Source organism: Agromyces sp. CCNWLW203, from assembly GCF_036576125.1.
In the GTDB taxonomy this organism is placed as follows: domain Bacteria; phylum Actinomycetota; class Actinomycetes; order Actinomycetales; family Microbacteriaceae; genus Agromyces.
The window spans coordinates 115,343-229,569 of the sequence record NZ_JAZHYX010000006.1; the positions used below are offsets into that span (position 1 = coordinate 115,343).

Sequence of the window (114,227 nt, forward strand, 5' to 3'; positions counted from 1 at the left end):
GGTCGCGGATGTCGGCGACGACGGGTGCCGCTGCACGCAGTGCCCCGACCCGGCCCTCGACCGTCTCGAGGTCGTAGCGCGACAACGTGTGCTTGATGACGAACTCGAACATGGGCGTGCGCGACTCGATGAGGGTTCGCACGGCGGCGTCGCCGCGGGCCAGACGCAGGTCGCACGGGTCGAGCCCGTCTGGAGCGACGGCGACGAAGGTCTGGGCCGCGAAACGCTGCTCTTCACCGAAGGCGCGGATCGCCGCCTGCTGGCCGGCCGCGTCGCCGTCGAACGTGAAGACGACCTCGCCGACGCCCGATGCATCGCCGAGCACGCGGCGCAGCACCTTGATGTGGTCGACGCCGAACGAGGTGCCGCACGTCGCGATCGCCGTCGTGACCCCCGCGAGGTGGCACGCCATGACGTCGGTGTACCCCTCGACGACGACGACCCGGTGGCTCTTCGAGATGTCGCGCTTGGCGAGGTCGAGCCCGTAGAGCACCTGCGACTTGTGGTAGATCGCGGTCTCGGGGGTGTTCAGGTACTTGGGGCCCTTGTCGTCGTCGAGCAGGCGCCGGGCGCCGAAGCCCACGGTCTGGCCGGTGACGTCGCGGATCGGCCAGACGAGGCGGCCGCGGAAGCGGTCGTAGACGCCTCGGTCACCCTGGGAGACGAGGCCCGACGCCGAGAGCTCTTCGGTCGTGAAGCCGCGGCCCTTGAGGTGGTCGGTCAGGGCGTCCCAGCTCTTGGGCGCGAAGCCCACGCCGAAGCGCCGGGCGGCCTCGGCGTCGAAGCCGCGCTCGCCGAGGAACCGGCGGCCGACCTCGGCGTCAGGGGCGCTGAGCCGTTCGACGAAGAACTCGGCGGCGGCCTGGTTGGCGGCGAGGAGGCGGGCGCGGTTGCCGTGGTCGGAGGCCTGGCCGCCGTCTTCGTAGTGCAGCTCGAAGCCGATGCGACCCGCGAGCCGCTCGACCGCCTCGGTGAACGAGACGTGGTCCATGCGCTGCAGGAAGGAGTAGACGTCGCCCGACTCGCCGCAGCCGAAGCAGTGGTAGTAGCCGAGCCCCGGACGCACGTGGAAGCTCGGGCTGCGCTCGTCGTGGAAGGGGCAGAGGCCCTTCATCGAGCCGACGCCCGCGGACTTCAGGCTGACGTGCTCGCCCACGATGTCGGCGATGTTCGTGCGGGCCTTCACCTCATCGACATCGCTCTGTCGAATTCGGCCCGCCATGGCTCTCATCCTAGTTCGCCGCGGGACGCCGGCGGCCGAGTGAGCGCGTCGTCACCGGTACCCGCGTCGTCACCACTGCCCGCGTCGTCACTGCTGCACGAGGCGCTCGTACCAGGCGAGGGCCGACTGGTCGGTGAGGCTCGCGACCTGGTCGACGACGACGCGCTTGCGAGCGGCGTCGTCATCGGCGGCCCTCCAGTCTTCGGCGAAGCCGGCGTCGAGGTGCTGCTCGCCGCTCTCGTGCAGCACGTCGGCCAGCGAGGTGAGCACCTCGCGCTGCTGGTGGTAGATCGGCTGGCGCGTGTTCCTCGACATGACGTAGGCCGCCACGATGCCCTTCAGCACCGCGATCTCGGCCTGGATCTCGCGGGGCACGATGACGTCGGCATCGAATCTGATGAGGCTCGCGAGCGGGAACGCCGACCGGGTCGCCGAGGTGGCTGCGTGGGCGAACCGACCGATGAGCTGGCTCGTGAGGTTCTTCAGGCGACCCTGGTCGAAGCGGCTGCCGTTCCAGGTGTCGAGCCAGCCGTCGAGCGAGTCGAGGCGGTCGAACGCGGCGATGAGCTCGTCGTGGGTGACCGAACCGCCGACCCACTCGTACATCGACGAGACGAGGCTCTCGTGGTCGACACGGGCGCCGAGTGCGGCGACGTCGATGTAGCCGTTGACGATGGCGTCTTCGAAGTCGTGCACCGAGTAGGCGATGTCGTCGCTGAGGTCCATGACCTGCGCCTCGATGCAGAGGCGGCGCTCGGGGGCGCCGGCGCGGAGCCAGCGGAAGACCTCGGTGTCGCCCTGGTAGAAGCCGAACTTGGCCCGGCCGGATGGGTCGACGACGCTCGTCTCTTCGGGCCACGGGTACTTGCAGCTCGCGTCGAGGCTCGCACGAGTGAGGTTCAGGCCGTAGCTTCGCCCGTCGGGCCCGAAGACCTTGGGCTCGAGCCTCGTGAGCAGGCGCAGCGTCTGTGCGTTGCCCTCGAACCCGCCGATGTCGGCCGCCCAGGTGTTCAGTGCCTTCTCGCCGTTGTGGCCGAAGGGCGGGTGCCCGAGGTCGTGCGCGAGGCACGCGGTGTCGACGACATCGGGGTCGAGGCCGAGGCTCGAGGCGAGCTCGCGGCCGACCTGCGCGACCTCGAGCGAGTGCGTGAGGCGGTTGCGGGCGAAGTCGAGGCCGGCCGTGGGGCTCAGCACCTGGGTCTTCGCCGCGAGGCGGCGGAGCGCGCTCGAATGCAGCAGTCGTGCGCGGTCGCGCGCGAAGTCGCTGCGCCGCGAGGAATGCTCTTCGGGCAGCCAGCGCTCGGTGTCGGTGGCCTCGTAACCGCCGAAGAGTGGTTCGCGCATGCTCAGCCGCCGCTCGTGTCGAGTTCGGCGTCGACGAGCGTCACGCGGTCGTGGCCGACGAGCTCTTGCGAGTCGAGCCACCCCTCGGGCAGCGCCGGCTTCTTCGGCGTGCCGGCGCGGCCGCGCGGCCCCTCGGCCCCCTCGCCCGGGTAGGGCATCGACCAGTCGAGCGTGCCGAGCAGCTCGTCGAGCTGGGCGAGCGACTCGACGGTCGCGAGGCGGGCGCGCAGGTCGCCGCCGACGGGATAGCCCTTGAAGTACCAGGCGACGTGCTTGCGGATGTCACGGCACCCGCGCTCTTCGCTGTCGAAGAACTCGGTGAGGAGCTCGGCGTGGCGACGGAACGTCTGCGCGACCTGCCCGAGCGACGGGTGGAAGCTCTGCGACTCCCCGCGGAACGCCGCGGCGAGGTCGCCGAAGAGCCACGGGCGGCCGAGGCATCCGCGCCCGACGACGACGCCGTCGCAGCCTGTTTCGGCGACCATGCGGAGCGCGTCGTCGGCCGACCAGATGTCGCCGTTGCCGAGCACCGGCACGCTCGTGACCGTTTCTTTGAGCTTCGCGATGGCCGACCAGTCGGCCTCACCGGAGTAGAACTCGGACGCCGTGCGCGCGTGCAGCGCGACCGCCGCGACGCCCGCGCCCTCGGCGATGCGACCGGCCTCGAGGTAGGTGAGGTGATCGGCGTCGATGCCCTTGCGCATCTTGATGGTGAGCGGCGTCTCGCCGGCCGCGCGCACGGCGCCCTCGACGATGTCGCGGAAGAGCCCGCTCTTCCACGGCAGTGCTGCGCCGCCGCCCTTGCGGGTGACCTTCGGCACGGGGCATCCGAAGTTCAGGTCGATGTGATCGGCCCGGTCTTCGGCCACGAGCATGGTGACCGCCTCGGAGACCGTCTTCGGGTCGACGCCGTAGAGCTGGATCGAGCGCGGTGTCTCGGACTCGTGGTGGGTGATGAGGCGCATCGACTCGGGCGTGCGCTCGACGAGGGCGCGTGAGGTGATCATCTCGCTGACGTAGAGGCCGGCGCCGAACTCGCGGCAGAGGCGGCGGAAGGCCGTGTTCGTGATGCCGGCCATGGGGGCGAGCACGACGGGCACATCGAGGGCGAGCCCGCCGATCGTGAGCGGGCCCGCTGGAAGCGTGGTGGTTGATGACATCACGGACGATTCTCCCAGAGATCGGGGCGCACTCGCCCGCTTCGGCCGTACGCGCCTAGGATTCTCGGAGGAACGAGGCTGGGGAGGACGACATGTCGGAGCTCACGGGTGCGGATCGGGTGCGAGCGGATGCCGCGGCGCGCGGCCTCGAGGTCGAGATCATCGAGCGGCCGGCGGCGAACAGCCTCGAGGAGGCGGCCGAGCTCATGGGCATCACGCCCGCCGACATCGTGAAGTCGCTCGTCGTCAAGCGCAGCGACGACACCTATCTCTTCGCGCTCGTTCCCGGCGGCCGCAAGATCAGCTGGTCGAAGCTGCGCGCCCTCGTGGGCGTCAACAAGCTGCAGCTGCCCGATGCGTCGCTCGCGCTCGACGCGACCGGCTACGAACGCGGCACGATCACACCGCTCGGCTCGACGACCGCATGGCCCGTGTTCGTCGACGAGTCGATCGCCGGACGCCGCGTGTCGATGGGTGCCGGCGAGCACGGCCGCAGCCTCTTCGTCGACGCCGACCAGCTCATCGACGCGTTCGGCGCGACCGTGGCCGACATCTCGGATCCCGAGTAGGCGAGGTCTCGATACGGCGCCGGGGCGCCTACTCGACCGGCGAAGCAGAGGGGATGTAGCAGACGTCGCCCTCGCAGACCATGGCCGACGGATCGCCCGTGATCATCGCGAACGGCGCGGGTGCCGCGGCATCCGTCGTCTCGGTGTCGACCTCGCTCACGCGACGGCGCCCTCGCGCTCGCCGGCGATCTGGGTCAGCGCCTGGGCGAAGACCTCGGCGGGCTGTGCCCCCGAGATGCCGTACTTGCCCTCGATGACGAAGAACGGCACGCCGTTGATGCCGTAGGCCTGCGCCTGGGCGATGTCGGCCTGCACGGCGGCCGCGTAGCGGCCCGATTCCAGCGCTTCGCGTGCCGCGTCGGCGTCGAGGCCGATCTCGGCGCCGAGTTCGACGAGCTCGTCGACCCGGCCGACGTGGCGGCCCTCGGTGAAGTAGGCGCGCAGCAGGCGCTCGGTGAGCTCGAGCTGCAGGCCCTGCTCCTTGGCGAAGTGCAGCAGCTCGTGCGCCTTCAGCGTCTTGGTGTGCTGCAGCGCGTCGAAGTCGTAGTCGAGTCCGGCGGTCGCCGCGACGCCCGTGACGTGCTCGAGCATCTGCTGCACGCGTTCGGCGGGCATGCCCTTGTGCTTGGCGAGGAAGTCGATCTCGGATCCCTCGAAGTCGACGGGCGTGTCAGGGGCGAGTTCGAAGGAGTGGTACGTGATGTCGACCTCGGGTGCGTCGGCACCGAGCGAGGCGATGCCGCTCTCGAGGTGGCGCTTGCCGATGTAGCACCACGGGCACGCGATGTCGGACCAGATGTCGATCTTGATGGGTTCACTCACGAAGTATGCGAACGGATGATTCGGTCCTCGTATTCCCGAGTGGATCGCCGCGAACCGCGGGCCGGCCCGGTTTAAGCTGAACGGATGCCCCGCGCCGCCGACTCCCCCAGCGAGCCGCCTCCTCGGCGCATCCTCGTCGCCGGCACGAGCGGTGCGGGAAAGTCGACTTTCGCCCGGCGGATCGCCGCGGCATCCGCTCTGCCGTTCCAGGAGATCGACGCGCTGTTCCACGGCGCCGGCTGGACCCCGCGGCCGAGCTTCGTCGCCGACGTCGACGCGTTCACGGCGCAGCCGGGCTGGGTGACCGAGTGGCAGTACGACACGGTTCGGGAGCTGCTCGCCGACCGGGCCCAGCTGATCGTCTTCCTCGACTACTCGCGGTTCCGCGTGATGCGGCAGGTCGTCACCCGCACGGTGCGCCGCCGCGTGCGACGCGAGGAGCTCTGGAACGGCAACGTCGAGGGGCCGCTCCACACGATCTTCAGCGACCCCGAGCACATCATCCGCTGGGCGTGGACCACGCACGGCACGCGAGGCGAGCTCGTCGCGGACGCCGCCCGGCGGCGCCCGCACCTCGAGGTCGTGCGGCTGCGGCATCCGCGCGAGGCCGACGCCTGGCTGGCCGAGACCTTCCCCTTCCATCGAGACTCGTAGCGATATATCGTTGAGTATCGCTCGAACGAACCCGGGAGGTCATCATGAACGGTCAACGCCCGACAGGCGCATTCGGTGGTGCAGGTTTCAGTGGGGGTGAGCGCGGCTTCGGCGCAGGCAGCCCGGGCGCCGCGATCTGGGAGGCGATGGAGCAACTACGCTCGACGTTCGACCCGCGACCGGGAGCGAAGCGGATGGCGCGCGGCGACGTACGTGCTGCTGTGCTGGCCCTGCTCGCCGAGCAGCCGATGCACGGCTACCAGATCATCCAGGAGATCGAGGAGCGCAGCGGCGGCTCATGGAAGCCGAGCGCCGGCTCGGTCTACCCGACACTGCAGCTGCTCGCCGATGAAGAGCTCATCGTCGCCGAAGAGCTGCGCGGCCGCAAGACCTACTCCCTCACCGATCTCGGCCGGGCCGAGGCTGAGGCCGCCGCCGACCGCGCCGCGCCGTGGGAAGCGTCGTCGTCCAGCGGTGCCGAGCAGCATCGCGCGCTCTCGAAGGCCGGCGTCGAACTGGCCGCCGCCGCCGCCCAGCTCGGCCGCAGCGGAACGCCCGAGCAGGTGAAGCAGGCCGTGACCGTGCTCGACGACGCCCGTCGCGCCCTGTACTCGATCCTCGCGCAGAGCTGACACGTGAGGTCTCTGCGTCCCCTTCGACGGTGCGCCGAACGGATGTCGCGATGAGCGAGCATGCCCGCCGGGCGCGATCGCGCCGCATCCTGACGTTCGCGGCGCGCCGCCTCATCGGGCTCTGGTGGTTCGAGCTCGCGCTGCCGAAGGTGGGCCTCGCCGCCGTCGCCGAACGCACGCGCGAACGACGTGTGCGCCGAATCGCCGAGGACTTCCGCACGCTCGCCGTCGAGCTCGGCGGGCTCATGATCAAGGTCGGACAGTTCCTCTCCTCACGCCTCGATGTGCTGCCGCCCGAGATCACCTCGGAACTCGAGGGCCTGCAGGACGAGGTGCCGCCGGTGCCGTTCCCGGCGATCCGCGAACTCGCCGAGGCCGAGCTCGGTGCGCGCCTCGGGCAGGTCTTCGACCGGTTCGACGAGGTGCCCGTGGCGGCAGCGTCACTCGGGCAGGTGCACCGGGCTCGGCTCTCCGACGGTGATGCCGCCGCGACCGGGCTGCGCGATGTCGTCGTCAAGGTGCAGCGCCCCGGCATCGATGAGATCGTCGCCGTCGACCTCGCCGCGCTCCGCCGCGTCGCCGGTTGGCTTCGGCGGGTGCGGGTCGTCTCCGACCGGGTGGATGCGCCGGCCCTCGTCGAGGAGTTCGCGCAGACGAGCCTCGAGGAGATCGACTACCTGCACGAAGCCGCGAGCGCCGAGCGCTTCGCCGAGTCGTTCGCCGACGACGCCCGCGTGTACGCCCCGGCCGTGGTGTGGGAGCGCACGACCCGCCGCGTGCTCACCCTCGAAGACGTCACGGCGATCAAGATCAACGACACCGTCGCCCTCGTGGCCGCCGGCATCGCGCCTGCCGACGTCGCCCGCGTCTTCGCCGAGATCATGTTCGACCAGGTCTTCACGCATGGCTTCGTGCACGCCGACCCGCACCCCGGCAACATCTTCGTCACGCCGCTGCCCAGTCTGCAGGATCGTGGCGGGCCCGGCGGGCCTGCCGTCGCAGCGTCACCGGCCTGGCGACTCACCTTCGTCGACTTCGGCATGATGGCCGAGGTGCCGTCCGAGCTGCGCGGCGGGCTGCGCGCGCTCGTCATCGCCGTTGCCGCCCGCGACGGTCGGGCGATGATCGAGGCCGCGCGAGAGATCGGGGTGCTCATGCCGTCGGCCGCGACCGGCGAGCTCGAGCGTGCGCTCGCGCAGCTCTTCGAACGGTTCGGCGGCATGGGATTCGCCCAGCTGAAGGACGTCGACCCGAAGGAGTTCCGCGAATTCGGGAACGAGTTCGGCGATGTCATGCGCTCGCTGCCGTTCCAGCTGCCCGAGCGGCTGCTGCTCCTGATCCGGTCGATGGCGCTCACCTCGGGCATGTGCAGCGGACTCGACCCCGAGTTCAACGTGTGGGATGCCGTCGAACCCTACGCCGCGCGGCTCCTCGACGAGGAGCGGGGCGACTTCGCGCGGGATCTCGCTGCCGAGGCGATGACGAGTGCCGGGCTCCTGTGGCGCATGCCGCAGCGCCTCGACGCCCTCATCACGAAGGCCGATCAGGGCCGGCTCTCGTTCGACACCTCGCGTCTCGAGCGGCGACTCGACCGGCTCGAGGGCGTCGCCCGCCGCGTCGTGTCGGCGGTGCTGTTCACCGCGCTGCTGATCGGCGGCGCGGTGCTCGTCGCGCCGAACCCCGTGCTCGGAACGACGCTGATGATCGCCTCGGCCCTGCCGCTGCTGCATGCGCTGTTCGCCGGAGTGGTCGGCCGCCGCGGTCGCCGTTAGCGCCTGGTCGAAAGCCTGCGTCGGTCCCGCATCGACACGTGTGCCGAAGACGGAGCATCTCCTCCGCTAGCCTCATCCGCATGGATGTTCGCGGGTTCACGACGGTGTCTTCGCTGACTCGGGATGGGCTCGTACTCGCGCTCGCCCCCGCGCTCACGCCCGACGGTCCCGTCGCCAGTCCGAGCTTCTTCCACGGCTTCTCGACCGAGCCGCAGGTGCTGGCCCGCGGACTGCTGTCACTCGCCGACATCACCGCAACCCGGTACTTCAAGTACACCCCCACCACCCAGCGCGACCCGGTGCTCACCGCTCACGGCGACCGGCTGCGCGCCGAGGTGTTCTCGGCGTGCAACAGCGTGTACGCGCGCCTCGACCTGCTCGACTCCGGCCTCGACGGCGGCGAGGTGTCGCATGGAACCACCAACGTCGACATCGGCATGTCCACGCGACGGGCACTCGCCTCGATCGGCCGAAACGCGCTGTTCCACCTCGATGTCGGCCGCCATGGTCTGAAGATCGCCACTCCCACTGATGCTGAGACCGAACGACCGGTCGAGATGCCCGATCGCTGGGTCCACGCGCTCGGCAACGTCGCGGAGATGCACCGTCGGCTCGAGCGGGCCTTCACCCTCGACCGGGCGGCCGCACGCGCGTTGCTCACCTCGATCCCCCCGGCGACCGCGGCGGGATCGACCGGATGGCTCACGCGGACCGCGTCAGGGAGCCGCATCGCGCCGCGGCGCACGCCCGGCGCGGTCCACGTGCACGGACTGCATCGCCTGAGCGCGCTGAAACGCCTGCTGCCCCACGTCACCGGACTCACCGTGTACGGCCCCGCCGACGGAGAGCCCGGGGCCGCGGCATTCGAGGTCGACCTCCCGCACTCCCGCCTGTTGCTCGGGATCACGAAGGAGGCATGGCGCGGCTTCTCGGGCGAGGGATCGCTGTTGGGCGCCCTGGCCGGCCCAGGGGCCGCCGAGCACGCAGCACTCGTCTCCGCACTGCTGGCCTTCGAGCCCGTGATCGACGTCGATCGGCTCCGTCTCGCGTCGGGACTGTCGACCGCAGACGTCGAGTCGGGACTCGCCGTGCTCGCTGCTTCCGGACGCGTCGGCTGGGACGTGCACGCGGGCGCCCATTTCCACCGTGAGCTGCCAGACGACCCCGCGCGGGTCGCGCGCGACAATCCGCGCCTCGCAGCCGCGCGACGCCTCGTCGCGCAGCATCTCGTGGAACGAGGCACCGAACTCGGCGAGTGGCTCGTGCGCGCAGGCACCCGAAGCGAGCCTGCCACCTACACCGTGCGCGGCGCCGACGGAGGCTTCCGCTGCAACTGCGCGTGGCAGCTCACCGGCGGCAGCGATCGCGGACCGTGCAAGCACGTGCTCGCCGTGCAGATCCTGATGGAGGAGATCCGATGACCGACGCCCTCACCCGTTCGCTCGAGTTGTTCCGCGACCTCGGCTGGGCCGACGCCCAGCAAGCGGACGCGCTCGAGCTCTCGGTCGGCACCGAGGCGCAACGGCGCGAGGCCCGTCTCGGCCTGCAGCGCGGCGATTGGGATGTGTGGGTCACCGAGGGGAACACCCTCACCCGCGGTTCCGCGGTCGGGACGGTCGACCACGGGATGCTCGCGCTGTTCGCGATCCGGGTGGGTGCAGACGCACGACGTGCAGAAGCGGTGCTCGGCGGGCCGGGTTCCGTGCCGGATCAACTCGCTGCCGAGGTGCTCGCGACGCGCGGCCCCGAGTTCGCGATCGCGTTCACCGCGCGCGCATGCCGTTCCAATCGTCGCCCGTGGGAGCACGCGTCCTCGGTGCACGCCGGTCGTGTGGTGCGCCTGGTGCACCATCACGAACTGCCCGTGCCCGAGAGCACGGAGTACCTGAAAGACTGGGCCGTGTACGCGGCCGTCGCGCTCGGCCTCGAAGCGGAGCTGTATCCGGCCGACCGCGGACCGATCGAGACCGGCCTCATTCGGTCGCGCTTCGCCGACCATCTGCGAACCGGCGTCGCCGTCGGTGCACCGGCGACCGGTCCGTTCGGCGGCGTGGTCGCCACCGGCGTCGAACAGGGCTGGATCGAGCGCGACGAAGCCGTCTCGCTCGTGCTCGATGCCCTCGATGCCGCCCAGCGCCCTGGTGATCGCAAGGTGTGGGCCGGACTCCTCGTCGATTCGCTCGCTCTCACCGACACCGAGATCATCGCGCGCGCGGATGCGCTCGTCGGGGCCATCAGCCACGCCGAAGCCCCGGTGGTGACGGCGCTCGCACCGGCGATCATCGAGCACGGCGACGACCACCAAGCCGCCGACGTGCTCTCGCTCTCGCTCGCCGCGAAGTCGAGGGCCGCCCGAACGGCAGTACTCGACGCCGCCCTGCGCCGCGTGCAGCCGCTCACCGGCGAAGCGGCCGCAACCGCCGTGATCGCCCTGTCGCCGATCGAGTCCGGGCGAGACAGCGCGCTCGCGAAGTCGGCGAGGGCGCTCCGTGAGCGATGGGGCGTCGCCACCGAGCCCCTGCCGGAAGCAGAGACCGTATCGACCGCGTGGCAAGCTGCACCCGAGGTGTGGACGGTACCGCGATTCCAGCCGTCGGTCGTCTCACCTGCCGCGCTCGCCGACGCCTCCGGGATCCTGGCATCTCGCCCGGACAGCGCCGAGGATCTCGAGGTCGACCGCTTCCTGGAGCTCGCGAACGCGGTCGCGCGCGCGGATGCAGACACGGCGCGCGCCGCGCTCCGCGGGCTCAGGCCGAACTGGAGCGCGGGCGTGAGCGCCGCTGCAGACTGGGTCGCCGGTACCCCCATCCGAATGCTCGACCGGCTCGTGCAACCGGGCGACGACGATTGGCGGAGCGATGTGGTCTTCGGTCCGACACCGGCACGCGAGGCCGCGGTCGTCCAACGGCTCGGCCAGGTGCCCGCGCTGCTGTCCGCGCCGTCGTGGGACGACCTTCGGATCGCGCCGGACGACCTTGTCGAGCGTCTGCAGGCATATCGCGATGCAGACGCCACCTCGAGCGAGGCGGATCTGTTCCTCGCGCTGCTTCGCCTCGACCTGACGCTCATGGAGCAACGACATCTCGATGCGTTCGCCGTGCTGGACGTGCCCGTGGTGCTGCAATCGGGAGCCGTCATGCCCATCGCGGCCGGCCCGGCAGCACGGGCATACGCGCTCGATCCATTGCTCGAGCCCGCGCTGGTGCAGGACGAGGACGGCGACTGGCGTCGTGAGTCCACTGCGCTTCCAAGATCGCTCGCCCACTTCCCGCGGCGCATCGATACGACGAGGTACGGCTGGGGCACCCCGGTCGACGTTCCGATGTGGGGCGATGGCGCGTTCCCGGGCGACGGGCTCGAAGCCGGCAGCGGCTCCGAGTGGCGGCAGCTCGCGCGCCGCAGGGAACCGCTCACACCGCGCCTCGCTGCCCGGATGCTCTGGGGACTCGGCTCATCGCACCCGCGTGCGGCCGCCGACATGTTCGAGGGCGTGCTGGAGGCGTGGGACCGAGGACTGCTGCGACCGGGTGTGGCTGATCTCTCACTGCTCGGCCGGAGTGCTCCGGGCGGTGCGCAGCTCGCTCGCGTCGCGCTGGAGCTGAGCGAGGCCGGTCTCGGCTCAGTCGTCTGGCCGCTGCTCGATGATTTCGTGGGCCGGTCGCTCGGAGCCGTTCGGATGACGGCGGGCACCGCGGAGGTCGTCGAGGCGATCGGCGCCCTGCTCACCGCCGCCTCGGATGCCGTCGCGGCGGGGCTCGCCGACCCGTCGACCCTCGATCTCCCGCACACGCGCACCCTCGCCGCCCGCCCCGGCTCCTCGCGCGCCGTCGCCGCCGCCAAAGCGCTCGTCGTCGGGCTCCCCGCACCGAGCGCACCCGCCGACGCCGACGCCGGTGCGCCGGAGCCCGTCGTCGATCTCGATATCGTCTGGCCAGCTGGAGACGGAGAGGGGCCGGCAATCGACGACGGCGTGCACCTCGCCTCCTCATCGCACACCCGCGGCTCGAAGCGGTTCGTGCCGCTCGAGTTCGCGCTGGCCGAGGCACCCGACGTGCACTACCGGGCACTCATGTCCTGGTCCTACGCCCTCGACCGCGAGGGTCAGCTCGATGCCGACACGATCTCGGGTGCCGAACGACGTTGGTTGCGATGGGACGACGCGCTCGGCCGGATCACCCCCTCGGAGTTCCGCGACCGCAGCGCGGGCAAGGACGGACCGATGAGCAGCGGCCCGGTGCCGCCGCTGACCGTGCTCATGGTCGCGGTCGTGCTCGCCTCGCTGTGCTCCGACGTCGAGTCGCGATACAGCGTCGACGCGATGGTCGCCAACCGCCGATTCACCGCGGAGTCGGTGCGCTTGGCCGCCTCACGACTCCTGCCGCTGCCCGACATCTCCCCCGCGCGCATGATGGGGTCGATCGAACGCGAGCTGCGCGCCCTGCCGGTGCTGTGGCCGCTGCTCACCGAATCCGTCCGTTACGCGGCATCCCAGCCGAAGCCGCCGTCGTGGCTCAATCGCGTGCTCGACGTCGGGCTGCTCCGGGCCCCGGTGCTGCGCGCCGCCGCGGCCGCGGGCCGGATTCCGGCCGAGCACGCCGTCTGGCCGGGCCTGGCAGAACTCGCGTCGCGGTCGGGATCGAGTGCCGTGCTCACCAAGGCGCGAAAGCTCGTCATCGAACTCGGCCTCGGTTGACGGCGACGATGGTCGAAGGAGTCGGCTCGGCTCAACTCCCGGCGGTCGGCGCGTCGATCGCGCCGCCGAAGCGGCGATTGCGCCCGGCATACAACTCGATCGCCTGCCAGAGATCGACGCGCGAGAAGTCGGGCCACAGCGTGTCGAGGAATACCATCTCGGCGTACGCCGACTGCCAGAGCATGAAGTTCGAGGTGCGCTGCTCCCCCGAGCTGCGCACGAAGAGGTCGACGTCGGGCAGGTCGGGCACGTAGAGCCGCTTCGCGATGAGCTTCTCGGACACGGCCGAGGGGCGCAGGCGACCGGATGCCACGTCGTCGGCGATCGATCGCACGGCGTCGGCGATCTCGGTTCGGCCGCCGTAGTTCACGCACATCGTGAGGGTGAGGGTGTCGTTGCCCGCCGTCAGCTGCTCGGCCACCTGCAGTTCCTTGATGACCGACGCCCAGAGACGGGGCCGGCGGCCCGCCCAGCGGATGCGCACGCCCCACTCATTGAGCTGGTCGCGCCGGCGGTGCAGCACGTCGCGGTTGTAGCCCATGAGGAAGCGCACCTCTTCGGGCGAGCGCTTCCAGTTCTCGGTCGAGAACGCGTAGACCGAGACGTGCTTGACCCCCGCCTGGATCGCGCCGGCGACGACGTCGAGCAGCGCCGCCTCGCCGGCCTTGTGCCCCTCGATGCGGGTGAGTCCGCGCCGGTTGGCCCATCGTCCGTTGCCGTCCATCACGATCGCGACGTGCGCCGGCACGGCACCCTTCGGCAGCTCGGGCGGGTAGAGGCCTGTCCAGTCGAGCGGCCGGTAGGGCACGGCGTCGCGATGGGTGTAGGGCTTCGGGCTCACTGGGCGGTCGTCTCTCTGGATACGTGCGGCAGCGAGCGGAGGCCCCGCTCGAGGTGCCACTGGGTGTAGGCGGCGATGATGCCACTGGCCTGACCGCGATCACGGTCGCCCGACGCCTTCGCGAAGGTCCAGTCGCCGGCGAGCAGCGCGCCGAGCAGCTCCACCGTGGACCCGGCGATACGGGGCGTGCCGGGCGGGGCGCACTCGTCGCAGACGACGCCGCCGAGCTGCACGACGACCGCCGTGTGCTCGCCGACCCTGCCGCATCGGGCGCAGTCCTGGAAGCTCGGCGCCCACCCGGCGAGGGCGAGGGCGCGCAACAGGTAGGAGTCGAGGGTGAGGCTCGCCCCGTGCTCGTGCCGCGAGAGGGAGCGCAGGGCACCGACGAGCAGCAGGTACTGCTGCAACGACCCCTCGGCCTCGGTCAGCTTGTCGGCGGCCTCGACCATCGCGTTCGCGGCAGTGTAGGCCGAGTAGTCCTGCGTGATGAGCGCGCCGTAGGAGCCGAGCGACTCGGCCTGCGTCACGACGTCGAGGCTCCGGCCCTCGTAGAGCTGCAGGTCGGCGACCATGAACGGCTCGAGCCGCGAGCCGAACTTCGAGCCGGTGCGCCGCACGCCCTTGGCGACGGCGCGCACCTTGCCGTGCTGCCGGGTCAGCAGGGTGACGATGCGGTCGGCCTCGCCCAGCTTGTGGGTGCGGAGCACGACGGCTTCATCTCGATACACGGGCACCCTTCATTCTCCCACCCCGTGGGCGCGAACCGTCCGAAGCGGATGCCGCGGCGCCCCCGATCCGCGACATTCCGCGCCGTCCGCTCCGGCGCAGGCTCGTGCAGCTCGCCGACCCCGGGGGTCACCTTCGAGCGGTTCCGCTCTGCGCGTGATTCACTGGTGCCGTGAGCTCCGCACTCTTCGTCATCCCGCTCTGGCTCGACCTCACCGCAGTGGCGATCGGAGCCATCCAGGGCGCGATGTTTGCGGCCCGTCTCACCGAGCGCCGCATCGACCTGCTCGGCGTCGCGCTCATCGGCGTGCTCGTCGGGCTCGGCGGCGGTCTGCTCCGCGACGTGCTCCTCAACCAGCCGCCCGCGGCCATCTTCGACAACTGGTACCTCCCCGTCGCGACGGCGGCCGCCCTGCTCGGCATGCTGCTGCTCCGCGTGTTCACGAGGCTCAACGGGCTCATCATCGCGCTCGACGCCGTCACGATCGGCCTCTTCGGTGCGATCGGCACGACGAAGGCGCTCGCCTACGGAGCGCCCGTCGTGCCGGCCGTCTTCGTGGGCGTGCTCTCCGCCGTCGGCGGCTCGATCCTCCGCGACGTCGCCCTGAACCTGCCGATCGCGCTCATGCACGTCGGCTCCCTCTACGCGATCGCCGCGACCGTCGGCGCGGCGCTCCTCGTCGTGCTCGTCGCCCTCGGCGTCAACGTCGTCGTCGCGGGCAGCGCCTGCGTGGTCGTGACCACCCTGATCAGGCTGGGTTCGGTGCGCTTCGGCTGGAGCCTGCCCGAGCAACGGGCCCTCGGCTCCTGGAAGGTCTGGCGCCGCGCCTGAGCATGGCGCCCTGAAACGAGCGGATGCCGCGTGCACACCTCGTGCACGCGGCATCCGCTCGTTCGGAATTCAGAGGTCAGACCGCGACGACCTCGCGCTCGGCCCCGACCGGCGCCGCGCTGCGGAGCGCGCGGTTGACGGCTGACACGACCGCCTTCAGCGACGCAGTCGAGATGTCGGCGTCGATGCCGACGCCCCAGAGCACACGGCCCTCGACCTCGAGCTCGACGTAGGCGGCGGCCAGCGAGTTGCCGCTCGCCGCGAGGGTGTGCTCGACGTAGTCGCGCAGTTGCACCTCGACGCCCTCGGCGCCCAGGACGGCGAGGAACGCGGAGATCGGGCCGTTGCCGCTCGCATCCGCCTCGACGCGCTCGTCACCGTCGCGGAGGCCGACTCGGACGTTCACGACGCCGTCGAGCGCGCTTTCGGTGCGGAGCGACAGCAGCTCGAAGCGTCCCCACTTCTCGTCGGGGCGATCCTGCGGCGCGGGCAGGTACTCGTCGTTGAAGACGCGCCAGATCTCGTCGCTCGAGACCTCGCCGCCCTCGGCGTCGGTCTTGGCCTGCACGACGCCCGAGAACTCGATCTGCAGGCGACGCGGCAGGTCGAGCGCGTGGTCGGTCTTCAGCAGGTACGCGACGCCGCCCTTGCCCGACTGGGAGTTGACGCGGATGACGGCTTCGTAGCTGCGGCCGAGGTCGCGCGGGTCGACCGGCAGGTACGGCACAGCCCACTCGAGCTCGCCGAGCGTGACGCCGCGGCGCTCCGCCTCGGCGTCCATGGCCTCGAAGCCCTTCTTGATCGCGTCCTGGTGCGATCCGGAGAACGCCGTGTAGACGAGGTCGCCGGCCCACGGGTGGCGCTCGGGCACCGGCAGCTGGTTGCAGTACTCGACGGTGCGCTTGACCTCGTCGACGTCGGAGAAGTCGATCTGCGGGTCGATGCCCTGCGTGAACAGGTTGATGCCGAGCGCGACGAGATCGACGTTGCCGGTGCGCTCGCCGTTGCCGAAGAGGCATCCCTCGATGCGGTCGGCGCCGGCCAGGTAGCCGAGCTCGGCCGCGGCGACCGCGGTGCCGCGGTCGTTGTGGGGGTGCAGCGAGAGGATCACGTTCTCGCGGTGGGCGAGGTGCCGCGACATCCACTCGATCGAGTCGGCGTAGACGTTGGGCGTGGCCATCTCGACGGTCGCCGGCAGGTTGATGATGACCTTGCGCTCGGGCGTCGGCTCGAAGATCTCGATGACCTGGTTGCAGACGTCGACCGCGAACTCGAGCTCGGTTCCGGTGTAGCTCTCGGGCGAGTACTCGTAGAAGACGGTGGTGCCGGGAATCGACGCCTCCATCTCGCGACAGGTGCGAGCGCCGTGCAGGGCGATGTCGATGATGCCCTGCTGGTCGGTGCGGAAGACGACCTCGCGCTGCAGGATGCTCGTCGAGTTGTAGAGGTGCACGATGGCCTGCTTCGCACCGGCGATCGACTCGTAGGTGCGCTCAATGAGGTGGTCGCGGGCCTGGGTCAGCACCTGGATGGTGACGTCGTCGGGAATCGCGTTGCCCTCGATCAGGCTGCGCACGAAGTCGAAGTCGGTCTGGCTCGCCGAGGGGAACCCGACCTCGATCTCCTTGTATCCCATCTTCACCAGGAGGTCGAACATGATGCGCTTGCGCTCGGGACTCATCGGGTCGATGAGGGCCTGGTTGCCGTCGCGCAGGTCGACCGCGCACCAGCGCGGCGCGACCTCGATGCGCTTCGACGGCCACGTGCGATCGGGCAGATCGACGCGGATCTGCTCGTGGAACGGTCGGTAGCGATGCACGGGCATCGACGACGGCTGCTGGGTGTTCTGCATGGGGTGCTCTTCTCGCTTACGGATGGGTTTCAGCCGACGACGAACTCCGCAGCGAGGGAGGCCTGAGAACTAGGACTCGCTGCGGCAGCTAAGGAGAAGCAGGCCGGGAAGCACACGCCAAGGCTAACACCACCGCTGTTCGGTCGCGCAATGTGACGGAACGAGCGGATGCCTCCCCCGACGCATCCGCTCGTTCCGTGCCCCTCAGCACCCTGCGGTGCTATCCCTAGTCGACCGCGAGGGCGACCACCGGCGAGACGCGCATCGCGCGCCGGGCCGGGGCGATGGAGGCGACGAGCGTGAGCACGCCCGCCGCCACGAGCAGCCCGCCGAACAGCGCCCACGGCAGGCCGGGCAGCACGAACGTCGGCTCCGCCTGGGCACCGCCGAGCAGCGCCTGCGCCCCGGCCCAGCCGTAGCCGAACCCGAGCACGATGCCCGTGAAGGTGGCCGCGAGGGTGAGCGCCGCGCTCTCGACGACGATCATGTGGCGCAGCTGCCGGCGGTCGAAGCCGAGTGCTCGCAGCAGGCCGAGTTCACGGGTGCGCTGCATGACGCTCAGCGAGAGGGTGTTCACCATGCCGATCGCCGCGATGAGTGCGCTGAAGCCGATGAGCACGGTGAAGACCGCCACCGTGACGTTCAGCATCTCGTCGATGCCCGCGTACACCTCGGGGTGCGCCTCCTGCGCGGCGAGCAGCATCGCCCGATACGACTCCATCGTCACCGAGAAGGTCGTCACGAGCGTGACGCCGATCACGAGGCCGATCGTCATGCGGGAGCTGCGCTCGGGGTGGCGCACGGCGTTCTCGGCCGCGAGGCGCGCCGCCGGCGAGCTGCCGAAGAGACGGCCGACGAGGCGCAGCACCGGCGGCATCACGACGTGGGCGCCGAGCACGATGCCCGTGAACGAGACGAGACCGCCGACCATGCCGACGAGCACCCCGTACGGCTCGCTGAGCCCCCAGATGACCCCGGCCACCAAAAGGCCGATGCCGACGATGAAGAGCACGAGGGCCGTGACGTTGCGTCCGCGACGACGACCGAGCTCCTCGCGGTCCTGCTCGTTGGCGTTGCCGATCGCCTGGATCGGGCGCACCCTGAGCACCCGGCGCGACCCGACCCATGATGCGAGCCACGTGGTGATGACGACCGCGACCGCCGGCAGCGCGATCAGCGCGTTCAGATAGTCGTAGTCGGTCGCCGGCATGAGATCGTTCGCGACGGAGAGTTCTTCGAGCCCGAACGCGATCACCGTGCCGGCCACGACTCCGATCGCGGCACCGATGGCGCCGACGAGCAGGCCCTCGCGGGCGATCTGGGCACGCTGCGCACGAGCGCTCGAGCCGATGAGCCGCAGCAGGGCGATGAGCCGCGTGCGACCCGCCACCACGGTCGAGACGGTGTTGGCCGTCACGATCGCGCTCACGTAGACCGCGATCACGATGAAGACGACGGCGACCAGGCCGAGCATGAGCGCGACCGTGCCGCTCTCACCCGTGACGTCGTCGGCCGCGATCGCGGCGGCGAGCAGTCCCGTGATGTGCAGTAGGGCGACCCCGAACGTGCCGGCGAGGGCAGCGACGAGCAGCGTCGGCCACTGGTCCTTCAGCCGCGTGTGCATCAGGCCGCGACCTCCATCGAGAGCATGAACGCCGAGATCTCCTCGGCGCTCGAACGACCCGAGTCGCGCACGATGCGACCGTCGGCGAGGTACAGGATGCGATCGGCGTGGCTCGCGGCGACGGGGTCGTGCGTGACCATCGCAATGGACTGGCCGTAGCGCGCGCTCGCTGCAGCGAGCAGGCCGAGCACCTCCCGCCCCGTTCGCGAGTCGAGGTTGCCGGTCGGCTCGTCGGCGAAGACGAGGTCGGGGCGGGTCGCGAGCGCTCGGGCGATCGCCACGCGCTGCTGCTGGCCGCCCGACAACTCGTGCGGCCGGTGTCCGATGCGTGGCCGGAGGCCCAGCGTGTCGAGGAGCTCGTCGATCCAGGCCTGCTCCTCGCGCGTCGGGCGGCGCCCGTCGAGGTCGAACGGCAGCATCACGTTGCCGCGCACGTCGAGCGTCGGCACGAGGTTGAACGACTGGAAGATGAAGCCGATGCGGCGGCGGCGGAGCACGGTCAGTGCCGAGTCGGAGAGCTCGGTGATGTCGGTGTCGCCGAGCCACACCTGGCCGGCCGTCGGCGAGTCGAGGCCCGCCATGATGTGCATGAGCGTGGACTTGCCCGAGCCGGAGGGGCCCATGATGGCGGTGAACTCGCCGCGGCGGAGCCCGAGCGAGACGTCGTCGAGTGCGGTGACGGCGCTCGCACCGGTTCCGTAGCGCTTGCCGAGTTCGGTCACGCGGGCGATCAGGCCGAGGTCGGAGGGTTGGATCTGCATGTCTTCGACGCTACGGATGGCACGGGTGCCGCGGCATCCGGCGCTTGGATGGTTCGCCGTCATCCTGCAGGATGACCTGCGGCCTGGCCGCCGGCGCGCCTACTCGGTCGGGAGCTCGTGCTCGTAGGCGAAGACGACGAGCTGCACGCGGTCGCGGAGCCCGAGCTTGGCGAGGATGCGGCTCACGTGCGTCTTCACGGTCGCCTCCGACAGGAACTCGGATGCCGCGATCTCGCCGTTGCTGAGGCCCCGCGCGGCCAGGGCGAAGATCTCGCGTTCGCGGGGCGTCAGCTCGGACCAGGCCGCCGGCGCCGGGCGCCTGCCGCTCCCCCGGCCCACGTGCGCGAAGAGCGCGCGCGTCGCCGCAGCCGCGATCACCTGGTTGCCCTGGTGCACGGTGCGGATCGCCGCGAGCAGGAACTCGGGGTCGGCGTCCTTCAGCACGAAGCCGCTCGCGCCGGCGCGAATGGCTCGCGCCGCATTCTCGTCGAGGTCGAAGGTCGTGAGCACGAGGATGCGCGGCGCGGCCACGCCGTCGCGGTCGGCCGCGGCGATGATCTGCTCCGTCGCCGCGATGCCGTCCTGCACGGGCATGCGCACGTCCATGAGCACGACGTCGGGGCGCTCACGACGCGCGAGGTCGACGGCGGCCCCGCCGTCGCTCGCCTCCCCCACGACCTCGAGGTCGGGCTGCGACTCGACGAGCATGCGCACGCCGGCACGGAACAGGGCCTGGTCGTCGACGAGGGCGACGCGGATGCCGCTCATGCGGGCCTTCCCGCCTGCGCCGGGATGCGCGCGGTCACGCGGAACATCGCGTCGGCGCCGGCCTCAACGAGGAGCGTGCCGCCGGCGAGCTGCGCCCGTTCGCGCATGCCCGGGATACCGTGCCGGAATGCGTGCGAATCGGGTGCGGCGGCATCCGCTCGCCTCGCGTTCACGAGCGAGACCGTGACGCCCTCGGCGTCCCAGGCCAGCCCGAGGTGGACGGGTTCGGTGACGTCGCCGTGGCGAAGCGCATTCGTGAGACCCTCCTGTGCGATGCGGTAGACCGCGATCTGGTGACCGGTGCCGAGCGGCAGCCGCTCGCCGGTCTCGGTGAAGCGGAGGTCGAGTCCGGCGGCGCGCACCTGCGCGAGCAGGCCGTCGAGGTCGTCGAGCACGGGCTGCGGTGCCCCTGCCTCGTCGTGCCGCAGTTCGGCGAGGAGCAGGCGTACGTCGCCGAGCGCCCCGCGGGCCACGCCTGCGATCGTGCCGAGCGCGTCGACGGCCGCCTCGGGCCGGGTCGGCGCGGCGAATCGTGCACCGTCGGCCTGCGCGATCACGACCGCGAGCGAGTGCGCCACGACGTCGTGCATGTCGCGCGCGATGCGGTTGCGCTCCTGCTCGACGACGTAGCGGTACTCGACGAGTTCGCGCTCGCGATTCGCGGCCTCCTCACGGCGGCGCACCTCGCGTGTGTCACGAACCGAGCGCACGAGGAGCCCGGCCGTCCACGAGAGCACCAGCAGTGCGATGGAGGCGACGAAGAGCACGAGGGTCAGCACGACCATGCTGACGGTGTCCTGCGGGCCGGCGAATCCGGCGTTGTCGATGAGCGGCTTCACGACCGCGAGGTATCCGGTCGCGATCAGGGCGCCGACGCCGGCCGAGGCGAGGCCCAGCCACTTGACGAGTCGCCCGCCGTGCGCCGCCGTCGAGTACAGCACCCCGATCACGGCGACGTCGTACAACTGCAGGTCACGCAGCCACAACATCTGAACGAGCGCCCCGCCCCAGGCGAGGCCGAGGGACCACCCGGGCGATGCCCGGCGCATCGCGAGCGCCGCGGAGAAGGCGAGGAGGGCGATGATGTCGGCCAACTCGCCGAGCACCGCGAACGGCATGCACACGAACCCGAACACGACGGCGAGCACGATGTCGGTCGTGAGCTTCGCGCGGCTGATGGTCATGGGCACCGATCCACCGTACGCGCTCGGGCGCCGGCGGGGCTCAGCGGAAGCGCGGAATCATCCTCGAGTCGTACGTCTGGGCGCACCGGACCCCGAACGCTCAGAAGCCGAGTCGGCCGAGCTGCTTCGGGTCGCGCTGCCATTCCTTCGCGACCTTCACGTGCAGCGCCAGGTGCACCTTGCGACCGAGCAGTCCCTCGATCTGCGCGCGGGCGGTCGTGCCGACCTCGCGCAGTCGCGAACCGCCCTTGCCGATGATGATCCCCTTCTGGCTGTCGCGCTCGACGTAGAGGTTCGCGTAGATCTCGAGCAGGTCTTTGTCTTCGCGCTCGACCATGTCGTCGACCGTGACCGCGATGGAGTGCGGCAGCTCGTCGGAGACTCCCTCGAGCGCCGCCTCGCGGATGAACTCCGCGATGCGCTCGCTGGTGTCTTCGTCGGTCAGGGTCTCGGCCGGATACAACGGCTGCTCGGACTCGGGCAGGAGGGCCATCAGTTCGTCGACGAGCACGTCGAGCTGCTCGCCCTGCGGCGCACTGACGGGGATGATCGCCGCCCACTCGCGGAGCTCGGAGACCGCCAGCAGGTGCTCGGCGATCTTCGACTTCGACGCGGCATCCGTCTTCGTGACGATTGCGACCTTCTTGGCCCGCGGATACTGCTCGAGCTGCTCGTTGATGTAGCGGTCGCCAGGGCCGATCGGCTCGTTCGCCGGCACGCAGAACGCGATGACGTCGACGTCGCCGAGGGTCGACTGCACGAGCGAGTTCAGGCGCTCGCCGAGGAGCGTGCGCGGACGGTGCAGGCCCGGCGTGTCGACGAGGATGATCTGCCCGTGCTCTCGGTGCACGATGCCCCGGATGGCGCGGCGCGTCGTCTGCGGCTTCGAACTCGTGATCGCGACCTTCTCGCCGACGAGGGCGTTCGTGAGCGTCGACTTGCCGACGTTCGGCCGCCCCACGAACGAGACGAATCCGGCATGATACTCAGCCACGGGAGTTCCTTCCATCGGTGTCGCCCGACTCGAACGCGCTCTGCACGTCGATGAGCGCCTGGTCGCGCTCGACGAGGATCGTCGAGATGCGCTTGCGTCGTCCTTCGGTGCGCTCGGCCTCGAGCACGAGCCCGGAAACGGTGACCCGCTCGCCGGACTGGGCGAGACGCCCGAGCTCCTTCGCGAGCAGCCCGCCCGCCGAGTCGACGTCTTCGTCTTCGATGTCGAGTCCGAAGAGCTCGCCGAGCTCGTCGATCGGCAGGCGCGCGTTCACTCGGAATCGCCCGCCGCCGAGGTCTTCGACCTGCGCCGCCTCACGGTCGTACTCGTCGGAGATGTCACCGACGAGCTCTTCGATCACGTCTTCGAGGGTGACGAGGCCCGCGATGCCGCCGTACTCGTCGACCACCATCGCGAGGTGGTTGGACTCGAGCTGCATCTGCCGCAGGAGCGCGTCTGCCTTCATCGAATCGGGTACGAAGAGCGCGGGGCGTACGAGCTCACCGACAGTGAGCCCTTCGGCGTCGAGCGGGCGCTCGAAGCCGAGGCGTGCAAGGTCGCGGAGGTACAGCACGCCCGTCACGTCGTCGGCGTCGCGCTCGACCACCGGGATGCGCGAATAGCCCTCTTTCAGGAACAGCGCCATCGCCTGCTGCAGGTGGGCGGCCGCCTCGATCGTGACCATGTCGGTGCGCGGCACCATGACCTCGCGCACGACGGTGTCGTTGAACTCGAAGATCGAGTGGATGAGCTCTCGGTCGCCCTCTTCGAGCACCTCGAACTCGGTCGCCTCGTCGACCATGCTGAGCAGCTGCTCTTCGCTCGAGACGCCGGCGAAGCGGATGCGCCCGGGCGTCACGCGGTTGCCGAGCGAGACGAGGGCGCCGGCGAGCGGGCCGAGCAGCACGCGCAGGAAGTGCACGAGCGGCGCGGTGAAACGGAGCACCGCCTCGGCGTTCACCCGGCCGACGCTGCGCGGGCTCGCGCCCACGAGCACGAAGGAGACGGCCGTCATGATGAGCGCCGAGTACAACAGCACGAGCCACACGTTGTCGAGGAATGACGCGAACGCGAGCGTCACGAGCACCGCGGCCGTCGTCTCGGCGATGATGCGCACGAAGTTCACGGCGTTGACGTGGGCGCCGGTGTCATCGGCGATCGCGAGCAGCGAGCGCCGGGCGCGGGATTCGAACGCGAGCTCGGTCACGTCGGCGCGGGAGCTCGAGGCGATCGCCGAGTCGACGGCGGCCATGAGACCGCCGAAGGCGACGAGCACGAAGGCCGCACCGAGGAAGAGCCAGGGCTGCATGGTCAGCGGCGTCGCTCCTGCATGGAGAATCCGACGAGGATGTCGCGCTGCACGCCGAACATCTCCTTCTCTTCGTCGGGCTCGGCGTGGTCGAACCCGAGCAGGTGGAGGATGCCGTGGGTGGTCAGCAGCAGCAGTTCGTCGATGAGCTGATGGCCCGCCGTGCGCGCCTGGGACTCGGCGACCTGCGGGCAGAGCACGATGTCGCCGAGCAGGCCGGCCGGCGTCGGCGCGTCATCGGTGCCGGGGCGCAGCTCGTCCATCGGGAAGCTCAGCACGTCGGTCGGGCCGGGCTCGTCCATCCACTGCACGTGCAGCTGCTCCATGGCGCCCTCGTCGACGAGCACGATGGCGATCTCGGCGTCGGGGTGCACGTGCATCGCGTCGAGCGCGTAGACGGCGAGCCGCTGGATCGCGGCCTCGTCGACCTCGATCGCCGACTCGTTGTTGATCTCGATGCTCATGCCTTGCCCTTCCTCGGCAGGTGGTCGCGGGGGCCGGCGCCGCGCCGTTCTGCGCGATTGGCGAACTCTCGCGCCTGGTCGCGCTCGAATCGTTGCGCCTGCTGGCGCTGGTCGTAGTCGGTGTAGGCGTCGACGATGCGGCCGACGAGAGTGTGCCGCACGACGTCGTCGCTCGTCAGTCGCACGAATTCGATGTCGTCGACGTGGTCGAGGATGCGCGTCACGAGCCGCAGGCCGCTGGCGCCTGTCGGCAGGTCGACCTGGGTGATGTCGCCCGTGACGACCATGCGCGAGCCGAAGCCCAGGCGCGTGAGGAACATCTTCATCTGCTCGGGCGTCGTGTTCTGCGCCTCGTCGAGCACGACGAAGGAGTCGTTGAGCGTGCGGCCGCGCATGTACGCGAGCGGTGCGACCTCGACGGTGCCCGAGGCGAGCAGCTTCGGCACGAGTTCGGGGTCCATCATCTCGTTGAGCGCGTCGTAGAGCGGCCGCAGGTACGGGTCGATCTTGTCGGTGAGCGTGCCGGGCAGGAAGCCCAGCCGCTCGCCCGCCTCGACCGCGGGGCGAGTCAGGATGATGCGGCTGACCTCTTTGCGCTGCAGCGCCTGCACGGCCTTCGCCATCGCGAGATAGGTCTTGCCGGTACCCGCGGGCCCGATGCCGAACACGATGGTGTGCTCGTCGATCGCGTCGACGTAGCGGCGCTGACCCTCGGTCTTCGGCCGGATCGTCTTGCCCCGGCTCGAGACGATGACCTGCCCGAGCAGTTCGGACGGCTTGGAATTGGAATCGGCATCGAGCATTCGGGCCGAGCTCCTCACTTCGGTGGGTGTCGGATCCTGCCCGGCGCGTACGAGCTCGAGCAGTTCTTCGATGAGTCGGCGCACGTGCATGCGCCCGTCGGCGTCACCGCGGATCGCGATCTCGTTGCCGCGCACGTGCACCTCGACACCGGGGTACTCGCGCTGCACCTGCGCGAGCAGGCGATCCTGCGGGCCGAGGAGTCGCACCATGGCGATGCCGTCGATGGTGAGCCGCTCCTCGTCGGCCGTGACGGCCTCCGCGGCTGGGCGGTCGGCCGCGGCGCGGTCGTCGATCGGATCAGTCTCCGGCAAGCGTGGCCTCCTCGAGACCGCCGGCCAAGACGTGCGCGTGCACGTGGAAGATCGTCTGGCCCGCGGCGGCTCCGGTGTTGAAGACGAGGCGGAACTGGCCGTCGGCGAGATCGTTGGCCACGCCCTGCGCGACCTCGACGAGTTCGGCGAGCAGACCGGGGTCGCCGGCGGCGAGCTCGACGACGTCGCGGTAGTCACCCGACTTCGGCGTCACGACGACGTGCACCGGCGCCTTCGGCGCGATGTCGTGGAACGCGATGACCCGTTCGGTCTCGGCGACGAGGCGCGCGGGGATCTCACGGGCGGCGATGCGCTCGAAGAGGGTCGGTTCTGCGCGGGACTCGGTCATGACTCCATCGTAGCGACGGATGCCTCACCACCGCCCGAGCGCGGCGTTCAGCACGGCGATCGCGGCGGGCCCCGCCGTCGACGTGCGCAGCACCGATGCCCCGAGCCGCACGGGTTCGGCGCCGGATGCCGTGAGCCGCTCGATCTCGGCCGGCGAGATGCCGCCTTCGGGGCCGACGACGAGTGCGAGATCACGGCCATCCGGTCGGATGTCGGTGAGCAGCGCCGTGGCGGTCGGCTCGAGCAGCAGCATCCGCTGGCCTTCGAGGCGCTCGGTGAGCTGCGCCGTCGTCGTGACGGGCGCGACCACCGGCAGCCAGGCGCGGATCGACTGCTTGACCGCCTCACGCACGATGGTCGCCCAGCGCTGGCGGCCCTTCTCGGCCTTCGGCCCCTCCCAGCGGGAGACCGAGCGGCTCGCCGCCCACGGCACGATCGCGTCGACGCCGAGCTCGGTCGCGGCCTGCACGGCGAGCTCGTCGCGGTCGCCCTTCGCGAGCGCCTGCACGAGGGTGATGCGCGGGGTCGCCGCCTCTTCGACGAGCACCTCGTCGACGGTCAGTTCGAGCTCCCGGGCGCCCGTCGAGGCGACGACGCCGTGCACGAGCGTGCCGCGTCCGTCGCCGATCGCGATGCGCTCACCCGCCCGCACGCGCGAGACGGTGACCGCGTGGCGCGCCTCGTCGCCCGAGAGCGCCACGGTCGCGCCGGGGGCGACGGCTGCGAGATCGAGCGTCTCGTCGAGGTAGAGGTGGCTCACCGCGGCATCCGCCTAGCCGAGGAACCGGTCGCGCAGGCGGGCGAAGATGCCCTGCTGGAAGTGGCTGAGCTCGGGCGCGGGCGCCTTCTTCGAGGCGGCGAACTGCTGCATGAGATCGCGTTCCTTCGACGAGAGCTTCGTCGGCGTGACCACCTGGATGCCGACCTTGAGGTCGCCGCGGCCCGAGCCACGCAGGCGCGAGACGCCTCGGTCTTTCACCGTGAGGATCTCGCCGCTCTGGAGGCCGGCCTTGAGCTCGACCTCGACGTCGCCGTCGAGTGCGGCGACCGTCGCGTGCGTGCCGAGGATCGCATCGGTCATCGAGACCTCGAGCGTGCACAGCAGGTCGTCGCCGTTGCGGCTGAAGACGTCGTGGTTCTTGACCTTGATCTCGAGGTAGAGATCGCCGTTGGGGCCGCCGGCGGGGCCGGCCTCGCCCGAGCCCGGCATCTGCAGGCGCACGCCGGTGTCCACGCCCGCGGGGATGTCTACCGGAACAGTGCGACGCGCGCGCACGCGGCCCTGCCCCTGGCACGTCACGCACGGCGTCGCGATGACGGTGCCGTAGCCCCGGCAGGTGCCGCAGGGACTTGAGGTCATGACGTTGCCGAGGAGCGAGCGCACCGAGCGCTGAATCGAGCCGGTGCCGTGGCAGATGTCGCACGTGACGGGTGAGGTGCCCGGCTGGCAGCACGAGCCGTGGCACGTCTCGCACGTCACCGCGGTGTCGACCTCGATGTCGCGGTGCGTGCCGAAGATGACCTCGTCGAGGCCGACCTCGACGCGCAGCAGCGCATCCTGGCCGCGCTCACGGCGCGAACGCGGCCCGCGGGTCTGCTGTCCCGCCCCGAAGAAGGTCTCGAAGATGTCGCCGAAGCCGCCGAAGTTCTGGCCACCGCCGAAGCCGCCCTGGTCGCCGAGGTCGTACTGCTGACGCTGCTTCGGGTCGGAGAGCACGTCGTAGGCGTGCGTGACCGACTTGAAGCGCTCGGATGCCTCGGCCCCCGGGTTCACGTCGGGGTGGAGTTCACGGGCGAGACGGCGGTACGCCTTCTTGATCTCGTCGGGGGTTGCGTCGTGGGAGACGCCGAGGACCTCGTAGTGGTCGGCCACGGAGGGCTTGTCCTTTCGATTGCCGGATGCCGGTCGCGAGCGACGGACGGCGGGTTCAGTTCTCGCCGAGCGTTCGGGAGAGGTAACGGGCGACGGCGCGAACGGCCGCCATGCTGTGGGAGTAGTCCATGCGGGTGGGTCCGACGATGCCGAGGCGCGAGATGTCGCGGCCCGGGATCGCGAAGGCGCTCGAGACGACCGAGGTCTCACCGAGGCCGAACGAGGCGTTCTCGCGACCGATGCGCACCGTGACGGCGTGCTCGTCGGTCGCCATCTCGCCGAAGAGCTTCAGCAGCACCACTTGCTCTTCGATGGCCTCGATCACGCCGAGGATCGACCCGGCGAAGTCCTGCTCGGTGCGCACGAGGTTCGCCGCGCCGGCGACCACGAGGCGATCCTGCCGCTGGGCTCGCGCCTGCTCGGCGAGGGTGACGGCGAGCGTGTGCAGCACCGCGGCGTGGCGCGGGTCGACGTTGTCGAGCTCGCCCGACAGCGCGTCCGCGGCATCCGCCATCGCTCGGCCGCCCGCGATCTCGTTCAACCGCACACGCAGATCGCCGAGCGTCTGCTCGTCGACCGGCTCCTCGAGCTCGGCGAGGCGCTGCTCGACCTGGCCGGAGTCGGTGATCAGGATGCAGAGCACGCGCTCGGGAGCGAGCGCGATGAGTTCGACATGGCGCACACGCGCACTGCCGAAGCTCGGGTACTGCACGACCGCGAGCTGATTGGTGAGCTGTGCGATGAGTCGAACCGTGCGCGCGAGCAGCTCGTCGAGGTCGCTCGATTCGCCGAGGAAGGTCTCGATCGCCTGCCGCTGGGCCCCGCTCAGCGGGCGCACGTCGGTGAGCTGGTCGACGAAGACGCGGTAACCCTTGTCGGTGGGGATGCGGCCCGACGACGTGTGGGGAGCTGCGATCAGCTCCTCCTCTTCGAGCAGCGCCATGTCGTTGCGGATCGTCGCCGCGGAGACGCCGAAGGCGTGCCGCTCGACGATCGACTTGGAGCCGACGGGTTCACGGGACGCGACGTAGTCCTGCACGATCGCGCGCAGGACGGCGAGGCTGCGTTCGGAGACCATGGCCCTCGCTTCCCTCCATCGCTTAGCACTCGTTCTGAGTGAGTGCTAATCATATCGCGCCATACCGTGACACCGCCGTTGCCAGCCGTGTGGCGCGGCGCTAGCTTATGGGTATCCCCCGCGAGTCACCCCCTTTGCAGCGACCCCCGTCGCGCGAGATGCGGTTCATCTGAGAGCCCCCTGAAAGGCACGCCCCATGACCGATCCCAACGCTTCCAGCCCCGACGCCGACGGCCGCCCGACGCCGCCCGCTCCGCCGCAGGGCGCCCCCGCCGGTGCACCGCAGCCGGTCGCCGCCGAACCCCTCTCGCAGGAGCAGGACGTGCAGTGGGCCTCCTTCGCCCACCTCGGCGGCATCGTCGGATTCCTTCCGTCGCTCATCATCTGGCTCGTCTTCAAAGACCGCGGCTCGTTCACCAACGCCGAGGCGAAGGAAGCACTGAACTTCCAGATCACGATCGTCTTCGCCTACATCATGGGCTCGATCCTCACCGTGATCCTGATCGGCGCCTTCATCGTCTGGGCAGCTTGGATCGTGAGCGTCGTCTTCTCGATCATCGCCTTCCTGAAGGCGAAGGACGGCCAGCACTACCGCTACCCGTTCGCCATCCGCCTCATCAAGTAACCGGCCGCCAGCGAGCGCGCCGGGCGAATTCTTCACCCGGCGCGCCCTGCTGTGCCAGCATGAGAGAGCCTCGACCTTCGCCCATCGGGCGACGAGACCGAAATCTCGCCTCCGCGCGAGCCGACCAAGGAGACATCATGTCCGACGCCACCCCGCCTCCCCCGCCGCCGTCGAACCCCTACCAGCAGGGCGGCTCGCAGCTGAACCCCTCCGACGAGAAGCTCTGGGCGACGCTGATCCACATCGGCGGCATCTTCTTCAGCTTCGTGCCCGCGCTCGTCGGCTACCTGATCCTGAAGGACAAGGGCCCGTTCGTGCGTGCGCACACCGCGACCGCGCTGAACTTCCAGATCACGATGGCGATCGCCTACGTGGTCGGCATCATCACCACGTTCATCGTGATCGGCATCTTCATCCTGATCGCAGTCGCGGTCGTCACGATCGTCTTCAGCATCATCGCCGCGGTGAAGGCCAACCAGGGCCAGCCCTACACCTACCCGCTCTCGATCAAGTTCGTGAGCTGAGCTCCGACGCATCGTCGAGCAGACGCCGCACCACGGCGTCCGCGAGCAGCCGCCCTCTCCTGGTGAGTGTCACCACTCCCGAGAGGGCGGCTTTCGCGTCCACCAGGCCGTCAGCCATGAGTCCTGCGACCGCGTGGCGGCCGGCGGCGTGCAGGCTCGCGATCTCGATGCCCTCGCGAATGCGCGTGAGGAGCAGCACGCGCTCGACCTCACGAGTCGGGCCGTCGAGCGTCTCGCGACCGACCGCGGGCGAGACGCCCGCGGTCACCCGATCGGCGTACGCCGAGGGGTGCTTCGCGTTCCACCAGCGCACGCCGCCGACATGGCTGTGCGCACCGGGGCCCACGCCCCACCAGTCGTCCCCGCGCCAGTAGCCGAGGTTGTGCCGTGACCGGTGCGAGGCATCCGTCGCCCAGTTGCTGACCTCGTACCATTCGTAGCCGGCCGAGGCGAGCAGGTCGTCGGCCAGCTCGTACATGTCGGCCTCGAGGTCGTCGTCGGGCTGCGCGAGCTCGCCGCGGCGGATCTGCCTCGCGAGCTTGGTGCCGTCCTCCACGATGAGCGCGTAGGCGCTCACGTGGTCGGGTCGCTCGGCGACGACGGCCTCGACGCTGCGGCGCCAGTCGTCGATCGACTCCCCCGGCGTGCCGTAGATCAGGTCGAGGCTCACATCGAGGCCGGCGTCGCGCGCCCAGCGTACGACGAGCGGCACCCGCGCCGGGTCGTGCGTGCGATCGAGCGCCGCGAGCACGTGCGGCACGGCGGACTGCATGCCGAACGACACGCGAGTGAAGCCGCCCTCGGCCAGGCGCACGAGATCGTCGGGCCCGACCGAGTCGGGGTTCGCCTCGGTCGTCACCTCGGCGCCAGGTACGAACCCGAACTCGTCACGGATGGCGCCGAGCATGCGCACGAGGTCGTCGGCCGGCAGCAGTGTCGGCGTGCCGCCGCCGAAGAAGACGGTCGACGCCGGGCGAGCAGGCAGAGCGGATGCCTCGAGCATCTGCCGCGACATCCGGACCTCTGCGATCGCGTGGTCGGCGTAGTCGACCTGGCGCGCACCTCGCAGCTCGTCGGACGTGTAGGTGTTGAAGTCGCAGTACCCGCAGCGCACTCGGCAGAACGGCACGTGCAGGTAGACGCCGAACGCGCGGTCGTCTGCGCCGACGGCGGCGGAGGCCGGCAGGAGCCCGTCGGCCGGCGCGGGGTCGCCGAGGGGCAGGGCGGATCCCACGACTAGACGCCGCCGGCGGGGTGCAGCGCCCGCAGTTCGAGGCGGGTGAGCTCACGGCGACGCTTGCGCTGCATCGGCGCGGTGACGCCCGTCGTCGCGAAGATCGAACGGATCGTGAGCCACACGGTGTCGTCGTCGCGGTGCTCGACGATGAAGGACTCCTCGCCGCTCTCGGGGCCGTCGCCGGTCGTGCCGTAGGCGAAGCCGAGGCGCTGCGGCTCGTCGATGACGTAGACGATGAGCACGGGGGTCTTCTCGGTGCCGAACCGCTTCTTGCGCTCGAGCGTCGCGGTCATCCCGGGGGCGATATACGGCGTGCCGTCGGCGCCGAACCGCTCCTCGATGCGCGGTGCCGGCTGGTCGGCGAGGGGCGCGCCCTCGGCGTCGTAGACGATGCCCGGGTACTGGGCACCCGTGCCGGTGGAGATGTCGGCGACCTCGAAGCCCGAGCCGCGCTGGATGCCCCACGTCATGAGCGCCTCCGCGGCGCGCTCGAAGCGTTCGAGGCCCGAGCCGAGGCGCACCGCGTCTTCCGACGGGCGGTAGCCGGCCGGCGGGTAACGGAGGAGGTCGGGCGCGAGGGTCGCCCCGATCGCGCCGTACGTGACCGACTGGTCGGTGAAGGTGCTTCGGCGGGTCATCCGTGGGCCTTTCGTGTGGTGCGGCGCCTGTCGGGCGGGCGCGTCTGGTGCGATCGAGGCTCGACAGGCGAACTCGATTCTACGGAGGTCGCCTGTGTCCGCTCTGGTGATGGCGACTCATCGCCATGGGCTCAGCGTTCGACGACGGCCGATTCGAGCAGCGAGAGGGTCGCGGCATCCGCATCGAGCTGGGCGCGCACGCCGAGCGGCAACAGCAGGTTCGGCGGGTTGTGGCCGATCTCGAGATTCGCGAGCACCGGTACATCGCGGTCGCCGAGCACGTCGAGCACGATCTCTCGAAGGCCGGGTCCGCCCTCGGTGACCTCGATGTCGGCGACCGGGCCGACCACCATGCCCGCGATGCGATCGAGAATGCCCGCGTGGCGGAGCAGGTGCAGGTCGTTCCAGATCATCGAGGTCGAGGTGTTGACCTCCTCCCAGAACAGGATGGCGCCGTCGAAGCGTTCGGGCGAGAGCGCGAACGGCGTCGCCTGCAGGCGCACGAGCCGGTTCAGGAGGCCGCCGATCAGCGGACCGACGACATGGCCACCGCGCCAGGAATCCCAATCATGACCGGACGGCAGCAGGCCGACCGGTGACGTGCTCGTCAGCAGGCGGCTCGAGACGTCGGCGAGCTCCTGCCGCCGTTCCGCACCGGCCTCCTGCCACTCGCCGTACCCGTAGGTCACGAGATCGCCGTGCACACCGACGAGGCCGGTTCGCGAGTGCAGTGCGAGCAGCACGGCGTCGATGTCGCTGAAGCCGACGACGGGTTTCGGGTCGGCCTCGACGGCCGCATAGTCGATCAGGTCGAGGTAGCTCAGGGTCATGCGACCGCCGGTCAGGGCGAAAATCGCCCGTGTCTCGGGATCTCGGAGCAGCCGATTGAACTCGTTTGCGAGCTCTGTCGGCGTCGCGGCACCCCACCACCAGTGGCGCCCGATCTCGACGAGCGGCGAGATCTTCACGTCGAAGCCGAGGCCCCCGAGCTCGGCGACTCCGCGCCTGAAGAGCGGCTCCTCGTCGGCGTCGAGACCACCCGACAGCGCTGCCACGGCGACCGTGTCACCGGGCCGCAGCGCGCCTGGACGCAGCATCCCGACCATGCTCTGCCCCTCTCGGAGTTCGTGCGACCGATCGATGCGGTGCGCCTCGTCACTTGCGGCGACCACGCTAGCGCGACCCGGCGTCGGCGTCGAGAACCCGGGTAGAGGCCGCCGAGAATGGAGGCATGGCAGACACCACCCTTCGAATCGGCAGCTCCGGACTCAGCCACGTGACCTTCATCGTCACCGACCTCGACCGCATGGAGACGATCCTCACGCGCGTGCTCGGGGCGGTGCGCGTGTACGACAGCGGAGCCGAGATGTTCTCGATTTCGGAGGAGCGCTTCTTCCTCGTCGGCGACGAACCGGCGGCGACGTGGGTCGCGATCATGCAGGGCGACGGAGGGCTGCCGCGCTCGTACAACCACGTCGCGTTCCAGGTCGATGCGAGTTCGCTCGACGAGCTGCACCAGGTCATCGATGAACTCGGCCTCGAGCAGCGACCGCCCCGCTCACGAGTGGAGGGTGAGGGAGAGTCGATCTACTTCTACGACGACGACGCACATCTCTTCGAGCTGCACACGGGTTCGCTCCGCGAACGTCTCAGCGCGTACGCGCCGGGGGCGTCCCGGAGGTAGAAACAGCCGAAGGCTACTTCTTGTCCTTCTTCTCGACGTCGCCCGAGAGCGCGGCGATGAACGCCTCTTGGGGGACCTCGACGCGGCCGACCATCTTCATGCGCTTCTTGCCCTCCTTCTGCTTCTCGAGGAGCTTGCGCTTGCGGCTGATGTCGCCGCCGTAGCACTTGGCCAGCACGTCTTTTCGCATTGCACGGATCGACTCGCGCGCGATGATGCGGGCGCCGATCGCGGCCTGGATGGGCACCTCGAACTGTTGGCGAGGGATGAGTTCGCGGAGGCGCCCGGTCATGAGCACGCCGTAGGCGTAGGCCTTGTCGCGGTGCACGATCGCGCTGAACGCGTCGACCTGCTCGCCCTGCAGCAGGATGTCGACCTTCACGAGGTCGGCGGCCTGGTCACCAGTGGGCTCGTAGTCGAGCGAGGCGTAGCCGGCGGTCTTCGATTTCAGCTGGTCGAAGAAGTCGAAGACGATCTCGCCGAGCGGCATGTTGTAGCGGATCTCGACGCGGTCTTCGCCGAGGTACTCCATGCCGATGAGCGAGCCGCGACGCGACTGGCAGAGCTCCATGATCGTGCCGACGTAGTCTTTCGGCGCGAGGATCGCGGCGCGCACCATGGGCTCGCGCACCTCGACGATCTTCGCCCCGGTCGGGAACTCGCTCGGGTTCGTGACGGTGACGGTCTTCTTGTCTTCGGTCGTGACCTCGTAGATCACCGAAGGGGCCGTCGCGATGAGGTCGAGCCCGAACTCACGCTCGAGGCGCTCGGTCACGATCTCGAGGTGCAGGAGGCCGAGGAATCCGCAGCGGAACCCGAAGCCGAGGGCGACGGAAGTCTCGGGCTCGTAGACGAGCGCGGCGTCCGACAGCTTCAGCTTATCGAGCGCCTCGCGGAGCTCGGGGTAGTCGCTGCCGTCGATCGGGTAGAGACCCGAGAAGACCATGGGCAGCGGCTCGGTGTAGCCGGGCAGCGCCTCGGTCGCCGGCTTCGCGGCCGTCGTGACCGTGTCGCCGACCTTCGACTGGCGCACGTCTTTCACACCGGTGATGAGATAGCCGACCTCGCCGATGCCGAGACCCTTCGACGGGGTCGGCTCGGGGGCGCTCACGCCGATCTCGAGGATCTCGTGCGTGGCCCTCGTCGACATCATCTGGATGCGCTCGCGCGGCTTCAGGTGTCCGTCGATCATGCGCACGTAGGTCACGACGCCGCGGTAGCTGTCGTAGACGGAGTCGAAGATCATCGCGCGCGCCGGAGCATCCGCGTTGCCGACCGGCGCCGGAATGCGCTCGACGACGCGGTCGAGCAGCGCCTCGACGCCGACTCCGGTCTTGCCGGAGACCTTCAGCACGTCGTCGGGCGAACCGCCGATGAGGTCGGCGAGCTCCTTCGCGTACTTCTCGGGCTCGGCGGCCGGCAGGTCGATCTTGTTCAGCACCGGGATGATCTCGAGGTCGTTCTCAAGCGCCAGGTAGAGGTTCGCGAGCGTCTGGGCCTCGATGCCCTGCGCCGCGTCGACGAGGAGGATCGCACCTTCGCACGCAGCGAGCGAACGCGAGACCTCGTAGCTGAAGTCGACGTGACCCGGCGTGTCGATCATGTTGAGCGCGTACGAGGCGCCCTCGACCTGCCACGGCATGCGCACGGCCTGGCTCTTGATCGTGATGCCGCGCTCACGCTCGATGTCCATGCGGTCGAGGTACTGCGCGCGCATGTCCCGATCGCTCACCACACCCGTGATACCGAGCATGCGGTCGGCGAGCGTCGACTTGCCGTGGTCGATGTGCGCGATGATGCAGAAGTTGCGGATCAGCGCGGGGTCGGTGGCAGCGGGCACCGGCGGGTTCATGGCTTTCGGGGACATCCTGACGATTCTCCCATGACTTCGCTTCAGACTTTCGACGGATGCCCCGTGGCGCGCCTGCGGGCTACGCTCGGAGCAAATGGCGGTCATCGAGATTCCGAGCGAACGCGTCGCTCCGTCGGCCCTGCGGCCGGTCTTCACAGCGCTCCGACTCGGACTGCACGTGCTCGTCGTCGGCCTCACGCTCTTCGTGGTGGTGCGCGCGCTGCTCGAAGACGCGCCCGATGAGATCCTGGTGACGGTACTCGCCGTCGCGTTCCTCGCCTGCTACGGCGCGGGCATCGCCGCCGCGCACCGGCACCTGCCCACCTGGGCGCGGGCACTCTGGCTCGTGAGCCTGCTCGTGCTGTGGGTCGCGATGTCGGCACTGACACCGGATGCCGCGTTCCTCGCGTTCCCCCTCTTCTTCCTCGAGCTGCACGTGCTCGCCGCACCGATCGCGGTGCCGCTCGTCGTCGTGACCTTCGGCCTCTCGGTCTGGGGCACCGCGACGCACCTCGGGTTCGAGGTCGGCTCGATCCTCGGCCCGCTCATCAGCGCGGGCGTCGCGATCGTCATCGGCCTCGGCTACCGCGCCATGGCGCAGGAGACGCAGGAACGTCAGGCGCTGATCCTCGATCTCATGGCGACGCGCGAAGAGCTCGCGGCCGCGAGCCGGGAGGCCGGCACCCTCGCCGAGCGGGAGCGGCTCGCGAAGGAGATCCACGACACCGTGGCGCAGGGCCTCTCGAGCATCCAGATGCTGCTGCACGCCGCCGAGCGCGACGTCGCCGACGAGTCGACGCAGCAGAAGCTGCAGCTCGCCCGCGAGACGGCGGCGCAGAACCTCGGCGAGACGCGCCGATTCATCCGCGAACTCGCACCGCCGTCGCTCGACGCGCAGACCCTGCCGTCGGCGCTCCGCCGCCTCACCGAGTCGACCACCGAGCAGTCGCTGCAGTCGGGAACTCCCCTCCGCGTCGAGTTCTCCACGAGCGGCGAGCCCGTGATGCTGTCGATGGCGGCCGACGCGGCGCTCCTGCGCATCGCGCAGGGGTCGCTCGCGAACGTGTTGCAGCATGCGTCGGCCACGCGCGCCTCGGTGACGCTCAGCTACCTCGGCGACGAGATCGCGCTCGACGTGGTCGACGACGGGGTCGGATTCCGCCTCCCCGCGACGGGTGGAGCAGGAGCAGGAGCAGGTGCCGAACAGTCGAGCCCGGCCGGCGTTGGCGGCTTCGGCCTCCGGGCCATCCGCCAGCGTGCCGCTGCGCTCGGCGGCACGGTCGACATCGAATCGGCGCCGGGCGAGGGCACTGCGATCTCCGTGCGGATCCCGGCGGTGGCGCCGTGATCCGGATCCTGCTGAGCGACGACCACCCCGTCGTGCGTGCCGGCATCCGCGCGATGCTCGAGAGCGAACCCGACCTCGAGGTCGTCGGCGAGGCGACGACGGCCGAAGACGCGGTACAGCTGGCCGCGGCATCCGATGTCGACCTCGTGCTCATGGACCTGCAGTACCCGGGCGCGATGCAGGGCGCAGAGGCGACCCGTCGCATCCGCTCGCAGGCGGGCTCGCCGCGCGTGCTCGTGCTGACGAACTACGACACCGACGCCGACATCCTCGGGGCGATCGAGGCCGGCGCGAGCGGCTACCTGCTGAAGGATGCCCCGCCCGCCGAGCTCATCGCCGCCGTGCACGCCGCGGCGATCGGCGACGCCGCGCTCGCACCGGGCGTCTCGTCGCGGCTCGACGCCTCGCGCGCAAGCGGCGAGCGACTGACCGTTCGCGAGTCCGAGGTGCTCTCGCTCGTCGCCGAAGGCCGCACGAATCGCGAGATCGGCCGCGTGCTCTTCCTCAGCGAGGCGACCGTCAAGTCGCATCTCGTGCACATCTTCACGAAGCTCGGCGTCGGCTCGCGCACCGCCGCCGTCGCCAGGGCACGCGAACTGGGTGCGATCAGGGCGGGCTGACGGATGCCTCGCGCCCGCGTCGTGCTCGTGCACGGACTCCGCACCTCGTCGTCGATGTGGCGCAGGCAACTCGAACTCCTCGGTGCGCACGACCTCGAGGTCGTCGCGATCGACCTGCCCGGCCACGGCAGGCGCATCGGGGAGCCGTTCTCGATCGACGCGGCGCTGCAGGAGATCGACGCGGCGCTGAACCCTCCGCCCGCTGCGCCCGATGCGCCCGGCGTGCGCGGTGCTCATCATTCGACCCCGCGGCTGCTCGTCGGGCTCAGTCTCGGCGGTTATCTCTCGATCGAGTTCGCCGCGCGCAAGCCAGACCGCCTCGACGGGCTCGTGGCGGCGTCGTGCAGCACTCGGCCACGCGGCGCCCCGCTCGGCGGCTACCGGCGGCTCGCGGCCCTCATCGGGCGGATGCCCGACCGCGGGCGATTCCTCAACGACGCCATGGCCCGGCTCTTCCTCTCACCCGAGGCAGCGATCGACGTGCTCGCCGGCGGGGTGGCCCTCGACGTCATGGCGCCCGTGCTCGGCGCCGTCGGCGATCTCGACCCCGTTCGGTCGCTTGCAGCGGTCGACGTGCCCGTCTGGCTCGTGAACGGCCGGTTCGACCACTTCCGGTTCGAAGAACGACGGATGCTGCGCGCCACCCGCGACGGGCACCTCGTCATCGTGCCCCGCGCGACGCACCTCGTGAGCCTCATCCGCCCCGACGACTTCGCCGCGATCGTGCTCGGTGCCGTCGCCGAGCTCGATCGGCGAGCCGCGGCCTCGGCCGCCGCCGCGCGACGCCGTCGCGACAGGCCCACCGGAGCGTCCGACACCTCGCCGGGTTTCCCCGGGCAACTCGCAGGCGCGAACGTTGGTGAGCCGCCTTCATAGCTGGTATCGTTGCCTGTTGGCTTGCGTGTGGGTCCCACCCCGCACGATTCGCCGGTGAGGCCCCTCTACCTTTCCCGGCACATCCGGTACCCGCACAAGAACGAAAGACGAACTCCACGTGGCAAACATCAAGTCGCAGATCAAGCGCAACCGCACGAACCTCAAGGCGCAGGAGCGCAACAAGGCCGTCAAGAGCGAGCTGAAGACCGTCATCCGCATTGCGAAGGACGCGATCTCCACGGGCGACAAGGACAAGGCGACGACCGCCCTCCGTGCCGCGACGCGCAAGCTCGACAAGGCTTCGAGCAAGGGTGTCATCCACAAGAACCAGGCCGCGAACCGCAAGTCGGCTCTCGCGAAGCAGGTTGCCGCGCTCTGACGCGAACACGCACTCGACGGAGGCCCCGGCGCGAAAGCGCCGGGGCCTCCGTCATGCCAGGACGGATGACTCGATGCCGCGCCCGAGCAACGCTGCACTCGCTCCTGACGGGACGTGTGCTGCGCGGCTACGCGCGGCCGCGGGAGGCGATGACGCCGACGAGGCGTTCGAGCGCGAACACGGGGTCGCGTTCGGCACCCTTGACCGCGGCGTCGGTCGCTGCGAGCGCCTCGATCGCCCGGCCGAGCCCCTCGTCGGTCCAGCCTGCGAGATCACGCCGAGCACGGTCGACCTGCCACGGCGCGAGGCCGAGCGTGCCGGCGAGCTGTGCGCCCCCGCCACGGGTACCCGACACCTTGGCCATCGTGCGCACCTTCATGGCGAAGGCCGCGACCATCGGCACTGGATCGGCGCCGCTGTCGAGCGCGTGCCGGAGCGCGATGAGCGCCTCGCCGTGCCGACCGGCGATCGCGGCGTCGGCGACGGCGAACGCGTTGGTCTCGACCCGGCCGCCGTAGTAGCGGGCGACGACGGCCTCGGTGATGTCGGACGGTGCGTCGGCCAGGAGCTGTCGGCACGCCGCGGAGAGTTCTCGAAGGTCGTCGCTGAACGCGCCGACGAGGGCGCGCAGCGCGCCGGGGCTGATCTTGCGCCCCGCGGCACGGAACTCGGCCGCCGCGAAGTCCTGCTTCTCGGCGTCTTTCTTGAGCTCGGCGCAGACGATCTCGATGCCGCCGCCACCGCCGGCGCGGATCGTGTCGAGCAGCTTCTTGCCGCGCACGCCGTTGCGGTGACGCAGCACGAGGGTCGTGGACTCGGCTGTCTGCCCGAGGTAGTCGAGCGCGTCGAGCAGGAAATCGTCGCTCGCGCGCTCGACGCCGCTGACCCGGATGAGGCGCGGCTCGCCGAACAGCGACGGGCTCGCGAGCGTCATGAGCTCGCCGCGCCGATAGCCGTCGGCTTCGAGGTCGCTCACCTCGAGGGCGGGGTCTTCGGAGCGGAGGAAGTCGCGGAGCATCGTGATCGATCGCTCGGCGAGCACGTCTTCAGCACCCGTCACGAGTACCACGGGTGCGGGCCGGATCGCGTGCCACGCGAGCTGCGGGATCGCCGCCTTCGTCTTGGGCGATGCCCCTGAGCGCGATGCGCCTGTGCGCGATGCCACCGCACCTCCCGTTCGTCGGCTTCGAGTCTACGGGCCGCCGACGACACCGACCGAGTCGCGCTCGCTCCACAGGCTGAAGCTGCCGTCGTCGGCGCTCAGGAGCGCGGTGCCCGACCGGTCGGTGCGCACGACCGCCGTGCCGTTGGCTCGCAGCAGATCGAGCAGCCGGTCGGTCGGGTGGCCGTAGCCGTTGTCGGCGCCGACCCCGATCACCCCCACCGTCGCGCGGAGTTCGTCGTAGAGTCGCTCGCTCTGGTCGGCCGAGCCGTGATGGGCGACCTTCACGAGATCGACGCGCCCGATCGAGGCCGACCGCAACATGCGCGCCTGCGCCTCTTCGCCGAGGTCGCCGAGGAAGACACCTCGGTACTCCGGAGTCGACACGTCGAGCACGACGCTCGCATCGTTGCCCGGCTGCGCGTCGCGTTTCGGCCATAACACGCGCCAACGAGCCTCGCCCAGCGTGCCGCCGAAACCGGCGACGACCTCGACCGGTTCAGCACCCGCCGCAACGAGGGGATCGAGCGCACGCGTCGAGCGCTCGCCGTCGAGCGGGCCGTGCACCACGGTGTCGACGAGGCCGACGGTGGCCGGCACTCCCCCGGCATGATCGGCGTCCCAGTGCGTCAGCACGAGCAGGTCGATGTGCGAGACCCCGAGCAGCGCCAGACACCGCGAGAGCGCTGCGGCGTCGGGCCCGGTGTCGATCAGCGCCGTCGCGTCGCCCGAGCGGAGGAGCACCGCGTCACCCTGCCCGATGTCGCAGGCCGCGACATCCCAGTCGCTCGGTCGCGTCGCCGCACCGATGAGCGGCCTGCCTGCGAAGAGCCCGACGGGCACGGCGATCGCGATGATCAGCGCTGCCAACGCGAGGCCGCGGAGTCGCCGCCTGCGCCGGGATCCGAGCAGCAGCCACAGCCCGATGGCGGTGCACGCCGCGAGCAGCAGCGCGCCCGGGGCATCCGGCAGCCATTCGAGACGTGCCGCCGGCATCGCCGACGCCGCCCGGGCGAGCAGTGCGATCCATGACGCCGGGAGCCACGCGAGCTGGAGGCACGCGAACCCCACCGACGGCAGCACCGGCAGGAGCAGGCAGCCGATGAGCCCGACGACCGTGCCGAGCGGCGCCGCCGGTGCTGCGAGCAGGTTCGCCGGCACGCCGTAGAGCGCGAGCGCAGGGTCCAGGAGCACCAGCACGGGCTGGCACGCGAGCTGGGCGGCGAGCGGCACGCCGATGACCACGGCGACGGGCAGCGGCATCCATCGCGCGAGCGCCTCGGTGAGTGGTCGGGCCAGCAGCAGCAGGCCGGCCGTCGCGAACACCGACAGCGCGAACCCGTAGTCGCGGGCGTACCAGGGATCGATCGCGAGCAGCACGATCACGGCGAGTGAGAGCGCCGCGACGCCGCCGCCGGCACGACCGACGGCGACCGCCACGAGCACCACGATCGCCATCGTCGCCGCACGGACGACGCTCGCCTCAGGCGTGACGAGCACCACGAATCCCGCCAAGGCGACGAGCGCGACGATGACCCGAACCAGTCGCGGCAGGCGGAGCAGTGCGGCGAGAGCGAACGCGGCTGCAGTGACGATCGCGCAGTTCGCGCCGGAGACGGCCGTCAAGTGGCTGAGCGAGGACGCCTTCATCGCCGCATCGAGCGACTCGTCGACCGCGCTCGTGTCGCCGATCGCGAGGCCGGGCACGAGCGCGCCGCCGTCGCCCCCGAGCGCACCGGCGGCGTCGGCGAAGCCGGTGCGAAGGCCGACGGTCCAGGCCAGCCACGGCGGGGGCGATTCAATCGAGCGGATGTCGCCGACCGCCGCCAGACGGAACGCCGATCCCTCCTCGGCCGGCAAGGCCGTCACCCGAGCCGAGAACTCGACCCGAGCCCCGAGCTGCAACTGCGCGGCCGGGAGCGACAGGGCCGTCGTCACCGGCACGCCATGGCTCGAGGCGCCGTCGACCGAAACGACTCTCCCCTCGATGCTGAGCGACGGCGCCTCACCCTCGGCGAACCAGTTCGAGCGCATCGCCCGCGGCGCACCGGTGAGCTCGATCGTGACCACGGCGGTTCGATGCTCACGCGCTGCGTCGGCGAGCGGTGACGCCTCGCGCGCGCCGAGTCCGAGTGCCGCGGCACTCACGACGACTGCGCCCGCCGACAGCGCGACGAGTACCGTGGCCGCGGCCGGACGGAGGAATCGCGCGCGGGCGCTCACGCGATCGATCGGCAGCGCCCCGCGGCGTTGCTGCACGGCTCCGGTGACGACGAGGCCGGCGGTGATGCACGCTGCGACCCAGAGCCCCAGCGCTTCGAACACCGCGATGGCGGCGGCGCCGGGAATGCCGATGACGCACCATGCCGCCGCCCAGGCGACCATCGCGGGCAGCAACAGACGGAGGTCTCGCACTCAGAGCGCCACGAGGGACTCGAGGCCGGCGAACACGGTGTCGCCGATGCCGGCCACGTCGAGCAGTTGGTCGACCGAGGTGAACGGCCCGTTGGCCTCACGCCAGTCGAGGATTCGCTGCGCGAGTGCCGGACCGATTCGAGGGAGGGTGTCGAGTTCGGCGACACCCGCACTGTTCAGGTGCACGAGCCCGTCTGCAGGAACGGCACCGGGTGCCGTCGCACCACCTCCGGCAGCAGGCGGTGGCGCTTGCCCGATCACAGGGACCGCGAGCTGTTCGCCGTCGACGAGGAGCCGCGCGAGGTTCACCCCCGCGGGATCCGCGTCGGGCGCGAGCCCACCCGCCGCCGCGATGGCGTCGACGACCCGTGCTCCCGCGTCGAGTTCGACGAGGCCCGGCCGCACGACGGCGCCGAGCACGTGCACGAGCACCGTCGGCGCCGCCACCGTCGATGACGGGTCTGCCGAGGCATCCGCTCGGTCATCGGATGCCTCGATGCGAGACTGATCGCCGCCACCACCCGCGCCGAACGACATGAGCGCGGCCACGGCGACGGCGAGCACGAACAGCACCACGGCGGCACCGACTCCCACGCGCACTCGCGGGCCGGCTCGCCGCGCGGACGGGTCGAGCACCGCCAGCGGGTCGACGGCATCGCGAGCAGGCATAACGGCACGCTAGGTCGAGTGTCGCCGGTCTCACCGAAAACGGGCACGGTTCAGTGCACACTTGCGACATCCTCGCCCTGTCGAGGAAGAGTCGGCCGTGGATTCAACCCGTCCTCGCGGACTCCGCTCGCCTCAACTCCCCGGCCGTCGTCGACGTGCGCGCGCACCGAACGCATCCAGCGCTTCGAGCACCTCGGTCGCCTGCCAATGCCGATTGCGTCGTCCAGCGCTCGACTGGGAGAGTATCCCTGCCTCGACGAGCTTCTTCACCGAGGCATCCGCGGCGGGCTCGCTGACACCGAGTTCTCCGGCCGCTATGCCGATCGTGATGACCGGCTGCCGAAGCAGCAACTGCTTCAAGCTATGCACCGAGGAATGCCGGCGCGCGTGAACCGCGAGATCCCATCGTGCTGCGATCGCGGTGATGTCGTGCTCCAAGGCGCGGCCATTCGCGACGGCCGCGAACGCTGCATCCGACATCGACTCGATGATCGGACGCACGTCGCCGGCCCGATACGCGGTCAGTGCGCGGAAGTAGCCCTCGATGTCACCGAGGAGTCCGGCGGACACCGGCACCGTGACGTGCTCCGTGACTCCTGAGGCACGGAGCATCCCCTGCACGAGGGCACGGCCGGTGCGGCCGTTGCCGTCGGGGAACGGGTGGATGGTCTCGAACTGGGCGTGGGCGATCGCAACATGCACGAGCACCGGCAGGTCGGTTCGACGCGCGAACACCATCACGTCCTCCATCAATTCGGGCACGCGATCCTGATGAGGGGGCACGAACGAGGCGTTGTGAGGGGAGACGTGCCCTCCCCCGATCCACACCTGCTGGTCGCGCCAGTGTCCGACCATCTCAGGTCGGGACTTTTCCAGCAATGCGCGATGCATGGTGAGTATCGCGCCGGTGTCGAGATCGTCTGCAATTGCGATGGCTGCTTTCATCGCTGCGACATTGCCGACGACGAGCTTCGCATTTGCAGAGACGGTGCTGCTCGAACTGGCCCTCGACCCAGTACCGGCGCTGATTTCCGCGAGCGCCACTTGCTTCGCGCTCGACGTGAGATTCTCGACCTCGGAGCTCGAGGCGCTCTCGGTGCGCAGCAGGATGGACGAGAACGGCGCGGTCAGCGGACCGACCTCGGCATCGAAGCGCGTGAGCTCTCGGCCTGCGTCCTCTGCCACGGCGAGTAGATCGGCCGGCAGGCTCACGTCCAGTTCGGCGATGAACGGCGGCACAGCAGCCCCATACAACCCACCAGCGGCTCGGATGCGTCGGCGCGACCCGATCTCGTCGCCCGAGCGCATCCACGGTCGAGGCTCGAAGGAAGTAGCCGGCCAGTTGATGCCCGACCGAGCGGTCGTGTGCTCCTCGATGTCTCCGGTGTCCGTTGGCATAGTTCAATATACCCAAGGTTTTGCGAAAAAGCTTTGGCACGAAGCACGATGATCAACCTTACGCAATCAGCAAACCCGCATCGGGCCTCGGCTGCGCTACACCGCCTGTGCGATGAGCAGCGCACCGAGCGCAACGACGGTGCCGTTGCCGACGACCGCGGTCCACCGCCTGAACGCGGCGCCGGTCCGGTGTCGCAGCCCGGCTCCGAGCGTGACGAGGAGCGTTTGCCACGCGAACGAAGCCAGTGCAACGCCCACGACGAAACCTACCTGAGCAGCGCTCGACGATGCAGTCTCCTTCAAGCCTGGGAGGATCGCGGCGAAGTAGAGCAGCGTCGCCGGGTTGACGGCCGTCAGCGCGAGGAAGAGCAGGTAGCGACTGCGGCCTGTGCCCGACGGCACGAGGGCCGTTGCTTCCGCGCCGGTAGCCTCCTGAGCAGTGCGCCGGGCCTTCGACAACCCGTGCACGCCGAGCGCGACGAGCGCCACGCCGCCCACGATCTGCGGCCACGGCACCCACGAGGCGATCACGGGGGCCATGAGTGCACCGGCCGCCACAGCTGCGGCGCAGTAGAGCGTGTCCACGGTCGCAACGGCGGCTGCAGCGGGCAGCCCGCCTCGGAGGCCCCGCAGGATCCCCTCCTGGACGAGGAGGACGCCGATCGCGCCGAGCGGCGCTGCCAGGGCCAAGCCCGCGATCACCCCGGCGAGAACGGCGAGGGTGATGTCGGTGCTCATGCGACGATCATCCGCTCACCAGCACTGGCCGACTGCGCAAACAGCCCGCACTCTGAGAGAATTCACTGCATGGACGACACCGACGACAAGATTCTCGACGTTCTGCGCACCGATGGGCGCGCTTCGTTCAGTGCGATCGGCCGGCAGGTCGGGCTCAGCACCAACGCGACTGCGGCCCGAGTGCGGCGCCTCGAGAAGGCCGGCGTGATCATCGGCTATCGCGTCGTCCTCGCCGCGGACGTGCCTGAGAACACGTCAGGCCTCGAAGCGTTCATCGATGTCCGCCTCGATCCGGCAGAGGACTCCGAGGCGTTCCTCGCGTGGACCCGGCACGTGCCGGAGATCCGTGACGCGGCCCATGTCACCGGCGCCTACGACTACCTCTTGCACATCACGGTGCCCGACACGGCCGCACTCGACCGACTCCTGCGGAGCCTCAAGAAGAACGGCGGTGCCGCGCACACGCAGACGCGACTCGCGCTCCGCTGACCCTCTGCGAGGTCTCTCGCGTGTTGCGTTCCTTCCCGAGGAGGTCAGCCCTTCGTCGCGATGTTCACGAGACGCGGAGCACGCACGATCACGTTGACGATCTCGCGCTCGCCGATGGAACGGGCCACCGCCGCAGAAGCGCGCGCCAGCGCCTCGAGCTCGTCGCTCGAGATCTTCGGCGACACCTCGAGCCGGTCGCGCACCTTGCCGTCGACCTGCACGATGGCCGTCACCGACTCCTCCACGAGGAGCGCCGGGTCGGCCTTGCGCCACGGCACGAGGGCGACCGTCGGCTCGTAGCCGAGACGCTGCCACATGTCCTCCGCGGTGTACGGCGCGAACAGGTCGAGGATCATCGCGGTGACCTCTGCCGCCTCACGCACGGCCGCGTCGCCGGCACCGGCACCGGAGTCGATCGCCTTCCGCGTGGAGTTCACGAGCTCCATGAGACGGGCCACGACGACGTTGAACTTGAAGGCCTCGACGAGGCCCGGTGCGTCGGCGAGCAGGCGGTGCGTCGCGCGACGGAGCGACGCGTCGCCCGTCTTCCAGTCGACATCCGGGGCCGAGGTGACCTCACCCGAGATGCGCCAGGCGCGGGCGAGGAACTTCGAGGCGCCGACCGGCGAGACATCCGCCCAGTCGATGTCGTCTTCGGGCGGGCCCGCGAAGGCGAGCGTGACGCGCAGCGCATCGGCACCGTGCGCCTGCAGCTCGCTCGCGAACTCGACCAGGTTGCCCTTGGACTTCGACATCTTGGTGCCGTCCATGATGACCATGCCCTGGTTCAGCAGCGATGTGAACGGCTCGGTGAAGCTCAGGTAGCCGAGGTCGAAGAGCACCTTCGTGATGAAGCGCGAGTAGAGCAGGTGCAGGATCGCGTGCTCGACACCGCCGACGTACTGGTCGACCGGCGCCCACTTCTCGGCCTCCGCAGGGTCGAACGCGCGCTCGTCGCTCGTCGGGTTGAGATAGCGCAAGTAGTACCACGACGAGTCGACGAAGGTGTCCATCGTGTCGGAGTCGCGACGCGCGGCTCCCCCGCACTTCGGGCACGCGACGCTGACCCAGTCTTCGGCGGCGCCGAGCGGGCTCGCGCCCTTCGGCTTCAGGTCGAGGCCAGCGGCATCCGGCAGTCGCACCGGCAGCTCGGCCTCGGGAACCGGCACCTCGCCGCAATCGGGGCAGTGGATGATCGGGATGGGCGTGCCCCAGTAGCGCTGGCGCGAGATGAGCCAGTCGCGCAGGCGATAGTTCTTCGACGAGCGGCCGAGGCCGCGCTCGGCGAGGAGCTCGATCACCCGGCGGATCGCGTTGGACTTCGAGAGCCCGTCGAGCGGGCCCGAGTTGATGAGCCGGCCCTCGCCCGCGAGAGCGACACCGGTCGACGCCGGGTCCTCGAGCGGGAGGTCGTCGGGCAGGTACGGGTCGCCGTTCTCGTCGAGCGGGATGACGGGGATCACGCCCGTCACGGGTGCGTTCGTGTCGACGACGACGCGCACCGGCAGGCCGAAGGCACGCGCGAAATCGAGGTCGCGCTGGTCGTGCGCCGGCACAGCCATGATCGCGCCGTGACCGTAGTCGGCGAGCACGTAGTCGGCGGCCCAGATCGGCAGGCGCTCGCCGTTGACCGGGTTGATCGCGTAGCGCTCGAGGAAGACGCCCGTCTTCGGCCGGTCGGTCGCGAGCCGGTCGATGTCGCTCTCGGCGCGCACCGAGTCGACGTAGTCCTGGAAGCGCATGCGCACCTCGGCCGAGGCGCCGCTCGCGAGCTCGGCCGCGAGATCGGAGTCGGGTGCGACGACCATGAACGTGGCACCGAAGAGCGTGTCGGGGCGCGTCGTGAAGACGGGGATGCGCTCATCGCGCCCCTCGATCTCGAACTCGACGTCGGCGCCCGAGGAGCGCCCGATCCAGTTGCGCTGCATCGACAGCACCTTCGACGGCCAGGCGCCTTCGAGCTGGTTCAGGTCGTCGAGCAGGCGGTCGGCGTAGTCGGTGACCCGGAAGTACCACTGCGTGAGGGCCTTCTTGGTGACGACGGCGCCGCATCGCTCGCAGTGGCCGTCGATGACCTGTTCGTTCGCGAGCACCGTCTGGTCGTTCGGGCACCAGTTGACCTGGCCGGCCTTGCGGTAGGCGATGCCCTGCTCGTAGAGCTTCAGGAACAGCCACTGGTTCCACTTGTAGTACTCGGGGTCGCTCGTGTGGAGCTCGCGCGACCAGTCGAACGACGGCGCGTACTGGCGGAACGACTTCTTCTGCTGCTCGATGTTCGCGTAGGTCCAACCGCGCGGGTCGATGCCGCGCTTGATGGCGGCGTTCTCGGCGGGCAGGCCGAAGGAGTCCCAGCCGACGGGGTGCAGCACGTCGAAGCCCTGGTGGCGCCAGTAGCGGGCCACGGTGTCGCCGTAGCCGAACGCCTCGGCGTGACCCATGTGCAGGTCGCCCGACGGGTAGGGGAACATGTCGAGGATGTACTTGCGCGGCCGCGTGTCACCGGGGAGCCCGGCACGGAACGGTTCGGACTCATCCCAGACGGGAAGCCACTTCGCCTGGATGGCGGCGAAGTCGTACGCGCCGGCGTCGGCGTGCGCTGGGTCCTGGTCGTGTGCCACGTGACTCTCAATCGTGTGTCGCTCGGGGAGGGCTTCCGGGCGCGCCGGATCACGGCGCACTCGGGTATCCAGCCTACTCACTCCGGGGCAGGGCCTCGGCGCCGAGCACCGCGAGCAGCGCGCGCGCCTTGATGCGGGTCTCCTCGACCTCCTCGGCGGCGACCGAGAGCGCGGTGATGCCTCCCCCGGTGCCGATCGACGCGCCGGCCGGGGTGAGCACGATCGAGCGGATCACCATCGCGAGGTCGGCGCCGCCGTCGATGCCGAGGTAGCCGAACGCACCCGAGTAGACGCCTCTCGGCCCCTGCTCGAGTTCGTGCAGGATCGTCATGGCGCTGTGCTTCGGCGCCCCCGTCATCGAGCCTGCGGGGAACGCCGACTGCACGGCGTCGAGCGCGGTGAGCGGATGCCGCAGCCGCGCGATCACCGTCGAGACCAACTGGTGCACGTGGCGGTACTCCTCGACCTCGAGGAGCGCCGGCACCTCGACGGTGCCGAGCTCGGCGATGCGGCCGAGGTCGTTGCGCATGAGGTCGACGATCATGAGGTTCTCGGCGCGCTCCTTCTCGCTCTCGAGGAGCTCGCGGCGGAGGGCCGCGTCGGTCTCGGGGTCGTCGCTTCGCGGCCGGGTGCCCTTCATGGGCTTCGTCGAGACGAGCCCGTCGGCGTCGACGAGCAGGAACTGCTCGGGTGAGGCGCTGAGGAGCGCCGTGTCGCCGAAGCGCAGGTAGCCGCCGTGGTGGCTCGGGCTCGACGTCCGCAGCGCGAGATAGGTCGTTGCCGGGTCGGGACGCACGTCGACGTCGACCCGGTTCGTGAGGCAGAGCTGATAGGCGTCGCCCCGCACGATCGCGGCCTGGCACTCGGCGATGAGCTCGGCGTATCGCGCCGCGTCGTGCCGCCATTTGGTCGGAACTGCGCCGGGAGGGGCACCGTTCGACGGCGACACCGTCGAGATCAGGGGCACGGATGCCGCGTCGAGCCGCCCGATCTCGGCCGCGAGTCCGGTCGCCCATGAGGGGTGTGCCCCCTGCGAGGCGGCCTCGACCTCGTCGCCGATCCAGATGATTCGCACGGTTCGTTCGCCGTGATCGAAGACGATCGCGCGGTCGACGAAGACGAAGGCGGCGTCAGGCGTCTCGGCCGGTGCGATCTGCACCCCCTGCGCGTGGGCGCCGAGCTCGTAGCCGAACCAGCCGAACCAGCCGAGCGGCGCGCCGGATGCAGCGGCAACGTCGGGCCCCTCGACCGAGCGGTGCTCGGCCAGCATCTCGCCGAGCACGTCGAAGACCGAGGCCGAGGAGGTGACCGGGCTCTCGCCCGGCCCGGCCGCCAGCGGCCGAGCACGAGCGACCGTGCCGGCGCCGACGTCTGCCGTCACGAACTCGGAGCCGTCGTGGAGGACGGCGAGCACACTCGATCCCGAGGCTGCGTCCGCTCCCCCGTCGAGCCAGACGGCGAACTCCGATGCGGCGAAGAAAGCGCGGAAGACCGCCTCGGGGTCGCGCCATACCGGCAGGGCGAGCTGGCGGATGCGGCGCGGCATCCTCTCAGCCTAGATCGCTGGGAGGAGACCGTCTTCGATCGTCACGACGCGGTCGACGAGCGCGGGGTCGACCGGTGCGTGCGAGATGAGCACCACGCTGCGCCCGGAACGACTCGCGGCATCGGTCAGGTCGCGCAGCAGCGCATCGGCCCGTGCAGGATCGACGCTCGCCGTCGGCTCGTCGAGCACGAGCACCGGGAAGCGCGCGAGCATCGCCCTCGCGAGGGCGAGACGTTGCGCCTGCCCGCCCGAGACGAGCGCGCCGCGCTCGCCGACCTTGGCGCCCAGCCCGCCGCGCTCCTCGACCCATTCGCGGAGGCCCACTCGCTCGAGCACCTCGAGCAGCTCGTCGTCGCTCGCGGTGTCGCGGGCGAAGATCAGGTTCTGCCGCACATCTTCGTCGAAGAGCCACGGTCGCTGTTCCACGAGCCCGACGATGCCCCTCACATCGGCCGGGTCGAGCGTCGAGGCCTCGATGCCGCCGAGACGATACGAGCCCTCGTAGTCGAGGAAGCGCACGAGCACGTGCGCGAGGGTGGTCTTGCCCGCCCCCGAGCCGCCGCGCACGAGAAGCCGTTCGCCGGGCGCGATCTCGAGGTCGACCCCGATCAGGGCGGCGCCCCGATCGGCGTCGTCGCCCTCGCCGTCGGCGCTCACGAGCACCGGCCAGCTCGCCCGCACACCGCGCAGCTCGATCCTCGGTGGTGCGTCGCCCGAGGGCGGTGCTTTCGGCGCGCTCGGCGCGACGGGGATGCCGGCCGGAACGGCGTCGGGCACGGCGCCCGCGACCCGAGCAGCGCTCGCGCGTGCGAGACGGAGCGCCGAGGCGGCGAGGGGCACGGCCGTCGCGACCTCGGCGATCGCGAGCGGCACGAGGCAGAGCACCGCGAAGGTCGGGCCGTCGATGCGGCCGCCGTGCAGCAGCGGCACTGCCGCCCCGAGGCTCGCGGCCACCGCGAACCCGCCGATCGCGCTCATCGCCGCTGCCGCCACGCCGGTCGCCGCGGCACGCGAGCGGGTCGCCCGGGCGTACCTGGCGCCGAGCTCGTCGATCCGGCCGCGTCCGGCGCCCGCGGCGTCGAAGGCGACGAGCACCTCGAGCGCCTGCACGTGCTCGACGATGGCCGCCTGCAGTTCACCGCGGAGCGGTGCCGTCATGTGCTCGGCGCGAACGACCGACCGCTGCTGCACGAGGAGCGCGGCCCCGATGCCCACCACAAGGCATGCCAAGACAGCCACGGCCGACTGGGGCGCGATGAATCCGATGCCGACGACGGCGGCCACGAGCACGATCGCCGCACTCACGAGCGGTTGCACCGCCCGCAGCGGCACGTTCTGCAGCTCGTCGACATCGCTCACGAAGCGATCGAGCAGGTCGCCCCGCCGCGTCGCCGCCATGCCGTCGGGCGCAATCGGGAGCATTCGCTCGAACACCTCCGCCCGAATCGTGGCGAGCTGACGGAACGAGGCGTCATGACCGGTCAACCGCTCGAGGTAGCGGAACACCGAGCGACCGAGGGCGAACGCCCGCACGCCGACGATTGCGACCGAGAGGTAGAGCACCGGGGGCTGCTCGGCTGCACGCGCGATCAGCCACGCCGAGCACGCGAGCAGTACGATGCTCGACCCGGCGGAGCCGATGCCGAACAGCACGGCGGGCAGGAGCCGGCGCGGGCTCGGCACGGCGCGGCGGAGCATGCGGCGGGCGGAATCAGACATGGGCGCGCTCCAGCTCGATGATGCGATCTGCACTGTTCGCGAGTGCGGCGCGGTGGGAGGACACCACGACGATGCGGCCCTCGGCGGCGAGTACGGCGAGGGCGTCGCCGAGTGCCGTCTCGCGGCCCTCGTCTTGCGCCGAGGTCGGTTCGTCGAGGAGCAGCAGCGGGGCGTCCCGCGCGAGCAGGCGGTGGATCGCCCGCGCGGTCGCGACGCGCTGCGCCTGACCGCCCGAGAGGCCGGAGCCGCGGGGCCCCAGCCGCAGCTCGGGGTCGAGTTCCACGCCGGCGAGGTGGCACGCGCGGTCGCAGAGCACAGGGTCGGCGTCCTCGTCGCCGAGTCGAACGTTCGAGGCGATCGTTCCGGCGAGAAGCGCCGGGGTCTGCCCCGCCCAGGCGATCCTCGACCGTGCGGACTCGGCGCCGTCGACTCCAGCGCCGCCGAACACCGTCCCGTCCAGCCGCGCGACCCCCTCGAACCCCACGAAGCCGAGCAGCGCCGCGAACAGGCTCGACTTGCCCGAGCCGCTCTCGCCGGTCACCGCGACGACCTCGCCGCGAGCCGCGTCGAGGTCGAGACCGTCGAGCACGACGCGGTCTCCACGCATGACCCGGATGCCGCGCAACTGCAGCCCGTCCGCGGCATCCGCCCTCTCGTTCACCTGACCGGCATGCACCGCCGCCGCGCCCGCCGGAGCCCGCACCCCCCGCTCGGCCGCATCGAGCAGGTCGAACGCGTCGACCGACGCGGCGACGCCCTCGGTCGACGCGTGGAAGGCGGCACCGACGTTTCGCAGCGGCAGGAAGACCTCGGGCGCGAGCACGAGCACGAAGAGTCCGGCGATCAACAGCATGTCGCCGGCGACGAGCCGCAGCCCGATCGAGACCGCGACGAGCGCCACCGAGAGGCTCGCCGCGAACTCGAGGGTGAACCCGGAGAGGAAGGTGATGCGCAGCACCTTCATGGTGTGCGAGCGGTAGTCGTCGGTGACGGCCCTGATGCGAGCCGTCTGACGCTCGGCCCGGCGGAAGAGCAGCAGCGTCGACAGTCCGCCGACGACCTCGAGGAATCCTCGCGAGAGCGACGCGAGACTCTCCCACTGGCGCCGCTGCACGGCCTCGGTGGCCATTCCGATGAGCGCCATGAAGACGGGGATGAGCGGCAGCACGATCACGAGCACGAGCCCGGAGAGGGGGTCTGCGATCCACGCCATCGCGATGAGGATCGGCGTCACGACGATCGTCGACACGAGCTGCGGCAGGTACTGCCCGAAGTAGGCGTCGAGGGCGTCGAGACCTGGCCCGAGCAGCGTGGCGATTCGCGCTGTCGGGAATCCGGGAAGTCCCGCGGGCTCGGCCTCGAGGGCCGTCAGCAGCTCCTTCCGCAGCTCGGCCTTGACCCTGGTCGCGCCGGCCGAGCCGACCACGTCCCAGATCCACGCGGCGACGGCGCGAAGGGATGCCGCGGCGACGAGCAGCACGAGGAGCGGCACGCCATCGGCCATCGGCATGCCGTCGATGAAGCTCGTAACGAGGGACGCGAGCGCCCACGCGAACGCGACGATCGCGGCGCTCTGGACGAGGGCCAGGGCACCGCCCGCGGCGAGGAAGCCGCGGGCGGCACGGGAGCGGCGGAGGAGCCGCGGATCGAGTGGTCTCACCTAGTGCGCTGCCGCCTCGATCGACGCGCGAGAGACGCGCTTGCGGAACACCCAGTACGTCCACCCCTGGTAGAGCAGCACGAGCGGGAGGCAGAACAACGCCACCCAGCTCATGACCGTCAGCGTGTAGGTCGTGCTCGAGGCGTTCGCGATCGTGAGGCTGTTCGCCGGGTCGTTCGAGGCCGGCATCACGTCGGGGAAGAGAGCCGCGAAGAGGGCCAGTACCGCCGCCGCGACCGTGATGGCGAGCAGGGTGAAGGCGATGCCCTCGACCCCGCGCCGGTTCGCGATCCACCCGCCGATGAGGGCGAGTGCTGCGACGGCCGCGAGGATCCAGAACCAGAACGTGCCGAACGCGAGGCCGGTCCAGAGGAGGAACAGGGCGGCGACCACGATCGTGATGAGGCCCGATCGCGACGCGAGTCGCCGCGCCCGCTCGCGCAGCTCGCCCTCGGTCTTCAGCGAGGCGAACACGACGCCGTGGGTGAAGAACAGCAGCAGCGTCGTGAGCCCGCCGAGCAGCGCATACGGGTTCAGCAGGTCGAACAGCGTGCCCGTGTAGTTGTGGCCGGCGTCGAGCGGCACGCCCTGCACGATGTTCGCGAACGCGACGCCCCAGAGCAGCGCCGGCACCGCCGAACCGACGATGATCATGCCGTCGAACCACTTCTTCCATCGCGATTCGGGCCGCTGATGGCGGTACTCGAACGAGACGCCGCGAGCGATGAGGGCAAGCAGGATGAGGAGCAGCGCGAGGTAGAAGCCGGAGAAGAGCGTGGCGTACCACTCGGGGAACGCCGCGAAGAGCGAGGCGCCCGCGACGATCACCCACGTCTCGTTGAGGTCCCAGACCGGGCCGATCGTGTTGATGAGCACCCGGCGGTCGGTCTCGTCCTTCCCGAGGAACGGGAGGGACATGCCGATGCCAAAGTCGAAGCCGTCGAGCACGAAGTAGCCGACGAACATGAAGGCGACGATCCAGAACCAGAGCACGGTGAGATCCATGGGGAGTCCTCCTAGTAGACCGTCGAGGCGGGTTCGACGCGGCCGGTTTCGGGATCCGGTTCGCCGAGTTCGGGCGGGCCCGACTTGATGGCCCGGATGATGAGACGCACCTCGACGACGGCGAGAGCGCCGTAGACGAGCGTGAACGCCACGAGCGAGATGAGCACGTCGAGCCCGGTCACGTTCGGCGAGACCGCCGATTCGGTGGGCAGCAGGCTGAACACGATCCAGGGCTGCCGGCCCATCTCTGTGAAGATCCAGCCGACGATCATGGCGGCGAGGGAGAGCGGGAAGCTCCAGACCGCGACCTTCCAGACCCACGCCTGCTTGGGCATGCGGCCCTTGCGGGTGACCCACAGGCCGACCACGGCGATGAGCACGTGGAGGAGGCCGAGGCCGATCATCCAGCGGAACGCCCAGTAGGTGACCCAGATGATCGGTGCGTAGTCGCCGGGGCCGTAGAGCGCCTGATACTGCGCCTGCAGGTCGTTGATGCCCTCGACGCAGCCATCGAAGGTGTGCGTCGACAGGAAGGAGAGCAGGTACGGCACGCGGATCGAGAAGAGCTCGCTCGAGCCGTCGGGGGTGCCGAGGGTGAACAGTGAGAACGAGGCATCCGCGCCGCAGACGGTGTTGTAGGTCGCCTCGGCCGCGGCCATCTTCATCGGCTGCGTCGCCACCATGGCGAGGCTCAGCTGGTCGCCGAAGAGCGTCGTGAGGATGCCGGAGACGACCATGACCCAGAGGCCGAACTTCAGCGCGGGGCGCATGGTGTCGAGGTGCTGGTTGCGCGCGAGGTGCCAGGCCGCTGCGCTGATGATGAGCCCGGCCGCGACCATGAAGCTCGCCGCGATCGTATGCGGGAAGGCCGCGAGCGCCACCGGGTTCGCGAGCAGTGCGCCGATGTCGACGAGCTCTGCACGACCACGTTCGACGTTCATCTCGTAGCCGACCGGGTTCTGCATGAAGGCGTTCGCCGCGATGATGAAGTACGCCGACACGATCGAGCCGATGGCGGTGCACCAGATGGTCGCGAGGTGGATACGGCGGGGCAGCTTGTCCCAGCCGAAGATCCAGAGGCCGATGAACGTCGCCTCGAAGAAGAAGGCGAGCAGGCCCTCGAGCGCGAGCGGGGCGCCGAACACGTCGCCGACGAACCGCGAGTACTCCGACCAGTTCATGCCGAACTGGAACTCCTGCACGATGCCCGTCACGACGCCCATCGCGAAGTTGATCAGGAAGATCGTGCCGAAGAACTTGGTGATCCTCAGGTACTCGAGCTTGCCGGTGCGGTACCAGGCGGTCTGGAAGACCGCCGTGGACGTCGCGAGGCCGATCGTGATCGGAACGAACAGGAAGTGGTACACGGTGGTGAGCCCGAATTGCCATCGGGCGAGCAGCAGCGGGTCCAGCAGTTCGTTCACGGATGCCCCTTTCACGCGCGATCGCATCGCGGTGTCGCCATTTTCTACGCGTCGTAGAACCTTCTTCTACAGAGCGTAGAACATTCAGCGCTTCGGCGGTAGTCTTGAGGCATGGCGAGTCTCGGCGAACTGGAGCGCTCCGTGATGGAGGTGCTGTGGTCGCGCGACGCCGCGCTCACGGCGAACGAGCTGCGTGACGCCCTCGCCCTGAGCGCAGGCGAGCCCGGCCGGGCCGTCGCGACGACGACCGTGCTGACCGTGCTCTCGCGACTCGAGCGCAAGGGCTTCGTGACGCGTGCGCGAGAGACCCGGCCGCACCGCTACCGCTCGCTCCTGACCCGCGAAGAGCACACGGCCGAGCTCATGCACGAGGTGCTCGACCGCGCCAGCGACCGCGACGCCGCACTCGCCAGGTTCGTCGGCACCGTCAGCGCCGGCGAGGCCGCGACCCTGCGGCGACTGCTCGACGACCTCTCCCGCTCCTGACCATGGTCGCCTCCTGATCATGGTGGCCGTCGCGGTGCTCCTCGGCGGGTTCGCGCTGCTGCTCGCCTGGCCGATCCCCGTCGTGCTGTCCCGAGCGTCTTGGCCGGCGCGCTCCCCCGCGATCGCGCTCGCCCTCTGGCAGGCGATCGCCCTCGGCGGCGGTCTCTCGATGATCGGCTGCCTGCTCGTCTTCGGCGCGTCCCCGGCCGGATCATTGCTCGGCGCCGCCGAGGCGCTGCTCCCCCACCTCTTCTCAGGCCCGATTCCTCGCGAGTTCGGCGTGATCCACCTCGCTGCCCTCACCCTCGCCGCCGGCCTCGCGGTGCATCTCGCACTGAACCTCGCCCTGACCGTGGTGCGAGCCGAGCGCGAACGGCGCCGCCAGCACCAGCTCATCGACCTGCTCAGCGACCCGATGCCCGGCCAGCCGAAGACCCGCGTGCTCGCGCATCCCGTGCCCCTCGCCTACTGCGTGCCGGGCCTCCGCACCGCGACCGTGCTCACCGACGGGCTCATCGACGCCCTCGACGACGCCGAACTGCGGGCCGTGATCGCACACGAACGCGCGCACCTCGACCAACTGCACCACCTCGTGCTCCTCGCCTTCCGGGCCTGGCACAGTGCACTGCCCTGGTTCCCGATCGCCAATCGCGCCGAGCGTTCGGTGGTCGTCCTCACCGAGATGCTCGCCGACGACCGCGCGAGGCGAGAGGCCAGTGACGACGCACTGCGCCGCGCGATGCTGCAGGTCGGCAGCGGCGGCGAACCGGGCGCATATGCCGACTCCGGCGGCGTCGTTCCCGATGTCATGATGCTCGAGGCACGCCTCGATCGGCTGGGTGAACCGCAGCAGCGGCCCAGTCCGCTGACCGGCACCGCGGTCGTGTGGACCGCCGCGGTCATCGTGGCCGTGCCGATCGGCGCATTGCTCGCCACCCTCGGCGTCTTCGGCTGATTCGACCACGGTACGACGGGCCACCCGATCGAATCAGCCCACGGTCTGATGCCGTCGCTCCAGGCCCTCGATACGCTCGAACGATGAACGAGATCCTCGACTGGATCCTCGACACCGTCCAGGCTGTCGATCCGATCGCCCGCACCCTGCTCGCGGGGCTCGGAATGCTGCTCGAGACCTCGGTGCTCATCGGCCTCGTCGTGCCCGGCGACACGATCGTGATCGTCGCCTCGACGGCGGTCGACGGCATCGGGGAGTACTTCGCCCTCGCCATCACGGTCATCATCGGCGCACTCATGGGCGAGAGCATCGGCTTCGCCCTCGGCCGCTGGTTCGGCCCGCACATCCACCGATCATGGCTGGGTCGCAAGATCGGCGATGAGAACTGGGCTCGCGCCGAGCGCTACCTCGACCGACGCGGTGGTCCCGCCGTCTTCATCTCCCGGTTCCTGCCCGTGCTGCACTCGCTCATCCCGCTCACGGTCGGCATGAGCTCGATGCGGTACCGCAAGTTCATGGCGTGGACGATTCCCGCGTGCGTCATCTGGGCGTTCGCCTACGTGACCGTGGGCTGGCTCGCCGCCGGCAGCTACCGCGAGCTGAGCCGCGAGCTGCACTGGGCGGGCTACCTCTTCGTCGGAGTGATCGCCGTCTTCCTCCTCGCCGCCTGGGGCGTGAAGAAACTCCTGATGCGCTCGGAGGCCAAGCACATGACGGTGACGGATGCCTCGGCACCGGTATCGGCCGAAGGGCGCGCCGAGGCGCTCGACGACGGCGAAGGGCCGGATGCCGCGGCACCCGACCCCTCGAACCTCGACGCGAACCGCTAGAAGAGCGACTTCTCGGCGAGCCAGTCCGACGCGATCTGGTCGGCCGACTGCTGCTCGTCGACGCTCAGCGCGTTGAGCGCGACGAGGTCTTCCGCGGTGAGCGCGGCACTCACGGTGTTGATGATGTCGGCGATCTCATCGGTGACCTTCTCGCTCACGACGGGCACGACGTTCGACGCCAGGAAGAGCCCCTCGGGGTCTTCGAGCGTCACGAGGTCGTTCGCCTTGATGTTCGGGTCTGCGCTGTAGATGTTCACGAGCTGCACCTGGTCGTCGACCAGCGCCTTGAGCGTCAGCGGACCGCCGCTGTCTTCGATCGGCGTGAACGCGACATCGACCCCGTAGACCTCCTTCAGGCCGGTCGGGCCATAGGGACGCGTCTCGAGCTCGGAGTTGCCGCCGAGCGTCAGCGGAGTCGTGACCTTCGCGAGATCGGCGAGGCTCGTGACGCCGTTCGCCTCGGAGAACGTCTTCGTGACGTTGTAGGAGTCTTGATCGGTCGCGGGCGACTGGTCGAGCACGCGCAGCCCCTCGGGCAGCGACGTCTCGAGCTCGGCGTAGACGTCGTCGCTCGTCGTCGCCGTCGTGTCGGGCACGTAGTACTGCAGCAGGTTGCCGGTGTACTCGGGGAAGACGTCGATCTCACCCGCCTCGATCTCGGGGATGTAGACCTCGCGCTGCCCGATACGGAACTGCCGGTCGACCGTGAAGCCGTTGTCCTCGAGCGCCTGCGCGTAGATCTCGGCGATGATCTCGTTGGAGTAGTAGTCCTGCGAACCGACGACGATCGTCTCGGACGACGCGTCGCCGGTGTTCGATCCGCTGTCCAGCGGATCGCCCGACGCGCACCCTGCCAGGGCCACTGTCGCCCCGACCGCGACTGCTGCGAGTGCGAGCAGCCGGCCTTTTCCTGCGGTGTTCATTCTCGATTCCCTTCGGTGATGGGTTACCCCACGGCCGCTCGAGACCGGGTCGGCCGCGAGCGGAGTTCTCTGGTTCGGCTCGCCCGCACGCCGGCGGGCACGACGAGGCGCTGCGTGATCGCGAACAGGCCGTCGATGACGAGGGCGAGCAGGATCACGAGGATGGACCCCCCGAGCATCTCGGCGTAGTCGCGAGTCTTCAGCCCCGAGAAGATGAAGCGGCCGAGGCCCTCGTCGGCGATGTAGGCGGCGAGGGTCGCCGTCGCGACGATCTGCAGCGTCGCGGAGCGGATGCCGCCGACGATGATCGGCAAGCCCAACGGCACCTCGACCTTGCCGATGACCTGCCGCTCGCGCATGCCCATCGCACGTGCGGCGTCGATCGTGCGGCGATCGACGGATTCGAGGCCGGCGTAGGCGCCGGCGAGCAGCGGCGGCAGCGCGAGCACCACCAGCGCGATGATCGGTGCCTGCAGGCCGATGCCGAGCGACAGTGCGAGGAGGGTCAGCAGGCCGAGCGTCGGCAGCGCGCGCAGCCCGCCCGACACCGTCACCGCGAGTTCTTTGCCGCGCCCCGTGTGCCCGACGAACAGCCCGATCGGCAACGCGATGACGGCGGCGATCAGGAGCACGGTCGCCGAGATCGCGAGGTGCTGCCCGATGCGCTCGGGGATGCTCCCGACCCCGGTCCAGTTGGCAGGGTCGAGGATCCAGGCGACGGCCTCGAGGAGAAGGTTCACAGGGCATCAGCCGCCTTCACGAGCGTCGTCGACGCCGCCTTGCTCGTGTTCGCGTTCGATCGCGACCACGGCATGAGCAGCCGCCCGATCGCCACGCTCACCCAATCGAGCCCGATCGCCAGCACCATGGTGGCGACGATGCCCGTGATGATCTCGATCTGGATGCCGCGCTGGAGTCCGTCGGTGAAGAGGCTTCCGAGGCTCTGCACCCCGATGACGGCGCCGATCGTCGCGAGGCTCACGGTGCTCACGATCACGACGCGGAGGCCCGACAGGAGTACCGGGCCCGCGAGCGGCAGCTCGACGCCCCAGAACCGCCCGGCGGGCGAGTAGCCGATCGCGGTGGCCGATTGCCGCACGTCGGGTTCGACGGCGTCGAAGGCGTCGGCGGCTGTGCGCACGATCACCGCGATGCCGTAGAGCGTGAGTGCGATCACGAGATTGACCGGGCTCGTGGCGCGCAATCCGGTGACGACCGGCAGTGCGATGAGCAGCGCGAGCGACGGGATCGCGTAGAGCAGTCCGCACAGCGAGAGCAGCACTCCACGCGACCACCGGTAGCGGTGCGCGAGCCACCCGATCGGAACGGAGATCACGAAGCTCAGTATGATCGCGGGCACCGACAATGCCAGGTGGATCAGCATCAGCTCGCCGACCAGGTCGAGGTTCGACCAGAGCCAGTTCACGAGGCGAGCACTCCTGCAGGGCGGCCGTCGGCATCGACGACGAGCCGGCGCCCGCCGACCTCGGTCACGTGCAGCGCCCGCTTGCCGCGGTTGGCACCGACGAAGTCGGCGACGAAGTCGTCGGCGGGATTCGCGAGGATCTCGGCCGGGGACGCGGCCTGGGAGATCTGCCCGCCCTGCTGCATGATCACGACCTGGTCGCCGAGGAGGAAGGCCTCGTCGATGTCATGGGTGACGAAGACCACGGTCTTGCCGAGCTCCCCCTGCAGGCGCAGCAGCTCCTGCTGCAGCTCCGCACGCACGATCGGGTCGACGGCGCCGAACGGCTCGTCCATCAGCAGGATGTTGGGGTCGACGGCGAGACCCCGCGCGACGCCGACGCGCTGCTGCTGGCCGCCCGACAGCTGGCTCGGGTACTTGTCGGCGAGCGAGCGGTCGAGTCCGACCGTGTCGAGCAGTTCGAGCGCCCGTGCGTGCGCCTCGCGCTTCTTCTCGCCGCGGAGCATGGGCACGGTGGCGACGTTGTCGATCACCTTGCGGTGGGGCATGAGCCCCGAGTTCTGCATCACGTAGCCGATGCTTCGGCGGAGCGCCACTGGCTCGAGCGTCGCGACATCCGTGCCGTCGATCAGAACCTGCCCGCCGGTGGGGTCGACCATGCGATTGATCATGCGCAGGAGCGTGGTCTTGCCGGAGCCCGAGGAGCCGACGAACACGGTCGTCTTGCGCGGCGGGATGACGATGTCGACCCCGGCCACGGCCACGGTGCCGTCGGGGAACTGCTTGGTGACGCCACGGAACTCGATCATGCTGCCTCATTCCACGCCCGGCGCTCGCCGGACCGGCTTCCAGCCAAACACCAAACACGTGTCGAGGCAACGAGCGCCACGCGGCGCGTCGGCCGCCGACGACGGATCAGGCCGCGGTGCTCGCGCTGCGCGCCGCGCCGAGGTGCTCGGCGAGGTAGTCGTGCACGAGGCGCTTCGCCTCGGCGAGGTAGCGGTCGTCGCCGGCCTCGTCGCGTTCGAAGGCGCGGCTGATGAGCGCGTCGCCGAGCTCGATCGAGACGCCGAGGCGGAACCGCAGTTCGGCGAGGTCGAGTCCGTCGCCGCCGAACTCCGCCTCGATGAGACGGGCCAGGCGGTGGGCGAGCTCGGGCTCGATGTCGCCCTCGGGAGTTTCACGGCGTGCGGCGTGCACGACGCTGAAGCCGGGCTCATCGCGGTACATCGCGGCGCAGGCGTCGATCGCCACGTCCATGAGGTGCCACCAGTTGGCGAGGTGGATGTCGACGAGGTCGTCGGCGACGCGTTCGCGGAAGCGCCGCACCGAGCGCTCGCGGAGTGCGTAGAGCACGGCGACGCGGTCGGGGAAATAGCGGTAGACCGTGCCGATCGAGGCACCGGCGCGCTCGGCGACCATCTGCGTGGTCAGTCGCTCGAACCCCGACTCGTCGACGATCTCCGCCGCGGCGTCGAGCAGCGCGTCGAGGCGCTGCGTACTGCGTCGCTGGGTCGGCTCGGTGCGGATCGAGCGTCTCCGGCTCGGATCGGCCCCCAGGATCAGGTCGACATTCGGCACGGAACCTCCTCAGTTGCCCGTCCACTCTACCCGGCGCAGCGCGGGTGATCCGACCACCTTCCGCTCGTTTCGCGGCTCGGCGTCGGCGCATGACAGACTGAGTGGATGCCGGCGAGCTCCCCCCTTCCGGCCGGACAACGAGAGCGCCAGGTCCGGCATCGTGCCGCGCGCCTCGAAGACTGGGTCCACGACCTGCGTGAGCGCTGGGCGCGACGACGCGGCCACCGGCCGACGATCGTGCCCTACACCGGCTACGGCTCCACCGAATGGGCGCGAGTGCTCTGCCGCGTACTGCTCGCCAAGCCCGTCGACCCCGATGAGACGTCGAAGCGCCGCCGGCGTCGGGGCGAACAGGGTATCCGCGGATGGCGCAGCTTCACGAGCGTGCCCGTCGGCGGGGTTCCCGTGGTGATCGAGGTCGGCGGCACGCGCATCGAGGTGCTCGCCGATCGCGGCGGCGTCGTCGACACGAAGGTGCCCGTCTTCCTCGAGCCCGGATGGCATCGCGCGACGCTGCACACCGAAGGGTCGGAACCGGTCGAGGCGCCGATCTGGATCGTCGGCCCCGACGTGCGGTTCGGCATCATCTCCGACGTCGACGACACCGTGATGGTCACGGCGCTCCCCCGGCCGCTCGTCGCCTTCTGGAACACCTTCGTGCTCGACGAGCACGCGCGCATCCCGACGCCCGGCATGGCCGTGCTGTTCGAGCGCCTCGTCCGCGCCTACCCCGGCTCCCCGGTCATCTACCTCTCGACCGGGGCTTGGAACGTCGCACCGACGCTCACCAGGTTCCTCTCACGCAACCTCTACCCCGCCGGCCCGCTGCTGCTCACCGACTGGGGGCCGACGCACGATCGCTGGTTCCGCAGCGGCCGCGAGCACAAGCAGGAGAACCTGCGGCGCCTCGCCGAGGAGTTCCCCGACGTGCGCTGGCTCCTCATCGGCGACGACGGCCAGCACGACGAGGAGCACTACGAGCGGTTCGCGCTCGAGCACCCCGACAAGGTCGCCGCCGTCGCGATCCGCCGCCTCTCCAAGGGAGAGGCGGTACTCGCCGGTGGGCGCACCAAGGGCGAGCAGCACGACGCCGGCGTGCCGTGGGTGTCGGCGAACGACGGCTCGACGATCGCCGACCGGCTCGCCGAGCTCGGCGTGCTCTGAGGCTCGAGCGCGGCCTCGTGATTACGCGGCGACGGCCGAGCGACGGCTCCGGGCGAACTTCGCGAGGCCGCGGTTGACCTGCCGGGCCCAGAACGGGCCGCGGTAGATGAACGCCGAGTAGCCCTGCACGAGCGTGGCTCCGGCGTCGAGCCGGTTCTGCACGTCGGCAGCGGTCTCGACGCCGCCGACCGAGACGACGCAGAGCTCTGCCGGCACCTGGGCACGGATGAGTCGCAGCACCTCGAGCGACCGCGCGGCGAGCGTGGCTCCCGAGAGTCCGCCGGCACCGATGGCATCGACGACGGATGCGTCGGCCGCGAGCCCCTCGCGGGAGATCGTGGTGTTCGTGGCGATGATGCCGTCGAGGCCGAGGCGCTCGACGAGCTCGCAGATGCGAACGATCTCAGCATCGTCGAGGTCGGGCGCGATCTTCACGAGGAGCGGGGTGTCGCCGGCGATCGCCCGCACGGACTCGAGCAGGGGCGCGAGCGAGTCGATCTCCTGCAGGCCGCGCAGCCCCGGGGTGTTCGGGGAGCTCACGTTGACCACGAGGTAGTCGGCGAACGGCGCGAGCACGCGGGCGCTCCGCTCGTAGTCGGCCACCGCGTCTTCGACGGCCGTGACCCGGCTCTTGCCGATGTTGACGCCGAGCACCGGGCGGTCGCGGCGACGCGACAGCCGCGAGAGACGGCCGGCCGCGGCATCCGCACCGCCGTTGTTGAAGCCCATGCGGTTCACGAGCGCACGGTCGCCCACGAGGCGGAACAGCCGCGGACGAGGGTTGCCCGGCTGTGCCACCGCCGTGATGGTGCCGACCTCCACATGCCCGAACCCGAGGTTGCCGAGGCCGCGCACCGCGAAGCCGTCTTTGTCGAATCCGGCAGCGACGCCGAACGGCGACGGAAAGCGCAGGCCGAGCGTCTCGACGGCGAGCGAGGGGTCGGGGGCCGTGAATCGCTCCACGAGCTTGCCGACGCCGAGGGTCGGCAGTGCTCGGATGACGCGGAACGCGAGGTGGTGCGCGTCTTCCGGGTCCATGTGGGAGAGGAAGGCCGTGAAGAGAAATCGATACATCGCGCCTCAGGCTACCGGAGTGGGAGCGACCGGGCCGACCTCACTCGACCGGTCGTGCGGGCAGTCGACCGTGCTCCTCGCGGAGCTGGTCGATCGCCGACTCGAAGTCGTCGAGCGAATCGAAGGCCTGGTAGACGCTCGCGAAACGGAGGTACGCGACCTCGTCGAGCTCGCGGAGCGGCGGGAGGATCGCGAGGCCGATGTCGTTCGCCTCGATCTGCGAGGCACCCGTCGAACGGATCGTCTCCTCGACCTTCTGCGCGAGCACCGCGAGATCGGAGTCGGTCACCGGGCGCCCCTGGCAGGCCTTGCGCACACCGAGCACGACCTTTTCACGACTGAACGGCTCGACCACGCCGGAGCGCTTGATGACGACGAGGCTCGCGGTCTCGGTCGTCGAGAATCGGCGCCCGCACTCGGGGCACTGGCGGCGACGCCGGATCGAGAGCCCGTCATCGCTCGTGCGGGAGTCGATGACGCGGGAGTCGGGGTGACGGCAGAAGGGACAGTACATGGTGCTTCCAGCCTAGCGGCGGCGCTCGGCTCGCCCAGCTCGCTCAGCTCGGGAAGCGGGCGGTGACGGCCTCGCCGTGCGCGGGCAGGTCCTCCTCGGTCGAGAGCGCCGCGATCACCGGGGCCACCTCGCGGAGCGCCTGCTCGTCGTAGCGCACGACCTGCTGGGGGCGGAGGAACGTCGCCGCCGAGAGACCCGACGCGTGTCGCGCCTGGCCGCCGGTCGGCAGCACGTGGTTCGATCCGGCCGCGTAGTCGCCGAGGCTCACCGGCGAGAAGGAGCCCACGAAGATCGCACCGGCGTTCTCGATGCGCGCGAGCGTCGCGTCGACGTCGCGCACCTGGATCTCGAGGTGCTCTGGGCCGAAGGCGTTCGCGAAGTCGGCGGCCTGCTCGAGGTCGTCGACGAGCACGAGCGCCGACTGCACGCCGTCGATCGCCTCGCGCACCCGCGCACTGTGCTTCGTGGCCGCGACGCGCGCCTCGAGGCGCTCGGCCACCCGCGCAGCGAGCTCGGGCGAGTCGGTGACGAGCACGGCTGCGGCGAGCTCGTCGTGTTCGGCCTGGCTCACGAGGTCTGCCGCGACGAAGTCGGGGTCGGCGCTGTCATCAGCGATGACGAGGATGTCGGTCGGCCCCGCCTCGGCATCGATGCCCGTGACGGCCTGCACGACCCGCTTGGCCGCGGCGACGAAGACGTTGCCCGGACCCGTGACGCGCTGCACGGGCTCGAGGCCGATGCTCTCGACGCCATAGGCGAACGCGCCGATGGCGCCGGCGCCGCCCATCGCGTAGACCTCGGTGATGCCGAGGAGGGCCGCGACACCCGCGATCGTCGGGTGGATGCGGCCGCCGAACTCCGACTGCGCCGGCGAGGCGAGCGCGATCGAGCGCACTCCCGCGACCTGGGCGGGCACGACGTTCATGATCACGCTCGACGGGTAGACCGCCTTGCCACCCGGCACGTAGAGGCCGACGCGCGAGACGGGCTGCCAGCGCTGCTCGATCACGGCGCCCGCCGCGAGCCGGGTGGTCTGCGGCGCGGGAACCTGCGCCTCACTCGCGGCACGGACCCGCTCGATCGTCTGGAGGGCAGCCGCACGGATCTCGGGGGCGAGGCCGTCGAGCGCGGCCGCGAGCTCGCCCGCCGGCACGCGAACCCCCGCCGGACGCACGCCGTCGAAGCGCTCGGCCTGGTCGAGCAGCGCCGTCTCGCCGTGCTCGCGCACGTCGTCGATGATCGAGCGGGCGGCGTCGAGCGCCGCGGAGACGTCGGTCGCGGCCCGCGGAACGAGGGCGAGGAGCCCTGCGGTCGTCGGGCGGGTTCCACGGAGGTCGATGGTGCGCAGCATGATGGCTCCAGACTACCGAGCCGTCACGGCCGGCGCCCTCGAGTCACCGCGCCGGCGTCACACGAGGCAGTTCGGGCCGAGCAGGCTCTTCAGCTCTCCGTAGAGGTCGGCCGTGACCTTGACCGGGTACTGCCCGACCTCGAAGACGCGGCCGATGCGGCCCTTCGTCAGCGTGATCCTGACCTCGGTGTCCCCGCGGTGACGAACGAGCACGTCTCGGAGCGCCTCGGTCGTCTCCTGCGTCGCCCGCTGGTCGGGCAGCGTGATCCTCACGATGCCCGACTCGTCGTCTTGGCCGATCTCGGGCGTGAACACGCTGTAGGCGTGCAGGTTCATGCCGTCGTCGCGCATGCTCACCCGACCGCGAACGACCACGATCGAGTCGGCCTGCAGGCCTGGCGCGAACTCCTGGTACGCCTTGCCCATGAACATCACCGTGATCTCGCCCGAGAAGTCCTCGACCGTGATCATGCCGTACTGGTTGCCCGACGCCTTCGCGATGCGGTGCTGCACGCTCGTGACGAGACCCGCGACCGTGACGGTGTCGGCGTCCTGCGTCGAGTCCGAGGTGGTGAGGTCGAGGATCGACGTCGACGCGTGCTTCGCGAGCTGCACCTCGAGCCCGTCGAGCGGGTGCTCCGACACGTAGAGGCCCAGCATGTCGCGTTCGAAGGCCAGCTTCTGCTTCTTCGGCCACTCGGGACGCGCGGGCACGAGCGACGGCGCGGCATCCCGCTCGTCGTCGTCGAAGAGGCTGTCGAAGTCGAAGCCGAAGTCGCCGACCTCCTCGGCCCGCTTCTCCTTCACAACCGACTCGACCGCGCCCTCGTGGATCTCGACGAGCGAGCGACGCGTGTGACCGAGCGAGTCGAACGCGCCCGCCTTCACGAGCGACTCGACCGTGCGCTTGTTCGCGACCGGCAGCGGCGACTTCTTCAGGAAGTCGTGGAAGGACTCGAACCGGCCCTTCTGCTCGCGGGCGGTGCGGATCGCGTCGACGACGTTGAAGCCGACGTTCCGCACGGCGCCGAGTCCGAAGCGGATGTCTTCGCCGACGGCGGCGAAGTAGCCGATCGACTCGTTGACGTCGGGCGGCAGCACCTGGATGCCCATGCGCCGGCACTCGTTGAGGTACAGCGCGAGCTTGTCTCGCGCATCGCCGACGCTCGTGAGCAGCGCCGCCATGTACTCGGCCGGGTAGTGCGCCTTCAGGTACGCGGTCCAGTAGCTCAGCACGCCGTAGGCGGCCGAGTGCGCCTTGTTGAACGCGTAGTCGGAGAACGGCAGCAGGATCTCCCAGAGCTTCTGGATCGCGGCATCCGAATAGCCGTTGGCCTTCATGCCCCCTGAGAAGCCCTCGTACTGCTTGTCGAGCTCGGACTTCTTCTTCTTGCCCATCGCGCGGCGCAGGATGTCGGCCTGGCCGAGCGAGAACCCGGCGACCTTCTGCGCGATCGCCATGACCTGCTCCTGATAGATGATCAGGCCGTAGCTCGTGTCGAGAATCTCCCGGAGCGACTCCGCGAACTCGGGGTGGATCGGCGTGATCTCCTGCAGGCCGTTCTTTCGCAGCGCGTAGTTGATGTGCGAGTTCGCACCCATGGGGCCGGGGCGGTAGAGCGCGATGACGGCCGAGATGTCTTCGAAGTTGTCGGGCTTCATCTGGCGCAGCAGCGATCGCATCGGCCCGCCGTCGAGCTGGAAGACGCCGAGCGTGTCGCCTCTCGCGAGCAGGTCGTACGCGCCCTGGTCGTCGAGCGCGAGGTCTTCGAGCACCGGGCGGTGGCCGCGGTTTGCCTCGATGTTGTCGAGGGCGTCGTCGATGATCGTGAGGTTTCGCAGCCCCAGGAAGTCCATCTTGATGAGGCCGAGGGACTCGCACGCCGGGTAGTCGAACTGCGTGACGATCTGTCCGTCTTGCTCGCGCTTCATGATGGGGATGATGTCGACGAGCGGATCGCTCGACATGATCACGCCGGCCGCATGCACGCCCCACTGGCGCTTCAGGTTCTCGAGGCCGAGGGCCGTCTCGAAGACGGTCTTCGCCTCGGGGTCGGTCTCGACGATGGCCCGGATGTCGGAGGCCTCTTTGTATCGCGGATGCTTCGTGTCGAAGATGCCCGTGAGCGGGATGTCTTTTCCCATCACGGCCGGCGGCATGGCCTTCGTGAGCTTCTCGCCCATCGAGAACGGGAAGCCGAGTACGCGGCCCGAGTCCTTGAGGGCCTGCTTCGCCTTGATCGTGCCGTAGGTCACGATCTGCGCGACGCGCTCGTCGCCGTACTTCTCGGTCACGTACCTGATGACCTCGCCGCGACGACGCTCGTCGAAGTCGACGTCGAAGTCGGGCATCGAGACGCGGTCGGGGTTCAGGAACCGCTCGAAGATGAGTCCGTGCTGCAGCGGGTCGAGGTCGGTGATGCGCATGGCGTAGGCAGCCATCGAGCCGGCGCCCGAGCCACGACCGGGGCCGACCCGGATGCCGTTGTTCTTCGACCAGTTGATGAAGTCGGCGACGACGAGGAAGTAGCCCGGGAAGCCCATCTGCAGGATGACGCCGACCTCGTAGTCGGCCTGCTTGCGCACGTCGGCCGGGATGCCGTTCGGGTAGCGCACCTCGAGGCCGCGATCGACCTCCTTCACGAACCAGGTGTCTTCGCTCTCGCCCTCCGGCACCGGGAACCGGGGCATGTAGTTGGCGCTCGTGTTGAACTTCACGTCGGCGCGCTCGGCGATGAGCAGGGTGTTGTCGCAGGCCTCTGGGTAGTCGCGGAACACGTGCCGCATCTCGGCGGCGGTCTTCAGGTAGAACTCATCGGCATCGAACTTGAACCGGTTGGGATCGTCGAGCGTCGAGCCCGACTGCACGCAGAGCAGTGCGGCGTGACTCTTGGCATCGGCGGCGTGCGTGTAGTGCAGATCGTTCGTGGCGACGAGCGGCAGTGCGAGGTCTTTCGCGAGCCGGTGCAGGTCCTCCATGATGCGGCGCTCGATGCCGAGCCCGTGATCCATGATCTCGGCGAAGTAGTTCTCTTTGCCGAAGATGTCGCGGTAGTCGGATGCCGCCTTCACGGCCTCGTCGTACTGGCCGAGCCGCAGGCGCGTCTGCACCTCGCCCGACGGGCAGCCGGTCGTCGCGATGAGCCCCTTCGAGTACATCGACAGCAGCTCGCGGTCCATGCGCGGCTTGAAGTAATAGCCTTCGATCGAAGCACGGCTCGAGAGGCGGAACAGGTTGTGCATGCCCTCGGTCGTCTCCGACAGCAGCGTCATGTGCGTGTAGGCGCCCGAGCCCGAGACGTCGTCGCCGCCGCCGTTGCCCCACCGGATGCGGGTCTTGTCACCGCGAGCCGTGCCGGGCGTGATGTAGGCCTCGGTGCCGATGATCGGCTTGATGCCGGCGTCGGTCGCCTGCTTCCAGAAGTCGTATGCACCGAACACGTTGCCGTGGTCGGTGATCGCGACGGCGGGCATGCCCTCGCCCTTCGCGGCCTGGATGAGCTCCCCCACCCTCGCCGCGCCGTCGAGCATCGAGTACTCGCTGTGCACATGCAGGTGGACGAAGGAATCGGTGGCCACTGGGCTCCTCATCGGGTACGGCGAGTGTGTTTCGGAGGTCTTCGAAAAGTCTACGGCGACCGGGTGACGCCCGGCCCCGGCCACGCGAGCGTTCTGCGTCAGTCGCCGCGGAGCACGTCGAGCGCGTGCGCGAGGTCGGCGGGATACTCCGACACGAACGTCGTCCACCGGCTGTCGGCCGGGTGGGCGAAGGCGAGCTGCTTGGCGTGGAGCCACTGCCGCTCGAGGCCGAGCTTCGCCGACAGGGTCGGGTCGGCTCCGTACATCGAGTCACCGGCGCACGGATGCCGCTGCGCCGCCATGTGTACTCGGATCTGGTGCGTGCGACCGGTCTCGAGATGCACCTCGAGGAGCGAGGCGTAGGGGAACGCCTCGATCGTCTCGTAGTGCGTGACGGCGTGCTTGCCCTCGGCGGTCACCGCGAACTTCCATTCGGAGCGCGGGTGGCGGCCGACCGGGGCGTCGATGGTGCCGGCGAGCGGGTCGGGGTGGCCCTGCACGACCGTGTGGTAGATCTTCTCCACCTCGCGGTCGTGGAACTGGCGCTTGAGCTCGGTGTAGGCGCGTTCCGACTTGGCGACGACCATGAGGCCGCTCGTGCCGGCGTCGAGCCGATGCACGACGCCCTGGCGCTCCGAGGCACCCGACGTCGAGATGCGGAAGCCCGCAGCCGCGAGCGCGCCGACGACGGTCGGCCCGGTCCAACCCACCGACGGGTGTGCGGCGACGCCGGCCGGCTTGTCGACGACCACGAGGTCGTCGTCGTCGTGGATGATGCCGAGGTCGGGCACCGCGATCGGGTCGATCGTGAGGCCGCGCGGTTCCTCCCAGCTCACCTCGAGCCAGGCGCCGGCTCGGAGTCGGTCGGACTTGTCGACGGATGCCCCGTCGAGCGAGACACCGCCCGCCGAGGCGATGTCGGCCGCAAGGGTGCGCGAGAACCCGAGCAGCTTCGCGAGGCCGGCGTCGACGCGCGCGCCCTCGAGACCGTCGGGAACGGGGAACGAACGGTGCTCCATCAGGCGCCGGTCGCGGCTTCGCGGAGCGGAGGAACGTCGCCCTCGACCGCAGCCGCAGGCGTCTCGGACGACGCCGTCTGGGGCTCCGCCGAATCGGCGGCATCGCGCTTCGCCGGCCGCACCTCTCGCGAGCCGTCGAGGCCGATGCCGCGAATCGTGAGGATCATGAAGAGCACCATGCTCGACACGATCGCGATGTCGGCGATGTTGTAGATCGCCGGGATGAGCCACGGTGTCGAGATGAAGTCGACGACGTGGCCGAGTCCGAACGACGGCTCCCGGAAGAGCCGGTCGGTCAGGTTGCCGAGCACCCCGCCGAGCAGGAGCCCGAAGACGACGGCCCAGGCGATCGAGCGGATGCGACGTGCGAACCACACGATGAAGGTGATGACGCCGGCCGCGAGGATCGTGAAGATCCAGGTCATGCCGCTCGCGAGCGAGAATGCCGCACCGGGATTGCGCACGAACTGCCACTGGAGGAGCGTTCCGAGCACCGGCACGATCTCACCCTCGGTGAGGTTCGCGACGACGAGGAACTTGCTCAGCTGGTCGAGGCCGTACGCCGCGATTGCGGCGCCGGCCACGACCAGGAGGGCGGTGGTGGAGCCGACCTTCGCGGCCGGCTCAGCCTCCAAAGCCCTGGAACGTCGGAGCCGGCTGCTCGGCAGGCAGGCCCGATGCGCCCATCGGCGACGAGAAGCCCTGGTTGCCGGTCACCTGCACCGGTGCTGCGGTGTCGAGCTCACGGAGCTGGCCCTCGATGTAGTTCTTCAGCTTCGCGCGGTAGTCGCGCTCGAACACGCGGAGTTCGTCGACGCGCTTCTCGAGCGCGACGCGCTCCTGGTCGAGCACGCCGATCTGTGCACGCTGCTTGGCCTCGGCCTCGGCGACGACGCGCGCCGCAGTGGCGTGGCCCTCGGCGATGAGCGCATCGCGCTTCTCGACGCCCTCGCGGACGTGCTCCTCGTGCAGGCGACGAGCGAGCTGCAGGAGGTTCGTCGTGCTGGTCTGCTCGTCGAAGTCCGCCTGCTGCGACACGGGCTGCTGCTGCATCGGCACCGCGACCGTGGGCGGCGGGGCCGCCGGCTCGGTGTAGACCGCGGCAGCTGCCGGCGCAGCGGCGGCGGGTGCCTTGGCGGCCTCCGACGCGCGGGCCTCGGCCGCGGACAGCCGCTGACGCAGCTCCTCGTTCTCCCCGTTCAGTCGACGAAGCTCCACCACGACCTCGTCGAGGAAGTCGTCGACCTCGTCTTGGTCGTAGCCTTCCCGGAACTTCGTCGCCTGGAAGCGCTTGTTGACCACATCTTCCGGAGTTAGCGCCATGGCTTTCCACCCTCAAATCTGTCGAACTGTTCGATCACGTTCAGCTAACGGTAGCAAAGACATCCTCGGAGTCGTGAGTTCCGATCGTCTCGACCTCATGCCTCGCAGCAGATCATCAGCCGGGCATGGCCGCTGCCTGCTGCAGAAACGACACTACGGTCATCGCCACGATCACGACGAGCATGGCAAGACTCCACCCCAGATCCAGTGCGACCTGGCCGATGCGGATCGGCGGAACGAGCCGCCGGAAGAAACGCACGGGCGGATCCGTGAGGCTGTAGACGGCCTCGACGACGATCAACCAGGCGCCGCGAGGGCGCCACGAACGGTTGAAGGTGCGCACGAGATCCAGTACGAACCGCCCCCACATCACGAAGAAGTAGATGAGCAGCAGCAGGTAGAGGATGTTCCAGACGACGAGGAGCGCGCCCACGACGGGCTACGCGTGCGTGAAGAACGACGCGTCCACGTCGCCTTCACTCTCGCCGGTCTCCCCCGAGACGACCACGTGCGCGGGCGAGAGCAGGAAGACCTTGCTCGTCACTCGCTCGATCTTCCCGTAGAGGCCCTGCGAGAGGCCGCTCGCGAAGTCGATGAGACGACGCGCGTCGGCATCCGACATCTGCGAGAGGTTGATGATCACGGGGACGCCCTCACGGAACGACTCGGCGATCACCTGCGCGTCACGGTACTGACGCGGGTGGACGGTCAGGATCTCGTTCATCTCCGCCTGCGGTGGTGTCGGTTGGACATGGTTCTTGCGCAGCGGCGTGACCGATGCACCAGCCCTCGGTGCGGGCGCCGCGTTCGCGACCGGGGTCACCGGTGCGGGCGCGTGGGCCTGCGTGGTCTCCTCTTCGAGCTCTTCATCGGCGAGTCCGAGATAGACCATCGTCTTCTTGAGCGGGTTCGACATCGCTGCCTCCGTCTGTGTTCCGTCTCTTCGAGGTTAACCGGCGACCGGCCGATTCCCGGTGATTGCCGTTCCGATTCTCAGGTGTGTCGCACCCTCCATGATCGCGTCGCGAAAATCGTGCGACATCCCCATGGACAGATCACGTGCGGTCGGGTCGAGCTTCTGCACCCGCTCGGACATCGCTCGCACTCGTGCGAACGCCGGTCTCGCGGGCTCGCCGAGCGGGGCGACCGCCATGAGGCCGCGCAGGCGCAGCCCCGGCGTCTCGAGCACGCGCTCGACGAGCGCCTCGAGCCGGTCGGGCGCGACGCCGCCGCGACCGGGATCGTCGGTGAGGTTCACCTGCACGAAGCAGTCGACGGATGCCTCGTCGGAACGCAGCGCATCGACGAGCGCCTCACGGTCGACCGAGTGGATCGCCGAGGCGTAGGCGCGCGCCTGCCTCGCCTTCTTGCTCTGCAGCTGGCCGACGAAGTGCCAGCGCAGGTCGAGGCCCGCGAGCTCGGCAGCCTTCGCCTGCGCCTCCTGGTGCCGGTTCTCGCCCACGTCGCGCACCCCGAGCTCGGCCAGCTCAGCCACGAGGGCCGCCGGGTGGAACTTCGTGACGACGATCGTCGTGATCTCGGCAGGGTCGCGACCCGCGTCGCGCGCGGCATCCGACACCCGACCGGTCACCTCGGCGAGGCGCCCGGCCAGCGAGTCGGCGGCCGGCGTCGCGTCGCTCACTTCAGGAAGTCGGGGATGTCGAGGTCGTCGTCGTCGGCGTCGAACGCGGGGTCCGAGACGATCTGGTCGGCCGTCGCCGACTCGACCTCGCCCCAGTTCGCCGTCTCGACGAGCTCGTCGATGTCGATCTCGGCGATGACGTCGGCCGCCTCGCTCGAGATCACGCCGCTGCCGGCGCCGACCGCTGCACCGACGGCGGCGGGCACGAAGTTCGTGCGACGCGCCTCGACGGGCTTCGCGCCCGGCTCGCCGCCGTCGAAGCCGGCGGCGATGACCGTGACGCGCACCTCGTCGCCGAGGGTGTCGTCGATGACGGCGCCGAAGATGATGTTCGCCTCGGGGTGCACGGCCTCCTGCACGAGTCTGGCGGCGTCGTTGATCTCGAAGATGCCGAGGTTCGACCCGCCCTGGATCGAGAGCAGCACGCCGTGGGCGCCGTCGATCGAGGCCTCGAGCAACGGACTCGCGACGGCGAGCTCGGCCGCCTTGATCGCGCGATCGGCCCCCCGCGAGGAGCCGATGCCCATGAGTGCGGAGCCCGCGCCCTGCATGACGGACTTCACGTCGGCGAAGTCAAGGTTGATGAGGCCGGGCGTGGTGATCAGGTCGGTGATGCCCTGCACACCGGCGAGCAGCACCTGATCGGCCGTGGCGAACGCCTCGAGCATCGAGATGCCGCGGTCGCTGATCTCGAGCAGGCGGTCGTTCGGCACCACGATGAGGGTGTCGACCTCTTCCTTCAGGCGGGCGACGCCCTGCTCGGCCTGGGTCTGGCGACGCTTGCCCTCGAAGCCGAACGGCTTCGTGACGACACCGATGGTGAGCGCGCCGATCGACTTCGCGATGCGGGCGACCACGGGAGCACCGCCGGTGCCCGTACCGCCGCCCTCGCCGGCGGTGACGAAGACCATGTCGGCACCCGCGAGCGCCTCCTCGATCTCCTCGGCGTGATCCTCGGCGGCACGGCGGCCGACCTCGGGGTCCGCACCGGCGCCGAGGCCGCGGGTGAGGTCGCGCCCCACGTCGAGCTTCACGTCGGCGTCCGACATGAGCAGCGCCTGCGCATCGGTGTTGATCGCGATGAACTCGACTCCGCGGAGCCCGAGTTCGATCATGCGATTGACGGCGTTGACACCGCCGCCGCCGATCCCGACGACCTTGATGACAGCGAGGTAGTTCTGGTTTGTCGACATGACCGGCCTTCCGTGCGAACTCTGAACCCTGAACCTCTAGTCGAAGGTTAAAGTTTTGCTGAGTATGCAATTCCTGTGATGACGGTAGGCTCCCGGCGGCCTCTGCCGTGAAAGGCGCGCCCGCGTGTCGCGAACCGCCCGGCGGATCGGCGGGGATCCGACCTGATTCGATGCTCGGGCTACCGCGTGACGGCGCTCGCCGGCGACGAGACGTCGTACTCGCCGACCGTGTCTGGCGGCGCAGCGGCCATGAGCCGCGCGAGCACGGCCGCCTTCGCGGCCGACTCCTCGGCACTCCCCCAGACGACGGTCGCCCCGCTCGACAGCTCGAGCCGCACGTCGTCCGCGGTCTCGGCGGATGCCCCGATGAGCTGCCCCCGCACTTCGGCGGGCAGGCTCCGGATCACGGCGGCCGCCGCCCTGAATCCCTCGCCCGCGACGCCGTCGGTGACGATCAGCGGCTGCCCCTCCGGGCGCTCCTCGGGGCGCTCGATCACGACGCCGGCGGCGTCGACGAGCTCGAGTCCCGACCCCGTGTCGACGACGCCGACGGGCACCCGCTCGACGATGCGCACGACGAGCGTGCCCGGCGGGATCGTCTCGGTCGAATAGGTCTCGATGAGCGGGAACGCCGACAGCGCCGCGAGCACGTCGGCGCGCGCAATGAGCGGCAGGGGCGTGCCGAGCGTGTCGTCGAACGCGGCCTGCACCTCTGCGGCCGGGATCCGCGAGGCACCCTCGACCCTGACCTCGCGGAGCGCCATGAGCGGCGAATACGCGCCGACGGCGACCACGACGACGAGCGCGACGATCGAACCCAGCACGACCGACCACACGATCCGCCGTCGCCGCGAGCGCTTCGTGAACCGCCGCACCTCCTGGCGTTCGTACCTGCGGCGCTCCCGGCTCGCCGCGGCGAGTTCGCGTCGGGCAGCTCTCGCGCTCTTCGGAGCGGCCGGGGTCTCCGGGTTCGCCGCCGCGTCGTCGGCCTTCTCCGACGAGATACCCGTGTCGAGCGGGCTCTGCAGCGGCGCGGCGACGATCGCGATCGGCTCCGTGGAGACCTCGTCGGCGACGGCGGCGCGCCGGTCGGGCGGCCGCACGTCGGAACCGGCCGAGCGAGTCGAACGAACCTCGGGCGACCGCGCCTCGTCTGCGGCCGGACGAGGCGCACGTGGCGCGCGCTGCGCCGGTCCGTCGAACCCCTGAGGCCGTTTCACGCGGGCTCCGGCGTCATCCGCGCTCGCGCTCGAGCGAACCGAGCAGCTGGGGCACGATGCGGTAGACGTCGCCGCAGCCGAGCGTGATCACGAAGTCGCCGTCGCGGGCGATGCGGGCCGCGTAGTCGGCGGCCCGCTGCCAGTCGGGCTCGAAGGCGACGTGCGCCGGGTCGGCGAAGCGCTCGCTCACGAGCGCGCCGGTCACCCCTGGCACGGGGTCTTCGCGCGCGCCGTACACGTCGAGCACGACGGTCTCGTCGGCGTACTGCTCGAGCACCTCGGCGAACTCCTTGGCGAAGGTCTGCGTGCGGCTGTACGTGTGCGGCTGGTGCACGGCGATGATGCGGCCCTCGCCGACCACCGTGCGTGCCGCGGCCAGCGCGGCGGCGACCTCGGTGGGGTGGTGCGCGTAGTCGTCGTAGACGCTCACGCCGCCGACCGTGCCGTGCAGTTCGAAGCGGCGGCCGGTGCCCGCGAATCGCGCGATTCCGGCGAGGGATGCCTCGGGGTCGAAGCCGAGGCCGACGAGCACCGCGAAGGCCCCCGCCGCATTGATCGCGTTGTGCAGCCCGGGGATCAGCAGGGTGGCCCGGTAGGTCGCGCCGGCGTAGTCGACGGCGAAGGAGACGGGGCCGTCGGTCTCGACCGAGTGCACGCGCACCGTGGCATCCGCTGCCTGGCCGAAGGTGACGACGCGCTCGTGCGAGAGCCGCTCGGTGACGCGCTTGGCGCCCGCGTCGTCGGACGAGACGACGACGAGCTCGCGTGCACCGTCGCCGAACGAGACGAACGCCTGCTCGAACGCGTCGCGCGAGCCGTAGTGGTCGAGGTGGTCGGGGTCGACGTTCGTGATGAGCGCGACCGAGGTGTCGTAGAGCAGGAAGGAGCCGTCGGACTCGTCGGCCTCGACGACGAACAGTTCGCCGGCGCCCGCGGCCGACGAGACGCCGAGCCCCTCGATGACGCCGCCGTTGACGAAGTTCGGGTCTTCGCCGAGGGCGAGGAGGCCGGTGACGATCATGCCGGTCGACGTGGTCTTGCCGTGGGCGCCGGCGACCGAGACGAGGCGTCGGCCGGCGATGAGCGCAGCGAGGGCGAGCGAGCGGTGCAGCACCGGCAGGCCGCGCTCGAGCGCGAGGCGGTACTCGGGGTTGTCCTCCCAGAGCGCACCGGTCACGACGACCGTGTCGATGTCATCGCCGAGGTTCGCGGCGTCGTGGCCGATCGCGATCTCGGCACCGAGTTCGCGAAGGGCGGCGATGTTGGCGGAGTCGCGGACGTCGGATCCGGTGACGCGGTGGCCGTCGCCGAGCATCAGGCGGGCGATGCCGCTCATGCCGGATCCCCCGATGCCGACGAAGTGCACGGCGCCGAGTTCGGCGGGGATCTGGGCGGAGAGGTCGGGCTTGATCGTCACGGTTGCTGCGATTCTTCCTGGCTGCGGTCGAGTGCGGACTGGTGCGAGGCGCCGAGGCGCCGGTTTCGAGCGAGCGGCTGCCGCGGCATCCGCTCACTCAACGTTACGCGCCTTGCGGGGTGGTGCCGCCTGGCTCGCCGAGCGCCTCGTCGACGAGGGCGACCATGCGGTCGGTGCCGTCGCGGAAGCCGGCTGTCGCGGCGGCCGTCGCCATCGCCCGGAGTCGCTCGGCGTCGGCGAGCATCGGCAGCAGGCTCGCGTCGACCCATTCGGGCACGAAGTCGGCATCGTCGACGAGCACCGCGCCCCCCGCGGCGACCACGCCCGCGGCGTTGAACCGCTGCTCGCCGTTGCCGACCGGGTACGGCACGAAGACGGCGGGGATCCCGAGCGCCGAGAGTTCGCAGACCGTCGCGGCGCCGGCACGGGAGACGGCGGCGTCGGCGAGAGCCAGGGCGAGGTCCATGCGGTCGGCGTACTCGACCATGCGGTAGCCGGCGACGCCCGGGGCGACGACCTCGGACTTCGCACCGGTGACGTGCAGCACCTGCCAGCCGATCGCGGTGATCGCGGCGGCCGAGTCGACCATCGTGCGGTTGATGCGCCGGGCACCGAGTGAACCGCCGGTGGCGAGCAGCACGGGTCGCGATGCGTCGAGGCCGAAGTGGGCCGCGGCCTCGACCCGAAGGGCGGCCGGGTCGAGCGTCTCGATCTCGCGACGGAGCGGCATGCCCACGAGTCGCGCGCCGGGTAGCGGTGTGCCCTCGAACGCGATGCCCACCGTCGCGGCGAAGCGCGCTCCGAGCCGGTTCGCGAGACCGGGGCGGGCGTTCGCCTCGTGGATCGCGACCGGAACGCCGGCGCGTCGCGCGGCGAGGTAGGCCGGTGTCGAGACGTAGCCGCCGAAGCCCACGACGACGTCGACGCTGCGCTCGTCGATGATGCGGCGCACCGCGGCGATCGACTGCCGGAACCGCGCCGGGAACGCCACGGCGGCCCGGTTCGGGCGACGAGGGAACGGCACCTTCGCGATCGTCAGGAGCTCGTAGCCGCGAGCGGGCACGAGCCGCGCCTCGAGGCCCTCGGCAGTGCCGAGCACGAGCACGGTCGCCTCGGGGTCGCGTTCGCGCAGTCGATCGGCGACCGCGAGCAGCGGGTTCACGTGGCCGGCGGTGCCCCCGCCGGCGAGGAGGTACGTCGTCATCGCGCGGTCCGCGAGGTCGAGGGCCGGCCGCTCTTGCGGGCGGCGGCACGGGCTGCTGCGCGCGCCGGCGCCTCGGGGTCGCGTGCGACCGACAGCACGATGCCGATCGCGAAGAGCGTGGTGAGCAGCGCCGTGCCACCCGCGGAGACGAGCGGCAACGGCACGCCGAGAATGGGGAAGACGCCGAGCACGACACCGATATTGACACACGCCTGGCCGATGATCCACACGAGCACCGCAGCGGATGCCGCGCGGCCGAACTGGGTGCGCGCTCCGCGGAGCACCCGCCCCAGCGCGATGGCGAGCATCACGAACATCGCGATGACCACGATCGCGCCGATCAGGCCGAGCTCCTCCCCGATGATCGCGAAGATGAAGTCGTTGTCGGCGGCGGGCAGCCACGACCACTTGGCCGCCGAGTTGCCGAGCCCGACGCCGAACACGCCGCCGTTCGCGAGGGCGAACGAACCGTGCTGGATCTGCCAGCAGCCGCTCATGGCGTCGCCCGTGCCGCCGCTCTCGCAGTTGGCGTCGAGGAACGAGGTGATGCGCTCCATGCGGCTCTCGCTCGAGACCGCGACGAGCACGAAGACGATGATGGCGGCGAAGATCGGCGGCAGGAGGAGCCGCAGCCGCACGCCGATGAGGAACAGCGCGCCGAGCAGCATCGCGCCCATGACCATGACCGTGCCGAGGTCGCCGCCGAGCAGCACGAGGCCGATCGCACCGCCGCCCACGAGCACGATCGGCAGGATGCCGTGCACGAAGTCGCCGAGCAGCGCCTCCTTCTTCGTGACGATGAGCCCGAGCCACATCACGAGCGCCACCTTGATGAGCTCGGACGGCTGGAACTGCAGCGGCCCGAGCTGGATCCAGTTCGTGTTGCCGCCGACCTCGATGCCGAGCGGCGTCGCGACCACGAGCAGCTGCAGTGCGCAGGCGACGATGAGCGTCGGCCAGGCGAGCCGCATCCAGAACTTCTCGGGCATGCGGCTCGCGATGAGCATGATCGGGATGCCGAAGACTGCGAAGAGCCCCTGCCGGAGCGCCTGCGCGAAGAAGCTCTCGTCTTCGAGGTGCGATTGCACGACGGAGGCGGAGAGCACCATCACGAGACCGAAGACGACGAGGAAGAGGGTCGTACCGAGCAGCAGGAAGTAGTCGGCCGACTCGACGCGGAAGACGCGACCGAGGCGGATCCTGGAGGCGGAGACGCCGGTGCGCTCAGGCTCCGGGGAGCGGTTCGCGCGGGGCGGGGTCGCCATCCGCCTCACCTCCCAGCATCGATCCGACTGCGTCGTGGAACCGCCGTCCGCGATCGCCGTAGTCGGCGAACTGGTCCATCGACGCCGCAGCGGGCGCGAGGAGTACGGTGTCGCCCTCTTCAGCGACCGCCGCGGCCAGTGCGACCGCGTCGGGCATCACCGTCTCAGTGTCATCCGTGACCACTTCGAAGAGCGGCAGCTCGGGCGCGTGTCGGCGGAACGCCGCGACGAGCGCGGCCCGATCGACGCCGATCACGATCGCGGCGCGGAGGCGTGCGACGTGCGCGGCGACGAGCGCATCGGCGTCGACGCCCTTCAGGAGCCCGCCCACGATCCAGACGACCGTTCCGAACGCCCGCAGCGACGCCTCGGCCGCGTGCGGATTCGTCGCCTTCGAGTCGTCGACCCAGCGGATGCCGCCGGAGACCGCCACCGTCTCGATGCGGTGCGCGTCGAGACGGAAGGTGCCGAGGGCGTCGTGGATCACGCCGACCGGCACGCCGAACGAGCGCGCGAGGGCGGAGGCCGCGAGGATGTTCGCCACCACGTGGGGGGCGGCGAGACCTCGAGGTTCGAGTTCGTCGAGCGTGATGATCTCGAGTGCGGCGGAGCGCCGGTCGTCGAGGAACGCGCGGTCGCAGAGGATGCCCTCGACCACGCCGAAGTCGCTCGGTCCCGGGACGTCCAGCCCGAAGCCGATGGCGCGGGCACCCTCCTCGACCTCGGCGTCCTCCACCATGCGGCGCGTCGCCTCGTCGGCGCGGTTGAACACGCACGCGACCTTCGTGTTCTCGTAGACGGTCGCCTTCGCGGCGCGGTACGCCTCGAACGAGCCGTGCCAGTCGAGGTGGTCGTCAGCGATGTTCAGCACGGTGCTCGCCCACGGGTGCACGGCGCCCGGACCGGATTTCGGCAGATGGTGCAGCTGGTAGCTCGAGAGCTCCACGACGAGCACGTCGAAGCCGCCCGGGTCGCGCACCGCGTCGAGCACCGGCACCCCGATGTTGCCGCACGGGGCCGCGCGCAGGCCGTTCGCGGCGAGGAACGTCGCCGCCATCTGCACGGTCGTGGTCTTGCCGTTCGTGCCGGTCACGAGGATCCACTCGGCGGTGTTGACCTTGTCGCGCACGCGCCACGCGAGTTCGATGTCGCCCCAGACCGCGATCGACGACTCGGCCGCCCAGGTGAGCACGGGGTGGTCGGGGTGGAACCCGGGCGAGGCCACGATGAGCTCGGGCGCGAAGTCGACGACCTCTGCCGGCACGGCATCGAGCGGATGACGCAGCAGACCGGCCCCGATGACCTCGAGGATGCGCGCCCGGTCGTCGTCGACCTCTGGTGCGACGACGAGCACCGATGCACCGAGTTCCGTCAGGGTGTCGGCGACGGCGAACCCCGTGACGCCGAGACCCATGACGACGACGCGGAGGCCGCGCCAGTCGGCGTTCCAGCTGGTCAGCGCATCGAGGCGATCGGCGAGAGGTGAAGCGGCATCCGTCATCAGCTCTGCAGCCACTCGAAGTAGAACGCCCCGACGCCGGCCGCAACGAGCAGGCCGCCGATGATCCAGAAGCGCACGACGATCGTGACCTCGGCCCAGCCCTTCAGCTCGAAGTGGTGGTGGATCGGACTCATCAGGAAGATGCGCTTGCCGTGCGTGAGCTTGAAGTAGGCGCGCTGCACGATGACCGAACCGGTCTCGATCACGAACAGGCCGCCGATGAGGATCAACAGCAGTTCGGTGCGGCTGACGATCGCGAGGGCTGCGAGAGCTCCGCCGAGGGCGAGCGAGCCGGTGTCGCCCATGTAGATCTTCGCCGGGTTGGTGTTCCACCACAGGAAGCCGATGAGGCCGCCGACGATCGCGGTCGCCACGATCGCGATGTCGAGCGGGTCGCGCACGTCGTAGCAGCGGTACTGGTCGTCGGGGTTCAGGCCGGGAGAGCCGCACGCCTGGTTGAACTGCCAGAAGCCGATGATGACGAACGAGCCGATCGCGAGGATCGAGGCGCCGCCGGCGAGTCCGTCGAGCCCGTCGGTGACGTTGACCGCGTTCGAGGTGCCGACCGCGAGGAGGCAGATCCAGATGACGTAGAGGATCACGCCGACGATCGTGCCGAACACCATGAAGTCGAGCGGCAGATCTCTGATGAACGAGATCTTCGTGTCGGCGGGAGTGACCCCGCGATCGTTCGGCCACTGGATCGCGAGCAGTGCGAACGCGCCGGCGATGATCACCTGCCCGGCGACCTTCGCCCAGCCGCCGAGCCCGAGACTCTGCTTCTTGCGCGTCTTCAGGAAGTCGTCGATGAAGCCGACGACCCCGAGGCCGACCATCATGAACAACACGAGCAGGCCCGACGCCGTCGGCTTCTCGTCGCTCACGAGGAGCGTCGCGACGAAGTACCCGAACAGGGTGCCGAGGATGAAGATGATGCCGCCCATGGTGGGCGTGCCGCGCTTGACGTGGTGGCTCTGCGGCCCGTCGTCGCGGATGAACTGCCCCCAGCCGAGCCGTGTGAACAGCCGGATGAACAGCGGGGTCAGAAACAGCGTGAAGGCGAGCGACAACGCCCCAGCGGTCAGCAGTGCTCTCACGCGAACCATCCTCCGAGTCGGATCATCAATGCTGCCGCGCCGCTCATGCGAACCATTCTCCCAGTCGATCGCCCAACAGGCGCAGACCCGCCGAATTCGACGATTTCACCAATACCGTGTCACCGGGGCGCACCGACGACGTGACGAGGTCGAACGCCTCGTCGGCGGACTCGACGAAGGCGGATTCGCCGTCCCACGAGCCCTCGTTGATCGCCGTGATGTGCAGGCGCCGTGCGCCGGCACCGACGACGACGAGCTGCGAGATGCCGAGGCGCACAGCGAGCAAGCCGATGCGATCGTGCTCCTCGCCCGAGAACTCGCCGAGCTCGCTCATCTCGCCGAGTACCGCGATCGTGCGGGCCTCGGGGTTCCTCACCTGCGCGAGCGTCTTCAGCGCGGCCGACATCGAGTCGGGGCTCGCGTTGTACGCGTCGTTGATGATGGTGACGCCGTCCCGGCCGCCCATGACCTGCATGCGCCAGCGCTCGGCGAGGGTCACCTGCTCGAGGGCGGCGACGATCGAGGCGAGCGGTACGCCGAGTTCGACGGATGCCGCGATGGCCGCGAGTGCGTTCATGACGTGATGCTCCCCCAGCACCGAGAACCGCACGTTCGCGGTCTCGCCCCCGGGGATCGTCACGGTGAAGTCGGTGCCGCGCGCGTGCGCCCTGATGTCGGTGGCGCGCACCTCGGCGGAATCGCCGAAGCCGAACCAGACGACGCGAGCCGCGGTCAGGCCGGCCATGGGTACCACGCGCGGGTCGTCGGCGTTCAGCACCGCGACATCCGTCTCGAGCAGGTCTGTGACCATCTCGGACTTCGCCAGCACCGTCTGCTCGATGCCGCCGAACTCGCCGGCGTGCGCGAGGCCCACCTTCAGCACGATGCCGACGTCGGGCCGAGCCATGCGCACGAGGCGCGCGATCTCGCCGACGCCCGAGGCGCCCATCTCGGCGACGAGGAACTCGGTCTCGTTCGTGAGCTCGAGCATCGTGATCGGCGCGCCGACCTCGTTGTTGAACGAGGCACGGGCGGCGACGGTCGGGCCGACCCGCTCGAGCACGGCGCGGAGGAGGTTCTTCGTGGTCGTCTTGCCGTTGGAGCCCGTGACGCCGACGATGCGGAGCCGGCCGAGGGCGCGCACGCGGCGCACGACCTCCGTCGCGAGGGCGCCGAGGGCGTCGACCGAGTCGGCGACGACGATCTGGGGAACGGGCAGGTCGAGGGCGTGCTCGACGATCAGCAATGCGGCGCCCTGCTCGGCGGCAGTGGGCGCGAAGCGGTGGCCGTCGTCGAACTCGCCGCGCTTGGCGACGAAGACGCCGCCGGCTTCGATCTCACGCGAATCGGTCGTCACGACGCCGTCGACGACGGTGTCGGAGGTCGCCTCGGTGGCGCCCAGCCGGAGCACGCCGTTGACGGCCGAGGCGATCTCGGCCAGCGTCAGGGCGATCATGCGAGCCACCCCGCGTCGCGCAGCGCCTGCCGGGAGTCGTCTCTGGCGGAATACGGGATCTTGACGCCCTTCACCTCGTGGTAGTCCTCGTGACCGGGGCCGGCGTAGAGGATCGCGTCGCCTTCGCCGGCGAGGGCGAGCGCGGCGCGGAAGGCGTCGCGGGGATCGGCGATCTCATGGATCTCGCGGTCGGGCACGGCTGCCCGCGCACCGGCGATCAGCGCGGCGCGGATCGCGGCCGGGTCTTCGAAGCGCGGGTGGAAGTCGGTGACGACGACCACGTCGGCCCCTCGAGCGGCGATCGCGCCCATCTCGGCGCGCTTCGTGGTGTCGCGGTCGCCGTCGGCGCCGAAGACCATGACGACCCGGCCGTCGGTCGCTCGACGAATCGCGCCGAGCGTCTGCAGGAACGCGTCGGGGCTGTGCCCGTAGTCGATGTAGACGACCGGACCGCGGTCGCCCGAGATGCGCTCGGCCCGGCCGGGGATGTAGGCGTCGACGCCGCCGTCGCGCTCGAGCGCCTCGGTGATGCGATCGAGGTCGTAGCCGGCCTCGACGAGCATGACGATCGCGAGTGCGGCGTTCGCGGCCATGTACCACCCGAGGAGCGGCACCTGGGTCTCGAGACGACGGCCGTCGGGGCCGTCGAGCACGAACGAGGTGTGGTCGGCACCCTCGTCGAGAACGGTGATGCGCCAGTCGGCGTCGACACCGCCGACCGAGGTGAGCGTCGTCACCGGGATGCCCGACTCGGCGAGGAGGCGACGGCCCCACTCGGAGTCGACCGTGACGACGCCGCGACGGGCGCGCTCGGGCTGGAACAGGTCGCGCTTGGCCTCGAAGTACTCGTCCATCGAGGCGTAGTCGTCGAGGTGGTCGTGCGTGAGGTTCGTGAACCCGACGACGTCGAAGACGAGGCCGTCGACGCGGTGGCGCGAGAGCGCCTGGGCCGAGACCTCGATGCCGACGGCGCGCACGTCGACCTCGCGCATGCGGGCCAGGAGCGCGTGCAACTCGCTCGCCTCGGGGGTCGTCAGCGAGCTCGTGACGGCTTCGTCGCCGATGCGGCGCTCGGCGGTCGAGGTGAGCCCCGCGACGACGCCGAGCTGGCGGAGGATGCCGTAGAGCAGGTACACGACGCTCGTCTTGCCGTTCGTGCCGGTGACCGCGAACATCGTCGCGGGGTTCTCGGCCGTGCCGTGGATCCAGGCCGCGACGTCGCCGAGCGCGGCGCGCACGTCGTCGGCCACGAGGATCGGCAGGCCGGCATCGGCCGCGCGCTCGGCGCCCGCGGCGTCGGTCAGCAGCGCGACGGCGCCCGCCTCCCGAGCGGCGGCTGCGAAGTCGGCGCCGTGGGCGTTGCGCCCCGGCACTCCGACGTAGAGGTCGCCGGGCGCGACGCTCTTCGAGGAGAGGCCGGCACCGGTCACCTCGAGACCGTCGATCTCGCCGAGCACGGCGAATCCGAACGCTTCGGCGAGGCCGGGAAGCGATCGGGGACTCGGGTGCTTCGGCCGGAGAGCCGTGAGAGGCGATCCGGTCACGAACCCAACTTTCTCACCAGGTTGCTGGCAGCTCGGGCGCCTGGGCGCCGGATGGAACGGTCCGGTACTTCTTCAGCACCTGGCTCATCACCTCTTGGAAGACGGGAGCGGATGCGGCGGACGAATTCATCTTAACGGCATTCATGTAGCTCACCGAAACGACGAACTGGGGGTCATCGGCCGGGGCGAAGCCCGAGACGGAGACGAGATATTCCTTGAGATAGCCGCCGTTGCCGTCGGGCACCTGCGCGGTGCCCGTCTTCGCGGCGACCCGGTAGCCGGGGATGTTCCACTTCTCGGAGAGCCAGGCGTCCTGGTAGACGCGCTCGAGCATCTGGCTGGTCTCGGCCGCAGCTTCCGCCGACACCACCTGCTCGCCCTGAGCCGGTGCGTCGGTCACTGTGCCGTCTTCGCTCACGCAGCTGTCGACGAGCGTGACGGGCATGCGCACGCCGCCGTTCGCGATCGTCTGGTAGACGCTCGCGATCTGCACGGCCGTCGTGGTGAGGCCCTGGCCGAACATCGTGGCGTACTTGGTCTGGTTGTCCCAGTCCTCGTCGGGGTCGCCGTGCAGGTCGCCTGAGGCCTCGGCGGGGAAGCCGACCTCGGTCTCGGTGCCGAGGCCGAACTTCAGCATGTCGTCGTAGCGGGCACGGTCGGTCATGAGCTCGCCGAACTGCGACATCCCGGTGTTCGAGGACTCGATGAGCACGCCGGTGAGCGTGAGCTGCTGGTCGTCATGACGCGAGCTGTCGTTGATGTTCGCGCCGTTCGGGAAGACGATTCGATACGGCGCGACGATCTTGCTGTATGGATCGGCGAGGCCGGCATTGATCACGGACGCCGCGGTGAGGGCTTTGAAGGTCGAACCGGGTTCGAACGGAGCCGTGAATGAGCGCGACCCGCGATCGGCCTTGTCACTGGCTCCGGGGTCGTTCGGGTCGACCGTGGGCACGTCGGCCACAGCGAGCAACCGTCCGGTCTTCGCTTCCATGACGGTGACCATCGCCCACGAGGCTCCGACCGCCTGGCGCTGCGCCTCGGCGATGCGCTGCACCTCCCATTGCAGGTCGGTGTCGATCGTGAGCTTCAGGGTGCCGCCGTCGCGCGCCTGCTTGTGCACGATCTCGGTGCCGGGGATCTTGACCCAGTCCTGCAGGCTGTGCAGGTAGCTGACCTGTCCGTCTTCACTCGCGAGGCACTTGTCCTCACCGAGCTCGAGGCCGGCCCCGGGGTTGCCGTCGGCGTCCATGAATCCGATGAGGTTGCCGGCCACGGCGCCGTTCGGGTAGCGACGGCTCGGGTGCTCGTCGGCGTACACCCACGGAATGCCGAGCGCCTTCACCTGCTCGTAGGTCTCCGTGTCTACCAGCTTCGAGACGTAGGCGTAGTCGGCATCCGGGTCTTCAGCGAGCTCCGACGTGATGATGCCCTGAACCTGATCGCCGGTCAGTCCGACTACCGCCCCGAGCTCCGCCGCGAGCTCGGGCAGCGGCACGACGACGTCTTTCGTCTTTTCGGGGTTCTCGGGATCGGGGACCTCGCGTTCGACGACGGCCTTCGAGGCCTGCTTCGGCGAGAGCACGATGTCGTAGCGCATGACGCTGTCGGCCAGCACCTTGCCGTTCGCGTCCACGATGTCGCCGCGGGCGCCGTAGACAGTGACCGGTTCCGAGCGCGCCTCCTGCGCCTGCTCGTTCAGCTCTGCGGCGCGCACGATCTGGATGTCGATGAGGCGGACGACGAACACGCCGACCAGTGCCACCAGTACGGCGGCGGAGAGCAGGATCCGCCGCATCGGGTGTCGGCTGGTGCGGTTCAAGATTCGGTCCTCGCAAGCGGTCGTGCGGTCAGTGCGTGGCTGGCGTCGGCAGTCCGCCGTCGACGGGTACCGTCGGAGGTCCGCCCGGAGTCTCGGGTGCTGCACCACTCGAGTGCCCGGGAGTGCCCTCGACCGGAGTCTCCCCCGGCTTGTGCTGGGCGCCGGGCGGCACGCCGTCGATCAGTGCATTCGGGACGAGCGGCGCGGATGCCCCTGCGCCGCCCTCGGCCGCCGTCGGCTGGCCGAGCACGGCGCCGTCGGAGAGCCGGAGGTAGACCGGGTCGGAGTTCGGCACCATGCCGAGCCCCTCGGCCTTCGTGGCGAGGAACTGGGGCGATTCGACACGGTCGAGGTCTTCCGAGAGCTTCTGCTCGTCACGGGTGAGCGTCGTCTGCTGCATCTGCAGCGCATCGATCTCGTAGGCGCCCTGAGTGACGGCGATCGAGAGCAGCAGCTGGGCCACGATGATTACCGCGACGCCGCCGAGGGCGATGACCGCGTAGGCGAGCCGCGGCTTCGGCCGAGCGGCTCGTTCGGGCGCCGGCCGGAGACGCCGCTGCGGGCGCTCGGTACCGACGCGCCGGGGTGCCGGGAGCGACTGGGCCTGCACGGCGCTCATGACGGCCTCCGCACTCGTTCGGCGGCACGGAGCCGCACGGGCTTGGCCCGCGGGTTCTCGGCCTGCTCGTCTTCGCTCGCGAGCTCGGCGCCCCGCACGAGGAGCTTGAACTCGGGCCGGTGCTCGGGCAGCTCCATCGGCAGGCCGGCGGGAGCCGACGAACTCGACGCCGCGGCGAGTGAGCGCTTGACGATGCGGTCTTCGAGCGACTGGTAGGCGAGCACGAGGATGCGGCCGCCGACGGCGATCGTGTCGAGCGCGGCGGGCATCGCCCGCTCGAGCACCGACAGCTCCTCGTTGACCTCGATGCGCAGCGCCTGGAACACCCGCTTCGCGGGGTGACCCTGCCGCTGGATGGCGACGGGGGTCGCCGCCTGGATGATCGTGACGAGCTCGGCCGAACGCGTGATCGGGGCATCCGCTCGCGCCCGCACGATGGCCCGTGCGTACCGGGCGGCGAGCTTCTCCTCGCCGTAGTCGAGGAAGATGCGTCGCAGCTCCTCTTCGCTCTCTTCAGCGATCACGTCGGCGGCGGTGCGCCCGCTCGTGAAGTCCATGCGCATGTCGAGCGGCGCATCCTTCGAGTAGGCGAAGCCGCGCTCGGCGCGGTCGAGCTGCAGCGAGGAGACGCCGAGGTCGAAGAGCACGCCCTGCACCTCGCGGAACCCCTCGCCGCGAACCGCGTCGACGATGCCGTCGTAGACCGTGTGCACGAACCGGGCCCGGTCGCCGAACTTCGCGAGACGTTCGCGGGCGATGCCGAGCGCGTCGGTGTCGCGGTCGAGGCCGATGACGGTGAGCTTCGGGAAGCGCTCGAGAAACGCCGCGGAGTGGCCGCCCATGCCGAGGGTCGCGTCGACCATCACGGCGCCGTCGGCCTCGAGGGCGGGGGCCAGGAGCTCGAGCGTGCGCTCGAGCATGACCGGGGTGTGAATGCGTTCGATGTCCATGATTCCGCCTTGCCCTTCGTGGCCTCGGGTTCCGATCCCCATCCGTTCGTCCTGATGCGGGGAAGTGCACCAGGCGCGGCCGGCTGGGAGTCGGAGCCCGAGGACTAGAAGAGTCCGGGGATCACCTCCTCCGCCGTGTCCGCGAAGGCCGCCTCCTGCTCGGCGAGGTAGGTCGCCCAGGCCGTCGCGTCCCAGATCTCCACCCGACTGCCCGTTCCGATGACCGTGAGGTCTCGGTCGAGGCCCGCATAGGCGCGGAGCGTGGCGGGGATGGTGACGCGATGCTGCTTGTCGGGGGTCTCCGCGGAAGCCCCCGAGAGGAAGACGCGCATGTAGTCGCGCGCCTGCTTGCTCGTTACCGGGGCTTGGCGGATCTTGTCGCTCATGTTCTCGAACTCGCGCGCGCTGAACACGTAGATGCAGTGTTCCTGCCCGCGCGTGAGCACAAGACCGGTCGAGAGCTCCTCCCGGAACTTCGCCGGAAGAATGACGCGGCCCTTCTCATCGAGCTTTGGTTCGTAGCTACCGAGGAACACCGCACCACCCCCTTTCCTCCGGCCAGAATCCAGGTAACCCCACTTTACTCCACTCTCATCCACTGATCAACGACATTCGCTCGCTTCAGCGTGTCGAGTACGGAAAGAGGCCTGTGATTACAGGGATTCAGCTGGTGGAGCAGAGTGGAGGGTTTCGGCTCAGAATCCGGTGCCGCCGGGCGCGCGCAGGCGAATCAGGCAGCGGATGTCGCACGCGGCGTGCCGCGCGCACCGCCGAGCGCCACCCGGGCGCACGAAAAACGGGCCGATCCGAAGATCGACCCGTTCAGGTGGTGCGAAGTGGAGGGATCAGCCCTGATCGTCTTGGCGACGGTCCCAGCGCTCGTTCATGCGGTCCATGAAGCTGCCGCCCGAAGTGGCGCGACCTCGGCCGGCGGTCGACGGCTCGGACGGAGCGGCCGTGACAGCACCACGCTTGGACGGAGTGATCGCGACGAGCACTCCCGCGAACATCAGCGCGAAGCCGATGACCCCGATGACGAGGAGCTGCGACGCGACGCCCGCGATGAGCGCGCCGGCACCGGCGACGGCCAGCAGCACACCGAGCACGATGGCCCGGTAGTTCGGTCGACGACCACGAACACCGCCGACTGCTTGCACGAAGTCGGCGTCATTGCGATAGAGGTTCCGCTCCATCTCCTCGAGAAGACGTTGCTCCTGCTCTGAAAGCGGCATCTCATTCCCCTCAGGCTCGGGATCGACGCATCCGAGTCCATTCTAGCCTTGCTCAGCCTCGCTAGGCTAGGCGGGTGGCTCACGGTTCCCGACTGGTCGATATGGTGCACGAACGCATCGAGGGTTTCCTCGCCGAACGCACCTCCATTCTCCGCGAGATCAGCCCCGACCTCGAACCGCTCGACGCGTTCTCAAGGCGATTTCTCAGCGGAGGCAAGCGCTTCCGGGCGCTGTTCTGCTACTGGGGCTGGGAAGCGGTCGGCGCGCGCGGTTTCGACCCCTTCGCTGAAGAGGGCGGTCGCGACCGGTTCCCGGTCGTCTCCGCGGCATCCGCTCTCGAACTCTTCCATGCCGCCGCGCTGCTGCACGACGACATCATCGACAATTCCGACACCCGCAGGGGCGCCCCGTCTGGGCACCGCCTCTTCGAACAGCTGCACGCCGATTCGGGCTGGGCGGGCTCGGCGCCCGAGTTCGGCCGGGCATCGGCGATCCTCCTCGGCGACCTGCTGCTGGGCTGGAGCGACGAGCTGTTCGACGAGGGGCTCGCAGCCCTCCCCGACCTCGATGCCGCTCGCGCGGCCCGCTCTGAGTTCATGCGCATGCGCACCGAGGTGACGGCCGGCCAGTACCTCGACATCCTCGAGGAGCGCGCGTGGCGGAGCCAGGCCGAATCCGAGCAGCGGCTCCGCGCCGAACGCGTCATCGTCTACAAGTCCGCCAAGTACAGCGTCGAGGCCCCGCTCGTCATCGGCGGGGCCATCGCCGGCGCCTCGACGGCTCAGTCCGATTCGCTCCGCGCCTTCGGCCTGCCGCTCGGCATCGCCTACCAGTTGCGCGACGACCTGCTCGGCGTGTTCGGCGACCCCGAGGTCACCGGCAAGCCGAGCGGCGATGACCTGCGCGAGGGCAAGCGCACGATGCTCATCGCGATCGCGAGGGAGCGGCTCGCGCCCGGTCAGCGCCGACTGCTCGACGAACTGCTCGGCGACCCCGAACTCGCTCCCGAGCAGGTCAGGATGCTGCAGCAGACGATCCGCGAATGCGGCGCCGTCGACGAGATCGAGGCGCTCATCACCTCGAACGTCGCCAAGGCCTCTGCGGCGCTCGAGGCGGCACCGATCAGCGGGGACGCACGTGCGGAACTCGGCTCGCTCGCCCGAGCGGTCACCCGCCGCACGAGCTGACGCCGCTCAGCTGCCCAGCTGCAGCGGTTCAGCTGCAAAGCGGTTGAGATGTCAGGCCAGCGCCTGCGCCACGCGACGCACCTCGGCCTTGCGCCCGGCGAGCAGCGCGGCGATCGGCGAAGTGCCGAGGCTGTCCTCCTCGGCGAGCATCCACTCGAGCGCCTCTTCGTCGGTGAAGCCGTTGTCGGCGAGCACGTTCGCCGTTCCGTGCAGTTCGGGCAGCGGAGCGTCGTCGCGCAGGAACACCGAGGGCACCTTGAGCACGCCGTCGACGCGTGCAGCGAGGAGGTAGCGGTCGTCGATGAGTCGACGAATGCGGCTCGGGCTCTGCCCGAGCAGCTCGACGAGGTCGGGAACGGTCAGCCAGTCGGTTTCGGCAGCATCGGTCACGTGTCAAGACTGCCACGAGCCGGGCGTCTTGCGGAACCATCCGATTTCGACACGCTCGCGCACTGCCGCCGATCGCTTCACATGACTCGCGCGGAGGTGTTTGACTCCCCCATTCCGCTATGCGACGGTTGCCGCGGGGGCCGGGAGCACCATGCCGGCGAATGGGGGGCAGCGATTTGCACGACGCCGAGACCGAGACCGAGAAGATCAGCGGGCGGGGCGACCGCCCGCGAAGGCAGGCACGCGAGGAGCACGATCGCCGCCGCGGCATCCGTCGCCTGATCACCGTGCCGCTCGCGGTCGTCTCGACCATCGCCGTCACGCTCGGCATCGCGCAGCCGGCGGAGGCGGCCCAGCAGTCGGTCAAGCGCATGCCCAAGGTGAAGGCCGGCAACGACGGCCCAGCCAGGCACGCGGCATCGACGACCGCTTCGGCCGGATCGGTGCCCGCCGAGGTGACCGTCGGCGACGGCGACACCGTGAGCGGCATCGCCGAGCGCTACGGCGTCGCCACCGCCGACATCCTGGCGCTCAACGGCCTCGGCTGGTCGAGCCTCATCTTCCCGGGGCAGCGGCTGGCGCTGCCCGGAGGCGGCACCGCTGCTGCGCCGACGGCACCGGTGCCCGTCGCCGCCGAACTCCCGCGGCACACGGTCGTCGCCGGCGACACCATGAGCGGCATCGCCGCCGCTCACGGCGTCGCGCTCGATCAGATGCTGAGCGCGAACGGGCTGAGCCGGCAGAGCCTGATCTTCCCGGGGCAGTCGATCGTGCTGCCTCCCGCTGGGGCGGATGCCGCGGCTCCCGCTCCCGCAGCGCCTGCGCCCGTTGCGCCTGCGCCGCCGGCGCCCGGGCCGTCCAGCGGCGAGGAGTACACCGTCGTCGACGGCGACACCCTCTGGGACATCGCCGCACGGCACGGCCTCCCGGTCTCCGAACTCGTCGCGATCAACGGGCTCGACGCATCCGCGGTGATCCGCGCCGGCCAGGCGCTGCGCGTCGCACGGCCGGTCGCCGCCGTCAGCGTGGCCTCGGTGAGCGTCGCGCTCACCGAGGAGATGCGTGGCAACGCGCGCATCATCATCGACGTCGGCCGCGCGCTCGGCGTGCCCGACCAGGGCATCGTGATCGCCCTGGCCGCCGCCGCGCAGGAGTCGGGCCTGAAGAACCCCGAGTACGGCGATCTCGACTCGCTCGGGCTGTTCCAGCAGCGCCCGAGCCAGGGTTGGGGCACGGTCGAGGAGGTGCTCGACCCGGCGCGGTCGGCCACGGCGTTCTACGGCGGAGCCGCGAACCCCAATGCCGGTCGCACCCGCGGTCTGCTCGACATCCCCGGGTGGGAATCGCTCACCGTCACCCAGGCCGCACAGGCCGTGCAGCTGAGCGCGCACCCCGACCACTACGCGAAGTGGGAGACGTCGGCGAGGGCCTGGCTCTCCGAGCTCGGGTGAGCCGCGGCATCCGCTCATCACGATGGGATTGCGATCGGCGCGCCGTCGGCGTTTGAAACGGTTGCGGCATATAGCTCTTCGTAGACTCTCAGGGTGACCACTGCGCCCGTCGACCCCATGATCGGCCGTCTCATCGACGGCCGCTATCAGGTGCGCTCCCGAATCGCCCGGGGCGGCATGGCGACGGTCTACCTCGCGACCGACCTGCGCCTCGAGCGCCGCGTCGCCATCAAGATCATGCACGGCCACCTCGCCGACGACAACACCTTCAAGACCCGGTTCGTGCAGGAGGCCCGCTCGGCGGCCCGCCTCGCGCACCCCAACGTCGTGAACGTCTTCGATCAGGGTCAAGACGCCGACATGGCCTACCTCGTCATGGAGTACCTGCCCGGCATCACGCTGCGCGAGCTGCTGAAGGACTACAAGAAGCTCACGCCCGAGCAGACCGTCGACATCATGGACGCCGTGCTCGCGGGCCTCGCGGCCGCGCACAAGGCCGGCATCGTGCACCGCGACCTGAAGCCCGAGAACGTGCTGCTCGCCGACGACGGTCGCATCAAGCTCGGCGACTTCGGACTCGCCCGCGCCGCGAGCGCCAACACCGCGACCGGTCAGGCGCTGCTCGGCACGATCGCCTACCTCTCCCCCGAGCTCGTCACCCGCGGGGTGGCAGATGCCCGCAGCGACATCTACGCCGTCGGCATCATGATGTACGAGATGCTCACGGGCGAGCAGCCCTACGTCGGCGAGGCGCCGATGGCGATCGCCTACCAGCACGCCAACGACCAGGTGCCGACGCCGAGCTCGAAGAACCCCGCAGTGCCCGTCGAGCTCGACGAGCTCGTGCTGTGGGCGACCAATCGCGACCCCGAGGCGCGGCCGAGCGACGCCCGCGAGATGCTGGAGCGGCTGCGCGAGGTCGAACCCGAGATCCGCTCCTCGCATCGACCGCTGCAGACGCAGGCGACGATGGTGCTGCCCGGCGCGGCGCTCCCGCTCGCCGCGGCGACCGCCGAGACCCGCGTGCTCGGGGCAGGCGGCGCAGCTGCCGCCGGCACGTCGACGCTCGAGGCGTCCGACGGCGACGACACCGAGGCGCTCGCGAAGAGCGCCGAACGACGCAAGCGCCGCGGCTACTGGATCATCGCCCTCGTGCTCCTCCTGACCGGCCTCGCGGCCGGTACCGGCTGGTACTTCGGAGCCGGCCCTGGCGCCCTCACCACGGTGCCCGAGACCACGACGTTCACTCCCGCCGCCGCGACCGCCGTGCTCGAAGAGGCCGGGTTCGCGGTCGAACCCGCTGAACGCAACGACCCCGTCGTGCCGGCCGGCCAGGTGTCGGGCACCGACCCCGAGGGCGGCGAGCAGGCGCAGCGCGGATCGACCGTCACGATGTTCGTCTCACTGGGCCCCAGCATCCTCGACGTGCCCGAGGTCCGCGGGTCCCCGTCCGCCGACGCACGTGCGGCGCTGAAGGACTTCACCGTCATCGAGCCCGACGTGCTGCAGTTCTCCGGCGACGTGCCGGCCGACACCGTGATCGACGTGCTCGACGCCGACGGCAACTCCGTCGGCGCCCAGTACCCCGAGCTGGGCGAACTGACGCTCGTCGTCTCCGCCGGCCCGATCCCCGATGTCGTCGGCTTGTCTGCCGCCGATGCCGAGGCCGCCCTCGCCGCCGTCGAACTCCAGGTCGCCTACGGCGAACCCGAGTTCAGCGACGACATCGCGGCCGACCTCGTGCTCTCGCAAGCGGCGACGAGCGACCCGGTGCGACCCGGCGACACGCTGACGCTCGTCATGTCGAAGGGCCAAGACCTCGTCGAGGTGCCGAACGTCATCACCGGCCAGACCGTCGCCCAGGCGCGCGAACAGCTCGAGGCGCTCGGATTCGTCGTCACGTCGAACGTGCCCGCCTTCCTCGAAGGCGCCGTCGTGGCATCCGTGCAGACTCCGGCCGCCGGCGAGAAGGTCAAGCGCGGCACCGAGGTCACGGTCAACTTCGGCTGATCGGCGATCCCGCCGGAACGACGAAGGCGCGGGACATCCGAACCGGATGTCCCGCGCCTGATCGCTGTCAGCGGGCCGCGAGCTCCTCGGCCACCAGGAACGCGAGCTCGAGCGACTGCATGTGGTTCAGCCGCGGGTCGCAGAGCGACTCGTAGCGGGTGGCCAGCGTCTCTTCGTCGATGTGCTCCGAGCCGCCGAGGCACTCGGTGACGTCGTCGCCCGTGAGCTCCACGTGGATGCCGCCCGGGTGGGTGCCGGCGTCGCGGTGCGCCTCGAAGAAGCCCTTGACCTCGTCGACCACGTCGTCGAAGCGACGCGTCTTGTAGCCGTTGGGCGTCGTGATGCCGTTGCCGTGCATGGGGTCGGTGACCCACAGCGGGTTGGCGTCGCTCGCCTTGATGGCCTCAAGCAGGGGCGGCAGCGCGTCGCGGATCTTGCCGGCGCCCATACGGGTGATGAAGGTCAGACGCCCGGGCTCGCGCTCGGGGTCGAGCTTCTCGACGAGCTCGAGCATCGTCTCGGGCGTCGTCGTCGGGCCGAGCTTCACGCCGATCGGGTTGCGCACCCGCGACAGGAAGTCGACGTGCGCGCCGTCGAGCTCACGAGTACGCTCGCCGATCCAGATGAAGTGGCTCGAGGTGTCGTACGGCGTGCCCGTACGCGAGTCGATGCGAGTCATCGGCCGCTCGTAGTCCATGAGCAGGCCCTCGTGGCCCGTGTAGAACTCGGTGTGCTTGATCGCCTCGAAGTCGGCGCCGCACGCCTCCATGAACTTGATGGCGCGGTCGATCTCGCGCGCCATGTTCTCGTAGCGTGCGTTCGCGGGGTTCGACGCGAAGCCCTGGTTCCACGAGTGCACCTGGCGGAGGTCGGCGAACCCGCCCTGCGTGAAGGCGCGGATGAGGTTCAAGGTCGACGCGGCCGTGTGGTAGCCCTTGATGAGCCGTGCAGGGTCGGCGGCACGCGACTCGGGCGTGAAGTCGTAGCCGTTCACGATGTCGCCGCGGTACGCGGGCAGCGTGACATCGCCGCGCGTCTCGCTGTCGCTCGAGCGGGGCTTCGCGAATTGGCCCGCCATGCGGCCCATCTTCACGACCGGCATCGAGGCGCCGTAGGTCAGCACGACGGCCATCTGCAGCACCGTCTTCACGCGGTTGCGGATCTGGTCGGCCGTGGCACCGGCGAACGTCTCGGCGCAGTCGCCGCCCTGCAGCAGGAACGCCTCGCCGCGCGATGCGGCCGCCAGGCGGTCGCGCAGGATGTCGACCTCGCCCGCGAAGACGAGCGGCGGCAGGCTCGCCAGCTCAGCGGATGCCGCGTGCGCCGCTTCGACGTCGGGCCACGTCGGCTGCTGCTTGATGGGGAGCGTGCGCCAATAGTCGAGGCCGGCAATCACGGAGGGATCTGCATTCACGACCGGCTCGACGAGCTGTACCACGGGGAACGTCCTGAGGGTTCGGGGCGCGATTCGCGCCGAAAAGAGCAACGGCGACGCACGTCGCGTCCCCGCGGAACGAGCCTATCGCGATTGCGAGGCGCGCTTCTCCTTCACCGAACTGGCGTAGACGTCGACGTATTCCTGGCCGCTCAGACCGCGCAGATCGTAGACGAGTTCGTCCGTCACGGAACGCAACACGAACCGATCGCCCTCGAGCCCCTCGAAGCGGCTGAAGTCGACCGGCTCGCCGAGGATGATGCCGATGCGCCGGACCTTGGGCAGTCGGGAGCCGATCGGCATCACGTGCTCGGTGCCGATCATGGCGACGGGGATCACGGGGACGCCGGCTTCGAGCACCATGCGGGCCACGCCCGTGCGACCCCGGTAGAGCTTGCCGTCGGGGCTGCGGGTGCCCTCGGGGTAGATGCCGAGGATCTTGCCCTCGCCGAGCACGCGAAGGCCCGTCTCGAGCGAGGCCTCCGAAGCCTTGCCGCCGGAACGGTCGATCGGCAGTTGGCCCGCGGCCTGGAAGAAGACCTTCGTCGCCCAGCCCTTCAAGCCCTTGCCCGTGAAGTACTCGCTCTTGGCGAGGAAGACGACCGGGCGGTCGACGATGAGCGGCAGGAAGATCGAGTCGATGAACGAGAGGTGGTTCGACGCGAGCACGACCGCGCCCTCTTTCGGCACGTTCTCGAGGCCGACGACCCACGGCCGGAAGATCGAGAGGAGGATCGGGCCGATCACGAGGTTCTTCATGATCCAGTAGAACAACGCGAACCCCCTTCCCTCTGCAGCACCGACTCAGCCTAGCGTCGCGGGACTCCGGCGTGCTCGTCGACCCACACGCGGGCGAGGTCGGCCGCGCCGACCACCCCGGCGTCGTTGACGAGTTCGGCGATCACGAAGTCGGGCTCGGGGTGATAGCCGCGAGCAGGCAGGTGCTCGAGGTAGGCCGACCGGATCGGCTCCAGCAGGAGCTCGCCGGCGACGGAGACGCCGCCGCCGAAGACGAATCGCTGCGGGTCGAGCACGGCCGACAGGCTCGCGGCCGCCTGGCCGAGCCAGTGGCCGAGCTGGCGCAGCGCTGCGACGGCGCCGGCGTCGCCCGCGGCGATGAACTCGCCGACGAGGCGCCCGTCGAGCTCGCCGTGCTCGGCTCGCGCGCGTGCCAGGCCCTGGCCGATGCCGCCGGCGTCGGCGATCTCGTTCGCCATGCGAAGCAGTGCCCGCCCGGAACCGTACTGCTCGATGCATCCGCGCTGGCCGCACCCGCAGGCGAGACCGTCGGGGACGACGCGCAGGTGACCGAGCTCCGCTCCCGCACCGAACCCGCCGCGGAAGAGGCGGTCGCCCGCGACGATCGCGCCGCCGACGCCGGTGCCGATCGTCAGCATGACCATGTCGCTCACGAGTCGCCCGGCGCCGAACCGGAACTCGGCCCAGCCCGCCGCGTTGGCGTCGTTGTCGACGACGACGGCCGTGCCGACCCGCGCCTCGAGCTTCTCGCGGAAGGGTTCGTTGCGCCAGTCGATGTTGGGCGCGTAGTACACCGTCGACTGGGCTGCGTCGACGAAGCCGGCCGCCGCGACGCCGATCGCGACGATCTCCTCGGTCGCGCGGGCGCGGAGCGACTCGATCATCTGCACGACCGCATCTTCGAGCAGCGTCGCGTCGCCGGCGGGCGTCGGCACGCGGTCGCTCGCGACGATGTTGCCGAGCTGGTCGACGATCGCGCCCGCGATCTTCGTTCCGCCGATGTCGATACCGATCGCATGCACCGGAAGCCTGCCTTTCAGAAGGAGGAAGAAGCGTGATGGAGCTGAGACCTGGGGCGGCCGCGAGCAACGACTAGAGTGTAATGGACCCCAATGCCGAGGTTCGCGCTGGTGCCCGAGCCGCGTGCAACCCTCCCGGTGCCGAAGGAGCTACCGTGATCGAATTCGCTACCCCACCCGTGGTCGCAGCAGACCCAGAAGCGAACACCACCGACCTGCTGGTCGATCGCGTCGCCGCGACACCCGACTCCGTGCTGTTCTCGCTCCCCACCGCCGACGGCGGCTGGTCGCCGGTCACGACGAAGGAGTTCTACGATCAGGTGATCGCCCTCGCGAAGGGCCTCGTCGCCGCCGGCATCCAGCCCGGCGACAAGATCGGCCTGATGTGCAAGACCCGGTACGAGTGGACCCTGATCGACTTCGCGACCTGGTTCGCCGGCGCGGTGCTGGTGCCGATCTACGAGACGAGCTCGCCCTCGCAGGTGCGGTGGAACCTGAGCGACTCGGGCGCGATCGCCGTCATCGTCGAGACGCCCGACCACTTCGCCCGGTTCGACGAGGTGCACCCCGACCTCCCCGCCATCCGCGGCGTCTGGCAGATCGACCTCGGCGACCTCGACAAGCTCGTCGCCGGCGGCACCGAGGTGACCGACGAAGAGATCGAACGTCGTCGCAACCTCGCCGTCGGCTCCGACATCGCGACGCTCATCTACACCTCCGGCTCGACCGGCAAGCCCAAGGGCTGCGTGCTGACGCACTCGAACTTCGTCGAGCTCTCCCGTAATTCCGCGGTCGCGCTCAACGAGGTCGTGCTCGATCCGAACGGCGCCTCCACGCTCCTCTTCATCACGACGGCTCACGTGTTCGCCCGCTTCATCGCGGTGCTCTCGGTGCACGCCGGCGTGCGTGTGGGGCACCAGGCCGACACGAAGCAGTTGCTGCCCTCGCTCGCGAGCTTCAAGCCGACCTTCCTCCTCGCAGTGCCGCGGGTGTTCGAGAAGGTCTACAACGCGTCGGAGCAGAAGGCCGAAGCCGGCGGCAAGGGCAAGATCTTCCGCGCGGCCGCCGAGGCCGCGGTGGCGTACTCGATGGCGAAAGAGGCGGGCTCGGTGCCGCTCGGCCTCAAGCTCAAGTTCGCGGTGCTCGACCGGCTCGTGCTCTCCAAGCTCCGCGCGGCAATGGGCGGCAACGTCAAGTACGCGGTGTCGGGCTCCGCGCCGCTCGGCCCGCGACTCGGCCACTTCTACCACGCGCTCGGCATCACGATCCTCGAGGGCTACGGGCTCACCGAGTCGACCGCGCCCGCGACGGTCAACCTGGCGAACAAGTCGAAGATCGGCACCGTCGGTCCTCCCCTCCCTGGCGTCGCGGTGCGCCTCGCCGACGACGGCGAAGTGCAGATCAAGGGCATCGACGTCTTCAAGGAGTACTGGAAGAACCCCGAGGCCACGGCCGAGGCGTTCGACGGCGAGTGGTTCAAGACGGGCGACATCGGCTCGTTCGACGCCGATGGATTCCTCACCATCACGGGCCGCAAGAAGGAGATCATCGTCACGGCCGGAGGCAAGAACGTCTCCCCCGCCGCGCTCGAGGACCCGATTCGCGCGAACCCGCTGGTCGGTCAGGTCGTGGTCGTCGGCGACAAGAAGCCGTTCATCTCGGCGCTCATCACCCTCGACCCCGAGATGCTCCCGGTCTGGCTCAACAACAACAGTGAAGACGCCGGCATGACGATTGAAGAGGCCACCGTCAACCCGGCGGTACTCGCCGAGGTGCAGCGCGCCATCGACGCCGCCAACGAGACAGTGTCGCGCGCGGAGTCGATCCGCAAGTTCACGCTCCTGCCGATCGAGCTCACGGAGGCCAGCGGCCACCTGACGCCGAAGCTCAGCATCAAGCGCAACATCATCCTCGAGGACTTCGCTCCGAACATCGAGGCGATGTACTCCGGTGCGCCGATGACCGAGGGTCACTCGATCGCCCACTGAGCACACGCTCGCATGACGAAGGCCTCGCGGAATCCGCGAGGCCTTCGTCATGCGTGAGCTCAGAACCAGTCGGACTCGCGCACTTCCTTCATCGCGAGGCGGCGCTCCGCCTTCTCGAGGCGGTCGAGGTAGAGCAGCCCGTCGAGGTGGTCGGTCTCGTGCTGCAGCGCCTGCGCCATGAGCCCGGTGCCCGAGATCTCGATCTCGTTGCCGTCGAGGTCGATGCCGCGCACTCGAGCGAACGGATGCCGCGGCGTCTTGTGCCAGAGCCCCGGCACTGAGAGGCATCCCTCGTCGATCAGTTCCTTCTCGCCCGTGACCTCGAGCTCGGGGTTCAGGATGTAGCCGACCTCGCCGTCGACGTTGTAGCTGAACGCGCGCAGGTTCACCCCGATCTGGGATGCCGCGACACCGGCACGGCCGGGCAGCCTGACGCTGTCGAGGAGGTCGGCGACGAGCCCGCGCACGCGATCGTCGACCTGTTCGACGGGGGCGGAGACGGTCTTCAAGACAGGGTCGCCGAACAGGCGAATGGGGCGTTCCGGCAAGGGTTCTCCGTTTCAGTGCTCGCGCTCGGCGGGCATGCCTTCCACCACGAGCGCCGCGAGCTCTCGAGCCGCGTGCTGGGTGACGGGTCGCAGCTCGTGCCAGTTCACGACGGAACCTGCAGCGAGCTGGGGGTCGTACGGAATGCGGACGATGTCGCGCACCCTCGATTGGAAGTGCGCCTCGATCTCGTCGACCTTGACGAGGTGCGTGCCCTGCGTGGCGAGGTTGATGGCGACGACCGCGTTGCGCACGAGCTCGCCGTAGCCGTTGGCCTCGAGCCACGTGAGGGTCTCGGAGGCGAGCCGTGCCTCGTCGACGCTGCCGCCGGAGACGATGACGACGGAGTCGGCCCGCTGCAGCGTGGCCCGCATGACGGAGTGCACGATGCCCGTGCCGCAGTCGGTGAGCACGATCGAGTAGTAGCGTGCCGCGAGTCCGGCGACGACGTTGTAGTCGTTGTCGTCGAACGCCTCGGAGAGCGTCGGGTCGGTGTCGGACGCGAGGATGTCGAGACGAGTCTCGTCGCGGGAGACGAAGCGCGAGAAGTCGGTGTAGCCGCCGATCGACGAGGCCTTCGCCACGACATCGCGTACCGTCTCACGGGTCTGCCGGTCGACGCGTTCGGCGAGCGTGCCGCGGTCGGGGTTCGCATCGATCGCGATGATGCGGTCGTCACGAGCGTTGGCGAGCGCCATGCCGAGGAGCGCGGTGATCGTGGTCTTGCCGACGCCGCCCTTGCGCGTGAGCACCGGCACGAATCTCGCGCCGCCCTCGAACCGTCGCTGGATGCGCTGGCTCATGGCTTTGTAGGCCTGCACCTTCGGCGAATCGCCGAGGTTCACGAGGTGCAGGGAGGCCTCGTAGACGAGTCGGTTGAAACCGCCCTGCGGCGCCGGCCTCGTCGTGCGGTTGAGGTCGATGAGCCGATCGGCGGTGAGCGAATCGGCGGTCTCGGGCACCTCGGCCGGCACGGCGGGTTCGCCCGGCACGTCGACGATCGCGACGTGGCTGCCGGTGTCGGTGCTCACGCGCTCGCGCCGGGTCTTCGTGGCGTCGGCGGCGAGCAGGGCGCTGTAGGGCGACGGTTCGCGACGCGACGCTCCGCGATAGCCGCTGCCGGCCAGGGCCGGGGTGATGACCTCGACCGAGGTGGTGCTCGCACCGCCGCCGACCAGGCTGCCGGGGTTGACCGCGACGTCGTCGATGGCCACGGCCACCTCGTCGTCGGGCATCTCGTGCACCGGCGCGGGGGGCAGGTCGACCCGAACGCTCGGGTTCTCTCCGGTATCGCCGGCCGAGTGCGCGCCGGACACCGCCGACCTGCGGGCTCGGTCGAGTGCGGACGTACCCGCACCGGACGATCGACGCGACGCAGTGCCGTCGTTGAGATTCTCTTCAGTCACCGATACCCCTCCTCATCAGTGCCAACCGCTCCCCAGCCTAGCGCGGGCGACCGCAGTGCGAGGGCGCGCCGCCTAGCGAGGGCGCACCACCACGAGGAGGTCGCCCGCTTCGACCTGCTGCGTCTTGGGGATCGCAACACGTTCGACCACGCCCGCGATCGGCGAGGTGATGGCGGCCTCCATCTTCATCGCCTCGATCGAGGCGACGCTCTGGCCGGCCGCGATCTCGGCGCCGGCCTCGACCTGCAGGGTCACGACGCCCGAGAACGGAGCGGCGATCTGCCCGGGCTGCGAGGCATCCGCCTTCTCTGCGGCGCGGGTCTCGACGACGATCGAGCGATCGCGCACGAAGACCGGGCGGAGCTGCCCGTTCAGGATGGTCATGACGGTGCGCATGCCCTTGTCGTCGGCCTCGCCGATCGCCTCGAGGCCCGCGTAGAGCTTCACCCCGGTCGCGATCTCGACGACGTGCTCCGCGCCCTGGCGGAGCCCGTACAGGTAGTCGGCGGTGTCGACGACCGACAGGTCGCCGAACAGTTCGCGGATCTGCTCGTACTGGCGGGTCGGTGCCGGGAAGAGGAGCGCGTTCAGCATCGCCCGACGGGTCGTGCTGTCGGCCTCGAGGGCCTCGCGCTGGTCGGTCGTGAGCTCGGTCACGCCGATGCGGACGTCTTTGCCGGCGAGGACCTTCGTGCGGAACGGCTCGGGCCATCCGCCGGGCAGGTCGCCGAGCTCGCCGGCCATGAAGCCGATCACCGAGTCGGGCACATCGTACTTCTCGGGGTTCGCCGCGAAGTCGTCGGGGTCGGCCTTGACCGCAGCGAGGTGCAGGGCGAGGTCGCCGACGACCTTCGATGAGGGCGTGACCTTCGGCACCCGGCCGAGGATGCGGTCGGCCGCGGCGTACATGTCCTCGATGAGCTCGAAGTCGTCGGCGAGGCCCAGGGCGATGGCCTGCTGGCGGAGGTTCGAGAGCTGACCACCGGGGATCTCGTGGTGGTAGACGCGACCCGTGGGGCCGGGCAGGCCCGACTCGAACGGACGGTACAGTCGGCGCACGGCCTCCCAGTAGGGCTCGAGGTCGGAGACCGCATCGAGCGAGATGCCCGTGTCGCGCTCGGTGTGGGCGAGCGCCGCGACGAGCGACGATGCGGAAGGCTGACTCGTGGTGCCCGCCATCGGTGCGCTCGCGACGTCGACCGCGTCGACTCCCGCCCGGCTCGCGGCGAGGAGCGTCGCCAACTGGCCACCGGCCGTGTCGTGGGTGTGCAGGTGCACGGGAACGTCGAAGCGCTCGCGCAGGGCGCCGACGAGCTTCTCCGCGGCTGCCGGGCGAAGGAGCCCGGCCATGTCCTTGATCGCGAGCACGTGCGCGCCCGCGCCGACGATCTGGTCGGCGAGCCCGAGGTAGTAGTCGAGGGTGTAGAGATCTTCGGCGGGATCGAGCAGATCACCCGTGTAACAGAGCGCAACCTCGGCGACCGCGTGGCCCGTCGAGAGCACCGAGTCGATCGCCGGACGCATCTGCGAGACGTCGTTCAGTGCATCGAAGATGCGGAAGATGTCGACACCCGTCGCAGCGGCCTCGCGCACGAACGCGTCGGTGACCTCGGTCGGGTACGGCGTGTAGCCGACCGTGTTGCGGCCGCGCAGCAGCATCTGGATGTTGATGTTCGGCAAGGCCTCGCGAAGGGCCGCAAGCCGCTCCCACGGGTCTTCGCCGAGGAAGCGGAGGGCGACGTCGTACGTCGCACCGCCCCAGGCCTCGACCGAGAGGAGTTCGGGCGTCATGCGCGCGACGTAGGGCGCCACGGCCACGAGGTCGCGCGTTCGCACGCGGGTCGCGAGCAGCGACTGGTGCGCGTCGCGGAACGTGGTCTCGGTGACCGCGAGGGGCGTCTGCTCACGCAGGGCCTTCGCGAACCCCGCCGGGCCGAGCTCGAGCAGGCGCTGGCGCGAACCCGCGGGTGCCGGAGCCGAGAGGTCGATCACGGGCAGCTTCTCGGCGGGGCTGACCGTCGTCGGCGCCGCTCCGTTCGGCTGGTTCACCGTGACATCCGCGAGCCAGTTGAGGATCTTGGTGCCGCGGTCCTTCGACACGCGACCGCGAAGCAGCTGCGGGCGCTCGTCGATGAACGAGGTGCTGAGGTCGCCGGCGACGAACGCTGGGTCTTCGAGCACGGCCTGCAGGAAGGGGATGTTCGTCGAGACGCCGCGGATGCGGAACTCGGCGAGGGCGCGCTTGGCACGCGCGACGGCGGCCGGGTAGTCGCGGCCGCGGCAGGTCAGCTTGGCGAGCATCGAGTCGAAGTGCGGGCTGATCTGGGCGCCCGGGTTGATCGTGCCGCCGTCGAGGCGGATGCCGGCGCCGCCGGGCGAGCGGTAGGTCGTGATCTTGCCCGTGTCGGGGCGGAACCCGGCGGTCGGGTCTTCAGTCGTGATGCGGCACTGGAGCGCGGCGCCGCGGAGCCGGATCGAGTCCTGCTGCAGGCCGAGCTCGGCGAGCGACTCCCCCGCCGCGATGCGGATCTGGGAGACGACGAGGTCGACGTCGGTGACCTCTTCGGTGACCGTGTGCTCGACCTGGATGCGCGGGTTCATCTCGATGAACACGTGCTCACCGGCCCGCTCGCCCGCGGTGTCGAGCAGGAACTCGACGGTGCCGGCGTTGACGTACCCGATCGACTTCGCGAACGCGATCGCGTCGCGGTAGAGCGACTGGCGCACCTCGTCGGAGAGGTTCGGGGCCGGAGCGATCTCGATGACCTTCTGGTGCCTGCGCTGCACCGAGCAGTCGCGCTCGAAGAGGTGCACGGTCTCACCCGAGGCATCCGCGAGCACCTGGACCTCGATGTGACGAGGACGGAGCACTGCCTGCTCGAGGAACATCGTCGGGTCGCCGAAGGCGCTGTCGGCCTCGCGCATGGCCTCTTCGAGCGCCGCCCGGAGGTCGTCCTTCGTGGCCACGCGGCGCATGCCGCGACCGCCGCCGCCGGCGACCGCCTTCGCGAAGATCGGGAATCCGACCTCGTCGGCCTGGGCGACGAGCTCTTCGATGTCGCGCGACGGCGGGGTCGACTTCAGCACCGGCACGCCCGCGGCGATCGCGTGTTCCTTGGCCGTGACCTTGTTGCCCGCCATCTCGAGCACGCGCTTGGGCGGGCCGATGAAGGTGATGCCCGCGGCCTCAGCCGCCTGCGCGAGCTCGGGGTTCTCGGAGAGGAAGCCGTAGCCGGGGTAGATCGCGTCGGCGCCCGAGAGCTGCGCGACGCGGATGATCTCGGCGACGTCGAGGTAGGCCCGCACGGGGTGACCCGGCTCACCGATCTGGTACGCCTCGTCGGCCTTCAACCGGTGCAGGGAGTTGCGGTCTTCGAACGGATACACCGCGACGGTCTTCGCACCGAGCTCGACGGCGGCACGGAACGCCCGAATGGCGATCTCGCCGCGATTGGCAACCAGGATCTTCGTGAACATGCAGACCTTTCAGACTGGATTCCCCACAGCGAACGTTTAGGTTTCGCCCAAGCAATAGAGGTAGCGTATCTGTTCGTGCACGTACTCAGCGTCAGTTCCCTCAAGGGCGGTGTCGGCAAGACCACCGTCACCCTCGGGCTGGCGTCGGCGGCCTTCGCGCGCGGCGTCCGCACCCTCGTGGTCGATCTCGACCCGCAGTCGGATGTGTCGACCGGGATGGACATCCAGGTGGCCGGCCACCTCAACGTCGCCGATGTGCTCGCCTCCCCCAAGGAGAAGATCGTGCGCTCGGCGATCGCGCCGAGCGGCTGGGCCCGCTCGAACCCGCAGTCGACGATCGACGTCATGATCGGCAGCCCGTCGGCGATCAACTTCGACGGGCCGCATCCGTCGATCCGCGACATCTGGAAGCTCGAAGAGGCGCTCGCCAACGTCGAGGCCGACTACGAGCTCGTGCTGATCGACTGCGCTCCGTCGCTGAACGCACTGACTCGCACGGCGTGGGCCGCGAGCGACCGCGTCGCCGTCGTGACCGAGCCCGGCCTCTTCTCCGTCGCCGCCGCCGACCGCGCCCTCCGGGCGATCGAGGAGATCCGCCGAGGCCTCTCGCCGAGACTCCAGCCGCTCGGCATCATCGTGAACCGCGCGCGCGTGCAGTCGCTCGAGCACCAGTTCCGAATCAAGGAGCTGCGTGACATGTTCGGTCCGCTCGTGCTCTCCCCCCAGCTGCCCGAGCGCACCTCCCTGCAGCAGGCGCAGGGCGCGGCGAAGCCGCTGCACATGTGGCCCGGCGAGAGCGCCGAAGAGATGTCGTCGAACTTCGACCAGCTGCTGGAGCGCGTGCTGCGCACGGCTCGCATCGGCGAGTTCGCCGGCCTGCCGCTCGAGGCGCCGAGCCCGACCGTCTGAGTCTGCGCGAGCGTCGTCGTCAGACGGCGAGCGTCGTCGTCAGACGGTGCCGTCGATCGTGCGACGGAGCCGTCGTGAGTGACCGACGAGGACGTCGTACTATGACCGACGAATGTGTCGACGTATGACAGATGCGTCGGCGTGAACGGGTCTCAGGAGATCTTGCGCGAGCGCACGCCGCGGCGCGCGGCGAGTTCGTCCATCGGATCGGCCGGCTGCGTGCCGATCTCGACCAGCGTGGACTCGACTTCACGGAGCACCTTGCCCACGGCGATGCCGAACACGCCCTGGCCGCGGTTGACGAGGTCGATGACCTCGTCGTCGGACGTGCAGAGATACACGCTCGCGCCGTCGCTCATGAGCGTCGTCTGAGCGAGGTCGTCGATGCCGGCCTCGCGCAACTGGGTCACCGCTGTGCGGATCTGCTGCAATGAGATGCCGGTGTCGAGCAATCGCTTGACGAGCTTCAGCACGAGGATGTCGCGGAAGCCGTAGAGCCGCTGCGAACCCGAGCCCGCGGCGCTGCGCACCGTGGGCTCGACGAGTTGCGTGCGCGCCCAGTAGTCGAGCTGACGGTAGCTGATGCCGGCGGCACGGGCCGCGACCGCGCCGCGATAGCCCGTCGCATCGTCGTGCTCAGGCATGCCGTCGGTGAACAGCAACCCGAGGTCGTACCGCGAGCGTGGAGTCCGGTCGAGCTCACTCATCGGATCCGCCCCTCACTCTCGCGTCGGCACCCCGTCGGCGCGAGTTCCACGCTACCGAGGGCGGCAGGCTCTGTCGAACACATCCGGCCGAACGTCACGGCGTGTCGCGAGATCATCGTGCAAGTCGGCCGAGCGAGGCCCGGACGACACTGGCGTGCACGGCCTCGAGATGGCCGGCGAGCTCGAGACCGCGCTCGAGCGCACGGGCCTTGTCGGCGGCATCCGCTCGGCGCGACGGCGCGATCGCGCGCTCGACGAGCGCCGCTTCGCGCTCAGCGGCCGCACGCACGCCGCGGAGGTGGCGGGGTTCGATGCCGACGGCCCTGAGCGCCACGAGCGAGCGGAGCACCCCGAGCGCCTCGTCGCCGTAGTACTCGGCGGCGGGAAGGAGCGACGCGGAAACGGCATCGCCGAGCAGCGCCGCCGTGGCCCCCGCCTCGGCGATGAGTTCGTCGCGCCGGAACCGGCGCGCGCCGGCGAGGAAGGACGCAGCGCTCGTGGCGCCCGGCAGCGCAGGCGTCTCGCCCGCATCGATCGCCTCGAGGTGGGTTCGGATCACCTTCAGTGGCAGGTAGTGATCGCGTTGCATCGAGAGCACGACCGTGATGCGCTCGACGTCGGCCGCCGAGAACTTGCGGTAGCCGGCCGCGGTGCGCGCGGGAGCGACGAGGCGCTGTTCTTCGAGGAACCGCAGCTTCGACGGGGTCAGATCGGGGAACTCGGGCTGAAGCCGTGCCAGCACCTGACCGATGCCCAGCAATGGCGCCTGACCGCTCGCGCGCGTGGACGCAGCGGGAGTTGCCACTAGTCGCTCGCCACCGGAGCCAGGTCGCGCCGCGAGGCGTAGAACGTCAGCCGGAACTTGCCGATCTGCACCTCTGCGCCGTCGCTCAGCAGCGCCGTCTCGATGCGGACTCCGTCGAAGTAGGTGCCGTTCAGCGAACTGAGATCGCGGACCTCGAACGCCGAACGGTGCCGGACGAACTCCGCGTGCTTGCGGGAGACGGTCACGTCGTCGAGGAAGATGTCGGCATCGGGATGACGACCCACGACGGTCACATCGGTGTCGAGGAGGAACCGGGCGCCGCTGTTCGGGCCGCGTCGCACGATGAGCAGCGCGGAACCCGAAGGCAGCGCAGCGATCGCCTCCTGCTCTTCGGCCGTGACGTCGGCGTCGAGCGCGCTGAGCTGCGCGGCCGCCTCACGGCTGAAGCCGATGGTCGTGTCGGTCGCGCCGCCGACCGCAGCGTGCGTCGACGTGGTCGTCGACGGCTCGCTCCCGGTCTCAGCACCACCGGCCTGAGTGTTGTCGCTATCCGCCACACTAACCTCCCTGTTCCAGCGTATCCGATCGCGGCTCGTCCGCCACCCGCGGGATGCGGATGACGCGAGCGGTTTCGATCGCGTAGATGATGCCCGCCCACCAGTACAGGAACGCACCCCACAGGGTGATCGCCCAGCCGATCGGCTGACTGACGACGGCGACGGCGGGGAAGGCGAGGCCGAGCATGATCACCGGCAGGCCGAAGAACAGCGCGAAGGTCGCCACCTTGCCGAGTTGATGCACGGGCAGCGGCCCGAATCCGTGGTTCGCGAGCACGACGCCGAGCACGAGAAGGAAGACGTCGCGGGCAACGATGACGATGACGATCCACCAGGGCACGAGATCCTGTGCGGCCAGGCCGACGAGCGCGGCGAAGATGTACAGCCGGTCGGCGGCGGGGTCGAGCAGTTGCCCGAGTCGGGTCACCTGCCCGAGCCGGCGCGCGAGATAGCCGTCGAGCAGGTCGCTGAGGCTTGCGACGACGAGCACGACGAGCGAGACCATGTAGTCGCCGCGCACGATGAAGACGAGGAAGACCGGAACGAGTGCCAGCCGGAGCATGCTGAGGATGTTCGGGATCGTCCAGATCTCCGAACCGACCTCCCCCGAGCGTTCCCCAGCCACGTTCCGATCCTATCGATCCGTAGAATGCCGACATGGGTCCGCTCGTCGTGTGTCTCGTCATCTGCGCCTCGATCACGCTCGCGACCTGGGTCGCGTCGATCGCGACCCAGGAGTATTCGTGGGTCGACCGAATCTTGTCGATCGCGCCGATCGTCTACGTGTGGGTCTTCGCCGTCGCGTCGGAGTACGACGGGCGACTCGTGCTCATGGCGGTGCTGGTCACCGCATGGGGCATCCGCTTGACCTTCAATTTCGCGCGGAAGGGCGGGTACCGGCCGGGCGGTGAGGACTACCGCTGGGCGGTGCTGCGAGGGCGGATGTCGCGTGCCGGGTTCGCCGCGTTCAACCTGCTGTTCATCTCGATCTACCAGAACGCGGTCATCCTGCTGTTCTGCCTCCCGGCGGCGACGGTGTTCGACGCCGGCGACGGCGTGCCGCTCGGCGCGGCCGACGTGGTGCTCGCGGGCGTCTTCCTCGGCCTCCTCGCGGGCGAGACCGCGGCCGACCAGCAGCAGTGGGTGTTCCACCGGTGGAAGACCGCCGAGCGGGCCGCCGGCCGCACCCCGCAGCCGGGATTCCTGCAGTCGGGGCTGTTCCGCTTCTCCCGCCACCCCAACTTCTTCTTCGAGCAGGCCCAGTGGTGGGTCTTCTACGGCTTCGCCGTCGCCGCAACCGGCGCCTGGCTGCACTGGTCGGTCGCGGGAGCGGTGCTGCTCACGACACTCTTCATCGGCTCGACGATCTTCACCGAGTCGATCACCCGTGGGAAGTACCCCGAGTACGACGACTACCGGGCCCGCACCTCGCCGATCGTGCCGTGGTTCCCGCGGCGATCGCCGGCGCTGGTCGACGAGCGCGGCGTCTGACGAAGCGGGCGCCCGAGCGCCGTCTCAGAGACGCGCCTCGAGCACTGTCCAGGCTTCGGCGAATCGCGGATGCAGCGGCACCTCGGTCACCCGATCGATCGCGATCCAGCGGAGCTCGATGCTCTCGGGATCGCTGACGACGGGCGCGAAGCGCTCGGCGGCATCGGCGACGACCGTCGTGTACGACCAGTACCCGAGGTCGAGCACCGTGCTGAACCGCACGGCGAGCAGCGCGGGCGGCACGCCGGCCTCCTCGCCGGCTTCGCGGATCGCGGCCTCCTCAGCGCTCTCGTGCTCGTGCCGCGCTCCGCCCGGCATGCCCCACGTGCCGCCGAAGTGGCTCCAGAGCGCACGATGCTGCAGCAGGACCTCCCGCCTGGGACTGACGACCAGGAGGCCGGCCGCGCCGTACCGGCCCCAGTACTTCGCACCATCGGGGCCCACGACCCATTCGTCGCCGCTCGCTCCGCTCATGACTCCAGCATGACGTACGAACCTCGCCGCGACGTCACGGCCGTAGGCTGTTGGCATGAACGGCGAGTCCCCTGTGCGCGTCGACGCCTGGCTCTGGGCGGTGCGGCAGTTCAAGACGCGATCCGCCGCCACGTCGGCATGCCGGGCCGGGCACGTGCGGGTGAACGGCGAACGGGCGAAGGCGGCCCAGTCGGTGCGACCCGGCGACGAGGTGCGCGTGCGCGTCGACGGGTTCGATCGCATGCTCGTCGTGCGTCAGACGCTCGTCAAGCGGGTGTCGGCGGCGATCGCGGCCACGGCGGTCGACGACCGCACACCTCCCCCGCCGCCGCGCGAGACCGTTGCGATCGTCGCGACGCGCGACCGCGGCGCCGGGCGCCCGACGAAGCGAGAACGCCGCGACCTCGAGCGCCTGCGCGGTCGCTGACCGACTGCGGCGTAGCCTGATCGGGTGCACACCGATCTCACCCACGAACCCGACGCCCGCCGATACGTGCTGCGAGTCGACGGAGACATCGCGAGCGTGCTCGACTACCGGGAGCTCGGCGACTCCGTCGCATTCACCCGCACGTTCACGAATCCGCCGTATCGCGGCAGCGGACTGGCCGGCGAACTGGTCGCGTTCGCGGTCGACGATGTCGAGGCGAACTCGACCAGGCGCATCGTGCCGAGCTGCTGGTACGTGGGCGAGTGGTTCGATCGGCACCCCGATCGGGCGGGACTCCTCGACCCGCGCACCGTCTGAACAGCGGCAGCAGACCACCGCGACGCCCGGCCGGCGACGGAGATTCCGTCGCTCAGCTCAGGCGCCGCTGCAGGTCAGCGCTTGCGGTGCGTGGCCTCGGTCACCGCGTCGCTGTTCGACCGGTTCTCGACCTTGGCCTTCTTGTCGGCGCGCTTCTCTTTGAGGGTCTTGCTGGCAGCCGTCTTGGACGACGACTTCTTCGGCGACTTGTCTGACATTGAGTGACGCCCTTTGATCGGAGGCCTGGGCGGCCCCGTGCCGCAACCCTACGCGAGATCCTCTCGGGTCAGTACCAGTTCATCGACTGCGAGTGCGACCACGCGCTGCACGGCGTGCCGTAGCCGCGCGCGATGTAGTCGAGGCCCCAACTGATCTGGGTCGCCGCGTTGGTCTGCCAGTCGGAGCCGGCGGAGGCCATCTTGCTGCCGGGCAGCGACTGAGGGATGCCGGTGGCACCGCTCGACGCATTGTAGGCGGTGTACGACCAGCCCGACTCCTTCTGCCACAGCTGGCTCAGGCACTGGAACTGCGAATCGTTCCAGCCGTACTTCGACGATGCGAGCGATCGGGCCGTCGCCTTCGCCCCTTCTGGCGTGTTCGCCTGGGCGAGGGCCGCTGCAGCGGCGGCGGCCTGCTCGGCCTGCACGCGGTCGAACTCGGCGGCGGCGGCAGCGGCGCGCTCCGTCTCGGCCCGGGTCTGCTTCGTCAGGTCCACGATCGAGTCGATCGGGAGGCGCTCGTACTCACCGAGCGAGGCGACGGATGCCGCGAGCCCGCTGGAGTCGATCTTGCCGTCGACGGCGGCGAGCGTGGCGCTCGCGACCGTGAGAGTGTCCTGTGCACTGTGGCGCGTGCGTGCCTCGGCGATCGCGCTGTAGGCGCCGAGCTGCTCGGAACGGAGGCCCGTCGACTCGGTGAGCGCGGTCGTCTCGGCGATGCTCGCCTGCGTGCTGATCGCCGACTGCACGGTGAACCCGGTGCCGACGATGAGGCCGGCGGCCACGACGGCGCCGGCTGCGATGAGCCGCTTGCGCCCGATACGGCGCTTTCGGATGCTGCGGCGAGGGCGTGATTCGGGGGCGGTTTCGGTTTCGGGCGTGGTGATGTCGTTGCGCATAGGTTCTGGGGTGCTCGGCTGAGGTGGGGGACGCCCCCGAGCGAGGGCAGAAGTCAGACACTCTGCCCGGTGTTTCTGAAGGGTTCCTCACTTCTTCCTGTGCAGACCATGAGGATGGCGCCCCAGGGCCGCGATACTGGGAGGATGCCCAGCGACACTCCCCCGGCTCGCCCGACCAGCGAGGCTCGCTGCCCCTGCCGCAGCGGAGACGCGTTCGGGCAGTGCTGCGGCCCACTCCTCGCACGCACCGCCGCGGCGCCGACCGCCGTGCAGCTGATGCGCTCGCGCTACACCGCCTTCGCGGTCGGCGACGCCGAGTACCTCAGCGCGACCTGGCACCCCGAGACGCGACCGATCGATCTCGACCTCGACGACGAGACGAGCTGGCTCGCGCTCGAGATCGTGGCGACCGAGCGCGGCGGTCCGTTCGATCGCGACGGCGAGGTCGAGTTCCGCGCCACGTATCGTTCCGATGGTGAGCGCGGGGTACTGCACGAGCGAAGCCGATTCCTCCGCGAGGGCGGCCGGTGGTTCTACGTCGACGGCGACACCTGAGCGCGACGAGCCCGCGGCCGGCCGAGACCAGCTTCAGCCGCGATCGGCCTCCGTGCCGAATCCGTCGCGCAGGGCGCGCTCCTCAGAACCCTCGAGCTCTTCGAAGACGGTGATCTGGAGCCCCGCGGGCGCATCGAGCCGCGAGTTGAGGGAGCGCCACGGCGTCTCGACGGGTTCCGCGACGACGGACGCGCCGGCGCCGGCGAGCCGGCGGGTGGTGCCCGCGCCATCCGTCACCTCGAAGGCGAGCCGGATGCGCTGGCTGGGGCGGCCGCCGGCCTCGAGCTCGTCGATCACGCGCTTGTGCGTCGGGTTCGCGATCTCGAGCGTCGCCCGGCCTGCCTCGAGGATCGTCACCCGGTCGTCACCGCCCTCGGCGTAGGCCATGAGCTCGGGCATGCCGAGCGCGTCGCGGTAGAACGCAACGGCTTGTTCGTAGTCCTCCGCCTCGATCACGACTCGGAGTTGCAGGACCGGTGGCTGCGCGGCATCCGTCATGCCTGCATCCTCGCAGATCGGGTCCCGCCAGAACGGGTCACACCGGGTCTGGTCGCGCCGGGTCAGGCCGCGTCGCGGGCGACGGGCCAGCACCGCGTCGTCACGCCGATGGCGTCCCACACGTTGATGACGATGATGAGCGAGATGAGTGCAGCCGTGCGCTCCTCGCCGAAGATCGCGGTCGCGGCGGTGACGTCCTCCTCGGGCACGTGGGTCTCAGAGAGTCGGGTGATCGATTCGGTGAGGTGGAGGGCGGCTCGTTCCGCCGCGGTGAACAGCCCGGAGTCGCGCCAGACCGCGACGGCGCGCAGCTTCTGCTCCGAGACTCCGGCGGTGCGCGCATCCTTCGAGTGCAGGTCGACGCAGTAGACGCATCCGTTGACCTGCGAGGCGCGGAGCCGCACCAGCTCGCGGAGCTGCGGGTCGAAGTCGACCCGGTCGAGTTCGGCGGTGGCGGCGTGATCGAGCGAGGCGACCGCGCGGGAGAAGCGGGGAACGATCGCGTCGAAGTCGAGGCGGACGGGGATGTCGACGAGTGCATCGGTGATGGTCATGGTGCAACGCTAGGCGGCGATCGGCCCACTGCTACAGTCCATTTCCATGAGAGATTCGCGGGCCATTCCGGGCCTCGACCTGCACCTCGACCTCGACCGGCACCGCAAGGCGGCGTCGCTCGAGGAGACGCTCCGCGACGCCGTGCGCGGCCGCCGCCTCGAGGCGGGCACCCGATTGCCCGCGAGTCGCACCCTCGCCGCCGACCTCGGCATCGCGCGCAACGTCGTCGCCGATGTCTACGGCCGGCTCGTGGCCGAAGGCTGGCTCGAGGCCCGTGTCGGCGCCGGTACCTGGGTCGCCGAGCGCGTGGGCGGCGCGGCTGCGACATCCGGCACCGAGCCGGCCGCCCTGCTCACGCGGCCCGGTCTCGACCTGCGCGGCGGCATTCCGGATGCCTCGTCGTTCCCTCGCCGGGAATGGGCGACGGCCGCGCGGCGCGCGGCCCTCGACCTGCCCGCCTCCGCGTTCGGCTACGGGCCCCGGTTCGGCTCCCCCGCCCTGCGCGCCACGCTCGCCGAATACCTCGGTCGCACCC

109 protein-coding genes (2 of these 109 running past the window's edge) are annotated in these 114,227 nt (G+C 69.9%); 29 read left to right on the forward strand and 80 right to left on the reverse strand.

Annotated elements, in window-relative coordinates; genetic code table 11:
• From dnaG to dusB, 3 genes are all read right to left on the reverse strand, one after another.
• Positions 1-1,222: the 5' portion of a DNA primase gene (gene dnaG / locus VPH61_RS14380; protein ID WP_332064194.1), read on the reverse strand. The gene continues 653 nt to the left of window position 1, outside the view; 1,222 of the gene's 1,875 nt are visible here — the first part of the coding sequence; its start codon is at positions 1,220-1,222; the stop codon falls past the left edge of the window.
• Positions 1,223-1,309: 87 nt separating this feature from the next.
• A complete protein-coding gene (locus tag VPH61_RS14385) occupies positions 1,310-2,566 on the reverse strand; it encodes a deoxyguanosinetriphosphate triphosphohydrolase (protein WP_332064195.1) in 1,257 nt (418 codons plus the stop codon).
• A 2-nt stretch (positions 2,567-2,568) separates the two neighbouring features.
• Positions 2,569-3,726 (reverse strand): tRNA dihydrouridine synthase DusB, encoded by a 1,158-nt coding sequence (gene dusB, locus VPH61_RS14390; RefSeq protein WP_332064196.1) that lies wholly within the window; start codon positions 3,724-3,726, stop codon positions 2,569-2,571.
• Positions 3,727-3,818: 92 nt separating this feature from the next.
• On the opposite strand from dusB, the gene VPH61_RS14395 reads away from it, so the two are divergent.
• On the forward strand, positions 3,819-4,295 hold the full coding sequence (locus VPH61_RS14395; protein ID WP_332064197.1) for an aminoacyl-tRNA deacylase: 477 nt from the start codon (positions 3,819-3,821) through the stop codon (positions 4,293-4,295).
• A gap of 28 nt (positions 4,296-4,323) precedes the next feature.
• Here the strand turns inward: VPH61_RS14395 and VPH61_RS14400 are convergent, their stop codons facing one another.
• A complete protein-coding gene (locus tag VPH61_RS14400; protein ID WP_332064198.1) occupies positions 4,324-4,455 on the reverse strand; it encodes a hypothetical protein in 132 nt (43 codons plus the stop codon).
• Entirely contained in the window at positions 4,452-5,117 is a 666-nt protein-coding gene (locus tag VPH61_RS14405) for a DsbA family oxidoreductase (protein ID WP_332064199.1), read from the reverse strand. The genes VPH61_RS14400 and VPH61_RS14405 overlap by 4 nt, the downstream gene beginning before the upstream one ends.
• An 84-nt stretch (positions 5,118-5,201) precedes the next feature.
• Between VPH61_RS14405 and VPH61_RS14410 the strand changes: the two genes are divergently transcribed.
• The 5 genes from VPH61_RS14410 to VPH61_RS14430 all read left to right on the forward strand — a co-directional run bounded on the left by VPH61_RS14410 (position 5,202) and on the right by VPH61_RS14430 (position 12,868).
• Positions 5,202-5,771 carry an AAA family ATPase gene (locus VPH61_RS14410; RefSeq protein ID WP_332064200.1) on the forward strand — a complete coding sequence of 190 codons (570 nt, stop codon included), beginning with the start codon at positions 5,202-5,204 and terminating at the stop codon, positions 5,769-5,771.
• A 44-nt stretch (positions 5,772-5,815) separates the two neighbouring features.
• Positions 5,816-6,403, forward strand: a complete 588-nt coding sequence (locus VPH61_RS14415) for a PadR family transcriptional regulator (RefSeq protein ID WP_332064201.1) — start codon at positions 5,816-5,818, stop codon at positions 6,401-6,403.
• Between the two features lie 50 nt (positions 6,404-6,453).
• Positions 6,454-8,175 carry an ABC1 kinase family protein gene (locus VPH61_RS14420; RefSeq protein ID WP_332064202.1) on the forward strand — a complete coding sequence of 574 codons (1,722 nt, stop codon included), beginning with the start codon at positions 6,454-6,456 and terminating at the stop codon, positions 8,173-8,175.
• An 80-nt stretch (positions 8,176-8,255) separates the two neighbouring features.
• On the forward strand, positions 8,256-9,596 hold the full coding sequence (locus VPH61_RS14425) for an SWIM zinc finger family protein (protein ID WP_332064203.1): 1,341 nt from the start codon (positions 8,256-8,258) through the stop codon (positions 9,594-9,596).
• Positions 9,593-12,868 (forward strand): DUF7824 domain-containing protein, encoded by a 3,276-nt coding sequence (locus VPH61_RS14430; protein ID WP_332064204.1) that lies wholly within the window; start codon positions 9,593-9,595, stop codon positions 12,866-12,868. The genes VPH61_RS14425 and VPH61_RS14430 overlap by 4 nt, the downstream gene beginning before the upstream one ends.
• A gap of 31 nt (positions 12,869-12,899) precedes the next feature.
• Here VPH61_RS14430 and VPH61_RS14435 read toward each other — a convergent pair whose 3' ends face one another.
• Together VPH61_RS14435 and recO are read right to left on the reverse strand one after the other, a co-directional pair.
• Complete coding sequence (locus VPH61_RS14435) at positions 12,900-13,709, reverse strand: isoprenyl transferase (protein ID WP_332064205.1); 810 nt, start codon at positions 13,707-13,709, stop codon at positions 12,900-12,902.
• Positions 13,706-14,443: a DNA repair protein RecO gene (gene recO, locus VPH61_RS14440; RefSeq protein WP_332064206.1), complete on the reverse strand. Its 738-nt coding sequence runs from the start codon at positions 14,441-14,443 to the stop codon at positions 13,706-13,708. Before recO ends, VPH61_RS14435 begins: the two co-directional genes overlap by 4 nt.
• 164 nt (positions 14,444-14,607) lie before the next feature.
• Here recO and VPH61_RS14445 point away from each other — a divergent pair, with 164 nt between their 5' ends.
• Positions 14,608-15,267 carry a trimeric intracellular cation channel family protein gene (locus VPH61_RS14445; protein ID WP_332064207.1) on the forward strand — a complete coding sequence of 220 codons (660 nt, stop codon included), beginning with the start codon at positions 14,608-14,610 and terminating at the stop codon, positions 15,265-15,267.
• Positions 15,268-15,343: 76 nt separating this feature from the next.
• Here VPH61_RS14445 and leuA read toward each other — a convergent pair whose 3' ends face one another.
• The 13 genes from leuA to hrcA all read right to left on the reverse strand — a co-directional run bounded on the left by leuA (position 15,344) and on the right by hrcA (position 28,637).
• Positions 15,344-17,119 (reverse strand): 2-isopropylmalate synthase, encoded by a 1,776-nt coding sequence (leuA, locus tag VPH61_RS14450; protein ID WP_332064208.1) that lies wholly within the window; start codon positions 17,117-17,119, stop codon positions 15,344-15,346.
• 226 nt (positions 17,120-17,345) lie between these two features.
• Entirely contained in the window at positions 17,346-18,743 is a 1,398-nt protein-coding gene (locus VPH61_RS14455; protein ID WP_332064209.1) for an ABC transporter permease, read from the reverse strand.
• Entirely contained in the window at positions 18,743-19,504 is a 762-nt protein-coding gene (locus VPH61_RS14460; RefSeq protein WP_332064210.1) for an ABC transporter ATP-binding protein, read from the reverse strand. The genes VPH61_RS14455 and VPH61_RS14460 overlap by 1 nt, the downstream gene beginning before the upstream one ends.
• Before the next feature lie 99 nt (positions 19,505-19,603).
• Positions 19,604-20,272 (reverse strand): response regulator transcription factor, encoded by a 669-nt coding sequence (locus tag VPH61_RS14465; protein WP_332064211.1) that lies wholly within the window; start codon positions 20,270-20,272, stop codon positions 19,604-19,606.
• Positions 20,269-21,456: a sensor histidine kinase gene (locus VPH61_RS14470; RefSeq protein ID WP_332064212.1), complete on the reverse strand. Its 1,188-nt coding sequence runs from the start codon at positions 21,454-21,456 to the stop codon at positions 20,269-20,271. Before VPH61_RS14470 ends, VPH61_RS14465 begins: the two co-directional genes overlap by 4 nt.
• A gap of 100 nt (positions 21,457-21,556) precedes the next feature.
• Complete coding sequence (gene era / locus VPH61_RS14475) at positions 21,557-22,465, reverse strand: GTPase Era (RefSeq protein WP_332064213.1); 909 nt, start codon at positions 22,463-22,465, stop codon at positions 21,557-21,559.
• Positions 22,443-23,759 (reverse strand): hemolysin family protein, encoded by a 1,317-nt coding sequence (locus VPH61_RS14480; protein ID WP_332064214.1) that lies wholly within the window; start codon positions 23,757-23,759, stop codon positions 22,443-22,445. The genes era and VPH61_RS14480 overlap by 23 nt, the downstream gene beginning before the upstream one ends.
• Positions 23,760-23,761: 2 nt before the next feature.
• A complete protein-coding gene (ybeY, locus tag VPH61_RS14485) occupies positions 23,762-24,223 on the reverse strand; it encodes an rRNA maturation RNase YbeY (protein WP_332064215.1) in 462 nt (153 codons plus the stop codon).
• Positions 24,220-25,236: a PhoH family protein gene (locus VPH61_RS14490; protein ID WP_332064409.1), complete on the reverse strand. Its 1,017-nt coding sequence runs from the start codon at positions 25,234-25,236 to the stop codon at positions 24,220-24,222. The genes ybeY and VPH61_RS14490 overlap by 4 nt, the downstream gene beginning before the upstream one ends.
• Positions 25,237-25,324: 88 nt before the next feature.
• Positions 25,325-25,687, reverse strand: coding sequence for an HIT domain-containing protein (locus tag VPH61_RS14495; protein ID WP_332064216.1), 363 nt, complete (start codon positions 25,685-25,687; stop codon positions 25,325-25,327).
• A gap of 24 nt (positions 25,688-25,711) precedes the next feature.
• Complete coding sequence (locus tag VPH61_RS14500) at positions 25,712-26,446, reverse strand: 16S rRNA (uracil(1498)-N(3))-methyltransferase (RefSeq protein ID WP_332064217.1); 735 nt, start codon at positions 26,444-26,446, stop codon at positions 25,712-25,714.
• A 12-nt stretch (positions 26,447-26,458) separates the two neighbouring features.
• The gene (gene dnaJ, locus VPH61_RS14505) at positions 26,459-27,559 is read right to left on the reverse strand and encodes a molecular chaperone DnaJ (protein ID WP_332064218.1); all 1,101 of its coding nucleotides are present in this window, start codon (positions 27,557-27,559) and stop codon (positions 26,459-26,461) included.
• 55 nt (positions 27,560-27,614) lie between these two features.
• Positions 27,615-28,637: a heat-inducible transcriptional repressor HrcA gene (hrcA, locus tag VPH61_RS14510; RefSeq protein WP_332064219.1), complete on the reverse strand. Its 1,023-nt coding sequence runs from the start codon at positions 28,635-28,637 to the stop codon at positions 27,615-27,617.
• A gap of 196 nt (positions 28,638-28,833) precedes the next feature.
• Here hrcA and VPH61_RS14515 point away from each other — a divergent pair, with 196 nt between their 5' ends.
• A complete protein-coding gene (locus VPH61_RS14515) occupies positions 28,834-29,262 on the forward strand; it encodes a DUF4870 domain-containing protein (RefSeq protein WP_332064220.1) in 429 nt (142 codons plus the stop codon).
• Positions 29,263-29,399: 137 nt separating this feature from the next.
• Positions 29,400-29,786 (forward strand): DUF4870 domain-containing protein, encoded by a 387-nt coding sequence (locus VPH61_RS14520; RefSeq protein ID WP_332064221.1) that lies wholly within the window; start codon positions 29,400-29,402, stop codon positions 29,784-29,786.
• Here the strand turns inward: VPH61_RS14520 and hemW are convergent.
• The 3 genes from hemW to VPH61_RS14535 form a co-directional block, all read right to left on the reverse strand.
• Complete coding sequence (gene hemW, locus VPH61_RS14525; RefSeq protein WP_332064222.1) at positions 29,770-31,020, reverse strand: radical SAM family heme chaperone HemW; 1,251 nt, start codon at positions 31,018-31,020, stop codon at positions 29,770-29,772. The genes VPH61_RS14520 and hemW overlap by 17 nt on opposite strands.
• Positions 31,021-31,022: 2 nt before the next feature.
• A complete protein-coding gene (locus tag VPH61_RS14530; RefSeq protein WP_332064223.1) occupies positions 31,023-31,661 on the reverse strand; it encodes a DUF1990 family protein in 639 nt (212 codons plus the stop codon).
• Between the two features lie 131 nt (positions 31,662-31,792).
• The gene (locus VPH61_RS14535; protein WP_332064224.1) at positions 31,793-32,758 is read right to left on the reverse strand and encodes a S66 peptidase family protein; all 966 of its coding nucleotides are present in this window, start codon (positions 32,756-32,758) and stop codon (positions 31,793-31,795) included.
• 134 nt (positions 32,759-32,892) lie between these two features.
• Between VPH61_RS14535 and fosX the strand changes: the two genes are divergently transcribed.
• Positions 32,893-33,345 (forward strand): FosX/FosE/FosI family fosfomycin resistance hydrolase, encoded by a 453-nt coding sequence (gene fosX, locus VPH61_RS14540; protein ID WP_332064225.1) that lies wholly within the window; start codon positions 32,893-32,895, stop codon positions 33,343-33,345.
• Positions 33,346-33,358: 13 nt separating this feature from the next.
• Here the strand turns inward: fosX and lepA are convergent, their stop codons facing one another.
• Positions 33,359-35,212 (reverse strand): translation elongation factor 4, encoded by a 1,854-nt coding sequence (gene lepA, locus VPH61_RS14545; protein ID WP_332064226.1) that lies wholly within the window; start codon positions 35,210-35,212, stop codon positions 33,359-33,361.
• A 79-nt stretch (positions 35,213-35,291) separates the two neighbouring features.
• On the opposite strand from lepA, the gene VPH61_RS14550 reads away from it, so the two are divergent.
• The 4 genes from VPH61_RS14550 (at position 35,292) to rpsT (ending at position 38,420) form a co-directional block, all read left to right on the forward strand.
• Positions 35,292-36,545, forward strand: a complete 1,254-nt coding sequence (locus VPH61_RS14550; RefSeq protein ID WP_332064227.1) for a sensor histidine kinase — start codon at positions 35,292-35,294, stop codon at positions 36,543-36,545.
• Positions 36,542-37,165: a response regulator transcription factor gene (locus VPH61_RS14555; RefSeq protein WP_332064228.1), complete on the forward strand. Its 624-nt coding sequence runs from the start codon at positions 36,542-36,544 to the stop codon at positions 37,163-37,165. The genes VPH61_RS14550 and VPH61_RS14555 overlap by 4 nt, the downstream gene beginning before the upstream one ends.
• Before the next feature lie 3 nt (positions 37,166-37,168).
• Positions 37,169-38,041 carry an alpha/beta fold hydrolase gene (locus VPH61_RS14560; protein WP_332064229.1) on the forward strand — a complete coding sequence of 291 codons (873 nt, stop codon included), beginning with the start codon at positions 37,169-37,171 and terminating at the stop codon, positions 38,039-38,041.
• Between the two features lie 118 nt (positions 38,042-38,159).
• Positions 38,160-38,420 (forward strand): 30S ribosomal protein S20, encoded by a 261-nt coding sequence (rpsT, locus tag VPH61_RS14565; protein ID WP_056008379.1) that lies wholly within the window; start codon positions 38,160-38,162, stop codon positions 38,418-38,420.
• Between the two features lie 127 nt (positions 38,421-38,547).
• Here rpsT and holA read toward each other — a convergent pair whose 3' ends face one another.
• From holA to VPH61_RS14590, 5 genes are all read right to left on the reverse strand, one after another.
• Complete coding sequence (gene holA / locus VPH61_RS14570) at positions 38,548-39,585, reverse strand: DNA polymerase III subunit delta (protein WP_332064230.1); 1,038 nt, start codon at positions 39,583-39,585, stop codon at positions 38,548-38,550.
• Between the two features lie 27 nt (positions 39,586-39,612).
• A complete protein-coding gene (locus VPH61_RS14575; protein WP_332064231.1) occupies positions 39,613-41,997 on the reverse strand; it encodes a ComEC/Rec2 family competence protein in 2,385 nt (794 codons plus the stop codon).
• Entirely contained in the window at positions 41,998-42,666 is a 669-nt protein-coding gene (locus VPH61_RS14580; RefSeq protein WP_332064232.1) for a ComEA family DNA-binding protein, read from the reverse strand. It lies immediately after the preceding gene.
• Positions 42,667-42,798: 132 nt separating this feature from the next.
• Positions 42,799-43,905 (reverse strand): Fic family protein, encoded by a 1,107-nt coding sequence (locus tag VPH61_RS14585; protein ID WP_332064233.1) that lies wholly within the window; start codon positions 43,903-43,905, stop codon positions 42,799-42,801.
• A gap of 255 nt (positions 43,906-44,160) precedes the next feature.
• Positions 44,161-44,802 (reverse strand): LysE family transporter, encoded by a 642-nt coding sequence (locus VPH61_RS14590; RefSeq protein ID WP_332064234.1) that lies wholly within the window; start codon positions 44,800-44,802, stop codon positions 44,161-44,163.
• Between the two features lie 69 nt (positions 44,803-44,871).
• On the opposite strand from VPH61_RS14590, the gene VPH61_RS14595 reads away from it, so the two are divergent.
• Positions 44,872-45,291 carry an Lrp/AsnC family transcriptional regulator gene (locus tag VPH61_RS14595; RefSeq protein WP_332064235.1) on the forward strand — a complete coding sequence of 140 codons (420 nt, stop codon included), beginning with the start codon at positions 44,872-44,874 and terminating at the stop codon, positions 45,289-45,291.
• A gap of 44 nt (positions 45,292-45,335) precedes the next feature.
• On the opposite strand, the gene leuS is transcribed toward VPH61_RS14595, so the two are convergent.
• The 6 genes from leuS to VPH61_RS14625 form a co-directional block, all read right to left on the reverse strand.
• Entirely contained in the window at positions 45,336-47,909 is a 2,574-nt protein-coding gene (leuS, locus tag VPH61_RS14600; RefSeq protein WP_332064236.1) for a leucine--tRNA ligase, read from the reverse strand.
• A gap of 73 nt (positions 47,910-47,982) precedes the next feature.
• Positions 47,983-49,455 carry an aminodeoxychorismate synthase component I gene (pabB, locus tag VPH61_RS14605; RefSeq protein WP_332064237.1) on the reverse strand — a complete coding sequence of 491 codons (1,473 nt, stop codon included), beginning with the start codon at positions 49,453-49,455 and terminating at the stop codon, positions 47,983-47,985.
• Between the two features lie 9 nt (positions 49,456-49,464).
• On the reverse strand, positions 49,465-51,174 hold the full coding sequence (cydC, locus tag VPH61_RS14610; protein WP_332064238.1) for a thiol reductant ABC exporter subunit CydC: 1,710 nt from the start codon (positions 51,172-51,174) through the stop codon (positions 49,465-49,467).
• Positions 51,167-52,834, reverse strand: coding sequence for a thiol reductant ABC exporter subunit CydD (gene cydD, locus VPH61_RS14615; protein ID WP_332064239.1), 1,668 nt, complete (start codon positions 52,832-52,834; stop codon positions 51,167-51,169). The genes cydC and cydD overlap by 8 nt, the downstream gene beginning before the upstream one ends.
• Entirely contained in the window at positions 52,835-53,839 is a 1,005-nt protein-coding gene (cydB, locus tag VPH61_RS14620; protein WP_332064240.1) for a cytochrome d ubiquinol oxidase subunit II, read from the reverse strand. It lies immediately after the preceding gene.
• Positions 53,840-53,850: 11 nt separating this feature from the next.
• Complete coding sequence (locus VPH61_RS14625; RefSeq protein WP_332064241.1) at positions 53,851-55,263, reverse strand: cytochrome ubiquinol oxidase subunit I; 1,413 nt, start codon at positions 55,261-55,263, stop codon at positions 53,851-53,853.
• Positions 55,264-55,374: 111 nt separating this feature from the next.
• On the opposite strand from VPH61_RS14625, the gene VPH61_RS14630 reads away from it, so the two are divergent.
• The 3 genes from VPH61_RS14630 to VPH61_RS14640 all read left to right on the forward strand — a co-directional run bounded on the left by VPH61_RS14630 (position 55,375) and on the right by VPH61_RS14640 (position 57,534).
• Positions 55,375-55,749: a BlaI/MecI/CopY family transcriptional regulator gene (locus tag VPH61_RS14630; protein WP_332064242.1), complete on the forward strand. Its 375-nt coding sequence runs from the start codon at positions 55,375-55,377 to the stop codon at positions 55,747-55,749.
• Between the two features lie 19 nt (positions 55,750-55,768).
• Positions 55,769-56,704: a M56 family metallopeptidase gene (locus VPH61_RS14635; RefSeq protein WP_332064243.1), complete on the forward strand. Its 936-nt coding sequence runs from the start codon at positions 55,769-55,771 to the stop codon at positions 56,702-56,704.
• Positions 56,705-56,787: 83 nt separating this feature from the next.
• Positions 56,788-57,534, forward strand: coding sequence for a DedA family protein (locus VPH61_RS14640; RefSeq protein WP_332064244.1), 747 nt, complete (start codon positions 56,788-56,790; stop codon positions 57,532-57,534).
• Here VPH61_RS14640 and VPH61_RS14645 read toward each other — a convergent pair.
• The 5 genes from VPH61_RS14645 to VPH61_RS14665 form a co-directional block, all read right to left on the reverse strand.
• Complete coding sequence (locus VPH61_RS14645; RefSeq protein WP_332064245.1) at positions 57,531-58,457, reverse strand: ABC transporter substrate-binding protein; 927 nt, start codon at positions 58,455-58,457, stop codon at positions 57,531-57,533. The genes VPH61_RS14640 and VPH61_RS14645 overlap by 4 nt on opposite strands.
• Positions 58,458-58,480: 23 nt before the next feature.
• A complete protein-coding gene (locus VPH61_RS14650; RefSeq protein WP_332064246.1) occupies positions 58,481-59,197 on the reverse strand; it encodes an ABC transporter permease in 717 nt (238 codons plus the stop codon).
• Positions 59,194-59,883 (reverse strand): ABC transporter permease, encoded by a 690-nt coding sequence (locus VPH61_RS14655; protein ID WP_332064247.1) that lies wholly within the window; start codon positions 59,881-59,883, stop codon positions 59,194-59,196. The genes VPH61_RS14650 and VPH61_RS14655 overlap by 4 nt, the downstream gene beginning before the upstream one ends.
• On the reverse strand, positions 59,880-60,692 hold the full coding sequence (locus VPH61_RS14660; RefSeq protein WP_332064248.1) for an ABC transporter ATP-binding protein: 813 nt from the start codon (positions 60,690-60,692) through the stop codon (positions 59,880-59,882). The genes VPH61_RS14655 and VPH61_RS14660 overlap by 4 nt, the downstream gene beginning before the upstream one ends.
• Positions 60,693-60,798: 106 nt before the next feature.
• Positions 60,799-61,464, reverse strand: coding sequence for a TetR/AcrR family transcriptional regulator (locus tag VPH61_RS14665; RefSeq protein WP_332064249.1), 666 nt, complete (start codon positions 61,462-61,464; stop codon positions 60,799-60,801).
• Positions 61,465-61,569: 105 nt separating this feature from the next.
• Between VPH61_RS14665 and VPH61_RS14670 the strand changes: the two genes are divergently transcribed.
• On the forward strand, positions 61,570-62,628 hold the full coding sequence (locus VPH61_RS14670; protein WP_332064250.1) for an App1 family protein: 1,059 nt from the start codon (positions 61,570-61,572) through the stop codon (positions 62,626-62,628).
• A gap of 21 nt (positions 62,629-62,649) precedes the next feature.
• Here the strand turns inward: VPH61_RS14670 and VPH61_RS14675 are convergent, their stop codons facing one another.
• The 24 genes from VPH61_RS14675 to VPH61_RS14790 all read right to left on the reverse strand — a co-directional run bounded on the left by VPH61_RS14675 (position 62,650) and on the right by VPH61_RS14790 (position 89,650).
• Entirely contained in the window at positions 62,650-63,702 is a 1,053-nt protein-coding gene (locus tag VPH61_RS14675) for a quinone-dependent dihydroorotate dehydrogenase (protein WP_332064251.1), read from the reverse strand.
• Between the two features lie 40 nt (positions 63,703-63,742).
• Positions 63,743-64,216 carry a transcriptional regulator NrdR gene (gene nrdR / locus VPH61_RS14680; RefSeq protein ID WP_056008298.1) on the reverse strand — a complete coding sequence of 158 codons (474 nt, stop codon included), beginning with the start codon at positions 64,214-64,216 and terminating at the stop codon, positions 63,743-63,745.
• A 43-nt stretch (positions 64,217-64,259) separates the two neighbouring features.
• Positions 64,260-65,567 (reverse strand): histidinol dehydrogenase, encoded by a 1,308-nt coding sequence (hisD, locus tag VPH61_RS14685; RefSeq protein WP_332064252.1) that lies wholly within the window; start codon positions 65,565-65,567, stop codon positions 64,260-64,262.
• Between the two features lie 57 nt (positions 65,568-65,624).
• Positions 65,625-69,158: a DNA polymerase III subunit alpha gene (gene dnaE, locus VPH61_RS14690; protein WP_442879109.1), complete on the reverse strand. Its 3,534-nt coding sequence runs from the start codon at positions 69,156-69,158 to the stop codon at positions 65,625-65,627.
• A gap of 86 nt (positions 69,159-69,244) precedes the next feature.
• Positions 69,245-70,165, reverse strand: coding sequence for an RluA family pseudouridine synthase (locus tag VPH61_RS14695; RefSeq protein ID WP_332064254.1), 921 nt, complete (start codon positions 70,163-70,165; stop codon positions 69,245-69,247).
• The gene (lspA, locus tag VPH61_RS14700) at positions 70,165-70,800 is read right to left on the reverse strand and encodes a signal peptidase II (RefSeq protein WP_332064255.1); all 636 of its coding nucleotides are present in this window, start codon (positions 70,798-70,800) and stop codon (positions 70,165-70,167) included. The genes VPH61_RS14695 and lspA overlap by 1 nt, the downstream gene beginning before the upstream one ends.
• A complete protein-coding gene (locus VPH61_RS14705) occupies positions 70,790-71,488 on the reverse strand; it encodes a DivIVA domain-containing protein (protein WP_332064256.1) in 699 nt (232 codons plus the stop codon). Before VPH61_RS14705 ends, lspA begins: the two co-directional genes overlap by 11 nt.
• A gap of 115 nt (positions 71,489-71,603) precedes the next feature.
• Positions 71,604-71,921: a YggT family protein gene (locus VPH61_RS14710; protein WP_332064257.1), complete on the reverse strand. Its 318-nt coding sequence runs from the start codon at positions 71,919-71,921 to the stop codon at positions 71,604-71,606.
• A gap of 6 nt (positions 71,922-71,927) precedes the next feature.
• Complete coding sequence (locus tag VPH61_RS14715; protein WP_332064258.1) at positions 71,928-72,404, reverse strand: cell division protein SepF; 477 nt, start codon at positions 72,402-72,404, stop codon at positions 71,928-71,930.
• Between the two features lie 33 nt (positions 72,405-72,437).
• A complete protein-coding gene (locus tag VPH61_RS14720; protein WP_332064259.1) occupies positions 72,438-73,130 on the reverse strand; it encodes a YggS family pyridoxal phosphate-dependent enzyme in 693 nt (230 codons plus the stop codon).
• Positions 73,127-74,323 carry a cell division protein FtsZ gene (gene ftsZ / locus VPH61_RS14725; RefSeq protein WP_332064260.1) on the reverse strand — a complete coding sequence of 399 codons (1,197 nt, stop codon included), beginning with the start codon at positions 74,321-74,323 and terminating at the stop codon, positions 73,127-73,129. Before ftsZ ends, VPH61_RS14720 begins: the two co-directional genes overlap by 4 nt.
• Before the next feature lie 179 nt (positions 74,324-74,502).
• Positions 74,503-75,426: an FtsQ-type POTRA domain-containing protein gene (locus VPH61_RS14730; RefSeq protein ID WP_332064261.1), complete on the reverse strand. Its 924-nt coding sequence runs from the start codon at positions 75,424-75,426 to the stop codon at positions 74,503-74,505.
• Between the two features lie 130 nt (positions 75,427-75,556).
• Positions 75,557-76,960, reverse strand: a complete 1,404-nt coding sequence (gene murC / locus VPH61_RS14735) for a UDP-N-acetylmuramate--L-alanine ligase (protein ID WP_332064262.1) — start codon at positions 76,958-76,960, stop codon at positions 75,557-75,559.
• Positions 76,961-77,063: 103 nt separating this feature from the next.
• Positions 77,064-78,164 carry an undecaprenyldiphospho-muramoylpentapeptide beta-N-acetylglucosaminyltransferase gene (murG, locus tag VPH61_RS14740; protein ID WP_332064263.1) on the reverse strand — a complete coding sequence of 367 codons (1,101 nt, stop codon included), beginning with the start codon at positions 78,162-78,164 and terminating at the stop codon, positions 77,064-77,066.
• Positions 78,161-79,429: a putative lipid II flippase FtsW gene (ftsW, locus tag VPH61_RS14745; protein ID WP_332064264.1), complete on the reverse strand. Its 1,269-nt coding sequence runs from the start codon at positions 79,427-79,429 to the stop codon at positions 78,161-78,163. The genes murG and ftsW overlap by 4 nt, the downstream gene beginning before the upstream one ends.
• On the reverse strand, positions 79,389-80,930 hold the full coding sequence (murD, locus tag VPH61_RS14750) for a UDP-N-acetylmuramoyl-L-alanine--D-glutamate ligase (RefSeq protein ID WP_332064410.1): 1,542 nt from the start codon (positions 80,928-80,930) through the stop codon (positions 79,389-79,391). Before murD ends, ftsW begins: the two co-directional genes overlap by 41 nt.
• Entirely contained in the window at positions 80,930-82,027 is a 1,098-nt protein-coding gene (mraY, locus tag VPH61_RS14755; RefSeq protein ID WP_332064265.1) for a phospho-N-acetylmuramoyl-pentapeptide-transferase, read from the reverse strand. The genes murD and mraY overlap by 1 nt, the downstream gene beginning before the upstream one ends.
• 43 nt (positions 82,028-82,070) lie before the next feature.
• A complete protein-coding gene (locus VPH61_RS14760) occupies positions 82,071-83,483 on the reverse strand; it encodes a UDP-N-acetylmuramoyl-tripeptide--D-alanyl-D-alanine ligase (RefSeq protein ID WP_332064266.1) in 1,413 nt (470 codons plus the stop codon).
• A complete protein-coding gene (gene murE, locus VPH61_RS14765; protein WP_332064267.1) occupies positions 83,480-85,027 on the reverse strand; it encodes a UDP-N-acetylmuramoyl-L-alanyl-D-glutamate--2,6-diaminopimelate ligase in 1,548 nt (515 codons plus the stop codon). Before murE ends, VPH61_RS14760 begins: the two co-directional genes overlap by 4 nt.
• Before the next feature lie 13 nt (positions 85,028-85,040).
• Positions 85,041-86,849, reverse strand: a complete 1,809-nt coding sequence (locus tag VPH61_RS14770) for a peptidoglycan D,D-transpeptidase FtsI family protein (protein WP_332064268.1) — start codon at positions 86,847-86,849, stop codon at positions 85,041-85,043.
• Positions 86,850-86,877: 28 nt separating this feature from the next.
• On the reverse strand, positions 86,878-87,468 hold the full coding sequence (locus tag VPH61_RS14775) for a hypothetical protein (protein ID WP_332064269.1): 591 nt from the start codon (positions 87,466-87,468) through the stop codon (positions 86,878-86,880).
• The gene (gene rsmH / locus VPH61_RS14780; RefSeq protein WP_332064270.1) at positions 87,465-88,418 is read right to left on the reverse strand and encodes a 16S rRNA (cytosine(1402)-N(4))-methyltransferase RsmH; all 954 of its coding nucleotides are present in this window, start codon (positions 88,416-88,418) and stop codon (positions 87,465-87,467) included. The genes VPH61_RS14775 and rsmH overlap by 4 nt, the downstream gene beginning before the upstream one ends.
• A gap of 104 nt (positions 88,419-88,522) precedes the next feature.
• Positions 88,523-88,954, reverse strand: a complete 432-nt coding sequence (gene mraZ / locus VPH61_RS14785; protein ID WP_332064271.1) for a division/cell wall cluster transcriptional repressor MraZ — start codon at positions 88,952-88,954, stop codon at positions 88,523-88,525.
• 309 nt (positions 88,955-89,263) lie between these two features.
• On the reverse strand, positions 89,264-89,650 hold the full coding sequence (locus tag VPH61_RS14790; protein WP_332064272.1) for a DUF3040 domain-containing protein: 387 nt from the start codon (positions 89,648-89,650) through the stop codon (positions 89,264-89,266).
• A 74-nt stretch (positions 89,651-89,724) separates the two neighbouring features.
• On the opposite strand from VPH61_RS14790, the gene VPH61_RS14795 reads away from it, so the two are divergent.
• The gene (locus tag VPH61_RS14795; protein ID WP_332064273.1) at positions 89,725-90,837 is read left to right on the forward strand and encodes a polyprenyl synthetase family protein; all 1,113 of its coding nucleotides are present in this window, start codon (positions 89,725-89,727) and stop codon (positions 90,835-90,837) included.
• A 51-nt stretch (positions 90,838-90,888) separates the two neighbouring features.
• Here VPH61_RS14795 and VPH61_RS14800 read toward each other — a convergent pair whose 3' ends face one another.
• Positions 90,889-91,227 (reverse strand): Rv2175c family DNA-binding protein, encoded by a 339-nt coding sequence (locus tag VPH61_RS14800; RefSeq protein WP_332064274.1) that lies wholly within the window; start codon positions 91,225-91,227, stop codon positions 90,889-90,891.
• A gap of 161 nt (positions 91,228-91,388) precedes the next feature.
• Between VPH61_RS14800 and VPH61_RS14805 the strand changes: the two genes are divergently transcribed.
• Both VPH61_RS14805 and pknB read left to right on the forward strand, forming a co-directional pair.
• Positions 91,389-92,678 (forward strand): LysM peptidoglycan-binding domain-containing protein, encoded by a 1,290-nt coding sequence (locus VPH61_RS14805; RefSeq protein ID WP_332064275.1) that lies wholly within the window; start codon positions 91,389-91,391, stop codon positions 92,676-92,678.
• 93 nt (positions 92,679-92,771) lie between these two features.
• A complete protein-coding gene (gene pknB, locus VPH61_RS14810) occupies positions 92,772-94,688 on the forward strand; it encodes a Stk1 family PASTA domain-containing Ser/Thr kinase (protein WP_332064276.1) in 1,917 nt (638 codons plus the stop codon).
• A gap of 67 nt (positions 94,689-94,755) precedes the next feature.
• Here pknB and VPH61_RS14815 read toward each other — a convergent pair whose 3' ends face one another.
• From VPH61_RS14815 to VPH61_RS14825, 3 genes are all read right to left on the reverse strand, one after another.
• Positions 94,756-96,084: a class II 3-deoxy-7-phosphoheptulonate synthase gene (locus tag VPH61_RS14815; RefSeq protein ID WP_332064411.1), complete on the reverse strand. Its 1,329-nt coding sequence runs from the start codon at positions 96,082-96,084 to the stop codon at positions 94,756-94,758.
• Between the two features lie 123 nt (positions 96,085-96,207).
• Positions 96,208-96,897, reverse strand: coding sequence for a lysophospholipid acyltransferase family protein (locus VPH61_RS14820; protein WP_056008212.1), 690 nt, complete (start codon positions 96,895-96,897; stop codon positions 96,208-96,210).
• A gap of 35 nt (positions 96,898-96,932) precedes the next feature.
• Positions 96,933-97,904 (reverse strand): ROK family glucokinase, encoded by a 972-nt coding sequence (locus VPH61_RS14825; RefSeq protein WP_332064277.1) that lies wholly within the window; start codon positions 97,902-97,904, stop codon positions 96,933-96,935.
• A gap of 152 nt (positions 97,905-98,056) precedes the next feature.
• Here VPH61_RS14825 and VPH61_RS14830 point away from each other — a divergent pair, with 152 nt between their 5' ends.
• Entirely contained in the window at positions 98,057-99,889 is a 1,833-nt protein-coding gene (locus VPH61_RS14830; protein WP_332064278.1) for an AMP-dependent synthetase/ligase, read from the forward strand.
• Positions 99,890-99,948: 59 nt separating this feature from the next.
• Here VPH61_RS14830 and def read toward each other — a convergent pair whose 3' ends face one another.
• From def to VPH61_RS14845, 3 genes are all read right to left on the reverse strand, one after another.
• Positions 99,949-100,437 (reverse strand): peptide deformylase, encoded by a 489-nt coding sequence (gene def, locus VPH61_RS14835; protein ID WP_332064279.1) that lies wholly within the window; start codon positions 100,435-100,437, stop codon positions 99,949-99,951.
• A gap of 12 nt (positions 100,438-100,449) precedes the next feature.
• A complete protein-coding gene (locus VPH61_RS14840) occupies positions 100,450-101,841 on the reverse strand; it encodes a MinD/ParA family ATP-binding protein (RefSeq protein ID WP_332064280.1) in 1,392 nt (463 codons plus the stop codon).
• A gap of 72 nt (positions 101,842-101,913) precedes the next feature.
• Positions 101,914-105,318, reverse strand: coding sequence for a pyruvate carboxylase (locus VPH61_RS14845; protein ID WP_332064281.1), 3,405 nt, complete (start codon positions 105,316-105,318; stop codon positions 101,914-101,916).
• A gap of 75 nt (positions 105,319-105,393) precedes the next feature.
• On the opposite strand from VPH61_RS14845, the gene VPH61_RS14850 reads away from it, so the two are divergent.
• The gene (locus tag VPH61_RS14850) at positions 105,394-106,227 is read left to right on the forward strand and encodes a ParA family protein (RefSeq protein WP_332064282.1); all 834 of its coding nucleotides are present in this window, start codon (positions 105,394-105,396) and stop codon (positions 106,225-106,227) included.
• 152 nt (positions 106,228-106,379) lie between these two features.
• Here VPH61_RS14850 and VPH61_RS14855 read toward each other — a convergent pair whose 3' ends face one another.
• The 4 genes from VPH61_RS14855 to VPH61_RS14870 form a co-directional block, all read right to left on the reverse strand.
• Positions 106,380-106,934, reverse strand: coding sequence for a MerR family transcriptional regulator (locus VPH61_RS14855; RefSeq protein WP_074259273.1), 555 nt, complete (start codon positions 106,932-106,934; stop codon positions 106,380-106,382).
• Positions 106,935-107,046: 112 nt separating this feature from the next.
• The gene (gene ftsR, locus VPH61_RS14860; protein WP_332064283.1) at positions 107,047-107,739 is read right to left on the reverse strand and encodes a transcriptional regulator FtsR; all 693 of its coding nucleotides are present in this window, start codon (positions 107,737-107,739) and stop codon (positions 107,047-107,049) included.
• A complete protein-coding gene (locus VPH61_RS14865; RefSeq protein ID WP_442879110.1) occupies positions 107,739-108,257 on the reverse strand; it encodes an FHA domain-containing protein in 519 nt (172 codons plus the stop codon). The genes ftsR and VPH61_RS14865 overlap by 1 nt, the downstream gene beginning before the upstream one ends.
• Position 108,258: 1 nt before the next feature.
• Complete coding sequence (locus VPH61_RS14870) at positions 108,259-108,882, reverse strand: CDP-alcohol phosphatidyltransferase family protein (protein WP_332064284.1); 624 nt, start codon at positions 108,880-108,882, stop codon at positions 108,259-108,261.
• A gap of 32 nt (positions 108,883-108,914) precedes the next feature.
• On the opposite strand from VPH61_RS14870, the gene VPH61_RS14875 reads away from it, so the two are divergent.
• Positions 108,915-109,748: a DUF1295 domain-containing protein gene (locus VPH61_RS14875; RefSeq protein ID WP_332064285.1), complete on the forward strand. Its 834-nt coding sequence runs from the start codon at positions 108,915-108,917 to the stop codon at positions 109,746-109,748.
• Between the two features lie 24 nt (positions 109,749-109,772).
• On the opposite strand, the gene VPH61_RS14880 is transcribed toward VPH61_RS14875, so the two are convergent.
• Complete coding sequence (locus tag VPH61_RS14880; protein ID WP_332064286.1) at positions 109,773-110,222, reverse strand: NUDIX hydrolase; 450 nt, start codon at positions 110,220-110,222, stop codon at positions 109,773-109,775.
• A gap of 55 nt (positions 110,223-110,277) precedes the next feature.
• Between VPH61_RS14880 and VPH61_RS14885 the strand changes: the two genes are divergently transcribed.
• Together VPH61_RS14885 and VPH61_RS14890 are read left to right on the forward strand one after the other, a co-directional pair.
• Positions 110,278-110,649: an RNA-binding S4 domain-containing protein gene (locus VPH61_RS14885; protein ID WP_332064287.1), complete on the forward strand. Its 372-nt coding sequence runs from the start codon at positions 110,278-110,280 to the stop codon at positions 110,647-110,649.
• A 24-nt stretch (positions 110,650-110,673) separates the two neighbouring features.
• Positions 110,674-110,967 carry a GNAT family N-acetyltransferase gene (locus VPH61_RS14890; RefSeq protein ID WP_332064288.1) on the forward strand — a complete coding sequence of 98 codons (294 nt, stop codon included), beginning with the start codon at positions 110,674-110,676 and terminating at the stop codon, positions 110,965-110,967.
• Positions 110,968-111,041: 74 nt separating this feature from the next.
• Here VPH61_RS14890 and VPH61_RS14895 read toward each other — a convergent pair whose 3' ends face one another.
• A complete protein-coding gene (locus VPH61_RS14895; RefSeq protein WP_332064289.1) occupies positions 111,042-111,185 on the reverse strand; it encodes a hypothetical protein in 144 nt (47 codons plus the stop codon).
• A gap of 68 nt (positions 111,186-111,253) precedes the next feature.
• On the reverse strand, positions 111,254-112,084 hold the full coding sequence (locus tag VPH61_RS14900) for a hypothetical protein (protein ID WP_332064290.1): 831 nt from the start codon (positions 112,082-112,084) through the stop codon (positions 111,254-111,256).
• A gap of 144 nt (positions 112,085-112,228) precedes the next feature.
• On the opposite strand from VPH61_RS14900, the gene VPH61_RS14905 reads away from it, so the two are divergent.
• Positions 112,229-112,639, forward strand: a complete 411-nt coding sequence (locus VPH61_RS14905) for a YchJ family protein (RefSeq protein ID WP_332064291.1) — start codon at positions 112,229-112,231, stop codon at positions 112,637-112,639.
• 33 nt (positions 112,640-112,672) lie between these two features.
• On the opposite strand, the gene VPH61_RS14910 is transcribed toward VPH61_RS14905, so the two are convergent.
• Positions 112,673-113,137, reverse strand: coding sequence for a VOC family protein (locus VPH61_RS14910; protein WP_332064292.1), 465 nt, complete (start codon positions 113,135-113,137; stop codon positions 112,673-112,675).
• A gap of 62 nt (positions 113,138-113,199) precedes the next feature.
• On the reverse strand, positions 113,200-113,691 hold the full coding sequence (locus VPH61_RS14915; RefSeq protein WP_332064293.1) for a carboxymuconolactone decarboxylase family protein: 492 nt from the start codon (positions 113,689-113,691) through the stop codon (positions 113,200-113,202).
• A gap of 46 nt (positions 113,692-113,737) precedes the next feature.
• On the opposite strand from VPH61_RS14915, the gene pdxR reads away from it, so the two are divergent.
• Positions 113,738-114,227 carry the start of a MocR-like pyridoxine biosynthesis transcription factor PdxR gene (gene pdxR, locus VPH61_RS14920; RefSeq protein ID WP_332064294.1) on the forward strand. Its footprint extends 962 nt past the window's final position, so only the first 490 of its 1,452 coding nucleotides appear in the window; it begins with the start codon at positions 113,738-113,740; its stop codon lies off the right edge, out of view.

Excerpts from the sequence above, each read along its gene's own strand:
- VPH61_RS14395 (WP_332064197.1), top strand. The coding sequence starts at position 3,819 with ATGTCGGAGCTCACGGGTGCGGATCGGGTGCGAGCGGATGCCGCGGCG.
- dusB (WP_332064196.1), bottom strand. The coding sequence starts at position 3,726 with ATGTCATCAACCACCACGCTTCCAGCGGGCCCGCTCACGATCGGCGGG.
- cydC (WP_332064238.1), bottom strand. The coding sequence starts at position 51,174 with ATGTCTGATTCCGCCCGCCGCATGCTCCGCCGCGCCGTGCCGAGCCCG.
- VPH61_RS14790 (WP_332064272.1), bottom strand. The coding sequence starts at position 89,650 with ATGCCGCTTTCAGAGCAGGAGCAACGTCTTCTCGAGGAGATGGAGCGG.
- VPH61_RS14425 (WP_332064203.1), top strand. The coding sequence starts at position 8,256 with ATGGATGTTCGCGGGTTCACGACGGTGTCTTCGCTGACTCGGGATGGG.
- VPH61_RS14495 (WP_332064216.1), bottom strand. The coding sequence starts at position 25,687 with ATGACCGAGTCCCGCGCAGAACCGACCCTCTTCGAGCGCATCGCCGCC.
- VPH61_RS14455 (WP_332064209.1), bottom strand. The coding sequence starts at position 18,743 with ATGCACACGCGGCTGAAGGACCAGTGGCCGACGCTGCTCGTCGCTGCC.
- VPH61_RS14560 (WP_332064229.1), top strand. The coding sequence starts at position 37,169 with ATGCCTCGCGCCCGCGTCGTGCTCGTGCACGGACTCCGCACCTCGTCG.
- VPH61_RS14595 (WP_332064235.1), top strand. The coding sequence starts at position 44,872 with ATGGACGACACCGACGACAAGATTCTCGACGTTCTGCGCACCGATGGG.
- VPH61_RS14635 (WP_332064243.1), top strand. The coding sequence starts at position 55,769 with ATGGTGGCCGTCGCGGTGCTCCTCGGCGGGTTCGCGCTGCTGCTCGCC.
- leuA (WP_332064208.1), bottom strand. The coding sequence starts at position 17,119 with ATGCAGAACACCCAGCAGCCGTCGTCGATGCCCGTGCATCGCTACCGA.
- fosX (WP_332064225.1), top strand. The coding sequence starts at position 32,893 with ATGGCAGACACCACCCTTCGAATCGGCAGCTCCGGACTCAGCCACGTG.
- VPH61_RS14705 (WP_332064256.1), bottom strand. The coding sequence starts at position 71,488 with ATGGCGCTAACTCCGGAAGATGTGGTCAACAAGCGCTTCCAGGCGACG.
- VPH61_RS14670 (WP_332064250.1), top strand. The coding sequence starts at position 61,570 with ATGCCGGCGAGCTCCCCCCTTCCGGCCGGACAACGAGAGCGCCAGGTC.
- VPH61_RS14895 (WP_332064289.1), bottom strand. The coding sequence starts at position 111,185 with ATGTCAGACAAGTCGCCGAAGAAGTCGTCGTCCAAGACGGCTGCCAGC.
- VPH61_RS14410 (WP_332064200.1), top strand. The coding sequence starts at position 5,202 with ATGCCCCGCGCCGCCGACTCCCCCAGCGAGCCGCCTCCTCGGCGCATC.
- dnaE (WP_442879109.1), bottom strand. The coding sequence starts at position 69,158 with ATGAGGAGCCCAGTGGCCACCGATTCCTTCGTCCACCTGCATGTGCAC.
- VPH61_RS14775 (WP_332064269.1), bottom strand. The coding sequence starts at position 87,468 with ATGAGCGCCGTGCAGGCCCAGTCGCTCCCGGCACCCCGGCGCGTCGGT.
- VPH61_RS14590 (WP_332064234.1), bottom strand. The coding sequence starts at position 44,802 with ATGAGCACCGACATCACCCTCGCCGTTCTCGCCGGGGTGATCGCGGGC.
- era (WP_332064213.1), bottom strand. The coding sequence starts at position 22,465 with ATGGAAGGAACTCCCGTGGCTGAGTATCATGCCGGATTCGTCTCGTTC.
- VPH61_RS14470 (WP_332064212.1), bottom strand. The coding sequence starts at position 21,456 with ATGACCATCAGCCGCGCGAAGCTCACGACCGACATCGTGCTCGCCGTC.
- VPH61_RS14885 (WP_332064287.1), top strand. The coding sequence starts at position 110,278 with ATGAACGGCGAGTCCCCTGTGCGCGTCGACGCCTGGCTCTGGGCGGTG.
- VPH61_RS14385 (WP_332064195.1), bottom strand. The coding sequence starts at position 2,566 with ATGCGCGAACCACTCTTCGGCGGTTACGAGGCCACCGACACCGAGCGC.
- VPH61_RS14460 (WP_332064210.1), bottom strand. The coding sequence starts at position 19,504 with ATGCAGATCCAACCCTCCGACCTCGGCCTGATCGCCCGCGTGACCGAA.
- VPH61_RS14415 (WP_332064201.1), top strand. The coding sequence starts at position 5,816 with ATGAACGGTCAACGCCCGACAGGCGCATTCGGTGGTGCAGGTTTCAGT.
- hrcA (WP_332064219.1), bottom strand. The coding sequence starts at position 28,637 with ATGGTCTCCGAACGCAGCCTCGCCGTCCTGCGCGCGATCGTGCAGGAC.
- VPH61_RS14465 (WP_332064211.1), bottom strand. The coding sequence starts at position 20,272 with ATGAGCGGCATCCGCGTCGCCCTCGTCGACGACCAGGCCCTGTTCCGT.
- VPH61_RS14880 (WP_332064286.1), bottom strand. The coding sequence starts at position 110,222 with ATGAGCGGAGCGAGCGGCGACGAATGGGTCGTGGGCCCCGATGGTGCG.
- VPH61_RS14530 (WP_332064223.1), bottom strand. The coding sequence starts at position 31,661 with ATGACCCGCCGAAGCACCTTCACCGACCAGTCGGTCACGTACGGCGCG.
- VPH61_RS14660 (WP_332064248.1), bottom strand. The coding sequence starts at position 60,692 with ATGATCGAGTTCCGTGGCGTCACCAAGCAGTTCCCCGACGGCACCGTG.
- VPH61_RS14805 (WP_332064275.1), top strand. The coding sequence starts at position 91,389 with ATGGGGGGCAGCGATTTGCACGACGCCGAGACCGAGACCGAGAAGATC.
- VPH61_RS14430 (WP_332064204.1), top strand. The coding sequence starts at position 9,593 with ATGACCGACGCCCTCACCCGTTCGCTCGAGTTGTTCCGCGACCTCGGC.
- VPH61_RS14645 (WP_332064245.1), bottom strand. The coding sequence starts at position 58,457 with ATGAACACCGCAGGAAAAGGCCGGCTGCTCGCACTCGCAGCAGTCGCG.
- ybeY (WP_332064215.1), bottom strand. The coding sequence starts at position 24,223 with ATGAGCATCGAGATCAACAACGAGTCGGCGATCGAGGTCGACGAGGCC.
- VPH61_RS14640 (WP_332064244.1), top strand. The coding sequence starts at position 56,788 with ATGAACGAGATCCTCGACTGGATCCTCGACACCGTCCAGGCTGTCGAT.
- VPH61_RS14695 (WP_332064254.1), bottom strand. The coding sequence starts at position 70,165 with ATGGAGCACCGTTCGTTCCCCGTTCCCGACGGTCTCGAGGGCGCGCGC.
- ftsW (WP_332064264.1), bottom strand. The coding sequence starts at position 79,429 with ATGGCGACCCCGCCCCGCGCGAACCGCTCCCCGGAGCCTGAGCGCACC.
- VPH61_RS14915 (WP_332064293.1), bottom strand. The coding sequence starts at position 113,691 with ATGACCATCACCGATGCACTCGTCGACATCCCCGTCCGCCTCGACTTC.
- murD (WP_332064410.1), bottom strand. The coding sequence starts at position 80,930 with ATGACGGATGCCGCTTCACCTCTCGCCGATCGCCTCGATGCGCTGACC.
- VPH61_RS14675 (WP_332064251.1), bottom strand. The coding sequence starts at position 63,702 with ATGTATCGATTTCTCTTCACGGCCTTCCTCTCCCACATGGACCCGGAA.
- VPH61_RS14550 (WP_332064227.1), top strand. The coding sequence starts at position 35,292 with ATGGCGGTCATCGAGATTCCGAGCGAACGCGTCGCTCCGTCGGCCCTG.
- VPH61_RS14715 (WP_332064258.1), bottom strand. The coding sequence starts at position 72,404 with ATGTCGAACCCGCTCAAGAAGACGATGGTCTATCTCGGACTCGCCGAT.
- VPH61_RS14520 (WP_332064221.1), top strand. The coding sequence starts at position 29,400 with ATGTCCGACGCCACCCCGCCTCCCCCGCCGCCGTCGAACCCCTACCAG.
- VPH61_RS14905 (WP_332064291.1), top strand. The coding sequence starts at position 112,229 with ATGCCCAGCGACACTCCCCCGGCTCGCCCGACCAGCGAGGCTCGCTGC.
- VPH61_RS14580 (WP_332064232.1), bottom strand. The coding sequence starts at position 42,666 with ATGCCTGCTCGCGATGCCGTCGACCCGCTGGCGGTGCTCGACCCGTCC.
- VPH61_RS14855 (WP_074259273.1), bottom strand. The coding sequence starts at position 106,934 with ATGAGTGAGCTCGACCGGACTCCACGCTCGCGGTACGACCTCGGGTTG.
- VPH61_RS14760 (WP_332064266.1), bottom strand. The coding sequence starts at position 83,483 with ATGATCGCCCTGACGCTGGCCGAGATCGCCTCGGCCGTCAACGGCGTG.
- hisD (WP_332064252.1), bottom strand. The coding sequence starts at position 65,567 with ATGCTGCGCACCATCGACCTCCGTGGAACCCGCCCGACGACCGCAGGG.
- VPH61_RS14490 (WP_332064409.1), bottom strand. The coding sequence starts at position 25,236 with ATGGTGCGACTCCTCGGCCCGCAGGATCGCCTGCTCGCGCAGGTGCAG.
- pabB (WP_332064237.1), bottom strand. The coding sequence starts at position 49,455 with ATGCCGCGCCGCATCCGCCAGCTCGCCCTGCCGGTATGGCGCGACCCC.
- lepA (WP_332064226.1), bottom strand. The coding sequence starts at position 35,212 with ATGTCCCCGAAAGCCATGAACCCGCCGGTGCCCGCTGCCACCGACCCC.
- VPH61_RS14480 (WP_332064214.1), bottom strand. The coding sequence starts at position 23,759 with ATGCAGCCCTGGCTCTTCCTCGGTGCGGCCTTCGTGCTCGTCGCCTTC.
- nrdR (WP_056008298.1), bottom strand. The coding sequence starts at position 64,216 with ATGTACTGTCCCTTCTGCCGTCACCCCGACTCCCGCGTCATCGACTCC.
- murG (WP_332064263.1), bottom strand. The coding sequence starts at position 78,164 with ATGACGACGTACCTCCTCGCCGGCGGGGGCACCGCCGGCCACGTGAAC.
- VPH61_RS14420 (WP_332064202.1), top strand. The coding sequence starts at position 6,454 with ATGAGCGAGCATGCCCGCCGGGCGCGATCGCGCCGCATCCTGACGTTC.
- VPH61_RS14535 (WP_332064224.1), bottom strand. The coding sequence starts at position 32,758 with ATGCTGCGTCCAGGCGCGCTGCGGCCCGGTGACACGGTCGCCGTGGCA.
- VPH61_RS14515 (WP_332064220.1), top strand. The coding sequence starts at position 28,834 with ATGACCGATCCCAACGCTTCCAGCCCCGACGCCGACGGCCGCCCGACG.
- cydB (WP_332064240.1), bottom strand. The coding sequence starts at position 53,839 with ATGGATCTCACCGTGCTCTGGTTCTGGATCGTCGCCTTCATGTTCGTC.
- VPH61_RS14845 (WP_332064281.1), bottom strand. The coding sequence starts at position 105,318 with ATGTTCACGAAGATCCTGGTTGCCAATCGCGGCGAGATCGCCATTCGG.
- VPH61_RS14630 (WP_332064242.1), top strand. The coding sequence starts at position 55,375 with ATGGCGAGTCTCGGCGAACTGGAGCGCTCCGTGATGGAGGTGCTGTGG.
- VPH61_RS14910 (WP_332064292.1), bottom strand. The coding sequence starts at position 113,137 with ATGACGGATGCCGCGCAGCCACCGGTCCTGCAACTCCGAGTCGTGATC.
- VPH61_RS14875 (WP_332064285.1), top strand. The coding sequence starts at position 108,915 with ATGGGTCCGCTCGTCGTGTGTCTCGTCATCTGCGCCTCGATCACGCTC.
- ftsZ (WP_332064260.1), bottom strand. The coding sequence starts at position 74,323 with ATGTCGACAAACCAGAACTACCTCGCTGTCATCAAGGTCGTCGGGATC.
- VPH61_RS14900 (WP_332064290.1), bottom strand. The coding sequence starts at position 112,084 with ATGCGCAACGACATCACCACGCCCGAAACCGAAACCGCCCCCGAATCA.
- rsmH (WP_332064270.1), bottom strand. The coding sequence starts at position 88,418 with ATGGACATCGAACGCATTCACACCCCGGTCATGCTCGAGCGCACGCTC.